This window comes from Vreelandella sp. H-I2 (assembly GCF_052959335.1).
Genome location: NZ_JBRAMC010000005.1, coordinates 1 through 115,343 on the forward strand (window position 1 = coordinate 1; position 115,343 = coordinate 115,343).

At 52.6% G+C, this 115,343-nt stretch carries 98 protein-coding genes (1 of these 98 running past the window's edge); 73 read left to right on the forward strand and 25 right to left on the reverse strand.

Features of this window, described 5'->3' with window-relative positions:
* Positions 1 to 307: 307 nt before the first annotated feature.
* Positions 308 to 898, reverse strand: a complete 591-nt coding sequence (locus ACUVOF_RS13225) for a FlgO family outer membrane protein (RefSeq protein ID WP_447044815.1) — start codon at positions 896 to 898, stop codon at positions 308 to 310.
* 4 nt (positions 899 to 902) lie between these two features.
* Positions 903 to 1,568 (reverse strand): hypothetical protein, encoded by a 666-nt coding sequence (locus tag ACUVOF_RS13230; RefSeq protein WP_447044816.1) that lies wholly within the window; start codon positions 1,566 to 1,568, stop codon positions 903 to 905.
* Positions 1,569 to 1,856: 288 nt separating this feature from the next.
* Between ACUVOF_RS13230 and ACUVOF_RS13235 the strand changes: the two genes are divergently transcribed.
* The 3 genes from ACUVOF_RS13235 (at position 1,857) to ACUVOF_RS13245 (ending at position 5,482) form a co-directional block, all read left to right on the forward strand.
* Positions 1,857 to 2,867, forward strand: a complete 1,011-nt coding sequence (locus tag ACUVOF_RS13235; RefSeq protein ID WP_447044817.1) for an OmpA family protein — start codon at positions 1,857 to 1,859, stop codon at positions 2,865 to 2,867.
* 431 nt (positions 2,868 to 3,298) lie between these two features.
* Positions 3,299 to 4,216: an HAD-IIB family hydrolase gene (locus ACUVOF_RS13240; RefSeq protein WP_447044818.1), complete on the forward strand. Its 918-nt coding sequence runs from the start codon at positions 3,299 to 3,301 to the stop codon at positions 4,214 to 4,216.
* Positions 4,217 to 4,261: 45 nt separating this feature from the next.
* Positions 4,262 to 5,482, forward strand: coding sequence for a glycosyl transferase (locus ACUVOF_RS13245; RefSeq protein ID WP_447044819.1), 1,221 nt, complete (start codon positions 4,262 to 4,264; stop codon positions 5,480 to 5,482).
* A 133-nt stretch (positions 5,483 to 5,615) separates the two neighbouring features.
* Here ACUVOF_RS13245 and ACUVOF_RS13250 read toward each other — a convergent pair whose 3' ends face one another.
* Entirely contained in the window at positions 5,616 to 7,232 is a 1,617-nt protein-coding gene (locus ACUVOF_RS13250) for a methyl-accepting chemotaxis protein (RefSeq protein WP_447044820.1), read from the reverse strand.
* A gap of 177 nt (positions 7,233 to 7,409) precedes the next feature.
* Complete coding sequence (locus ACUVOF_RS13255) at positions 7,410 to 9,176, reverse strand: sugar phosphorylase (RefSeq protein ID WP_447044821.1); 1,767 nt, start codon at positions 9,174 to 9,176, stop codon at positions 7,410 to 7,412.
* Positions 9,177 to 9,346: 170 nt separating this feature from the next.
* On the opposite strand from ACUVOF_RS13255, the gene nrdR reads away from it, so the two are divergent.
* The 13 genes from nrdR (at position 9,347) to ACUVOF_RS13320 (ending at position 26,754) form a co-directional block, all read left to right on the forward strand.
* The gene (gene nrdR / locus ACUVOF_RS13260; RefSeq protein WP_447044822.1) at positions 9,347 to 9,826 is read left to right on the forward strand and encodes a transcriptional regulator NrdR; all 480 of its coding nucleotides are present in this window, start codon (positions 9,347 to 9,349) and stop codon (positions 9,824 to 9,826) included.
* Positions 9,823 to 11,007: a bifunctional diaminohydroxyphosphoribosylaminopyrimidine deaminase/5-amino-6-(5-phosphoribosylamino)uracil reductase RibD gene (gene ribD, locus ACUVOF_RS13265; RefSeq protein ID WP_447044823.1), complete on the forward strand. Its 1,185-nt coding sequence runs from the start codon at positions 9,823 to 9,825 to the stop codon at positions 11,005 to 11,007. The genes nrdR and ribD overlap by 4 nt, the downstream gene beginning before the upstream one ends.
* 96 nt (positions 11,008 to 11,103) lie before the next feature.
* On the forward strand, positions 11,104 to 12,270 hold the full coding sequence (ribBA, locus tag ACUVOF_RS13270) for a bifunctional 3,4-dihydroxy-2-butanone-4-phosphate synthase/GTP cyclohydrolase II (RefSeq protein WP_447044824.1): 1,167 nt from the start codon (positions 11,104 to 11,106) through the stop codon (positions 12,268 to 12,270).
* A gap of 73 nt (positions 12,271 to 12,343) precedes the next feature.
* Positions 12,344 to 12,832 (forward strand): 6,7-dimethyl-8-ribityllumazine synthase, encoded by a 489-nt coding sequence (ribH, locus tag ACUVOF_RS13275; RefSeq protein WP_447044825.1) that lies wholly within the window; start codon positions 12,344 to 12,346, stop codon positions 12,830 to 12,832.
* On the forward strand, positions 12,829 to 13,323 hold the full coding sequence (nusB, locus tag ACUVOF_RS13280; protein ID WP_447044826.1) for a transcription antitermination factor NusB: 495 nt from the start codon (positions 12,829 to 12,831) through the stop codon (positions 13,321 to 13,323). The genes ribH and nusB overlap by 4 nt, the downstream gene beginning before the upstream one ends.
* Before the next feature lie 36 nt (positions 13,324 to 13,359).
* Positions 13,360 to 14,361 (forward strand): thiamine-phosphate kinase, encoded by a 1,002-nt coding sequence (gene thiL, locus ACUVOF_RS13285; RefSeq protein WP_447044827.1) that lies wholly within the window; start codon positions 13,360 to 13,362, stop codon positions 14,359 to 14,361.
* Positions 14,358 to 14,831: a phosphatidylglycerophosphatase A family protein gene (locus tag ACUVOF_RS13290; protein ID WP_447044828.1), complete on the forward strand. Its 474-nt coding sequence runs from the start codon at positions 14,358 to 14,360 to the stop codon at positions 14,829 to 14,831. Before thiL ends, ACUVOF_RS13290 begins: the two co-directional genes overlap by 4 nt.
* 100 nt (positions 14,832 to 14,931) lie before the next feature.
* A complete protein-coding gene (locus ACUVOF_RS13295) occupies positions 14,932 to 16,188 on the forward strand; it encodes a DUF945 family protein (RefSeq protein WP_447044829.1) in 1,257 nt (418 codons plus the stop codon).
* A 148-nt stretch (positions 16,189 to 16,336) separates the two neighbouring features.
* Positions 16,337 to 18,874 (forward strand): endopeptidase La, encoded by a 2,538-nt coding sequence (gene lon, locus ACUVOF_RS13300; protein ID WP_447044830.1) that lies wholly within the window; start codon positions 16,337 to 16,339, stop codon positions 18,872 to 18,874.
* Between the two features lie 166 nt (positions 18,875 to 19,040).
* On the forward strand, positions 19,041 to 21,206 hold the full coding sequence (locus ACUVOF_RS13305) for a methyl-accepting chemotaxis protein (RefSeq protein WP_447044831.1): 2,166 nt from the start codon (positions 19,041 to 19,043) through the stop codon (positions 21,204 to 21,206).
* 201 nt (positions 21,207 to 21,407) lie between these two features.
* Positions 21,408 to 23,618 carry a methyl-accepting chemotaxis protein gene (locus ACUVOF_RS13310; RefSeq protein WP_447044832.1) on the forward strand — a complete coding sequence of 737 codons (2,211 nt, stop codon included), beginning with the start codon at positions 21,408 to 21,410 and terminating at the stop codon, positions 23,616 to 23,618.
* Positions 23,619 to 23,799: 181 nt separating this feature from the next.
* A complete protein-coding gene (gene ilvD / locus ACUVOF_RS13315) occupies positions 23,800 to 25,644 on the forward strand; it encodes a dihydroxy-acid dehydratase (protein ID WP_447044833.1) in 1,845 nt (614 codons plus the stop codon).
* Positions 25,645 to 25,695: 51 nt separating this feature from the next.
* On the forward strand, positions 25,696 to 26,754 hold the full coding sequence (locus ACUVOF_RS13320; RefSeq protein WP_447044834.1) for an oxidoreductase: 1,059 nt from the start codon (positions 25,696 to 25,698) through the stop codon (positions 26,752 to 26,754).
* Between the two features lie 60 nt (positions 26,755 to 26,814).
* Here ACUVOF_RS13320 and nudE read toward each other — a convergent pair whose 3' ends face one another.
* Positions 26,815 to 27,456 (reverse strand): ADP compounds hydrolase NudE, encoded by a 642-nt coding sequence (gene nudE / locus ACUVOF_RS13325; protein WP_447044835.1) that lies wholly within the window; start codon positions 27,454 to 27,456, stop codon positions 26,815 to 26,817.
* Between the two features lie 76 nt (positions 27,457 to 27,532).
* Here nudE and yrfG point away from each other — a divergent pair, with 76 nt between their 5' ends.
* From yrfG to ACUVOF_RS13400, 15 genes are all read left to right on the forward strand, one after another.
* Positions 27,533 to 28,222 carry a GMP/IMP nucleotidase gene (yrfG, locus tag ACUVOF_RS13330; protein ID WP_113268358.1) on the forward strand — a complete coding sequence of 230 codons (690 nt, stop codon included), beginning with the start codon at positions 27,533 to 27,535 and terminating at the stop codon, positions 28,220 to 28,222.
* Positions 28,222 to 28,611 carry a ribosome-associated heat shock protein Hsp15 gene (hslR, locus tag ACUVOF_RS13335; protein ID WP_447044836.1) on the forward strand — a complete coding sequence of 130 codons (390 nt, stop codon included), beginning with the start codon at positions 28,222 to 28,224 and terminating at the stop codon, positions 28,609 to 28,611. Before yrfG ends, hslR begins: the two co-directional genes overlap by 1 nt.
* Positions 28,612 to 28,654: 43 nt before the next feature.
* Positions 28,655 to 29,530 (forward strand): Hsp33 family molecular chaperone HslO, encoded by an 876-nt coding sequence (gene hslO / locus ACUVOF_RS13340; RefSeq protein WP_447044837.1) that lies wholly within the window; start codon positions 28,655 to 28,657, stop codon positions 29,528 to 29,530.
* Between the two features lie 312 nt (positions 29,531 to 29,842).
* Positions 29,843 to 31,396 (forward strand): phosphoenolpyruvate carboxykinase, encoded by a 1,554-nt coding sequence (locus ACUVOF_RS13345; protein WP_447044838.1) that lies wholly within the window; start codon positions 29,843 to 29,845, stop codon positions 31,394 to 31,396.
* Positions 31,397 to 31,602: 206 nt separating this feature from the next.
* Entirely contained in the window at positions 31,603 to 32,799 is a 1,197-nt protein-coding gene (locus ACUVOF_RS13350; protein ID WP_447044839.1) for a CaiB/BaiF CoA transferase family protein, read from the forward strand.
* A 14-nt stretch (positions 32,800 to 32,813) separates the two neighbouring features.
* Positions 32,814 to 33,614 (forward strand): enoyl-CoA hydratase, encoded by an 801-nt coding sequence (locus ACUVOF_RS13355; protein WP_447044840.1) that lies wholly within the window; start codon positions 32,814 to 32,816, stop codon positions 33,612 to 33,614.
* Between the two features lie 93 nt (positions 33,615 to 33,707).
* Positions 33,708 to 34,691, forward strand: coding sequence for a tripartite tricarboxylate transporter substrate binding protein (locus ACUVOF_RS13360; RefSeq protein WP_447044841.1), 984 nt, complete (start codon positions 33,708 to 33,710; stop codon positions 34,689 to 34,691).
* 78 nt (positions 34,692 to 34,769) lie between these two features.
* Positions 34,770 to 35,210, forward strand: a complete 441-nt coding sequence (locus ACUVOF_RS13365) for a tripartite tricarboxylate transporter TctB family protein (protein WP_447044842.1) — start codon at positions 34,770 to 34,772, stop codon at positions 35,208 to 35,210.
* A gap of 25 nt (positions 35,211 to 35,235) precedes the next feature.
* Positions 35,236 to 36,756, forward strand: coding sequence for a tripartite tricarboxylate transporter permease (locus ACUVOF_RS13370; RefSeq protein WP_447044843.1), 1,521 nt, complete (start codon positions 35,236 to 35,238; stop codon positions 36,754 to 36,756).
* Positions 36,753 to 37,184: a PaaI family thioesterase gene (locus ACUVOF_RS13375; RefSeq protein ID WP_447044844.1), complete on the forward strand. Its 432-nt coding sequence runs from the start codon at positions 36,753 to 36,755 to the stop codon at positions 37,182 to 37,184. Before ACUVOF_RS13370 ends, ACUVOF_RS13375 begins: the two co-directional genes overlap by 4 nt.
* On the forward strand, positions 37,177 to 37,953 hold the full coding sequence (locus ACUVOF_RS13380) for a TSUP family transporter (RefSeq protein WP_447044845.1): 777 nt from the start codon (positions 37,177 to 37,179) through the stop codon (positions 37,951 to 37,953). Before ACUVOF_RS13375 ends, ACUVOF_RS13380 begins: the two co-directional genes overlap by 8 nt.
* A gap of 33 nt (positions 37,954 to 37,986) precedes the next feature.
* Positions 37,987 to 38,688 carry a GntR family transcriptional regulator gene (locus tag ACUVOF_RS13385; RefSeq protein WP_447044846.1) on the forward strand — a complete coding sequence of 234 codons (702 nt, stop codon included), beginning with the start codon at positions 37,987 to 37,989 and terminating at the stop codon, positions 38,686 to 38,688.
* Between the two features lie 48 nt (positions 38,689 to 38,736).
* Positions 38,737 to 39,672: a dihydrodipicolinate synthase family protein gene (locus ACUVOF_RS13390; protein WP_447044847.1), complete on the forward strand. Its 936-nt coding sequence runs from the start codon at positions 38,737 to 38,739 to the stop codon at positions 39,670 to 39,672.
* Positions 39,669 to 40,898, forward strand: a complete 1,230-nt coding sequence (locus ACUVOF_RS13395) for an alpha-hydroxy acid oxidase (protein WP_447044848.1) — start codon at positions 39,669 to 39,671, stop codon at positions 40,896 to 40,898. The genes ACUVOF_RS13390 and ACUVOF_RS13395 overlap by 4 nt, the downstream gene beginning before the upstream one ends.
* Positions 40,895 to 42,046, forward strand: coding sequence for a mandelate racemase/muconate lactonizing enzyme family protein (locus ACUVOF_RS13400; RefSeq protein ID WP_447044849.1), 1,152 nt, complete (start codon positions 40,895 to 40,897; stop codon positions 42,044 to 42,046). Before ACUVOF_RS13395 ends, ACUVOF_RS13400 begins: the two co-directional genes overlap by 4 nt.
* A 39-nt stretch (positions 42,047 to 42,085) precedes the next feature.
* On the opposite strand, the gene ACUVOF_RS13405 is transcribed toward ACUVOF_RS13400, so the two are convergent.
* Positions 42,086 to 42,946, reverse strand: a complete 861-nt coding sequence (locus ACUVOF_RS13405; RefSeq protein ID WP_447044850.1) for a LysR substrate-binding domain-containing protein — start codon at positions 42,944 to 42,946, stop codon at positions 42,086 to 42,088.
* 122 nt (positions 42,947 to 43,068) lie between these two features.
* Between ACUVOF_RS13405 and ACUVOF_RS13410 the strand changes: the two genes are divergently transcribed.
* The 5 genes from ACUVOF_RS13410 (at position 43,069) to ACUVOF_RS13430 (ending at position 48,944) form a co-directional block, all read left to right on the forward strand.
* Complete coding sequence (locus ACUVOF_RS13410) at positions 43,069 to 43,299, forward strand: DUF1127 domain-containing protein (protein ID WP_447044851.1); 231 nt, start codon at positions 43,069 to 43,071, stop codon at positions 43,297 to 43,299.
* Between the two features lie 80 nt (positions 43,300 to 43,379).
* Positions 43,380 to 45,722 carry a Tex family protein gene (locus tag ACUVOF_RS13415; protein ID WP_447044852.1) on the forward strand — a complete coding sequence of 781 codons (2,343 nt, stop codon included), beginning with the start codon at positions 43,380 to 43,382 and terminating at the stop codon, positions 45,720 to 45,722.
* A 163-nt stretch (positions 45,723 to 45,885) separates the two neighbouring features.
* Positions 45,886 to 47,529, forward strand: a complete 1,644-nt coding sequence (gene gshA / locus ACUVOF_RS13420; protein WP_447044853.1) for a glutamate--cysteine ligase — start codon at positions 45,886 to 45,888, stop codon at positions 47,527 to 47,529.
* On the forward strand, positions 47,526 to 48,026 hold the full coding sequence (locus ACUVOF_RS13425) for a disulfide bond formation protein B (RefSeq protein ID WP_447044854.1): 501 nt from the start codon (positions 47,526 to 47,528) through the stop codon (positions 48,024 to 48,026). The genes gshA and ACUVOF_RS13425 overlap by 4 nt, the downstream gene beginning before the upstream one ends.
* Positions 48,027 to 48,053: 27 nt before the next feature.
* The gene (locus ACUVOF_RS13430) at positions 48,054 to 48,944 is read left to right on the forward strand and encodes an alpha/beta hydrolase (RefSeq protein WP_447044855.1); all 891 of its coding nucleotides are present in this window, start codon (positions 48,054 to 48,056) and stop codon (positions 48,942 to 48,944) included.
* Positions 48,945 to 48,978: 34 nt separating this feature from the next.
* Here ACUVOF_RS13430 and ACUVOF_RS13435 read toward each other — a convergent pair whose 3' ends face one another.
* The 13 genes from ACUVOF_RS13435 to ACUVOF_RS13495 all read right to left on the reverse strand — a co-directional run bounded on the left by ACUVOF_RS13435 (position 48,979) and on the right by ACUVOF_RS13495 (position 61,793).
* The gene (locus tag ACUVOF_RS13435) at positions 48,979 to 49,392 is read right to left on the reverse strand and encodes a RidA family protein (protein WP_113268347.1); all 414 of its coding nucleotides are present in this window, start codon (positions 49,390 to 49,392) and stop codon (positions 48,979 to 48,981) included.
* Between the two features lie 11 nt (positions 49,393 to 49,403).
* Positions 49,404 to 49,811: an acyl-CoA thioesterase gene (locus tag ACUVOF_RS13440; protein WP_447044856.1), complete on the reverse strand. Its 408-nt coding sequence runs from the start codon at positions 49,809 to 49,811 to the stop codon at positions 49,404 to 49,406.
* Positions 49,812 to 49,860: 49 nt separating this feature from the next.
* Positions 49,861 to 50,541 (reverse strand): ABC transporter ATP-binding protein, encoded by a 681-nt coding sequence (locus ACUVOF_RS13445; protein WP_113268345.1) that lies wholly within the window; start codon positions 50,539 to 50,541, stop codon positions 49,861 to 49,863.
* Positions 50,534 to 51,286, reverse strand: a complete 753-nt coding sequence (locus ACUVOF_RS13450) for an ABC transporter ATP-binding protein (RefSeq protein ID WP_447044857.1) — start codon at positions 51,284 to 51,286, stop codon at positions 50,534 to 50,536. Before ACUVOF_RS13450 ends, ACUVOF_RS13445 begins: the two co-directional genes overlap by 8 nt.
* Positions 51,279 to 52,334: a branched-chain amino acid ABC transporter permease gene (locus ACUVOF_RS13455; RefSeq protein ID WP_447044858.1), complete on the reverse strand. Its 1,056-nt coding sequence runs from the start codon at positions 52,332 to 52,334 to the stop codon at positions 51,279 to 51,281. The genes ACUVOF_RS13450 and ACUVOF_RS13455 overlap by 8 nt, the downstream gene beginning before the upstream one ends.
* On the reverse strand, positions 52,327 to 53,247 hold the full coding sequence (locus ACUVOF_RS13460) for a branched-chain amino acid ABC transporter permease (RefSeq protein WP_447044859.1): 921 nt from the start codon (positions 53,245 to 53,247) through the stop codon (positions 52,327 to 52,329). Before ACUVOF_RS13460 ends, ACUVOF_RS13455 begins: the two co-directional genes overlap by 8 nt.
* A 63-nt stretch (positions 53,248 to 53,310) precedes the next feature.
* Positions 53,311 to 54,453, reverse strand: coding sequence for an ABC transporter substrate-binding protein (locus tag ACUVOF_RS13465; RefSeq protein ID WP_447044860.1), 1,143 nt, complete (start codon positions 54,451 to 54,453; stop codon positions 53,311 to 53,313).
* 42 nt (positions 54,454 to 54,495) lie between these two features.
* Positions 54,496 to 56,184 (reverse strand): benzoate-CoA ligase family protein, encoded by a 1,689-nt coding sequence (locus tag ACUVOF_RS13470; protein WP_447044861.1) that lies wholly within the window; start codon positions 56,182 to 56,184, stop codon positions 54,496 to 54,498.
* Positions 56,185 to 56,306: 122 nt separating this feature from the next.
* Positions 56,307 to 57,440 (reverse strand): acyl-CoA dehydrogenase family protein, encoded by a 1,134-nt coding sequence (locus ACUVOF_RS13475; RefSeq protein WP_447044862.1) that lies wholly within the window; start codon positions 57,438 to 57,440, stop codon positions 56,307 to 56,309.
* On the reverse strand, positions 57,440 to 58,252 hold the full coding sequence (locus ACUVOF_RS13480; protein WP_447044863.1) for an enoyl-CoA hydratase family protein: 813 nt from the start codon (positions 58,250 to 58,252) through the stop codon (positions 57,440 to 57,442). The genes ACUVOF_RS13475 and ACUVOF_RS13480 overlap by 1 nt, the downstream gene beginning before the upstream one ends.
* Positions 58,253 to 58,288: 36 nt before the next feature.
* Positions 58,289 to 58,759, reverse strand: a complete 471-nt coding sequence (locus tag ACUVOF_RS13485; protein ID WP_113268338.1) for a MarR family winged helix-turn-helix transcriptional regulator — start codon at positions 58,757 to 58,759, stop codon at positions 58,289 to 58,291.
* Positions 58,756 to 59,511: an SDR family NAD(P)-dependent oxidoreductase gene (locus tag ACUVOF_RS13490; protein WP_447044864.1), complete on the reverse strand. Its 756-nt coding sequence runs from the start codon at positions 59,509 to 59,511 to the stop codon at positions 58,756 to 58,758. The genes ACUVOF_RS13485 and ACUVOF_RS13490 overlap by 4 nt, the downstream gene beginning before the upstream one ends.
* Positions 59,508 to 61,793 carry a bifunctional salicylyl-CoA 5-hydroxylase/oxidoreductase gene (locus ACUVOF_RS13495; protein ID WP_447044865.1) on the reverse strand — a complete coding sequence of 762 codons (2,286 nt, stop codon included), beginning with the start codon at positions 61,791 to 61,793 and terminating at the stop codon, positions 59,508 to 59,510. The genes ACUVOF_RS13490 and ACUVOF_RS13495 overlap by 4 nt, the downstream gene beginning before the upstream one ends.
* Positions 61,794 to 62,194: 401 nt before the next feature.
* Between ACUVOF_RS13495 and rsd the strand changes: the two genes are divergently transcribed.
* Complete coding sequence (rsd, locus tag ACUVOF_RS13500) at positions 62,195 to 62,683, forward strand: sigma D regulator (RefSeq protein WP_447044866.1); 489 nt, start codon at positions 62,195 to 62,197, stop codon at positions 62,681 to 62,683.
* Positions 62,684 to 62,743: 60 nt separating this feature from the next.
* Here rsd and ACUVOF_RS13505 read toward each other — a convergent pair whose 3' ends face one another.
* Both ACUVOF_RS13505 and ACUVOF_RS13510 read right to left on the reverse strand, forming a co-directional pair.
* Complete coding sequence (locus ACUVOF_RS13505; protein WP_447044867.1) at positions 62,744 to 65,815, reverse strand: efflux RND transporter permease subunit; 3,072 nt, start codon at positions 65,813 to 65,815, stop codon at positions 62,744 to 62,746.
* On the reverse strand, positions 65,799 to 66,920 hold the full coding sequence (locus tag ACUVOF_RS13510; RefSeq protein WP_447044868.1) for an efflux RND transporter periplasmic adaptor subunit: 1,122 nt from the start codon (positions 66,918 to 66,920) through the stop codon (positions 65,799 to 65,801). The genes ACUVOF_RS13505 and ACUVOF_RS13510 overlap by 17 nt, the downstream gene beginning before the upstream one ends.
* A 284-nt stretch (positions 66,921 to 67,204) precedes the next feature.
* On the opposite strand from ACUVOF_RS13510, the gene ACUVOF_RS13515 reads away from it, so the two are divergent.
* Both ACUVOF_RS13515 and ACUVOF_RS13520 read left to right on the forward strand, forming a co-directional pair.
* Positions 67,205 to 68,179 carry a malate dehydrogenase gene (locus ACUVOF_RS13515; RefSeq protein ID WP_008957639.1) on the forward strand — a complete coding sequence of 325 codons (975 nt, stop codon included), beginning with the start codon at positions 67,205 to 67,207 and terminating at the stop codon, positions 68,177 to 68,179.
* A gap of 196 nt (positions 68,180 to 68,375) precedes the next feature.
* On the forward strand, positions 68,376 to 68,609 hold the full coding sequence (locus tag ACUVOF_RS13520) for a hypothetical protein (RefSeq protein ID WP_447044869.1): 234 nt from the start codon (positions 68,376 to 68,378) through the stop codon (positions 68,607 to 68,609).
* A 121-nt stretch (positions 68,610 to 68,730) separates the two neighbouring features.
* Here ACUVOF_RS13520 and ACUVOF_RS13525 read toward each other — a convergent pair whose 3' ends face one another.
* The gene (locus tag ACUVOF_RS13525) at positions 68,731 to 69,387 is read right to left on the reverse strand and encodes a histidinol-phosphatase (RefSeq protein ID WP_447044870.1); all 657 of its coding nucleotides are present in this window, start codon (positions 69,385 to 69,387) and stop codon (positions 68,731 to 68,733) included.
* A 207-nt stretch (positions 69,388 to 69,594) separates the two neighbouring features.
* Here ACUVOF_RS13525 and rppH point away from each other — a divergent pair, with 207 nt between their 5' ends.
* Both rppH and ptsP read left to right on the forward strand, forming a co-directional pair.
* On the forward strand, positions 69,595 to 70,086 hold the full coding sequence (gene rppH / locus ACUVOF_RS13530; protein ID WP_113268330.1) for an RNA pyrophosphohydrolase: 492 nt from the start codon (positions 69,595 to 69,597) through the stop codon (positions 70,084 to 70,086).
* Positions 70,087 to 70,173: 87 nt separating this feature from the next.
* The gene (ptsP, locus tag ACUVOF_RS13535; protein ID WP_447045144.1) at positions 70,174 to 72,435 is read left to right on the forward strand and encodes a phosphoenolpyruvate--protein phosphotransferase; all 2,262 of its coding nucleotides are present in this window, start codon (positions 70,174 to 70,176) and stop codon (positions 72,433 to 72,435) included.
* On the opposite strand, the gene ACUVOF_RS13540 is transcribed toward ptsP, so the two are convergent.
* On the reverse strand, positions 72,432 to 73,262 hold the full coding sequence (locus tag ACUVOF_RS13540) for an NRDE family protein (RefSeq protein ID WP_447044871.1): 831 nt from the start codon (positions 73,260 to 73,262) through the stop codon (positions 72,432 to 72,434). The genes ptsP and ACUVOF_RS13540 overlap by 4 nt on opposite strands.
* A 216-nt stretch (positions 73,263 to 73,478) precedes the next feature.
* Between ACUVOF_RS13540 and ACUVOF_RS13545 the strand changes: the two genes are divergently transcribed.
* From ACUVOF_RS13545 to ACUVOF_RS13605, 13 genes are all read left to right on the forward strand, one after another.
* A complete protein-coding gene (locus ACUVOF_RS13545) occupies positions 73,479 to 74,756 on the forward strand; it encodes a response regulator (protein ID WP_447044872.1) in 1,278 nt (425 codons plus the stop codon).
* A complete protein-coding gene (locus ACUVOF_RS13550; protein ID WP_447044873.1) occupies positions 74,753 to 75,550 on the forward strand; it encodes a sulfite exporter TauE/SafE family protein in 798 nt (265 codons plus the stop codon). The genes ACUVOF_RS13545 and ACUVOF_RS13550 overlap by 4 nt, the downstream gene beginning before the upstream one ends.
* A gap of 96 nt (positions 75,551 to 75,646) precedes the next feature.
* On the forward strand, positions 75,647 to 76,444 hold the full coding sequence (lgt, locus tag ACUVOF_RS13555) for a prolipoprotein diacylglyceryl transferase (protein WP_447044874.1): 798 nt from the start codon (positions 75,647 to 75,649) through the stop codon (positions 76,442 to 76,444).
* A 155-nt stretch (positions 76,445 to 76,599) separates the two neighbouring features.
* Positions 76,600 to 77,373 carry a thymidylate synthase gene (locus tag ACUVOF_RS13560; RefSeq protein ID WP_447045145.1) on the forward strand — a complete coding sequence of 258 codons (774 nt, stop codon included), beginning with the start codon at positions 76,600 to 76,602 and terminating at the stop codon, positions 77,371 to 77,373.
* Positions 77,370 to 77,927: a dihydrofolate reductase gene (locus ACUVOF_RS13565; RefSeq protein WP_447044875.1), complete on the forward strand. Its 558-nt coding sequence runs from the start codon at positions 77,370 to 77,372 to the stop codon at positions 77,925 to 77,927. The genes ACUVOF_RS13560 and ACUVOF_RS13565 overlap by 4 nt, the downstream gene beginning before the upstream one ends.
* A gap of 20 nt (positions 77,928 to 77,947) precedes the next feature.
* Entirely contained in the window at positions 77,948 to 78,778 is an 831-nt protein-coding gene (locus ACUVOF_RS13570) for a ProQ/FINO family protein (RefSeq protein WP_447044876.1), read from the forward strand.
* Positions 78,779 to 79,040: 262 nt separating this feature from the next.
* The gene (locus ACUVOF_RS13575) at positions 79,041 to 80,117 is read left to right on the forward strand and encodes a porin (RefSeq protein WP_447044877.1); all 1,077 of its coding nucleotides are present in this window, start codon (positions 79,041 to 79,043) and stop codon (positions 80,115 to 80,117) included.
* A 421-nt stretch (positions 80,118 to 80,538) separates the two neighbouring features.
* Complete coding sequence (locus ACUVOF_RS13580) at positions 80,539 to 80,949, forward strand: DVU3141 family protein (protein WP_447044878.1); 411 nt, start codon at positions 80,539 to 80,541, stop codon at positions 80,947 to 80,949.
* Positions 80,946 to 82,679, forward strand: coding sequence for a polysaccharide biosynthesis/export family protein (locus tag ACUVOF_RS13585; protein WP_447044879.1), 1,734 nt, complete (start codon positions 80,946 to 80,948; stop codon positions 82,677 to 82,679). Before ACUVOF_RS13580 ends, ACUVOF_RS13585 begins: the two co-directional genes overlap by 4 nt.
* A 68-nt stretch (positions 82,680 to 82,747) precedes the next feature.
* A complete protein-coding gene (locus ACUVOF_RS13590) occupies positions 82,748 to 83,557 on the forward strand; it encodes an ABC transporter permease (protein ID WP_447044880.1) in 810 nt (269 codons plus the stop codon).
* A gap of 3 nt (positions 83,558 to 83,560) precedes the next feature.
* On the forward strand, positions 83,561 to 84,658 hold the full coding sequence (locus ACUVOF_RS13595; RefSeq protein WP_447044881.1) for a chain-length determining protein: 1,098 nt from the start codon (positions 83,561 to 83,563) through the stop codon (positions 84,656 to 84,658).
* A gap of 408 nt (positions 84,659 to 85,066) precedes the next feature.
* On the forward strand, positions 85,067 to 85,258 hold the full coding sequence (locus ACUVOF_RS13600) for a DUF2283 domain-containing protein (protein WP_308319698.1): 192 nt from the start codon (positions 85,067 to 85,069) through the stop codon (positions 85,256 to 85,258).
* A gap of 232 nt (positions 85,259 to 85,490) precedes the next feature.
* Positions 85,491 to 86,948 carry an MBL fold metallo-hydrolase RNA specificity domain-containing protein gene (locus ACUVOF_RS13605; protein WP_447045146.1) on the forward strand — a complete coding sequence of 486 codons (1,458 nt, stop codon included), beginning with the start codon at positions 85,491 to 85,493 and terminating at the stop codon, positions 86,946 to 86,948.
* Positions 86,949 to 86,996: 48 nt separating this feature from the next.
* Here the strand turns inward: ACUVOF_RS13605 and ACUVOF_RS13610 are convergent, their stop codons facing one another.
* A complete protein-coding gene (locus tag ACUVOF_RS13610; RefSeq protein WP_447045154.1) occupies positions 86,997 to 87,215 on the reverse strand; it encodes a hypothetical protein in 219 nt (72 codons plus the stop codon).
* Between ACUVOF_RS13610 and ACUVOF_RS13615 the strand changes: the two genes are divergently transcribed.
* The 17 genes from ACUVOF_RS13615 to ACUVOF_RS13695 all read left to right on the forward strand — a co-directional run bounded on the left by ACUVOF_RS13615 (position 87,120) and on the right by ACUVOF_RS13695 (position 111,833).
* Positions 87,120 to 88,145: an ABC transporter ATP-binding protein gene (locus ACUVOF_RS13615; protein ID WP_447045147.1), complete on the forward strand. Its 1,026-nt coding sequence runs from the start codon at positions 87,120 to 87,122 to the stop codon at positions 88,143 to 88,145. The genes ACUVOF_RS13610 and ACUVOF_RS13615 overlap by 96 nt on opposite strands.
* A 50-nt stretch (positions 88,146 to 88,195) precedes the next feature.
* Positions 88,196 to 89,566 carry a hypothetical protein gene (locus ACUVOF_RS13620; RefSeq protein ID WP_447044882.1) on the forward strand — a complete coding sequence of 457 codons (1,371 nt, stop codon included), beginning with the start codon at positions 88,196 to 88,198 and terminating at the stop codon, positions 89,564 to 89,566.
* 56 nt (positions 89,567 to 89,622) lie between these two features.
* Positions 89,623 to 90,645 (forward strand): hypothetical protein, encoded by a 1,023-nt coding sequence (locus ACUVOF_RS13625; RefSeq protein ID WP_447044883.1) that lies wholly within the window; start codon positions 89,623 to 89,625, stop codon positions 90,643 to 90,645.
* Positions 90,642 to 90,944, forward strand: a complete 303-nt coding sequence (locus ACUVOF_RS13630; RefSeq protein WP_447044884.1) for a hypothetical protein — start codon at positions 90,642 to 90,644, stop codon at positions 90,942 to 90,944. Before ACUVOF_RS13625 ends, ACUVOF_RS13630 begins: the two co-directional genes overlap by 4 nt.
* Before the next feature lie 18 nt (positions 90,945 to 90,962).
* Positions 90,963 to 92,081, forward strand: a complete 1,119-nt coding sequence (gene wecB / locus ACUVOF_RS13635) for a non-hydrolyzing UDP-N-acetylglucosamine 2-epimerase (protein WP_447044885.1) — start codon at positions 90,963 to 90,965, stop codon at positions 92,079 to 92,081.
* Positions 92,082 to 92,163: 82 nt separating this feature from the next.
* Positions 92,164 to 93,444, forward strand: coding sequence for a UDP-N-acetyl-D-mannosamine dehydrogenase (gene wecC, locus ACUVOF_RS13640; RefSeq protein ID WP_447044886.1), 1,281 nt, complete (start codon positions 92,164 to 92,166; stop codon positions 93,442 to 93,444).
* A gap of 168 nt (positions 93,445 to 93,612) precedes the next feature.
* Entirely contained in the window at positions 93,613 to 98,847 is a 5,235-nt protein-coding gene (locus ACUVOF_RS13645) for a glycosyltransferase (RefSeq protein ID WP_447044887.1), read from the forward strand.
* Complete coding sequence (locus ACUVOF_RS13650) at positions 98,840 to 101,095, forward strand: DUF6270 domain-containing protein (protein WP_447044888.1); 2,256 nt, start codon at positions 98,840 to 98,842, stop codon at positions 101,093 to 101,095. The genes ACUVOF_RS13645 and ACUVOF_RS13650 overlap by 8 nt, the downstream gene beginning before the upstream one ends.
* Entirely contained in the window at positions 101,085 to 101,972 is an 888-nt protein-coding gene (locus ACUVOF_RS13655) for a sulfotransferase domain-containing protein (RefSeq protein WP_447044889.1), read from the forward strand. The genes ACUVOF_RS13650 and ACUVOF_RS13655 overlap by 11 nt, the downstream gene beginning before the upstream one ends.
* 15 nt (positions 101,973 to 101,987) lie before the next feature.
* Complete coding sequence (locus tag ACUVOF_RS13660; RefSeq protein WP_447044890.1) at positions 101,988 to 102,728, forward strand: sulfotransferase family protein; 741 nt, start codon at positions 101,988 to 101,990, stop codon at positions 102,726 to 102,728.
* A gap of 24 nt (positions 102,729 to 102,752) precedes the next feature.
* Positions 102,753 to 105,005, forward strand: coding sequence for a heparinase II/III family protein (locus ACUVOF_RS13665; protein WP_447044891.1), 2,253 nt, complete (start codon positions 102,753 to 102,755; stop codon positions 105,003 to 105,005).
* 92 nt (positions 105,006 to 105,097) lie between these two features.
* Positions 105,098 to 106,951, forward strand: coding sequence for a glutamine--fructose-6-phosphate transaminase (isomerizing) (gene glmS, locus ACUVOF_RS13670; protein WP_447044892.1), 1,854 nt, complete (start codon positions 105,098 to 105,100; stop codon positions 106,949 to 106,951).
* 207 nt (positions 106,952 to 107,158) lie between these two features.
* Positions 107,159 to 107,407 carry a hypothetical protein gene (locus ACUVOF_RS13675; RefSeq protein ID WP_447044893.1) on the forward strand — a complete coding sequence of 83 codons (249 nt, stop codon included), beginning with the start codon at positions 107,159 to 107,161 and terminating at the stop codon, positions 107,405 to 107,407.
* Between the two features lie 37 nt (positions 107,408 to 107,444).
* Entirely contained in the window at positions 107,445 to 108,896 is a 1,452-nt protein-coding gene (locus ACUVOF_RS13680; RefSeq protein WP_447044894.1) for a glycosyltransferase family 2 protein, read from the forward strand.
* 46 nt (positions 108,897 to 108,942) lie between these two features.
* A complete protein-coding gene (gene glmM, locus ACUVOF_RS13685) occupies positions 108,943 to 110,280 on the forward strand; it encodes a phosphoglucosamine mutase (protein WP_447044895.1) in 1,338 nt (445 codons plus the stop codon).
* Between the two features lie 69 nt (positions 110,281 to 110,349).
* On the forward strand, positions 110,350 to 111,318 hold the full coding sequence (locus ACUVOF_RS13690; protein ID WP_447044896.1) for a hypothetical protein: 969 nt from the start codon (positions 110,350 to 110,352) through the stop codon (positions 111,316 to 111,318).
* Positions 111,318 to 111,833 carry an NUDIX hydrolase gene (locus ACUVOF_RS13695; protein ID WP_447044897.1) on the forward strand — a complete coding sequence of 172 codons (516 nt, stop codon included), beginning with the start codon at positions 111,318 to 111,320 and terminating at the stop codon, positions 111,831 to 111,833. The genes ACUVOF_RS13690 and ACUVOF_RS13695 overlap by 1 nt, the downstream gene beginning before the upstream one ends.
* Before the next feature lie 62 nt (positions 111,834 to 111,895).
* Here ACUVOF_RS13695 and ACUVOF_RS13700 read toward each other — a convergent pair whose 3' ends face one another.
* Positions 111,896 to 113,623, reverse strand: a complete 1,728-nt coding sequence (locus ACUVOF_RS13700; protein WP_447044898.1) for an SLC13 family permease — start codon at positions 113,621 to 113,623, stop codon at positions 111,896 to 111,898.
* 139 nt (positions 113,624 to 113,762) lie between these two features.
* Here ACUVOF_RS13700 and ACUVOF_RS13705 point away from each other — a divergent pair, with 139 nt between their 5' ends.
* On the forward strand, positions 113,763 to 114,533 hold the full coding sequence (locus ACUVOF_RS13705; protein ID WP_447044899.1) for a helix-turn-helix domain-containing protein: 771 nt from the start codon (positions 113,763 to 113,765) through the stop codon (positions 114,531 to 114,533).
* Between the two features lie 39 nt (positions 114,534 to 114,572).
* Positions 114,573 to 115,343: the 5' portion of a sulfate adenylyltransferase subunit CysD gene (gene cysD / locus ACUVOF_RS13710; RefSeq protein ID WP_027958948.1), read on the forward strand. The gene runs 132 nt beyond the window's last position; the window shows 771 of its 903 coding nt (coding positions 1-771); it begins with the start codon at positions 114,573 to 114,575; the stop codon falls past the right edge of the window.

Genomic DNA, 115,343 nt, shown 5'->3' on the forward strand with positions numbered 1-115,343 from the left:
TCCATGCCTGTTGGAGCAACACCTCAATGCGCGATGACTAAAAAACCGCGCTCACTAGTGATCGCTTCAGAAAGGAGCCTCTTAAACGACAAAACCCCACAAAAAGTGGGGTTCGTCAGCAGTCTGAGCCCTGCTATTTGCAGGGCTTTTTATTGTAGAGTAGTTAATTATTATAGAGTAGTTAAACCATCCATTCTGCTTTACAGCAGGCAGCTGTAGATCGAAAGTTATTCTCTTTGAATTACTTTCTTTGAATTACTTTCTTTAACTAATCTGGCAAGCAGAGGGGCCTAGATTTGGGAACTCCTCACCAACCCCCTTGGCCCTCTAGCAAGCTGCGCGTGTTGTTATTTAACGGCAGGCGGAAATCGGCGCTACCGAGTACCATGGCATCGCCCGCCCGCACTACCCGGGCACTTACATAGACATAGTCTTGCCCTTGCGCATAGGTGCCCATAAGAATGGAGCGGGCATTATGCTGGGCGCTTAAGCGCTGGACTTGCCGCGAAAGAATCAGCTCGCCCACGCTCTCTTCGATAAACATGCTGTCGCGCATTTTAACTTCGCGTACCTGCATGCCTTGGCGCGATAGCGCCGATGCCATTATTTCAGAGCTGATACGGCCAAGCGTCGACGATTGACTAAGGTTGTCGATGCTAACGAAAGTAGCGGCAATCATAGGGCTATAGCGCGTTAGCTCTGGGTTGCTGGTGATCATCTGTTCGGCAGCGGCATGAACCAATTCAGAAAGGTCGGGTTCTGGTTTGGCGGGTGTGTGGTTAGCATTACCCAAGGTATTGCAGCCCGCTAGCATCAGTAGCGTAATGCTAACGACCGTTGCACGGGTTGAGTGTTTTACGAAGCGAGAGCGCCATACAGTCAAAAAAGTCTTCAGCATGTCATTACCACGTGTCAGTAATGGAAACGGAGGGCGTGGCAGGGGCCTGGGGCACGCGATGAGGCGCGTATTGGCGACGATCGCCCGCATTAATGTAATAAATATTGGAGGAAGAGTAGAGAATTCGTTCGCCATCGATAATCTGGGTCGTCACAATGATCTCTTCGTTGCCGGTATGGGTCCAGCTACCGCTGGTGGTGTCGGCGAGTGCGGCGGCAGGGATTAACCCCAATGCGGGTTCGGCCCACTGGTTATAAGGAATAGTCGCCACAGCGATGCCGGCGGTGAGCGCGGTAAATGCCCCGATAGGCGGGCGTATAAAGCCACGATCCCGATGCTCGACGACTTCTACATCAATCGTGATATTGGCGCTGTTAGCGGTGGGAACCGTGGTGAGGTTGGCGCCACGTGATACTAACTCACTGGTGAGTAGCGTGCGGAATCCACGCCCAAATTCGCCACCGCTGTAGGCATGTAGTTCACCACTGTCTGCTTCGCTGATATGTAAATCGCGATTGCGTACGCGCTCGCGTTGCAAAATGCGGGTAGCTTCGTAGCGGGCCAGTACGTCCCAATGGTGAGCTGCCTGCATGCGCTGTTGTTCAGTATAAGGATAGGTGGTGGCGACCGGCGCTTGTGATGTATTGGCATAAAAGCATCCGCTGAGCATCAAGCTTGCCAGCCCCAAGCTAACAGGACGTATAAAATAGGATAATTGAAATAATGTGGGACGGATGCGCACCTGCTAGTTCCTTTTTCGCTACAAAACGGCTTTTGATAGACTGTTCGTCGTGCTTGTCTGCCACGGTTAGTTTGCCATGCCTAATTCGAAGTGCCTAACCTGACATACCTAACTCGAAGTTCTTGTATTCGAAGTTCTTGTATTCGAAGTGCTTGTATTCGATATAAATAGCTAAATCGGCCATAAGGTTCAAAACTTGAATGAGCAATAACACCCATGCTTGAAGATTACCGTAGAGGACCGCGTCATGACTCGCTAATGTCGGCTTACCATGAAGGCGATAGCAATAGCGGTTGGATGATTAGTTATCTCGATATCATGACGTTGCTGGTGGCCCTCTTCGTGGTCATTATCGCCGCTACCGGGGCGACAAGCCCTGAATGGGTGGAGGATGATTCCGCGAGTGATTATACCCACTCACCGTCGCCCACACTGGAAATTCCGATGCCCGAGGTGTTAGCTCAGGCAATGCCTGAGCGAGCCGGTATTGCCGACTGGAGTGGTGCAGGGCTAAGTCCCATGGCAATTAGTACGGCCTTGGGTGTGGCTGGATTGCCCACACTGTCTCAAGTACGTCGGCGAGTCAGCGTTGGGGTTCCGCCACTTTTAGCCGCGCCATCTCCGCAGCCTCCCACAGAGCCGGTTATCGCCCTGCCAACCCTGCTAATGCCTACAGGTATCGAGAATTTAACGTCACCCTTGGCTGACTATATGGTGGTGTTAACGGATCGCCCCCCGGTCAACGTACAGGCGGTGAGCGATGAAGCAATACTAGGTGCGGTTGCACTGGACCAGGCGCTCTCTCAGCGCGTTGAAGAGTCTCCTTATCTGCCTGACCTGGAGGGTGTTGAAGTATCGCGAGTAGCGGAAGGGATTAGTCTCCGCGTACAGGATCAGCTGCTGTTTCCTTCTGCGACAGCTGAGCTAACCAACGATGGCTCGTCGCTGGTGAGTAGTTTGCTGGCGACTATTCAACGTTACGATGGCGAAGTCTGGGTTGAAGGCCATTCCGATAGTCAGACCATTAGCACTGACGAATTCTCTTCTAACTGGGCACTCTCAAGTGCACGTGCCATTGCCATTGTTGAAGCGTTAGAAGCTGCCGGTGTTTCTGCTGAACGGCTACGCGCCGTCGGCTTGGCGGCCACAAGACCGCTCGAAAGCAACGCTACCGCTGAAGGGCGTGCGCGTAACCGGCGGGTTGAGGTAGTCATTCATGTGGAGTAGTTGTCGTGGGCTTAAAACAAAAGCTTAAAAAATACTAAAAAAAGCCCGCCGGGGGAGGCGGGCATTAAAGGGCTTGGCTTACTGCGGCCCACTGGCATCAGGTGAGGGGTATACAGGGCTGCCAGTGGGTACAGTTTGAGTATAGCTATTTACGCGAATTTTCCAAGTGTTGTGACATTTTTTTACTAGTCTGTTTAGTCAATTTGATAAGTTCTTTGCGTCTTAATTTGCAAACAAGCGGTGAGTAAGGTGCACCGTTCCGCTTCATGCGCTTTTTTGGTGCGCTAACACTGCATAAACCCACCTATCATGACCATGTAACCTTTTGCTGAATCAATACTTCTTTGTCTTGGCGCATAACTTGCTACATTGGTTAGGTAACCTAGAGATGCCATCTTAACGATGCGTTAAGACTGATAAGAGGTAGTGTCATGCCTGAATCCACTCGTCTTTCGGTGCCAGTTCCTCCGGCAGAGCCCGCTTTGCAGCCACGGCTGGTATTGACTGATTTAGATGGCTCGCTGCTGGATCATCACAGCTATGACTTCGCTCCCGCGGCACCATGGCTTGCCCGCTTAAAGCAGATGGGGGTGCCGGTAATCCCGGTGACCAGTAAGACTCGTGCCGAGCTGCTTCCGCTGCGTGAAGCACTGGGCCTCACGGCGACGCCGTTTATTGCTGAAAATGGTGCGGTCATTGGCTTACCCGCGGGGTGGTGCCATGCGCGCTTAGACCGGCCTGGTAGCGGTCGTGACGGGGTCGTTATTAAACACCCAGGTGTCGATGTGGGCTTTATTCGCGCTCGTTTGAAGGTATGGCGTGAGCGCCTGAATATTCGTTTTACCCGCATGGGTGAACTGAGCGTGCACGAAGTGATGGAACTGACCGGGCTTGATGAGGCGCGCGCTCGGGAGGCGCGTCAGCGGGAGGGGAGTGAGCCACTACTGTGGGAAGATAGTGCCGCGGCGTTGGAAACGTTTCGTGCCGCGCTAGAGGGGGATAGTTTGCAACTCACTCAAGGGGGGCGTTTCTGGCATGTCATGGGGCGCTCAGCCGATAAGGGCACCGCCGTGGAATGGTTGATTAAACGCTTTACGTCGTTAAGAGGCCAGCCCCCGCTTTCATTGGGGTTGGGAGACGGGCCGAACGATATCACTATGCTTGAAGCGGTCGATCAAGCGGTGGTGATTCGTGGTTGTCATGACTTGGTCGTCGAGCCCCGTAATACGTCGCTATATCGCACGGAAGCAACAGGACCGACCGGCTGGGCCGAGGGAGTAACCCACTGGTGGGGGCGAGATGACCGCCGTTTAACGACGGCGGAGAAGCATGTTGCCGTTTCTTTATGATTTTAGGTTCATGACTTAGGTCCATGAAAACAGGGAGGTAAGCACATGAGTGACTTTCATCAGAACGGTATTATTACTGACTTTCACAATCTTACCCAGCGCTCGGTTGATGCGCTTGAGCAAGAGTTATGTCAATTTTCCCATCGACGCCCGATGGGATTGATTCTTCCCTCGCTTTTTTCGGAACTGGAAGGACCGGCGTTGTCGGGGATAGTTGATGAGCTGGTTAAAGTCCCTTATCTCAATGAAATTGTGATTGGTTTGGATCGAGCTGACCGTGAGCAGTTCTTATATGCCCGGGAGTTTTTCTCTCGGCTACCGCAGCATACGCGTATTTTATGGAATGATGGCCCTCGGCTGAGTGCCTTGGATGCCGAGTTAGAGGAGCATGGGTTAGGCGCCTTGGAGCCGGGTAAAGGACGCAATGTGTGGTATTGCGCAGGCTATATGCTGTCGTCAGGGCGTTCGACGGTCGTAGGGCTTCATGATTGCGATATATTGACCTACGAACGCGGGCTGCTGGCGCGCCTGATGTACCCTGTGGCCCACCCTAATTTTAACTATAGTTTTAGCAAAGGGTATTACCCACGCATTGCGAAGGGCAAGCTCAATGGCCGTGTCTCACGGCTGCTCGTGACGCCCCTGCTGCGGGCGCTTAAAACCGTGTGCGGACCATTGCCCTACCTCGACTATCTGGATGGTTTCCGTTATCCGCTATCAGGCGAGTTTGCGATGCGCCGTGAAGTGCTGGAAGAGATTCGCATGCCTGCTGATTGGGGGCTGGAAATTGGCGTATTGTCAGAGTTACAGCGCAATTACTCACTGCGGCAGCTTTGCCAAGTGGATATCGCTGATGCCTACGACCATAAACACCAGCCGATTAGCGAAGAAGATCCCAATGGCGGTTTAAACCGCATGAGCCTTGATATCTCCAAAGCGCTCTATCGCAAATTAGCGACCCAGGGCGTTACCTTTAGCAGCGAAGACTTCCGCACGCTCAAAGCGACTTATTACCGCTTTGCACTGGATTTGATTGAGGCTTATGACCATGATGCGACAATGAACGGCCTAAGCCTTGATCGTCATAGTGAAGAGCAGGCCGTGGAGCTATTTGCCAGTAATTTGCTCGAAGCAGGCAACCTGTTTTTGGATAACCCCAGAGAGCGGCCCTTTATTCCCAGTTGGAACCGCGTGCAGGCTGCCGTGCCGGATCTACTTGCGCGTATGCACGAAGCGGTAGAACTCGATAACCAAGGTAAGGTGTAAAGGCTCAGCTTCTCCGTTATCGTTTTACCATTAAAAAGGCCAGCTACCCTGAGGTGGCTGGCCTTATGTTTAAGCGTTGTGGTTAATTTTTAGTTTTTAACCCTCTGTTTTAAACACTAGCTTCTAGCTAGCGTTAAAAATCGCTGTGCTGAGGTGAAACACGCTTGGCAGGGGCGGAGGCTGGCAAGCTAGCCTGTGCATTCCCAGTACTCTGATTAATACGGAAGTGAGCAACCAGTTGACGTAGCTGGGCACTAAGTTGTGCCAGCGACTGGGTGGCATGGTTGCTCTCTTGCACCAGGCTGGCGTTTTGCTGGGTCATTTGATCCATTTGTGTCACGGCTTGGTTAACCTGCTCAATACCACTGCTTTGCTCGATAGTGGCGGCAGAAATTTCCTGCACCAATGTGCTGAGCTGCTTGATATCATCGACCATGCCATTGATCACATCGCCAGTGGCGCGCACTTGGCGGCTACCTTCCACCACTTTACTATCCGACGCTTCGATCAGGCTTTTTATTTCCTGGGCGGCAGCGGCCGAACGGCTGGCGAGTTGGCGAACCTCATTGGCGACGACGGCGAAACCGCGGCCTTGCTCTCCTGCGCGTGCAGCTTCCACCGACGCGTTAAGTGCCAAAATATTGGTTTGGAAGGCAATGCCGTCAATGGTGTTGACGATACTGCTCATTTGGGTGGCGCTCTCGTTAATGGTCCCCATGGTGGTAATCACGTTGGTCATGGAGTCACTGCCGCGCTGGGCACTGTCAGCGGCTCTTGTGGCAAGCGTGCGCGCATGGTCTGCATGTTCGGCATTTTGCTTAACCGTGGCAGTGAGCTGTTCCATGCTGGAAGCCGTTTCAGCTAATGAGGCAGCCTGTTCCTCGGTACGTGTGGAAAGCTCTTCATTAACGCCGACAATTTGCTCGACACCGCTGTTGACCTGATCTGCCCCGTGGTGAATATCGCCAATCGTCTCGGCAAGCGTTTCACGCATGCGGTTAATGTTAAATAGTAAACTTTGCTGGTCTTTAGCTGAAAGCTGCGTTACCTGGGTCAGGTCACCGTCAGCGATATGGCGCACCACGCTGGCAGCGTAGCGTGGATCACCGCCTAAACGCCGGGAAACATCGCGGATAACCAAGCCCATTAACAGCGTTACCGGTAAGCCGATGATCAGCAAGATGCCAATCGATTGAATCAAATCGGTAATAAACGCTTCATTGATGTCATCGACATACACGCCCGTGGCTAACGACCAGCCCCACTCGGGAAGATGGGCGACATAACTGGTTTTCGGTAGCTGTTCATCACCACCGGCGCGGGTCGAGTAGTAATTAACGTGTCCACCGCCTGCTTGGGCAACGCGCAGCAACTCCGGATAGAGCGCCATGCCGCTAGCGTCTAAATAGTCGGTCATGTCCGTGCCGGACTCACGGCTGGGGTGGGAAATAACTAATAAGTCATCATTGAAGGAGAAAATATATTCGCCAGCGCCGAAGCTGACGCTAGACATGTTGTTGATCGCGCGTTGCTGCGCCTCTTCGAGGCTGAGCTCACCGACGGCAACCCTTTCCTGAAGTGCTTCAATTTGGTTTTGGACGCTTTCGACCACGTACTGAATGCTGTCGCGGCGTTCGCTTACAATCGTTTGGCGGTTCTCCAGAGCCAGCCAGCCCACCAGGAGCAGCATCGCGATCCAGATGATGCCCAGTGTTCCCCAAAGTTTTTGTGTTGTTGTTAGGCGCGTCATGTTTTTCCTGTTTTTTTGTAATTGAGTCCTTATTCTTTATCGGCCTAACGCGTCGATACCTTAACGGTATTTTTTGGTTTATCCCTATTGTTGAGGTCAACAGTGACTAAGAGGCGATGAAACCAACCATCGCCCCTGTATCTAGCTAAGAGCAATATCTAGCTAAGAGCAACTACACTAGCTAAGGGCGACCAGCCAGCGCACGGCATAAGGGGGCAGGGCGCCTTCGGCGACCCAAGGTTTATTTGAGTCAAGCGCTTGCCAGGCGTGCTTACTGAGCGATTGGGTAACCGCTTCGCCCACGTTTTCTAAGGGAAGCGGCAGGTCGGAGACGTTATACAGTGCTAATAAGCGGCGCCCATCCTGCAGTGGGCCGCGTTCCACCGCCAGCAGTTCGGGTGCTGAGTCCAATACTCGCTGCGCGGCATTGGGATGAAAGCAGGGTTCCTGGCGGCGCTGATCGAGCAGCTGGTTTAAAGCGTGGAAAACATCGTGGGTGGGGGTCGAGGGGCTATCTAATAGTAGGTCGAGCTCGCTGCGCTGCCAGCGCCGGCGATTGATCGAACGCAGACGTCCACTGCGCTCAACGCCTTCTACGTCATTGAGCGTGCCCGTTAACGTATGGATATAAAGCGCGGGAATCCCCTGTAAGCTCAGCATAATCGCTTGGCTACATAGGAAGCGGGCAATTTGCCAAGGGTCCTGGCCTCGGCGGGTGCCGCGCATGGCTTCAAACCACGTGATATTGATCTCGTAAGGCGTATCGCTACCATCCGGATTGCTGCGCATGCTGACAAAACCGCCGAAACGGTGCATCAGTTCTAACAGCGCGTCCCGCTCGTGATCAGGCAGTAGGCCTTCCAGTGGACGCACGCCAATGCCGTCGTGGCTGGCGGTAAAGTTCAGATAAGTGCAGTGGTCAGGCAACACGGGCAGGCTGGCAAGCCAGGTTTGCAGGGTGCGGGCTTCTCCCCGCGTCAGGGTGTGGAGCAACAAGGGAGGTAAGGTGAACTGATAAATCATATGAGCTTCATCGGGCGGGCCTTTGGGGAGCCGTTCCAGCCCGAAATAGCTAATATTTTCCTGATGAGGAACGTTGGTTTCAGTCACCAGTAAGGTGCCGGGGGCAACATAATCCACAATGGCCCGCAGCAGGCGTATGACAGTATGCGTCTCCGGCAGGTGAATGCAGGGGGTGCCTAGTCGCTTCCATAGAAAGGCCACTGCATCCAAGCGGATAATTCGCATGCCCTGCTCAAGGTAGAACAGCAAAATGCCTACGAACTCCAGTAATACATCCGGATGTTCAAAATTTAAATCTAACTGGTCTTCGGAGAACGTTGCCCACAGGTAGCGGGTGCCGCGCCGGGTAGAAACAGGCACCAGTAGCGGATTGCTGCGTGGGCGAACCACTTGAGAGACATCGGTATCGGGATCGACTTCGATAAAGTAATCGCGGCCGGGCAGGCTACCGCTCAGATAATCTACGAACCACAGAGATTCCCGCGAAACGTGGTTGAGTACCAGGTCCGCCATTAAGTCGTAATGGCTGGCGAGCTCGCGAATATGCGACCAGTCACCCAGCTCACTATTAACCTCGCGATAGTGGATGACTGAAAAACCGTCGTCGCTACTCCAGGGGAAGAACGGAAGCACATGGACGCCGCTGATGCGTTCGCCCAATCGCACTTGAAGAAAATCGCTCAGCACCGCCAGCGGCGGTACACCCTCTTCTATAATAGAATCACCATAGCTAATCACCCATTGATCCTTTTCGCTCCAAGAGGGTGCGTTTTTAGACGGTGCATCGTCGGGGGCGGGTGAAAAGGGGGCAAGCGAAAGAAAGTGCTCAATATGCTGGTTTAAACGGCGCTGAACTTCGCCAGCACGGGGCCCATACAGGTGACTGAGGTAACCGTGAACGGTCTGTTCAAAGGAAGACATTGAAAGCTCCTGATAAACAATCTGCCACAAACACTGCAGCTTGTGTGCCAAATTGTTACAATACGAGGTTGATGTCACGTTTAAACGTTATTAATAGCACACACATTAACAGGTTATAACACGCTAACTCGTGCCGTAAGCCGACACGAGCTGACAATAGGTTGACCGCCATGCATTGCCCTTTTTGTGGTGCAAACGATACTCGAGTGACTGATTCTCGGTTGGTAGCCGATGGTGACCAAGTACGCCGTCGCCGCCAATGTGCGAGCTGCCAGGAGCGCTTTACCACCTACGAAACCGCTGAACTCGTCATGCCCCGCGTGGTGAAGTCCGACGGTTCACGGGAAACCTTTAATGAAGCCAAGTTGCGGGCAGGCATGCTGCGTGCGCTGGAAAAGCGACCGGTTAGTGCAGAAGCCATTGAGGCGGCGGTGGAGCGCATTCGTCAAACCTTGCGCGCGCGGGGCGATCGCGAGATCAACGCGCGTGATATCGGCGAGTCGGTGATGCAAGCCCTTAAAACCCTTGATCATGTCGCCTATATTCGGTTTGCCTCGGTGTATCGTAAGTTTCAGGACTTGGATGAGTTCCGCGCTGAAATTGACAGGCTTTCCCAAGAGCCCTCAAACAAGAGCGCGCCGTCAAAATGAGTGCTGTGTTTAACGAAGCCGATCACCGCTATATGGCGCGGGCGCTAAAGCTGGCACAAAAAGGGCTTTATACCACCGACCCCAACCCACGGGTGGGCTGCGTGATTGTTCGCGATGATCACGTGGTCGGTGAAGGCTTTCATCTGCGTGCCGGTGGGCCCCATGCGGAAATCCACGCGTTAAATGCCGCTGGTGAACACGCCAAAGGCGCGACTGCCTACGTCACCCTTGAGCCTTGCTCGCATACTGGACGTACAGGCCCCTGCGCTGTTGCTCTTCTAGAGGCCAGGGTGGCTCGGGTAGTGATCGCTATGCAGGATCCCAACCCCCAGGTTAGTGGACGTGGCATCCGCTTGCTTGAAGAAGCCGGCATTGAGGTGGCGGTAGGGTTGCTCGAAAGCGAAGCGCGTGCCCTAAATCCTGGTTTTATTGCCCGTATGACCCGGCAGCGTCCCTTTGTGCGTTTGAAAATGGCGATGAGTTTAGATGGCCGCACCGCTATGGGATCTGGGGAGTCTCAGTGGATTACCGGCCCTGAGGCGCGCGCTCAAGTTCAGCGGCTGAGGGCGCGTTCCAGCGCGATATTAAGCGGCGTAGAATCCATTATCATGGACGATTCGCGGCTTACCTTGCGCGCAGATCAGCTACAGCTTGCCAACGCTGCTGAGGCAGTACAGCGCCAACCCCTGCGGGTGATTTTAGATACCCGGTTGCGTCTGCCCCTGGCGGCAGCTTGTTTGAGCGAACCGGGGCGAACACTGGTGATTACTACACCTGCCCACGCGGCTGAAAAGCGTGCTCGCCTTACACAGGCCGGCGCTGAAATCCATGTGTTGCCAGCCGGCAGTGATGGCCGTATCGACCTTGCTTTGATGCTGCAGTGGTTAGCCGAACATGAGCAAGTTAATGAACTGCTGGTGGAAACCGGTGCGACGCTGGCGGGCGCACTACTCGATGCGGCATTGATTGATGAGCTACAGCTATTTGTAGCGCCCACGCTGTTAGGCGGTGAAGCTCGGCCGTTATTTGCGTTGCCGGGGCTTTCGCGCATGGCCGATCAGCGGCGATTAACGATTCATGATATACGGGCGGTGGGGCGTGATTGGCGCATTATCGCTTCCCCCCAAACGACTAGCGCAACCGGCACATCTGGTGAATTTAGCGAGAGCAAGGTAACCTGACGCGCAAATCGCAGCTAACGTGACAGTCTTTCGCGACAGTCTTTCACGACTATCTTTCGCGACGAACCGTTCGTGACTACATAAATTGGAGATTCCATGGCGCACTCCTCCTCTAGAGGCTTAGCCCCTATCGCCGAGCTGGTGGACGATATCCGCCAGGGCAAAATGGTGATTCTCATGGACGACGAGGATCGCGAAAACGAAGGTGATATCATCATGGCCGCTGAAAAAGTGCAGGCCGAGCATATCAACTTTATGGCCCGTTTTGCCCGTGGTCTGATCTGTATGCCGATGACACGTGCCCGCTGTGAGCAACTTAACTTGCCGCTAATGGTGCGTGATAACGGTTCCGGCTTTGGCACCAAGTTCACTCTCTCCATTGAGGCAACCGAAGGCGTCACTACCGGGATTTCCGCTGCAGATCGCGCGTGCACGGTACAAGCGGCAGTAGCGCCCCATGCCAAGCCTTCTGATATCGTTCAGCCGGGGCATATTTTCCCGCTGATGGCAGAGCCAGGCGGCGTACTGCGTCGGGCGGGGCATACCGAGGCAGCGTGTGACCTGGCAGCACTGGCAGGGTGCGACCCAAGCGGTGTGATCTGCGAGATTATGAACGATGACGGCAGTATGGCGCGCCGCCCTGAGCTTGAGGCGTTTGCCCACGAGCACGGGATTAAAATCGGCACTATTGCTGACTTGATTCACTACCGCATTGTCAACGAGCAGACCATCGATCATCTGGAGGCGTCATCGGTCATGACCTCCCATGGCGAGCTGACACTGCACGTTTTTCGTGATCGCATCCAAGGCGCTCACCATTTGGCACTAGTTAATGGTCAGCCTACGCCGGAGGAGTCCACCACGGTTCGCGTACATCTTGCCGATACGCTGCGCGATGTGATGGGCTTGATGAAAGGCGAACAGTGCCGCTGGGATGCCCACCGCGCGCTGGAAGAAATCGCTGGCGCCAAGGCTGGGGTGTTTGTGTTGATCGATGACGGACGCCCGCATCAGGATTTAAAAGATCAACTGGATATCTTTTTGGAGCGTACTCGTCAGCCGCGTACCAGCGATTCTGATGGTGCTGGCAACTATTTAACCATCGGTACTGGTTCGCAGATTTTGCGCTATTTAGGCGTGGGTAAAATGCGATTACTGAGTTCACCGTGGAAGTTCTCCGCGCTGTCCGGCTTTGATCTCGAAGTCGTTGAGCGTTTGGGCCCTAATGACACGGCGTATGAGCCAACCTTTCAGCAGGACTAACCCAAAAGGACTAATCCAGAAGGGCTAATCCAGTAGAGTTAATCCAGCAGAATTAATTAGCAGGAATAAATTGATGCACTCCCTCACTCAAGTTGAAGGTACTTTTGTTGATGTTGATGGCCGTTATGTCATCGTCGTCGGCCGTTTTAACCATCACGTAGTGGATAGCCTAGTAGAAGGTGCTGTCGACAGCTTGACGCGTCACGGCGTCGATGCCGAGCATATTCATATCGTTCATGTGCCGGGTGCTTGGGAACTACCGCTAGCGGTTAAACGCGTACTGAAGGTCATGAAGCCTGATGCAGTGATTGCGCTGGGCGCGGTGATTCGTGGCGGAACGCCGCATTTTGAATACGTGGCGGGTGGCTGCAATACGGCGATTAATCATTTGCAGCTTGAGTTTGATACCCCGGTAGCCAATGGCGTGCTCACCGTAGAAAACATCGAACAAGCGATTGAGCGCGCGGGCACTAAAGCGGGGAATAAAGGGACTGAAGCCGCCATGGCCGCCATGGAAATGGTCTCGCTGCTACGTGCGCTACCGCTAGGAGAGACTCAATGAGCGAGCGTAAACCCTCTGCCGCTCAGCAGGGCCGTCATGCGGCACGTGAGCTAACGGTGCAGGGGCTTTATCAGTGGCACATGACGGGCAAATCCATTACGACGATTGAAGCCGAGTTTCGTAGTCAGGTGGCGGATGACGACCTGGAAGATCACGAAAACTGGGTGAAGGTAATGGAAATCGCCGATAAGGCGCTGTTTCATGAGCTACTGCACAACACGGTGCGCTTTAAAACCGAGCTGGATCGTGAAATTTCACCCCTGCTAGACCGCCGCCTGGAAGATCTGGACGCAGTAGAGCTGGCGATTCTGCGGTTAGGCGCTTACGAGCTTTCTCGCCGTATGGAAGTACCCTATCGTGTAGTGATTAACGAAGGCGTTGAGCTGGCTAAGTCATTTGGCGCCACCGACGGCCATAAATACGTGAACGGCATTCTAGACAAGCTGGCGATTCGCCTGCGTAGTGCCGAGGTCAGCGCTCGCCGTCTCTGAACGCGAGCGATTTGACGATGCGTCTAAGGGGCCTTTGTGCTTGCCGAATTTGATTTGATTCGACGCTACTTCATGTCGTCGCAGGAGGCGTCGACTGCGTCAAATGGCGTCACACTAGGATGTGGAGACGATGCCACGCTACTGGCACCTTCTGCGGGTCAGCAGCTGGCCGTGAGTGTTGATACCTCAGTGGTGGATGTGCACTTTCCCCGCGAAGCACCAGCCTTCGCGGTGGGTCACCGTGCGCTGGCCGTTGCGCTTAGCGATTTGGCCGCCATGGGGGCGACTTCTCGCTGGTGCCTGATGGCGTTAACGTTTGATCAACACCAATTTGCCGACGATGAGGCAACCCACGTTTGGCTGGAGGCTTATGCGCGTGGTTTTCATGCGCTTAGCCAGCAACACGCCACGGCCCTGGTGGGCGGAGACGTTACATCCGGTGCGCTGTCGATAGGCGTTACCGTGATGGGTGAAGTGCCGGTAGGTGAAGCGCTCACTCGTAGCGGTGCTCAGGCAGGTGATCTAATTGCGGTCACTGGCGCGTTGGGGGGTGGGGCAGGAGGGCTGGCGCTCTGGCAGCAGGGTGAGCGTGATCTGAAGCACCCATTGTTGCGCCGCTATCTATTACCGGAACCACGCTTGGCAGCAGGCTTGGCGTTGCGTGGTTTAGCCACTGCCGCGCTGGATATTTCTGACGGCGTACTGGCCGACCTGGCGCATCTGCGCGAGGCCTCACGGGTCGGCGCCGACATTACGCTGGATGCGTTGCCGTTAGCGGAAGGCTTAGAAAGCCTGCTAGGCACGGAAGCAGCCCTGAAGGCAGCGCTTTCCGGTGGTGATGATTATGAGCTGCTAGTGACCTTAAACGCTGCCGATATAGCGAAGGCGCAACAGCGCTTGGCGTCATTAGGCTTGACGCTAACGGTGATTGGCCACTGTTGCGAGACGTTAGGCATTAGCGCCTCTGGCCAGCGTGATCTGAGTCGTTATGTCAGTGGCTATGCCGGCTGGCAGCATTTTAGTGGGGAAACGCCATGAATCGCGCACCGAAAAGTGTCTGGCGTCGCCCAACACATTTTTTTGCTTTTGGTTTAGGTAGCGGTACGGTGCCTTGGGCCCCCGGCACCTTTGGCACGCTGGCAGCGATTCCGTTCTACTGGATGATGGCGGATTTGCCACTGGGGTGGTACCTAAGCATTTGCTTTGTTGCTTTTGTTGTGGGCGTTTGGCTGTGTGATAAAACATCACAAGATTTAGGCGTGCACGATCACTCAGGCATCGTGTGGGACGAATTTGTCGGTTATTGGCTGACCATGGCAGCGGTGCCTTTTTCTTGGGAGGCTGCGTTATGGGGATTTGTGGTATTTCGCATCTTCGATGTCTTTAAGCCCTGGCCAATACGCTGGGCAGACCGCCGAGTAGCAGGTGGTTTTGGCATTATGATTGATGATGTGATGGCTGGCGCCTACGCATGGAGTACTATGCACCTGTGGTTCTGGTTGCACTAAAAAGTATGAGTGGTGTGCAACAAGGAGCAAGTGAGTTCAGTAGCGGTATATAGCTTTTTCTGGTGCTTTAGCTTCAAGGCGTTAGCTTCAAGGAGGTAGCATGCGCAAGGAACGTCTGATTGTCCCTACACTGGCAATCATCGCCGTGGTATGGATGGCAGCGCAACTGCTCTCAAGCGTTCTTTTTGAACGCGGCCTGCGCCAAGCGCTGGAAGATTTGGAAGCGCGGGGTGAATGGCGTGTTAACCGAACTGAGAGTCGGCAGGGCTGGCTAAGTTCCCAAGGTAGGCTGATTCTTTCACCGTTACTGGGTCGCCCATGGCGCCTTGAACTGACCTATCGGGCACGCCACGGTATTTTAAGCACAGATGTCGAAGGCACCGTGTTACCCCGTTTGGATACCGTGTTGCAGCAAGCGGTGGGTGAAGTAACTGCCCCTTCCGTACCACGCTGGCAAGGACGCTATCACACCCTTAGCGGTCACAGTGAACTACGTCTTTCCCTTGCCCCCTTCGTTATTCAACAAAATGGCCGTGAATTAGCCGTTCGCGGTGGCCGACTGCGCCTGGAAGGCGTTTTTGGTGATTGGCGTCTGCGTGCGTTGTTAGATCAATTGACACTCACGGATGGTATGGCGCAGCTTGCACTAGGGCCGACAGAGCTCGAAAGTCGCTATACGTATACTGAGGGCGCTTACCATTTTGCCCAACGCGATCACCTGCATATTGAAACGCTGACATTGAGCTATCCTTCCTACGATATTCAGCTTTCGCCACTCGATTTGAATAGCCATATGGAACTGGACGAAAGCGAGCTGCGTATCAACGTTGATTTAGATGTGGGCGATGTGATGGTGCCCTCTGAAGCACCAGACACGCCGCTGCTCAATGGGCGGATAGAGATGGAGCTCTCGCGTATCAACGCTGATGCCGTTCGCCACGTTATTCGTCGGTTACGCCAGGAAGCCGCCTGGGGAGATGAAAGTCTACCCATGGCCGAAGGGTTAATAGCCCGTCTTGAATCAGATTTACGAAAAATGCTCAGTGACTCGCCGCGTTTAGATGTGACGACCGTTGCCATCGATAGTCCGTTGTTGGGCATTCAACTCGATGCGGACGGGGCGTTATTTTTTGACGCTCGCCGGTTGGATGAACTTAGCGTGGTTAATCTTGGCAACGAAAAAGAGCAGGCAAAATGGCTTGATCGGGTTGATGGCGACTTTACTTGGCACGATGCACCTACCGTTGCCGCGTTATGGTTAGGACTGCCGCTCGGCACCCGCGAGCTACAATTTGATGTGGTGCGTGGAGTATGGCGGGTGAATGGGCGCCCCATGCCCCAGCTTTGGCCACAATAATTGTAAAAGGAGTGCTTGCCCGCGGCCGTAGAGAGCGGTTTAAAATGACTGTTCTACTCGTGCAGGGTTGAAGTTTTAGCGTACTGCCCACATTCCATGAACAAATCTAGGCGGTTCTTATCGCCGACATCGGTTCATTGGAGGACGCATGAGCGACCAGGATTACGAACGCGATTACGAACATCTTGATTGGCAAGTGGATGATGAGGAATCATCAGCCACAGACAACGCCCACGGCGCTGAAAATAGCGCTAAAGCCAGTTTCGAAGAAAGTTCTGATGAAGGTTCCGAAGAAAGCTCTGAAGAACAGGATAGCAAAGAGTACCGCTCAGACGGCGAACGGGTAAATTCCCTGGTGCCCGCTAGCGAAATGCTGCCCGAGCGCATTTATCTTCTGCCTATTCATAATCGACCTTTTTTCCCCGCCCAGGTCCAGCCCCTGGTCGTTAATCGTGAGCGCTGGGAAGAGACCATGCGCCGGGTAGGTAACACCCCCCACCATACGTTGGGCGTTGCCTTTGTGGGCGAGCAAGGCGTTACCTCACTTGATCACGAAGGCTTTCCTGAGATCGGTACTGCGGTCAAAGTGCATAAGCTCAAGGGCGAAGACGAGCAGATTCAGTTTATCGCTCAGGGCCTACAGCGTTTCAAGATTACCCGTTGGCTCTCCAAAGAGCCGCCTTATCTGGTCGAAGTGACCTACCCGAAAGAGCCTGTTGACGCGGAGAATGAAGAGACCCGCGCCTACGCCATGGCGATCATCAACGGCATTAAAGAGCTGCTGCCGATCAACCCGCTGTATGGCGAGGAACTTAAGCATTATCTCAATCGCTTTAGCCCCCATCAGCCGGGGCCGTTGACCGATTTTGCCGCAGCGATTACCTCGGCTAAAGGACCTGAGCTTCAGGATGTGCTCGCCACCCTCCCGGTGGGTGAGCGAATGCAAAAAGTTTTGCCCTTGCTGCGTAAAGAAATCGATGTGGCGCTGCTTCAGGGAGAGATCAGCGAGCAGGTGAATGCGCAAATGCAGGAGCGCCAGCGTGAGTTTTTCCTGCGCGAGCAACTCAAGGTCATCCAGCGTGAACTCGGCATCTCTAAAGACGATCGTGAAAACGATGTGGATACCTTTCGAGCACGGCTGGAATCGCTGGTGGTACCCGAGCGCGTGCAAACGCGTATCGACGATGAGTTGAATAAACTCAGCGTGTTGGAAACCGGTTCGCCTGAGTATGGCACCACCCGTAATTACCTCGACTGGTTAACCTCGTTGCCTTGGGGTGTTACCAGCCAGGATCAACTGGATCTACCCCACGCTCGCCAAGTCTTGGATCGTGACCATGATGGCTTGAAAGACGTAAAAGAGCGCATTGTCGAGTTTCTGGCCGAGGGCACCTTCAAAGGTGATGTGGGCGGCTCAATTGTGCTGCTCGTAGGCCCGCCCGGGGTGGGTAAAACGTCCATCGGTCGCTCGATTGCCGAAGCATTGGGGCGTCAGTTTTACCGCTTTTCGGTAGGCGGTATGCGCGATGAAGCGGAAATTAAAGGGCACCGGCGCACCTATGTGGGCGCGATGCCCGGTAAGCTGGTGCAGGCCTTTAAAGAGGTAGAGGTCGAGAACCCGGTGATTATGCTCGACGAGATTGACAAAATGGGGCAATCCTTCCAGGGCGATCCCGCCTCAGCGTTGCTGGAAGTGCTCGACCCTGAGCAGAACGTCGATTTCCTAGATCACTATTTAGATGTTCGCATGGACCTTTCCAAGGTGCTGTTTATATGCACCGCGAACACGCTGGATTCGATTCCAGGTCCGCTGCTCGACCGCATGGAGCAAATTCGCCTCTCCGGTTATATCGCGGAAGAGAAGCTGGCGATTGCCAAAAATCATCTCTGGCCGAAGCTACTTAAGCGCAACAACCTGCCCAAAAAATGCATCAACTTATCCGATGCGGCCTTGAAGCAGGTAATTGAGGGCTATGCCCGCGAAGCCGGGGTGCGCCAGCTAGAGAAACAGCTGCACCGTATTGTGCGTAAATCCGCTGTTAAATTACTGGAAGAGGAGCTGGGAACGGTCAAGGTGTCGGTTAAAAACCTGGAGGAGTTCTTAGGCGCGCCGATCTTCCGTAAAGAAAAAGTGCTCACTGGGGAAGGGGTGGTAACCGGCTTGGCGTGGACCTCGATGGGCGGCGCTACGCTGCCGATTGAAGCGGGCAAAGTACACTCGCTGGATCGTGGTTTTAAGCTGACTGGCAAGCTGGGCGAAGTGATGCAGGAGTCCGCCAATATCGCTTATAGCTATACGCTTGGCCATTTGCAGGAGTATGGCGCCGATGCAGACTTCTTTGACTCAGCGTTTGTGCACTTGCACGTGCCTGAGGGGGCCACACCTAAAGATGGTCCTTCGGCGGGTGTTACCATGACCACCGCGCTGCTATCGCTGGCCAAACACCATGCTATTAAGCGGCCCTTGGCAATGACCGGCGAGTTAACCTTAACGGGCCAAGTCCTTCCGGTAGGGGGGATTCGCGAAAAGGTTATTGCCGCGCGTCGCAGCGACATCTTTGAATTAATTCTGCCCGACGCCAACAAGCGTGATTATGAAGAACTGCCGGATTATCTAAAAGACGGCGTGACGGTGCACTTTGCCAAACGCTACCGCGATGTGGCGGATGTGGTGTTTGGTAATTGATAGAAGATTTATAACCCTTTTACGACAATTGCTTATTACCTACTTGGGCGCCATACGAAAGTATGGCGCTTTTTTTACAGTTGTTCATGGCATTGCCGATATAAAGCGCAGCGATAATAAAGTCTGTTTTAATAAAAATTAATTATTCCTAATTATTGGAGAGCTAATGCGCAATAACCAGCCAGTGACGCAACGCGAGTATGTGCTGAGTGAGGAAGCAGTACTCATTTCCCGTTCGGACCTTAAAGGAAATGTCACCTACGCGAATCCTACCTTCGTTGAGGTCAGTGGTTATAGCCGTGAAGAGCTAATTGGTGCCCCGCATAATCTACTTCGTCACCCCGATATGCCCGAAGCGGCTTACGCGGACTTTTGGAAAACCATTCAAGCAGGCGTGACCTGGCAGGGTGTGGTTAAAAACAGACGTAAAAATGGCGATCACTATTGGGTAAACGCCACAGTTGCCCCGTTGCGGGATGGTGAACGCATTGTTGGTTATACCTCTGTGCGCCGTAAAGCTGACGCAAACACCGTTGCCAGGGCAGAAAAAATTTATGCTGAGATTCGCGAAAAGGGCAAGTCACGTCACTATGGCCTGTCCCAGGGCACGCTAAGGCGCAAAGGTTTAACAGGGATACTGGCGCGATTACAGCTGACCAGCTTGAAAGCCAAGCTGACCAGTATGGTGGTGGCGTCGCTGTTGTTGCTTGGCCTCGCGGGTGGGTTGGGCGTTTATGCGTTGATGGTTTCCGGCGAGCGTCTGGAAACACTCAATCGCTCAGGGCTGGGCGAAGTCGCCTCCCTGCAGCATATCGAACGCTATATTGGACAAACGGTTGAGACGTTAGAGCCGGTGGTACGTAACCCGCGTCAGGCTGATCTGGATGCCATTAACGCGGAAATTAGCCAGTATATTGAAGCGATGCAAGGGCTATGGATGGATTACTATGTTGATGAGGCAGCCGCGGCTGAGGCCACCCAGCGCTTTAATAGTGCGCTGGCTACATGGAGTACCGGCGTAAACACCACGCTGGTGGCTATTCAAGAAGGTAATGGATTCGCGGCGTTTGAAGCCTTTAATGACATTGTGGCGCCCACGACTCAGTCACTGCGCGAGATAAACAGTACGCTGGTTGAGCAAGTGCGTGCTGATGCCGAAGTGTTGGTCGCCCAGGCGCAACGCGGACGTCAACAGATGTTGCTCGCACAATTGGCGTTACTGGCCGTTGGTTTCTTAGTCATGATTGGCCTAAGTATCATGATTATGAGGTCTGTGTTCCGCAGCTTATCAGGCGCGCGCTATATCACTTTCCAAATTGCGGCAGGTAACCTGGCCGCTCGAGAGCGTCGCCAAACCAACGATGAGTTGGGTGAGTTACTCTACTCGTTGGACACCATGCGCTTTAGCCTATCCAGCATTGTGGGGGATGTTGAAAGTCGCGTCTCGGTGGTTACGCCGGCGATCCAGCAGATAGCTGCTGAAAATGAAGAGCTCTCTTCGCGCACAGAACAACAGGCATCATCGCTTCAGCAAACCGCATCGAGCATGGAGGAGATGACCTCGACGGTTCAACAGAATACCGAGAATGCCCGTCAGGCCACCGATCTGGCAGTGCAAAATGCTGCGAGCACCCGTGACACCGGGCGGCAAATGCAGCAATTGGTGGAGCGCATGCAGCGTATTGCCCAGAGTGCCGAAAAGATGACCGAGATGATCAGTGTGATCGATGGCATTGCTTTTCAAACCAACATCCTGGCACTCAACGCATCGGTTGAAGCCGCCCGCGCTGGCGAACATGGCCGCGGCTTTGCGGTCGTCGCCAGCGAAGTGCGCAATTTGGCCGGGCGCAGTGCGGATGCCGCCCAAGAAATTCGTAAGATGATTGATAGTACTACCCAAGAAGTCAGCGGTGGCCGTAGTGCAGTTGAGCAGGCGGAACGGGCGATAGAAGAGGTCACCCAGCAAGTTAGCCGAGTCAGTGAACTGATGGAATCCATTAGCACTGCTTCCACTGAGCAGAGCAGTGGAATTGGTCAAATCAACTCGGCAATTGCCGAAATGGATCTTGTGACTCAGCAGAACGCCTCAAAAGTGCAATCAATCGCAGCGTCAGCCGATAACCTCTCACTTGAAGCTTTTGAACTCGTCAATGTGGTGGATGCGTTTCGTTTGGAAGGTGCTCAAGATGAGAATATCCAAGCGGCACGGGCGAAGTTACAACGCGCCACGCAAGCGCTTAGTAAAGCAACACGCGGTTTGCCAGCGCCTTCTGAACAGCGTGCTAAGCCGCCTGCAACGCAATCCCGCACGGATCAGTGGGAAGCGTTTTAGCGCTTATAGTAATAGAACAGCAACTGTAATGTAGGCTGCTGATTTCTCTCAATTCGTTTAACCACATGCCACCCTTCGCGGTGGCATGTTTTATGCATTACTCCTAATTGAAAAGGCTCAGCCAGTGATCGATTTAGCCAAGGGGACTCAGCTAAATCAAATGATGGTAAAAAGCCTTCAATAAAAAGTAGGGGGTTCTAAATGCGCACTGTTAAGCAAACACGATCTACCCAAGTACCGTTTACGCAAGCGACCGCCGATGTGTACGAGCTAGCCGATGATGATGTCTTGATCTCGCGCTCGGATCTTCAGGGCAGAATCACCTACGCCAACCAAACCTTTGCCGACGTTAGCGGCTATCCGTTGGAAGAGTTAATGGGCGAACCCCACAACCTGCTCCGCCACCCCAGCATGCCCAACGCCATTTTTCAGAATTTATGGGAAACCATTGAAACGGGTAAAACCTGGCAGGGGCTGATTAAAAATCGTCGCCAAAGTGGAGAAGCCTATTGGATGCATACCACCATCGCACCGCTACTCGATGGTGAACGCGTGGTGGGTTATACCTCAATCCGGCGCAAAGCCACGGCTGGGGCGATTGAGCGGGCAGAGCGTGTTTACGCTGCCATGCAAGAGGGCAAAACACGAGGCTTTAAGCTCCATTATGGTGCAATACGCCACACGGGGGTGCGAGGCTGGGTAAAGCGTTTTAGCTTCAGTAGCATGCAGGCCAAGCTTATAGGGATGGTGCTGGCTTCGATTATCTTGCTGGTGTTAGCAGGAGCGGCTGGCGTTTATGGCTTAACCAGTTCTGCTGAACGTCTGCGTACGCTCAACCAAACCGGCCTTGAAGGCATTTCCGATCTTCAACAGATTGATCAACGCGTTAGCCAAGCGATCCAAGTGCTTGAGCCTGCCGTGCGCAACCCGCGCCGTGCGGATCTCGAACTCCTCGAAACACAATTAACGACTATGAGCATTAACATTGAACAGTCATGGCAAGATTTCACCGCGCAGCGTGAAACAGAGAGTTTGCAGGAAGGGCTGACAGCGCAACTGGCCACCTTTGTAGAAAGTGCCGATATCACCCTAAACGCGATCGTTGATGGCAATGGATTTGCCGCCTTTGAAGCGTTTAATGACACCGTGCAGCCTACTTCTGACAATATCAGCGCCACGGTTAACGCCTTGGTGGAACAGGAGAGAGCTGCGGCCCAAACGCTAATGGAAAACGCAGAACAACAGCAACAAGTGCTGCTGTATGGTCAGTTGGGTGTTCTGCTGCTCGGTATTGTCTTGATGATCGGCATTAGTATGGCGGTACTCAATTCGCTGATTAAATCGCTTAACGAAGCGCGCCGGGTTACCTTTCAAATAGCGGCAGGCAACTTGGCCAATCGCGTTACCTTAAAGCGCAATGATGAATTGGGTGAGTTGCTGAATTCGCTGGAAACGATGCGCGCAAGCCTGTCGGGACTAATTACCGAGGTGGGCAATAAAGTCGATGTGGTGACGCCCGCCTCTGAACATATCAAGCAGCAGAATGAAGAGCTGGCGTCACGCACCGAGCAGCAGGCATCTTCGCTACAGCAAACGGCTTCCAGCATGGATCAAATGACGGCGACCGTGCAGCAAAATACCGAGAACGCCCGCCAAGCCAATCAGTTGGCTATGCAAAATGCCACCACTAGTCGAGAAACCGGCGAGCACATGCAGGCCCTTGTCGAACGTATGGAACGCATTGCCGCCAGCGCCGGTAAGATGACCGATATTATTAGTGTCATTGATGGCATCGCCTTCCAAACCAATATTTTGGCGCTGAATGCTTCGGTGGAGGCTGCCCGGGCTGGCGAGCAGGGGAGAGGTTTTGCCGTGGTGGCGAATGAAGTGCGTAATCTGGCGGGGCGTAGCGCCGATGCCGCTGGCGAAATTCGACGGTTAATTGACTCTGCCGCCCAGGAAATCAGTGGTGGTGCTCAAGCGGTGAAGGAGGCTGAGGCAGCTATCGATCAGGTCGTGACGCAAGTAATGAAAGTCAGCGACATTATGGAGGAGATCAGTACTGCGTCTGATGAGCAGAGCAGCGGAATTGCACAAATCAACACCGCCGTCTCCGAGATGGATCATGTCACTCAGCAGAACGCTTCCAAGGTGCAGACAATTTCCAGCGCTGCTCACGATCTCACCCGCGAAGCCTTAAGCCTCGCCAATGTCATCGCTGCCTTCCGCTTAGAGGGCGCAGCCGACGAGAGTAGTGAAACAGCGCTTAGACGTGTGCTTAAGCAGGCAGGGCTAGGATCAACAACTGCATCAGAAGCGGCAGCACCGTCGCCGTTAATTTCACGCCAGGACCGTTCGCTTCAACGCAATGCCCCTTCTCAGCCAGCCGAAGAGGTGTGGGAAGCCTTTTAATTAATTTGGCGCCATGGAGGGCGCTATCCTCTTCTTGTGTCTAGTCTCTGCGCGGCGCTCATGCCACAATCTAAAGCCGCTGATTCTTTCGGAAAAAGCCTAGCCTGCAGCCTTTCATGCTGTGGGTTAATAAAAAATAGAGCATTTCTTTAAGATAGATATCTAGAGAGTAGAGGACGCCATGCCAGAGTATCGCTCACGTACCACCACCGCTGGCCGCAATATGGCCGGTGCCCGCGCCCTGTGGCGCGCTACCGGCATGCAGGATGGGGACTTTCAAAAACCAATTATTGCAGTCGCCAACTCCTTCACGCAGTTTGTACCGGGCCATGTTCATTTGAAGGACATGGGCCAGCTTGTCGCACGGGAAATTGAGAAAGCCGGTGGCGTCGCGAAAGAGTTTAATACCATTGCGGTGGATGATGGCATCGCCATGGGGCACGACGGCATGCTCTACTCGCTGCCCAGCCGCGACCTGATCGCCGACAGCGTCGAGTATATGTGTAACGCCCATTGTGCCGATGCGCTGGTGTGTATTTCTAACTGCGACAAAATCACCCCAGGAATGTTGATGGCTGCTTTGCGCCTTAATATTCCGGTTATTTTCGTTTCCGGTGGCCCCATGGAAGCGGGTAAAACTAAATTGCTCAACCATGGCCTGGATTTGGTGGATGCCATGGTGATGGCCGCCGATGACAGCGTTGACGATGAGACCCTCGCCGAAGTCGAGCGTAGTGCCTGTCCCACCTGTGGTAGCTGCTCGGGTATGTTTACTGCCAATTCGATGAACTGCCTGACCGAAGCGCTGGGCTTGGCGCTACCGGGCAACGGGACCGTGCTGGCGACTCACTCGGATCGTCGCCGCCTGTTTGAAACGGCGGGGCAGCGTATTGTCGAGCTTGCCAAACGCTACTACGAAGGTGACGAGGCACACCTGCTACCGCGTGCTATTGCTTCCAAGGCGGCGTTTAAAAACGCCATGACCCTGGACATCGCCATGGGCGGTTCCACCAACACCATTCTGCACTTCCTGGCAGCGGCTCAAGAAGCAGAAGTGGACTTTACGATGTCGGATATCGACTGTCTGTCCCGTGAAGTGCCTCAACTGTGTAAAGTAGCGCCCAATACTCAGAAATATCATATCGAAGACGTCCACCGTGCGGGCGGCATTATGGCGATTCTGGGTGAGCTGGACCGCGCACATGTTCTGGATACCTCGGTGCCCACCGTGTATGGCGATAGCCTTAAAGAAGCGCTGGATGAGTGGGATATCATGCGCTCACCCAGCGCTGAGGTGGTCGAGTTCTTTAAAGCCGGGCCGGGTGGCGTACCCACTCAGACCGCGTTTTCCCAAAGCGCCCGCTGGCCGAGCCTGGATGGTGACCGGGCTACCGGTTGTATTCGCGATCTCGAACACGCTTTTTCTCAGCAGGGCGGCTTAGCCGTGCTGTACGGCAATATCGCGCTGGATGGCTGCGTAGTGAAAACCGCCGGGGTCGACGACTCGATTTTAGTGTTTGAAGGGCCTGCCCATGTGGTCGAGTCCCAGGACCAGGCGGTCGCCGATGTACTGGCGGATAAGGTCAAAGAAGGCGATGTCGTTGTGATCCGCTACGAAGGCCCCAAAGGCGGCCCCGGCATGCAGGAAATGCTTTATCCCACTTCGTACCTCAAGTCCAAAGGGTTAGGAAAAGCCTGCGCGCTACTTACCGATGGACGTTTTTCGGGCGGTACCTCTGGGCTTTCAATTGGCCATGTGTCGCCTGAAGCGGCAGCAGGGGGCGCCATTGGGTTAATCGAGCAGGGCGATATCATCCGCATTGATATTCCAAACCGGGCGATCAACGTCAATCTTAGCGACGTCGAGCTGGCGGCTCGCCGTGAAGCGATGGAGGCCAAAGGCGCAATGGCCTGGAAGCCCGTTGAACAACGCCCACGCAAGATTACACCAGCGCTTAAAGCGTATGCGTTATTGGCGACGTCGGCGGACAAAGGCGCCGTTCGTGACCTCAGCAAGCTGGATTGATACAGCAACTAAGCTTAGCAATCAGCCGCAGCAACAAACTGAAGGAAGGCAATGAAGGCAATTATTAACGTTGGATTGGTCGGCTATGGGTTCGCTAGCCAGACGTTCCACGCCCCACTGATTCAGGCTACGGAAGGCTTGGATTTGGTGGCGGTTTCATCAAGTGATGCCGCTAAAGTTCAGGCATCTCTGCCTCATGTAGATGTGGAGGCTCAGGCACTAGCGCTTTGCAAACGCAACGATATTGATCTGATCGTTATCCCGACACCGAATGACACGCATTTTCCTCTCGCCAAGGCAGCACTTTCTGCGGGCAAGCACGTGGTGGTGGATAAACCGTTCACGGTCACTCTTTCCGAAGGAAGATTGCTCAAAAAGCTGGCGGACGAAAAAGAGAGTTTATTGTCGGTATTTCACAACCGCCGTTGGGACAGTGACTTTCTGACCATCAAGGCATTGCTAGACGCGGGTACGCTAGGGCGTGTCGTTAACGTTGAGTCTCACTTTGACCGCTTTCGCCCCGAAGTCCGCGACCGTTGGCGCGAGAAGGCGACCCCTGGTGGTGGGATTTGGTACGACTTGGGGCCGCACCTGCTAGACCAAGCCTGCGAGTTGTTTGGCATGCCCCAGGCAATCTTGCTGGAACTGGATGCATTACGCGATGGTGCCAAGGCCGATGATGACTTCCTGGCACTGCTGGATTATGAAGGCTTCCGCGTTACCCTGTCGGCAGGCACGCTGGTAGCCGATCCAACCCCACGCTTTCGAATTCATGGAACCCAGGGCAGCTTCGTTAAATACGGTTTGGATCCTCAGGAAGACCGCCTGAAAGCAGGCGAAGTACCCACGCCCCAATGGGGCGAAGATAACCAGCACGGCATCTTAACGCTGCGCGAAGGGGAGGGTGAAAACGCGCCGCTAGCGCGCCGTGAATTGCCAACGCTGCCGGGCGACTACCTTGCTTATTACCAAGGCATCGCTGCTGCTATCCGCGATAAAGCGCCGCTGCCAGTTACTGTAGACGATGCCCTGCGCTCAATGGTCTTGCTCGAAGCAGGGTTGGATAGTCACCGACAACGGCGCTGGATATCGTTGAAAAATCATCTCTAGTGGCCGCAAAGGGGATGGGGCTATGGCCCCCGTCCCCTCTCTAGCCCCGTCCCCTATGTATCAAAGCAGATCCGTCGCGCTGTTGCGCTTCTCTTCGCGCAGTCTGTCACGCGCGATAAAAAGCGCGGCGATGGCCCGCGCCTCATGAAAATCCTCGCGCAACAAAAGGGCGGGAAGCTCTTCGATTGCGTGGGTTTCGACAATCAACGGCTCAGGCTCATCACCTGGTAGACGCTTGGGATAAAGGTCGGTGGCGAGAAGCACCTGCATACGGTGGCGCATATAGTTGGGTGCCAGTGAAAGCTCGACCAGCGGTTCAATACGACGCGCGCCAACCCCACACTCCTCCATCAACTCACGATTAGCGGCGGTGATGATATCTTCGCCGGGGTCAACCAGCCCCTTGGGCAGGGTGAGTACATAATCCTCAAACCCAGCAGCATACTCGCGAATCAATAGCACATGGTCGGGGTCTGGCATGGCCACCATCATCACCGCGCCACGGTCAGCGCCGGTTAAGCGTTCAAACTGACGCTCTTCGCCGTTGGAAAAGCGTAAATCAAGTGACTCAATCTGGAATAAACGGCTTTGGGCCACGCTTTTACGCGCCAAAATTTGTGGCTTGCGCTGGTAGCCCGAGCGCTTAACGCTAGTATCCTCGGGGGGATTAGTAGTGGGGTGCGTCGGGGGAAACGTCGACATAAAGAGAGCCTCCATGGCTGGAAAAAGGCGGTTAAGCTACAATAGCACGCTTACTCCTTATGCGACTGGAGCGGCAATGATTGATTGGCGCGAGATAGACACCGTCCTACTCGATATGGATGGCACGCTGCTGGATTTACACTTTGACAGCCATTTCTGGCTGGAGCACTTACCGCGACGCTACCGCGAACTGCACCAGTTGGATGAAGCCTCCCAGGAAGCACTGCGCGCACGCATTATCGGCGAGCAGGGCACGTTAAACTGGTACAGCCTGGCGTACTGGAGTCGTGAACTGGGCGTCGATATTGTCGCTCTTAAGCGCGAAGTTCAGCACTTGATTGGGCTGCGTAGTGACGCGCTGGATTTCCTCAAATGGCTTAAACTAGCGCACCCAAGGGTGGTGCTGGCCACCAACGCTGATCGCGCAAGTCTCGCATTGAAATTGCCTCTAACGGGTCTGGAAAGCTACTTAGACGCCATCATCTCTTCCGAGGATGTGGGGGCCGCCAAAGAGGAGCAGGCATTCTGGTTTGCCCTTCAGGAGATCGAGGCTTTTGATCCTGCACGCACGCTGTTTATTGATGACAACGTCCGCGTATTGGAGAGCGCTCGTGAGTTTGGCATCAAGCATTTGCTGGGCATTAAACAACCTGACAGCCAGCGGCCTGAAAAAGAGCTACAGGAATTTATAGCCCTTGACCGGTTCGCTCATCTGTTTCCCGAACAACTGCCGGAACAGCTGTCAGAAACGCAAGGAGAGCATTAATGAGCGAGAGCGTACGCTTGGATAAATGGCTCTGGGCCGCGCGTTTCTTTAAGACCCGCGCGCTGGCTAAAAAAGCCATCGAAGGCGGCAAAGTGCACTACGACGGGGCGCGGGTTAAAACCAGCAAAAACGTCGAGCTGGGCGCGCTTATCCGTGTGCCTCAGGGCTGGGATATTTATGAAGTGGAAGTGATCGCGCTTTCCGATCAACGGCGCGGCGCGCCAGAAGCGCGCACACTTTATGCAGAAACCGAAGAGAGTGCACAGCGCCGGGCCAAAGAAGCCGAAGCAAGGCGGCTCACGAACGAAGCGATGCAGCACCCGCTTAAACGCCCCGACAAAAAGCAGCGCCGCGATATACAGCGTTTTCAGCGCAACCAAGGGGAGTAGCCCCTTACGTCAAATAGCCCAGTTAAATATTAGGTAGCCAATTATGTCTGATCAAATTCAACGATTTATGTTCGATCACACCAATGTCCGTGGCGAGATCGTTACCTTGGCGGCCGCCTACCATGAAGTGTTGGACCGCCACGCCTACCCACCGGCTGTTAATGAACTATTGGGCGAACTGTTAGCTGCCGTCGCATTGCTTACCGATACCGTTAAGCTGGATGGCACACTGAGCATTGAAGTCCGCGGCACCGGTGTACTGTCGCTGCTTATGGCCGAATCCAATCCCGGTGGCGAACTGCGAGCGATTGCACGCATCGCGGAAGACGCCGCGCTGCCTAGCGAGCACGCCACTTTCCGCGAGCTGGTTGGCGAAGGCCAGATTGTCATTACCCTCGACCCGCGTGAAGGGCACCGCTATCAAGGAATTGTCGCGCTGGATCAAGCGACGCTCGGTGGCTGTTTGGAAGCCTACTTTAGCCAATCCGAGCAGTTGCCGACCCGCTTATGGTTAGCGGCCGATGAGAAGCGCGCAGGAGGATTGCTACTGCAGCGCCTGCCAGAAGAGTCACAAAACCAGGATGTCGATGCTTGGGACCGCAGCGTGCAATTAGCCGACACGATTAAAACAGAAGAGCTACTTGGGCTTGAGCAGCGTGAAGTGCTTTACCGCCTCTACCATGAGGAAACGGTGCGCGTTTTTGACCCTAAAGCACTGCGCTTTGGCTGCACCTGCTCCCGCGAGCGAATGAGCTATGCACTTCACTCGCTAGGTAAGGAAGAGTTGCGCGATATTCTGCATGAACAAGGCGCAATCGACACCCAGTGCCACTTTTGCCACACGAAATATCACTACACAGCGGCGGATATTGAAATTTTGTTGGACGACCCTGAGGCGCCTTCGCCCACGATTCACTAAGTATGTAGTCGAGGGTGGGTCGTAGAGCATTTTTAAGTGTCGCTAGGCGGGCCAGTGGATTCAATGAATTCGACGTTTGTTGCAAACGGCTGTTTGAATTTTTACTGCATCGCAACACAAAATATAGTGCTTTTGTAGTAGTTTAACTACAAGATATTTGATCTTCGCCCCCGTTTCCTGGGGGCTTTCTTTTTGCCATAATGCGCCGGACTTTAGCGCGCCCAGCCGGATTTGCCGTGGTTGGGAAGAACTCTAAGGCGTCGGTGACGCCCGGTAACACGAGTGAAATGGCCTTAAGGCCCAGGAATCGACATGACCACGACTCAAGCTCCCCAAGCCCACGTCAATCTCAGCAGCGCCGAACTCATCGAGCGCGCCGTGGCACGTGGCGAAGGCCGCCTCTCGGCTAACGGCGCCCTGGTAGTAAATACCGGCCTGCGTACCGGCCGTTCACCGAAAGACCGCTTTATCGTTGATGAACCCTCTACGCGTAGCCAAATTGATTGGGGAAGCGTCAACCGCCCCTTCGATGTGGACAAGTTCAGCGCCTTATGGGGCCGTGTCGATGACTATCTGAACAGCCAGGAAAATTTTGTTGCCGAATTGCACGTAGGCAGTGATTCAACCCACTACTTACCGGTTCGCGTCACCACTGAAACGGCATGGCAAAACCTGTTTGGCCGCACCATGTTTGTTCGCCCCCAAGCCTACAATCCAGCGGCTAAAGACGAGTGGACCATCCTTAATGCCGCAGGCTTTGAGTGTGATCCTTCCCGCGACGGCACCAACTCTGATGGCTGTGTGATCATCAACTTCGCCGAGAAAAAAGTGCTGATCGCCGGCATGCGCTATGCCGGTGAAATGAAAAAAGCCATGTTCTCGGTGCAAAATTTCCTGCTGCCGGCTGCGGACGTGCTGCCGATGCACTGTTCGGCTAACGTAGGTGAAGATGGCGAAACCTGCCTGTTTTTCGGCCTTTCCGGCACCGGTAAAACCACACTCTCGGCTGACCAGGCGCGTTTCCTGATCGGTGATGATGAGCACGCTTGGGGCGACGGCATTGTCTTCAATATGGAAGGTGGCTGCTACGCCAAGTGCATCGATCTTTCCGAGAAGAACGAGCCGGTAATCTGGAACGCCATCAAATTTGGCACCGTGCTAGAAAACGTGGTGCTGGATGACCGTCGTGAGCCTGACTACGCCGACGACAGCCTGACCCAGAACTCCCGCGCCGCATACCCGCTGGAGCACGTTGAGAAGCGGGTACCGGAAAACCTCGCAGGCGAGCCAAATGCCATCGTGTTCCTGACCTGCGATATGTCCGGCGTGCTTCCCCCGGTATCCGTGCTCTCTAAAGAAGCCGCGGCGTATCATTTCCTATCAGGCTACACCGCCAAAGTGGGCTCAACCGAAATGGGCTCCTCTGAAGGTCTGGCTGCCACATTCTCCACCTGCTTTGGCGCACCGTTCTTCCCGCGTCCTGCGCGCGAGTACGCTGACCTGCTGATCAAGCGGGTCGAGAAGAAAGACGCTCAGGTGTATCTGGTCAACACCGGCTGGACAGGCGGTGCTTACGGTGAAGGCGGCTCACGCTTCTCAATCCCGACCACGCGCGCCATTATCAGCGCCATTCAGTCGGGTGTACTGCGGGATATCGACACTAAGCACATTGATGGGCTCAATCTGCAAGTGCCCGTCTCCGTGCCAGGTGTTGATTCTAGCCTGCTTGATCCCCGTGATACGTGGCAAGACCGTGAGGCTTACGATCGTCACCTCAAAGAGCTGGCGACCAAATTCGTCGATAACTTCAAGAAGTTCGAAGGTGTCAACGAAGCGATCATTCAGGCGGGACCGCAGTTAACCTAGATGTAACTATTTAATTTCATTGATTAAAAGCTCTGGCGGATACGCCAGAGCTTTTTTTATGCGTGTGGGCTTCCAGTGAAGTGCATAAAGCGCTTTTTAATACCAAAGGATAAGGTTGTATTAGCATTTATGGGTTGACGCTTCTCTTTGTTGTTTATAGTTTATAGTAAACTGTTAACAATAAACACAAAGAAGGTATCAACCTTATGAGCAAAATCCAAGCTTCAACTGCACTCAAGCGCTTTCGCGTACTTGACCTATCGCGGGTGAGGGCGGGGCCTACCTGCGTCCGTATGCTGGCCGATTTTGGGGCTGATGTAATCCGTATCGAGCCCCCCGTGGGGGTGGATCCAAATGCAAATATGTTTGCAGATGTACGTTTAGGTGGTGATTTTCAGAACCTCAATCGCAACAAACGATCTCTCACGTTAAACCTCAAGAAGCCTGAAGCAAAGGAGGTGCTTTATCAGTTGGTTAAAGAGGCTGATGTAATAGTTGAAAACTGGCGTCCCGATGTGAAGTCCCGACTAGGGGTCGACTATGAGTCTTTAAAAAAGATCAATCCACGCATTATTTTAGCTAGCATTTCGGGGTTCGGTCAGGATGGGCCTTATGCTAAGCGCCCTGGTTTCGACCAGATAGTGCAGGGTATGGGCGGCATGATGTCGATCACTGGGTTGCCTGGGCAAGGGCCTGTACGAGCTGGAATAGCGGTGGCGGATTCAAGCGCAGGTCTCTATACCGCCATAGGGATTCTTACCGCGCTACTTGAGCGGGAAGAGTCGGGCGAAGGTCAATGGGTGCATACCTCGCTACTACATGCACAAATTGCCATGCTCGACTTCCAGGCTGCACGTTACCTCAATGAAGGGGATGAGCCTGTCCAAGCGGGCAATGATCACCCCACCAGTTGCCCCATGGGGCTCTTTTATGGCAACGATGGTCCTTTCAATATCGGTGTTTCTGGTGATGGGCAGTGGATAAAGTTTTGCGAAGCAATAAACAAAATGGAGTGGCTGAAAGATCCTCGGTTCGAGACGATTATGGTGAGACGCAAATACCGCCAGGAATTGAACGAACTGATTCAAGAAATTTTCTCTCAGCAGAATGTTGAGCATTGGGTCAACCTGCTAAATTCAGCGGGGATTCCCTCCGGGCCTGTCTATACAGTGCCTCAAATGTTTGAAGATCCTCAAATTCAATACCTTAACGTTGCCAAGGCCGTAGAGGACAGTGAAGTGGGTACCAAACACTTTATTACTCAGCCCGTTAACCTATCTCGTACAGCAGCTAACGTTGTCAAAATCGCCCCAAAATGGGGAGAGCATACTGATGAAATTCTAGCCGAGCTTAATTACAGCGAAACCGATATCGTGCGTCTTAAAGAAATTGGCGCCGTTTGAATGAGGATGATTTTATGCAGCAGGAAGAACAAGCGGGTTATATCAAAAGCGAATTGGATGGCAATATTTTACGAATCATGATTTGTAATCCACGTCGTTACAATGCTATGTCCATGGAAATGTGGCAAGAGTTAGGGCGAAGCGTCAAAGAGGCCCAAAGCAATGATGACGTGCGAATGATTGTTTTAAGTGGTCAGGGCGCCAAGGCCTTTATGTCAGGTGCCGATATTAGCGAGTTCAAGGAAAAGCGTAACAACCGTGAACAAGCCAAGGCCTACGCTGATAGTGTCCATTCAGCGCAATCGGCTCTACGCAGTAGCCAGAAACCAACCATTGCTGTGATTCAGGGTATCTGTATGGGAGGAGGGATGGGTTTGTCGCTCTCTTGCGATCTGCGTTACTGCAGCGAATCCGCCAAATTCAGAATGCCGGCAGGCAAGCTTGGTGTCGGTTATGCCCTGGATGGCATCAAACGATTTGTCGATGTGGTTGGTGCGTCACGAACTTATGAGCTTTTTCTCACAGCTCGCACGCTGAACGGTAGCGAGGCAGCCAGGATCGGCCTAGTCAACCAGTCCATCCCCGATGATCAGTTCGAGCACGCCGTCGAAACACGTATAAACGACATTTCTCAGCATGCTCCCCTTACTATGAAAGCAGTAAAGAACGGTGTGCGCTGCGTATTAAACGAAGATGATGCGCCCACGCCAGAAGAAGTGAATGAAATGGTGGTCGCTTGTTTTGAAAGTGCTGATTACAAGGAAGGGCAGCAGGCTTTTAAAGAAAAAAGAAAGCCAGTTTTTCAAGGTAAGTGAAGGATTTAATTTTTTCTTAGTGTTTTATTGACAATAAAAAAACTATAAACACATCGGTTATTAACAACTCCAACAACAAGCAGGAGAAATAAAATGATGACTAGAAAAATAACAAATAATTGTATGGTTGCCGCTACCTTGCTAACTGCAGGGGGCTTTCTTTTTACCTCTGGTACAGCTGTGGCTGAGGAGTATGATTCAACTCAGCAGCTTAACGTAACCATTGCCTTTGGCCCTGGAGGTGGAAATGATGTTTTATCACGAACCTTGGTTGATATTTTAGAAAAATACGATCTCTATGAAGGCGACATAGTAACTACCAATCGGCCGGGAGGAAGTGGTGCTGTTGGCTGGGGCTATCTTTATGGTCAGGAGGGAAATCCTCATCACATTTCCACAACCAGCGGCAGTTTTATTGCTACGCCACTGCAAGCAGATACGCCTTGGGATACTTTGGATTTTACCCATGTAGCGTTAATGGCAGCTGATGATCAGGTCTTGGTCGTTAATTCCGAAAGCGATATCACATCCTTTGAAGAGTTTGTTGAATCTGCGCAGAGTTCACCTCTTGCCGTCGGTGGTATCGGTTCAGTGAATAATGACTTCATTGTGGCACAGCTGCTATCAGAAGAAGCTGACTATGAGTACGATTATATACCATTCAACCAGCAGGGAGAGCTTACTACCGCACTACTTTCAAACTCCATTGATGCGATGGTGGCAACTCCTGGTTCTATAATCGGATTAATTGAAGCTGGAGATTTCCGCGCTTTAGCCTTTAGCGCAGACCAAGTGCCGGAATCCTTGGAAGGTGTGCCTAGCTTCGAAGAGCTAGGGGTAGCAGATGCTGCTGTGCCTATGCCACGAGGGTTAATCTTACCTCCCGGTGTCTCTGATGAAGCGCGTCAATGGTGGATGGATACTATTCAAGAAGTTGTAGAGACACCCGAGTGGCGAGAGTATGTAAAGGCAAACTTTCTTACTGAGAACTTACTGCTAGGGGATGATTTTACCGATTTTCTTGAGACATCTATCAAAAACTTCAGAACCATTCTAACTGAGACCGGTGCTATCTAGTTTAGTTACCGCCACAAGTGAAGAAACTGGCCGGTTGTTGCATCAACCGGCCCAATGCTCACTTATAGGAGAAGGGTCATGAGGTTATTTTTTTACATTTTTCTGCTTCTAGTGGCCATCGGCTATACCTACATGGCTTTTTTTGATCTGACATTCTTTACCAACCGCGGCCGTATGGGGCCAGGGTTCTTTCCACGGTTCATTGGTTGCTTGCTAGTTTTGTCACTGATCGTCGTGATCATCAAGGAAGCCAAGCTTGGCAAGTTGCTTGATACTGAACAAGGTGTGCAAATTCAGGATGCCGCTGTACTAATCTGTTTAGCAGTTGCTTTTGGTGTGCTGCTTATGTTTTTGGGTTATTTAGTCGCTACGCCTCTGTTTGTTGGTGCGGTGTTGCTCTACTTCAACTCCAAACACCTAGTGACGAATGGTGCTATTACCTTGGCTGTGCCTTTGGTCATTCATGTTTTGTTTGGCCAAGTACTGAATGCATCACTGCCTCACGGCATTTGGTGGTAGTTTCAACAACAATAAGAGTGCGGACATGGAAATCTTCGATAACTTGTTGATGGGACTTTCTGTTGCCATCACGCCAATGAATCTGCTTTACCTGTTAATCGGGGCTTCAATCGGCATGATGATTGGTGCTATCCCTGGTTTTGGACCCTCAGCAGGTATCGCTATTTTGCTACCACTGACGTTTAGTATGGATCCTATTTCTGCCGTCATGATGCTGGCTGCTATCTATTATGGTGCTATGTATGGTGGAACTATAACGGCGATTCTGCTTAATACGCCGGGGGACTCTACGACGGTTGCTTCCACTTTTGATGGCTTTCCTTTAGCTCAGCAAGGCAGGGCCGGACCAGCACTAGTTATGCAGGCCTGTGCTTCGTTTGTCGGCGGTACCATCGGCGTCATTCTCATTACATTGCTGGCGCCTATGTTTAGTCTTGTGACACGCAGCTTTGGTCCTCCTGAGTTCTTTTTGTTGTGTGTCATGGGCTTGTTGACTTTGGTCGCTCTGATGTCCGGCAATTGGATGCTTGGTTTGATTTCAGCCTTGATCGGCTTTGCGTTGGGTACTGTCGGTGTTGATTTGGAAACAGGGCATCAACGATTCACTTTTGGTTCGGTCGAATTAATCGGCGGGGTTCACTTTATTCCTGTCGCTATTGGGCTTTTTGGAATAGGCGAACTTTTTTACGCTTTTTACAATGGCACTCATAAAAGCGGTAGTGGTGGGATCATTCAATACAAAAGCGAAGCTCGCTTCTGGCCAACAAGAAAAGACTTTACTGACTGCAAATACACTATGCCGCGTAACTCGATTCTCGGCTTCGTAATCGGCGTTATTCCAGGCGCTGGCGCTACCATTGCCTCACTAATGGCCTACTCGTTTGAGCGCTCTATTTCAAAAAATCCGGAGAAGTTTGGAAATGGGGAAATGCGTGGTCTCGTTGCCCCTGAGTCTGCTAATAATGCAGCCTCCTCTGGCGCCATGGTGCCTCTTTTGACCCTGGGTATTCCTGGCTCTGCTTCAACAGCCGTTCTGCTTGCGGCTTTCTTAATGTGGGGGCTTCGTCCAGGTCCACTATTAATGGCGCAGAACCCTGAGTTTGCTTGGGGGCTGATCAGTAGCATGTACCTGGGTAACATGGCTCTATTGATGTTAAGTATTTTCGCCATTCCTCTCTTCGTCTATATCATCAAAGCTCCTTATCGCATTCTGGCTCCGCTGGTACTGGTGGTTTGTACGATGGGTACCTTCAGCGTTAATGCCAGCATGATTGAAACCTTTATCATGCTTGGTGCTGGGGTTGTCGGCTTTTTTATGAAGCGTTTCGGCTTTTCACCGGCTGCCGTTGTTCTGGCATTGGTACTTGGTCCAATGGCTGAAGAGTCTCTGCGTCAGACGCTTATCATTAGCCGAGGCTCTTTCGATATCTTCTTCATGCGTCAAGCATCGCTTTACATATTGATCTTTTTTATTGCCGTTACTTTAGGAGGCGTCTTCCTTAAGTCTCAACGTCGTCGCGAAAAACTCAAGGAGAAGTCCGCATGATTGATGAAATCGCAACTCGTGAGATTTTTGAACATGCGCTCGCCACTCAGCAGCCAGAGTTTGGTCAGTTCTTCCTGGCGAAGCTGTTACAACTTGATATTCGTTATGAAGACGACGTTTGTCATGTTGGTTTGCCGGTAGCTTCCCACCTTTATAATCCTCAAGGCAGCCTTCATGGTGGCGTGATTGCAGTAGCGATGGATATCTCTATGGGACATCTCATTCACCATGTCGCAGGGAAAGGGGGAAGTACTATCGAAATGAAAGTTCAATATCTTAGGCCTATACATCAGGGGGTTCTACGTTTCGAAGGGCGTTTCGTTAAGCGCGGACGCCAGCTTGCCTTTATGCAATCCCAGGCTTTCAACGTAGAAGGCAAAGCTGTCGCCATTGCATCGGCAACTTGGATGATGCCCTCTAATGGCTAGCTTGATGGCATGGATGGAGATGCTATCTCCATTGTCGGGAGTGGCTAATCTTGTGCTGATCCTTCTCAGCTTAGTGACTGCATGGATCAATAGCGCAATGGGAATTGGCGGGAGTGCACTGCTGATCATGTCGATGGCGCAGATCATGCCCCCAGCTGCCGTCATTCCAGTACACGGCATGGTACAGCTAGGTGCCAATAGCAGCCGCTTTATGTTTATCTGGCACGATGTGGACTATAAGCGCTTAATCGCTACAGTTCCAGGTATTCTAATAGGCGCTTTAATGGCAGCATGGTTACTTGTGCAACTACCACAAGGTATGCTGGAACTGCTGATTGCTAGTTTTATGGTTTACATGTGTTGGGGCCCATCGTTGCCTGCTCGTTCGGTAGGGATGGTAGGTAGCATGGTGATGGGGGCACTTACTACTTTTCTTTCTAGTTTTGTGGGGGCTGCGGGGTCGATTGTGGCTGCCTATCTAAAGCACATATCTCCAGAGCGTATGGTAAGAGTAGCGACGCACTCCGCTATTATGTCGTTGCAACATCTCACCAAAGCGTTCATTTTTGGTTTTGCTGGTTTTGTCTTCGTCGACTGGCTGGCACTGATGTTTGCTATGATCGCTGTAGGGTTTGTGGGTACCTGGGTAGGGTTGAAATTTTTAAAGAAGCTTACAAATAGTAGGTTTGATTTAATTATGAAACTGCTATTGACCTTATTGTCGCTTCGTTTGCTCTGGGTAGCCTTTGAAAAATTAGTATTGCTCTAATTTAAAATTATTCACGTAATCAGAGATATTGCTATGGATCCTGTAAGCCGTTCAGCCAGTCTTATATCTGAAAGGAAGTTAACATCTCTGACGACTATTGTGGCGCAAGAGTTGGAACGACTCATTATTACTGGTTATTTGAAACCAGGCGATCGTGTTAATGAATTACGTCTTGCTGAAGACCTGAAAGTAAGCCGTGGAATAGTTCGCGAAGCGAGACGAGGGTTAGAAAGGGCAGGTTTATTAACCAGCATTCCTAATCGAGGTGTGTTCGTTAAGCAGGTTTCCAAAGAGGAGTATATCGAAAACAGCGATGTTCGAGCCTATATTACTGGTTTTGTGTGCCAACTTGCAGCTGAGCGGGGAAGCGATAAGCAAAAAGTTAAGCTGCGTAAACTAGTGTCCGATATGGAACTGGCAATCAGAGAAGAGCGTGCTCAAGACTATTACCAGATGAACTTAGAGTTTCATGAATATATTTTGCATGTCGCTAGCCACAAGCGAGCCGCTGATGTTTACGATGATCTAGTAAAGGATTCACACCTGGTAAGAAAATTTACACTTAAAAGCCAGTCAGCTATGGCTCAGTCGAATAGGGAACACGATGAGATTGTTTCCGCTATAGAGAATGGTAATGCGGAAGCCGCCTATAAGGCTGGATTTGATCATGTGAAAAAAGGTCTGGTCCGATGGCTAAGTAAAGAGTCATTAGAAGAGGATAAGGAAATTAAATAATAATTTAACACTTTTGATTTTCAGTAACTGAATAGGCAGCTTGATAATATGAATAACAACGTAGACAAAAAAAATGTTTGGTCACCCGTGATGACCCCTTTCCTGTCAGATCTTTCCACTGACGATCAGCGCTTTGTGCAGCACTGTCAGTGGTTGCTAGATAACAATGTTGGGTTAGCCATCTTTGGCACCAATTCAGAAGCTAACTCTTTGCCATTAGCTGAGAAGCAGCGCTTGATCGGGCTATTGATTGACTCTGGTATTCAAGGGCTCGATCTTATGCCCGGCACGGGTAGCTGTAATCTGGAGGATACTGTGTCACTCACGCAAACCGCTGTGGAAGCAGGGTGTGCTGGGGTGCTCATGTTACCGCCCTTCTACTACAAAGGCGTCTCGGACGAAGGTCTCTACAATTATTTTTCTCAAATTGTAGAGCGCGTCAACGATAGTCGCCTGCGTATCTATCTTTATCATATCCCCCCTGTTGCCCAAGTGCCCCTCTCAATCGAGTTAATTGAGCGTCTACGCCACCACTATCCAAATGTGTTCGTTGGCATTAAAGATAGTGGGGGAGATTGGGCATTCACTCAGGCCTTGATCGAACGCTTTTCATCAGAAGGGTTCGAGGTGTACGCGGGTAGCGAGCGTTTCCTATTAGATACTTTACGCGTCGGTGGTGCAGGCTGTATCAGCGCCACCGCCAATGTGAACCCCCAGGCGATTGCCGAACTAGGTTTCACTTGGCAGAACAGCGATGCTGATGATCAACAGCAAGCCCTTAATCGCATACGTAGTGCGTTTGAAGGCTTTTCTATGATACCTGCTATGAAATCGGCAAAGGCACAAGCGACGAGATATGATGGCTGGCGCATTGTCCGTCCACCGCTTGTCTCCCTAAACGATGCCGCAGAAGACGCTCTTCAAAAAGCGTTGGCCGCTGAGGACTTCGCTATGGGAACATCAGGAAGGGGAGCCGCGGAGTGAGCTTTCTGACCCGAAGAACTCTTTCAAAAATCCATAACCTGCATGATGTCGAGCGACTGGCTCGACGCAAGTTGCCAAGGCCAATTTTCGGTTATATCGATCATGTTGCGGAAGATGGACGAACACAGCGGGCCAACTTGACGGCGTTTGATGAATACTGCTTTTTACCAAAAGCGTTCGTTAACGTTTCGCAGATTGATCTTCAAACGGAATTGTATGGTAAACGCTATGCAGCCCCTTTTGGTATCGCCCCTATGGGTATCAGTGCGTTATCTGCTTATCAGGGCGACTTGGTGCTCGCCCGCGCAGCAGCCATGCGCAATCTACCGATGATTATGAGTGGGTCATCGCTGGTGCCTATGGAGGAAGTCGCAAAGGTAGAAGGTGCTGACTGGTTCCAGGCTTACCTACCGGGGACACCGGAGGGTATTGAAGCCTTAATTGAGCGAATCAAGCGGGCGGGTTTCAAGAAGCTTGTAGTAACGCTTGATTATCCGGTGCCGCCCAACCCCGATAATTTTCGCCGTTCTGGTTTTTCATCCCCTCTTGAGCCATCCCTTCGCTTGGCATTTGATGGTTTGATACGACCAGGCTGGCTGTGTAATACCTTTCTGCGCACGCTCTGGAAACATGGCATGCCGCACTTCGAGAATAACCATGCCGAGCGGGGCGCGCCAGTCATCTCCCGTCAAGCTGCGCGGGACTTCTCGGGTCGTCGACATTTTGACTGGAGTTATCTCGATCTCGTGCGTCGGCTGTGGCCCGATATTTTGATTGTGAAAGGCATCCTTAATCCTAACGATGCAGTACGTGCCCATCACGCAGGCGTTGACGGTATCATTCTCTCAAATCATGGCGGCCGTCAGTTGGATTCGACTATTTCTCCTTTGCAGGTATTGCCAGAGATCAAGCGTCGCATCCACGATATTCCAATTATGATAGACAGTGGTTTTCGTCGCGGTACTGATGTCATCAAGGCGTTGGCGCTGGGAGCCGATTTTGTTTTCGTGGGTCGTCCCTTCAACTACGCGGCTGCATGCGCAGGTCAAGCCGGTGTAGAGCATGTCGCGGAACTTTTACAATGTGAAATCGAACGGGATATGGCCCTACTAGGGCTTACTAGCCTTTCTCAGCTAGACGAGTCCTGCCTTTATCAGCCAATAATCAATGGCTTGAAACAGCCTATGGTCAACACTGTGTCTATTGGCGAAGGGGTTAGCTCATGATTATTACCGGTATCAATGCAACCGTGCACTATCATGATGTGCAGGTGCCGGGAGTGGTTGAGTCAGTAGAGCGGCGTATTTTCGTTTATGTGGAAGTCTCTACCGTTGAAGGTCAAACTGGATTTGGCTTAACAGGCGCCATGCTGCCCTGGGCAGTGAAAAGCTGTATCGAACATCACTTGGCTCCTGCACTCGTCGGTAAAAATGCGCTGCACCGTGAAGCAATCCATAGCCATATCTGGCATCACCTAAATACACGTGGTTATACCGGAGTGATATCCAATGCGTTGTCAGCTATTGATATTGCCTTATGGGACCTAGCGGGCAAGCGCACTGACCAATCAATTCATGAATTGTTAGGCGGTTACCGAGATTGGGCGCCGACTTATGCCACTTTTGGTTATCCATCGCTAGATGATGATCAGTTGGTGGCCCAAGCTAATCGTTTTGTTGAAGATGGGCACCGTATCCTTAAGATGGTGGTGGGAGGTAATCCTCATCGTACTTGGCAGGATGATGCTCGCAGAGTTCAGTGCGTTCGTGAAGCGATTGGTAAGGATATCGGACTGATTATTGATGCCAATTGCCGCTTTGATCCCGTGGAAGCTCGCTACCTGGCAATGGCGGTTGAATGCTGTAATTTGCTTTGGTTCGAAGAGCCTTTATATATCAATGATGTGGAGGCTCTCCAAGATCTACGTGCTAACGTAAGAGTGCCAATTGCAGTAGGGCAGATGGAAGGCAATCGTTTTCGCTATCGGGACCTGATTGCCAGTCGTGCAGTTGATATCATCCAGCCCAATGTGATCTACAATGGTGGTTTCACCGAATCGCTTAAAGTGGCGCATTTGGCGCAGGCATTCAACATGCCAATGTCCAATGGTGGAGGCTGGCCAATCTTCAACATGCATTTATTATGTGGGGTGATGAATGGTGGGGCAGTGGAGTTTCACTATGGCATTTGGCAAGTAGGTAAGCACTTCTTTACTGATACACCAGATCCAGTAGAGGGAATTATGCGGCTTTCTGGAAAACCTGGTTTGGGCTTCACGCCCAACCATAATGCCTTGGCGGCAGCCCGAGTGGATGAGCCACGCCAACTGTTGTCAGCAAGTCATGACGCCCATGGGTACCGAACAGGTGCTTGATCTCCTTATGAATAAGAGCTCCATCAAGGGGAGGAAAAGTCACAATCTAAACCCTTCAACAATATGTTCGGCCAGGCTATCGATAATGGGCGACTGGGTGGATGAGGTGCGCACTAGAACAATAGATGCCTCCGGTAGGGCAGGAAACCCCTCTTTTTCACCCAATATTTGCATATCGGTAGTGACCAGGCTGCGCATCCACGCAGACACAGCCAAACCTGCGCCAACAACGGCTTGCAAGGTAGCTAAACTGGGGCTGCTGTAAGCAACTCGATAGGTTCGGCCTGCTCGGTCTAATGCATTGCAAGCATGGCGGCGACAAAAGCAGGGTGCCTCGAACATGGCAAGCGGCACCGGTGTTTGTAAATGGGTGCAGTGGCTCTCGGCGGAGACCCATACCATCGTCTCACGCCTTAAAATAATACCGATTTCATCGCCTATTTCTCGGGTCATTATGATCAGATCCAAGCTCTCTTGCGGCTGTTGGGAGAGCACTGAGGAGGGCGCGCAGTGCACATCGACATCCACCAACGGCCAAGCTTGGGAAAAGGTCTTCAGAATGCCGGGTAGAAAGCGCATGACATAATCATCCGGTACACCCAATCGAACACGTCCCACCATATCGGGCTGGCGTAGAAGCGTTAGCGCCTCTCCCTGGAGCGATAAAATCTTGCGCGCGTAACCAAGTAGCGTATGGCCCTCGCTGGTTAACAGTAGTTGGCGGTTCTGGCGCACGAAAAGAGGGCGCTCGATCACGTCCTCTTCCAGGCGTTTCATCTGCATGCTGACGGCCGATTGAGTGCGGTTAACCGTCTGTGCTGCACGGGTGAAACCACCTTGGTCCACAATCGCTACAAAGGTGCGCAAAAGCTCGTGATCTATCGTAGGTAGCATCGCCATGGGTATCAATCTTGTTGATGTTATACATAAGAAGTATTCGTTGGATTGATTTTAGACGCTGCTCGATACTTCCTTCAACGCTTATTTGCTATGCCGTTGTAAGCGGCTATAAGGAGCTTGAAATGGAGTGTTCAGTCGCAAGTCATCAAAACGCCCAGCGCCAGCAGGCGGAGCAGTGTGTAAGCAAAGTAACTTGGCAGGAAAGGTTCTATCGCTGGCGGCAACTGCGTCGCGAGCGCTATGCGTTGCGCACTTTAAGCGACGACATGCTGAAAGATATTGGCATTAGCCGCGATGACGTTCAGCGTGAAGCTCAACGCCCATTTTGGGATGACCGCGGCTGGCGCCGATAATGTCGCAAGTCATGCCAGCCGTGGTGGGTTTGTGATACCTTGTGGACACTAAAAAATGCTGCATGAGTTAGTTGCAATTTATGGATGTCAATCAGCGTATTATTTCCCGCCTGGCCACCGAGCTAAGCGTAAGGCCCGAACAAGTCGCCGCCACGGTGGAGCTGCTGGATGGCGGTGCCACCGTGCCGTTTATTGCCCGTTACCGTAAAGAAGTCACCGGCGCGCTGGACGATATCCAACTGCGCCAACTGGATGAGCGCCTGCGCTACCTGCGCGAGTTGGAAGAGCGCCGCGCCGCCGTTCTCGCTGCCATCGATGAACAAGGCAAGCTCGATGCCCCGCTGAAAGCGAGTATTGAGGCCGCTGAGACCAAGCAGCGGCTGGAAGATTTATACCTGCCCTTCAAGAAGAAGCGTCGTACCAAGGCGCAGATTGCACGTGAGGCGGGGTTAGAGCCGCTGGCCGATGCGTTGCTCGCCGATCCAACGCTTAATCCAGAAAGCGAAGCGGAAAAGTATCTGCGCCCAGCAGAGGGCGATATTCCCGCCATCGAAGATGCGAAAGCGGCTTTGGATGGCGCCAAGCAGATATTGATGGAGCGCTTTGCCGAAGACCCCGAGCTGATTGGCCAACTGCGTGAACGCCTCTGGCAGGAGGGCGAATTAAGCGCCCGCGTGTTGGAAGGCAAGCAGCAGGAGGGCGCCAAGTTCTCCGACTACTTCGAGCACGATGAAAAACTCGCCAAGGCGCCTTCTCACCGCGCTCTGGCGATGTTCCGGGCGCGAAACGAAGGTGTGTTGAGCCTATCAATCCGCCTGCCCGGTGAAGAGGAAGCTCCGGTGCACCCCGCTCAGGTGACGATTGCCAAGCAGTTTGGCATCAGCGACCAGGGCCGCGCGGCGGATAAGTGGCTCTCTGAAGTGGTCCGCTGGACCTGGCGCGTGAAGCTCTACACGGCACTTGAAACCGAGTTGCTCGGTCGCTTGCGCGAGCAAGCAGAACTCACAGCGATCGAAGTCTTCGCCGCCAATCTTAAAGACTTGCTGCTGGCCGCGCCGGCGGGGCAAAAAGTGACACTGGCCATCGATCCCGGCCAGCGCACCGGCTGTAAAGTCGCGGTGATTGATGCCACCGGCCAGTTTGTCGATCACACCACCATCTATCCCCACGCACCACAAAACCAGTGGAGTGAAGCCTTAAGCGTGCTGGCTAAGCTGGTCAAGCAGCACGGCGTTGAGCTGATTGCCGTAGGCAACGGTACCGCCAGCCGTGAAACCGATAAGCTGGCGGGCGAGTTGCTGAAAGCTTTGGCCCCGGCGCAGCGCCTCAGCAAAGTGATGGTCTCTGAGGCGGGTGCTTCGGTCTATTCGGCTTCTGAGTATGCTTCCCGAGAAATGCCCGATCTGGATGTCACCGTGCGTGGCGCCGTCTCGATTGGTCGTCGCCTCCAAGATCCTCTCGCCGAGTTGGTGAAAATCGAGCCCAAGTCGATCGGGGTGGGACAGTACCAGCACGATGTTTCCCAGGTACAGCTCTCGCGCAGTTTGGAAGTGGTGATTGAGGACTGTGTTAACGCTGTGGGCGTCGACCTCAATACTGCCTCCAGTGCACTGCTTTCGCGAGTGGCGGGTTTGAGCACTGCGCTGGCCGAGAATATTGTTGCCCAGCGGAACGTTAAAGGCGCTTTCAAGAGCCGGAAAGAGCTGCTTGAAGTCAGTCGCTTGGGCGCGAAAACTTTTGAACAGTGCGCCGGTTTCCTGCGTATTCATAATGCCGACAACCCTCTGGATGCTAGTGCCGTTCACCCTGAAGCCTATTCGTTGGTCGAGCGGATCGCTAAGCAGAGTGGCCGTGAAGTGCGCGGCTTGATTGGCGACAGCGCTGCACTGAAAGCGTTAAAGCCTGCCGACTTCGCCGATGAGCGCTTTGGTGTGCCCACGGTGAGCGATATCTTGAAAGAGCTGGATAAACCAGGCCGCGACCCGCGCCCGGAATTTAAAGCCGCTGAGTTTCGTGAAGGGGTCGAAACGCTTAACGATCTTAAACTCTCGATGTTGCTTGAAGGCACGGTGACTAATGTGACGCACTTCGGCGCCTTTGTGGATATTGGGGTTCATCAGGACGGCTTGGTGCATATCTCAGCACTGTCGGATCGTTTTATCGACGACCCACGTAGCGTGGTGAAAGCCGGGGACATTGTTACCGTCAAGGTCATGAGTGTGGATATACCGCGTAAGCGGGTAGGGCTTTCAATGCGGTTGGATGATCAGCCGGAGTCTGAAACGGGTGGCGCTGAAATGGGTCAGCGGAACACATCGCGTAAGCCCATTCGCAGTCAGCGCAGCAGTGCAAAGCCTGCTGAAGCGGCGGCGCCAATGGGCGCGCTAGGCGCCGCGCTGTTAAAAGCACGTGGTGGCAAATAAATGCGCGCTTTGAAAGCTAATGTTTTGAAAAGTGTCGTGTCTTGAAAAAACGATCGTTGCCGCCATATCCTAAGGTCTACTTTCGAGACAGCGATGATGGCGATGCCACCTGACTACATCAAGGCCCGCTTACAGCGGGCTTTACTGACAAGGAGTGTTCACCTTGCCTGAACCACTCACTGTGCCATCTGCGCTGACCGCGCAAGTCGAGCGCCTGATTCCTAGTGCGAGCCTTGGTCGGTTAGGCCGCCTGCGTCGCGGGCTTGAAAAAGAGGGGTTGCGGGTTGATGCCAATGGGCACATTGCCCAAACGCCGCACCCGCACGCGCTTGGCTCTAAACTAACTCACCCGCACATTACCACTGACTATTCAGAATCTTTGTTGGAGTACATCACGCCGGTTTACTCACAGCCGGGTGAGGCACTGTGCTTTTTATCTGATCTGCACACGTTTACCTATCATCACCTGAACAATGAGTGGATCTGGCCCGGCAGCATGCCGTCGCGCCTTTCGGGGAATGGCAGCGTACCGATAGCCGATTACGGCAACTCCAATGTCGGCACCATGAAACATGTTTACCGTAAAGGGTTGGACATGCGCTATGGCCGTATCATGCAGGCGATTGCGGGCGTTCATTACAACGTGTCGCTGCCGGATGATATGTGGCACGCCCTGCGTGAGATGGAAAAAGCCACCAATATTCCCTTTAATGATTACCGCTCCACCCGCTATTTCGGCATGATTCGCCACTTCCGTCGTCATAGCTGGTTACTGCTTTATCTGTTTGGTGCCTCACCGGCCATCGATAAGAGCTTCTTACCCGACGACAAGAAAGTGCCTGAAAAGCTTCAGGCACTCAGTGACGACACCTATTTCGCCCCGTATGCGACGACCCTGCGTATGTCGGACTTGGGTTATCAGAACAAGGTGCAGTCGCAGCTCAAAATCTGCTTCAACTCGCTCTCCAATTACGTCAACACCCTGCGTCATGCCATCTCGTCTCCTTGGCCGGACTACGAGAAAATGGGCGTTAATGTCGATGGCGAGTGGCGCCAGTTGAACGCCAATATTCTGCAGATCGAAAACGAGTACTACAGCGATATTCGTCCTAAACGAGTCGCCAAACACAACGAGACCCCCAGCCAGGCTCTCGAAGCCCGCGGCGTCGAATACATCGAAGTTCGCTGTTTGGATCTAAATCCTTTCGATCCTCTCGGCGTGACCGAAACTCAGATGCGCTTTGTAGACACCTTCTTGATGTGGTGCCTGCTCAGTGACAGCCCCTGGATTTCTGACGAAGAGTGTGACCGCTTAGACGACAACCGTCGCTGGGTCGTCGAGCGCGGCCGTGATCCTGAGCTTAAACTCTATAACCATGGTGAAACCACCTCGGTGCGGGAGTGGGGCGAGCAAATTTTTGCCGAGATGGGTGAAGTTGCCCGCCTGTTAGATGCCGTCGAAGAGGGCGCCCCTCACGCCGATGCGCTGGAAAGTCTCGCGCCACGCCTCGCAGACCCTTCACTAACACCTTCTGCGCAAGTGCTTGAACGGTTAAAAGAGAATGGCGGATCGCTCAGTGATTTAATGCTTAGCTTAGCCCAGGAACAGGCGGAGCAGTTAAAAGCGGAACCCATGCAGCGCAGCCGTGAAGCGCTACTGGCTCAACTGATTGAGACCTCTCACCAGCAGCAACACGATATTGAAGCCGCTGACAAAGAGACCTTTGAAGAGTTTTTACAGGTCTACTTCACCAAAGCTCGCGAGTCCCGCGCTCTATCGGCGCTGCCATCTGAGGTCCGCCAATGATTCTGCACTCCTTTCGCTCGGTGGCTCTGGCCGGGTTAGCCTTCTGCGTGCTAATGATGGCGGTAGCGCTTGGCCTGGAGCACATCGGTGGCTTTGAGCCATGCCCGCTGTGTATTTTTCAACGTGTGGCAGTGATCGTTGCGGGTATTTTGTTTGCGATTGCTGCTATCCACAGCCCGACCGGGCGAGTGGGTAAGGTGATTTACGGGCTGCTAGCGCTTATTGCCGTCGGCACCGGCGCCTTTATTGCCGGGCGTCACGTTTGGCTACAAGGCTTGCCAGCCGACGAGGTGCCTTCCTGCGGCCCTGGGCTTGATTACATGATGGAAATCCTGCCCATGCAGGACGTGGTATCCATGGTGCTGACCGGTTCAGGGGAGTGCGCCAATATCGATTTCTCCCTGCTGGGCCTCTCGTTACCCGCCTGGACGCTGGTCGGTTTTGCCATTCTGGCCATCGCCCCGTTACGAATGCTGTTTTTTAAAAGCCGGGGTTAACCGTCAGGTAGCTACGAGGAGATCGGCATGCTTTATCGGCACTTCACAACGCAAGAAGAGATCGACCGTGCCTACGACCCGATGCGCGGTCGAGACCCAGCGGTGTTGGTAAAAGATTGGCGTGAGCGTAGCGAAGCATCTCGTAACCGCCTCTTCGCCAGTCACAAAGTAAGTCTCGATCTGCCTTATGGCCCAACGCTTGCTGAGCGCATGGATATCTTTCATGCCGATGCACCTGATGCCGATGCATCTCATGACGAGCATCCAAAAGCCCCGGTGCATGTGTTCTTCCACGGCGGCTACTGGCGCTCACTGAGTCATCGTGAATTCAGCTTTATCGTCGATGATCTGGTCAACGCCGGTATCACTGTCGCGGTGGTTAATTACGCGCTCTGCCCAGAGGTGCGTTTCAGTGAGGTTGTGCGCCAAAGTCAGGCAGCAATTGCCTACGTTTACAAGCATGCGGCTGAATTAGGCGTCGATCCTGAGCAGTTGAGTATTTCGGGTCATTCGGCGGGTGGGCATCTATGCGCCATGCTGATGGCGACGGATTGGGAGGGCACGTTTGGCTTGCCCAACCAGCTGATTCGCAGCGCGCTCTGTATCAGTGGCTTATACGACCTGCGACCCTTCCCGTGGTCGTGGCTGCAGCCCAAGCTTCAGCTTAGCGGGCGCGATGTGCAGGAGTTCAGCCCGTTATGGCTACCGTGCCGTGTGTCTGCGCCTATAAAGCTGGTGGCAGGTGGCCAGGAGTCAGAAGAGTTTGAAAGGCAGATGAGTAGCTACGCTGAGCATTTGAGCCAGCAAGGCCAAACAGTGACTCAGCAGCTACTTCCCGACGTAGATCACTTTTCGGTTCTTGAGCACTATCTAAACGATGGTTGCTTTGTTGAATGGATTAAAGCGTTTCACGGTTAGTAACAGCGCCTCGCTAGAGGCGCTGTTATAACGGTTATTTAGCTGGGATCACCGCGGTCGCTTCGATTTCCACCTTGGCCTCATCTTCCACAAGCCCAGCCACCTGCACCATCGTCATGGCCGGAAAATGCTTGCCCAGCACCTCGCGATAGGCGGCGCCCACCTCCTTGAGCCGGGCCAGATACTCCTTCTTATCTGTCACATACCAGGTTAACCGCACGATATGCTCCGGGCCTGCATCCGCCTCTTTCAAGATCGCCACGATATTCTGCAGCGCCTGGTTTACCTGCACGACAAAGTCATCGCTTTCGAACACCTGCTCGGCATTCCAGCCAATCTGACCGCCCACGAAAACCGTCTGGCCGGAAGCCAGCACACCATTGGCATAGCCGATGGCAGGCTTCCAATGAGAAGGGTGCAGAAGCTGATGAAAGGTGGCGTCACTCATGATGGCTATCCTTATTGGTTATCGACGGTAATGCGCTGGCGTATTGCCTCGGTCCATGGCATCGACTTACCGCTATTTAAATCCATAAAAACCAGGGTGGAACAACTCGTTAAGCGTTTCTGTTCACCGCAATAAGCGGTGATCTGCAGGGTCAGGCTGCTATGCCCCAACGCCTGCACCAACAACTCGAACGTTAGCCGCTCCCCTAACCGGCTAGGGGCGTGAAACTGAGTGTCGATCGCGGCCGTGGGTACGCCGGTGCCGCTCTCTACATGCAGCTGATTAAAGTCGTGCTGCAAGACCTCCTCAAACCAGTCCTCGACCACTGAATTGATCAGCTCAAAATAGCGGGGATAAAAAACGATCCCCGCCGGATCACAGTGTTGAAAGCGAATTTTTCGCTGGGTGGTAAACGCCATTGCTATCTTCCTGTTCTATTCTCGGCTTTCTTCTCAACTTTATTTCACATTACACGCCCAGATAACGATCACGTACCGTGCTGTCCAGCGCAGCGGGTTTGCCGTCCCACACCGTGCAGCCTTTTTCCAGGATGGTGCAGCGGTCAGCGATGGGCAGGATTTCACTCAGCGACTTATCGACTAGCAGGGTAGCCTGCCCTTGCTCCTTGAGCAGCCGAATCGCCCGCCAGATCTCCTGACGAATCACCGGCGCCAACCCTTCGGTGGCCTCGTCCAGCACCAGCAGGCGTGGGTTGGTCATCAACGCCCGGCCAATAGCCAGCATCTGCTGTTCGCCGCCAGAAAGCGTTTTGGCCATTTGCGCGCGGCGCTCCTCCAGGCGTGGAAACAGCGCCTCCACTTTCGCCAGTGTCCACTCGCCCGGACGGGCCGTGACCAGCAGGTTTTCGCGTACCGACAAGTTGGGAAAGCAGCGGCGCCCCTCCGGCACTAGGCCCAGGCCCGCCTTGGCGATGCGGTAAGCGGGCAAGCGGCGTATGTTCTGCGACTCGAACTCAATCGTGCCGCGGCTGGCCGGGGTCAGCCCAAAGATCGAGCGGATGGTGGTGGTCTTACCCATGCCGTTACGGCCCATCAAAGCGACCATTTCACCGGCCGCGACCTCGAGCGTCACGCCAAACAGCGCCTGAGAAGGCCCATAGAACGTCTCAATATCAGCAACCTTAAGCATCAGAATCTCCCAGGTAAGCTTCCCGGACGCGCGGGTCCTCCTTGATCGCGTGGCTATCGCCATGGGCGATCACGCTGCCGGAGACCAGCACCGAGATACGGTCAGCAAGGCGAAAGACCGCTTCCATGTCGTGCTCGATCAACAGAATGGGCACTTCCAGCTTCAGTGCCTCGAGCAGCTCGGTCAGCTTTGCCGATCCTTCCGGCCCCAAGCCTGCCATGGGTTCATCCAGCAGCAGGGCGCGAGGCTTGAGAGCCAGCGCGCAGGCGACCTCCACTTGGCGACGCTCACCGTGGGAAAGCTCGAACACCGGCGTCCAGGCGCGGTGGCTAAGCTGCATGCGTTCCAGCGCTGCATAGGCGGGGTCGAGCAGGTGACGGTCGCGGGCGACGGGCTTCCAGAAGCGAAAACTATGACTCTGCAGCGCTTGAACGCCCATCATCACATTGCGCATCACCGATAGCGGTTCAGCCAGCGAAGACACCTGAAAGCTCCTTCCCAGCCCAAGGCGTGCGCGCTCGGCAATGCTCATAGTGGTAATGTCGATATTAGCCAGATAAACGCGACCCTCGTCGGGGCGCAGGCTGCCAGCAATCTGCCCGATTAGCGTGGACTTACCCGCGCCGTTGGGGCCAATTAGGGCATGGATTTCCCCCTGCCTAAGATCCAGCGACACATCGTTGGTCGCCTGCAGTGCTCCAAAGCGCTTATGCAGCTTTTGCAGTGAAAGGACAGCCTCACTCATTGCGCTCACTCCCAGCCAGCCAACCCATCACACCGTGCTTGGCAAACAGCACCACGCCCAGCAGCACCAGCCCCAAAAAGAGCTGCCAGTACTCGGTAATGCCACCCAGGAAGGTTTCCATCATCACAAACAGTACCGCCCCGGCCAGCGGGCCATAAAGGCGTCCCACACCCCCCAGGATGACGATGACCATCAGCTCGCCGGAGAAGTGCCAACTGAGCATCGAGGGGCTGACGAAACCGTTCAGATCCGCGTAGAGCGCCCCGGCAAGCCCGGTGATCGCCGCAGAGATAACGAACGCCACCAGACGAATGGGATAAGAGCTGATCCCGGCAGTGGCCAGTCGCACGTCATTCAGCCGTGCCATGGTCAGCGCAGCACCAAAGCGGGATTTCATCAGCCGCGAGGTGATCGCCATGGCCAGTACCAGCCCGGTGAAGCAGATGAGGAAATAGGTCAATGCATCACTGCTGTCGAACAAGTTGTTACCGACCTGGGGCAGGGTGTTGCGGATATAAATAGGCAGCCCATCCTGACCGCCGTAGGTGGGCCAGGAGTTGGCAAAGTAATAGATCATCTGCGCAAAGGCGAGGGTGATCATAATGAAGTAGACCCCGGTGGTGCGCAGCGAAATGGCGCCGATCGCCAGTGCCAGCAGGGCGCACAGCACGACGGCCACCAGCCACACCATCAGCAGGCTATCGCTGCCCGGCACGCTGAAAGGCCAGCTCATGAAGGGCGTCATGTCGAAGGCATGATAGGCGCTGATGCCCGCTACATAGCCACCTAGGCCAAAGTAGGCCGCATGACCGAAGCTCACCATGCCGCCATAGCCAATCGCCAGGTTGAGCCCGACGGCCGCCATGGCAATGATGGTGACCCGCGAGGCCAGATTGACGTAATAGGTGTGACCCAAAAAATAGGCCGCCACAGGCAGTAATAGCAGCAGGCCGAGCAGGATCATTTGCACCAACCCCTTGCGGTCGAAGTGGCTCTCCGCGTGGGTGGCTGGCGCAGCGTTCTTGGAAAGGGAAGTGGTATTAGTCATTGGCAGCAAACAGTCCCTTGGGCTTGAACGCGAGGATGACGGCCATGAGGATATAAATCAGCATCGCAGCCAGTGAAGAACCGATCCCGGTGGCCTCGGAAGGCGGCATGAATGTTTGAAAAAAAAGCGGCAGGTAGACGCGCCCCAACGTATCGACAACCCCCACCAGCAGCGCACCGAATAGCGCGCCCTTGATCGAACCGATACCGCCGATCACGATGACCACGAAGGCCAGGATCAGCACCGGCTCACCCATGCCGACCTGCACGGATTGCAATGCCCCCACCAGCGCACCGGCCAGGCCCGCTAGCGCAGCCCCCAGCGCAAACACCACGGTATACAGCTTGGCAATGTTGACTCCCAGCGCGCCAATCATTTCGCGGTCGCTTTCGCCCGCCCGAATGCGCATGCCCAGCCGCGTGCGGGAAATCAGCAGGTAAAGGCCAATCGCAATAGCGACCCCCACGCCAATCAGCATGAGCCGATAGATGGGGTAGCGGGTCTCCCCGGGCAGAGTGACAAACCCAGTAAGCCACGAGGGTGGGCTCAGCCATAGCGGCGACGAACCGAAGAGCCAGCGTGTGCCTTCTGAAAAGATCAGTATCAGTGCAAAGGTCGCCAATACCTGGTCGAGGTGCGGGCGGTGATAAAGGCGCCGTATGACCAGCAGCTCGACCAGGGCGCCGACCAGTGCCGCGGCGGTCATACCCGCCGCCAGGCCGATCAGGAAAGAGCCCGTCGAGGCGCTGACCGCTGCCGTGGCATAGGCGCCCACCATATAAAAAGAGCCGTGGGCAAGATTGATCAACCCCATCACCCCAAACACCAGGGTAAGGCCGCTGGCCATCAAAAACAGCATCGTGCCTAGCTGAACGCCGTTAAGCAATTGCTCGATTAGCAGGGTAACGGACACGTTAGTTAACCTTAACGAAGGTGAAGAGAAGTGGCTGGGTGCACGCACCCAGCCGAGGCGAGCTTACATTTCGCACTGCTCAAAATAGACGTCCTGAATATCTTCGATCGCCACGCCGATCAGACGGTTGGTGGGCTCGCCATCGTCACCTTCCACGACTTCACGCACGTAAATATCCTGGATGGGGTGTTGGTTCGGGCCAAAGCGGAACTCTCCGCGCACGCTGTCAAAGTCGGCGGCCCGCAGTGCTTCGCGGAAGGCGTCTTTATCATCGGGGTGGGCAGTTTCAAGCGCGCTGAGAATCAGATTGGCAGTGTCGTAACCTTGTGCCGCGTAAAGCGTCGGCATGCGGTCATAGGCGGCTTGGAAGCCCTCGACGAAGCGGTCGTTGGCTTCGTTTTCCAGATCGTAGGCCCATAGTGATGTATTGCGGGCACCAATCGCAGCACTGCCAACGGCCTTGATAAGAATTTCGTCAAAAGAGAACGCCGCGCCAAAGATCGGCATGTCAACACCGGAACTTTCCCACTGCTTCATGAACGAGATGCCCATGCCGCCGGGCAGGAAGAAGAATAAGCTGTCGGCATCGCTATCGCGAATCTGGGCGATTTCGGCCGCGTAGTCGGTCTGACCCATCTGGGTGTAAAGCTCGCCGACGACCTCACCCTCATAAAGGTGCTTGAAGCCCGCCAGTGCATCGGTACCCGCCGGGTAGTTGGGCGCCATGATGATCGGGCGCTCATAACCCTGTTCGCGCATGTAGGCACCCATGGCGCCATGCAGGTTGTCGTTCTGATACGCCACGTTGAAGTAGTTTTCGTGACACATGCGGCCAGCCAAGTCGGAAGGGCCAGCATTGGGCGAGAGATAGAAGGTGCCCTGACGTACCACTGAGGGAACGACGGCCATTGCCAGGTTGGACCAGATGATACCGGTCAGGATATCGACCTCATCACGCTGCATAAACTCATTGGACAAGCTGCGCGCCAAATCAGGGCGTCTAGCGTCATCCTGGATCAGCACTTCCACATCGTCGCGGCCTGACTGCTCAAGCGCCAGCATAAAGCCGTCGCGAACGTCCACGCCCAGGTGCGAACCGCCGCCTGAAAGCGTGGTGATCATGCCGATCTTGACGTCTTCAGCGTGCGCGCTCAGCACGCTTGAAGAGAGCAGTAAGCCAAGGCCAAAGCGGGATATCATTTTCATTGTTCCTTCCTCATTTTATTTAATCGTTTTTTGCTTAGAGGGTCATACGTTAGTGTCGGTGCTATTGATATCGGTGCTATTCATATTGATGCCAGGAGAGCCAGCGCTCGGGTAGTGTTCTTGGCTCAGCCGAAAACGCTGAACCTTACCCGTGGATGTTTTAGGTAGTGCCTCGATAAAGCGTAGCGAGCGAGGGTACTTATACGGCGCGATGGTCTGCTTCACGAAGTCCTGCAACATGTGCTGACACTCTTCATCTTGCTGAAAACCATCGTTTAGAACAACAAAAGCCTCGACAATTTGGCCACGCTCCTGGCTAGGGGCGCCGATCACCGCACACTCTTTAACGGCGGGGTGGGCCAGCAGCGCTGCTTCCACCTCGGGGCCTGCGATGTTGTAGCCCGCCGAGACAATCATATCGTCGTTGCGAGCGGCGAAGTGGAAGTAGCCCTCCTCATCCTGGTAAAACGCATCGCCAGTGATGTTCCAGCCTTCTTTTACATAGTTTCGCTGGCGCTTGTCGGCCAAATAGCGGCAACCGGTGGGGCCGCGTACAGCCAGCTTGCCGACTGTGCCGGGTGGGACATCCTGCATGTCGGCATCAACGATGCGCGCCTGGTAACCCGTTACCGGCTTGCCGGTACAGTGAGGGCGGTGGTCGTCCAGGCGATTGGTGATAAAGATATGCAGCATTTCCGTGGCGCCGATGCCATCGAGAATCGGCGTGCCAGTTTGCTTGATCCAGTCGTGATAAATCGGTGCTGGCAGGGTTTCGCCAGCGGAAACGGCAACGCGCAGGCTGCTCAAATCCTCGTGGCGTGTGGGCGCAGAGAGCATTGCCCGGTAGGCGGTTGGCGCGGTGAATACCACCGTGGCCTGATACTCGCGGATGATGTCCATCATGTTGGGGGGGGAGGCGTGTTCGAGCAGCACGGCGGTGGCGCCGAAGCGCAGCGGGAAGATGGCCAGCCCGCCCAGGCCAAAGGTGAAGGCCAGCGGGGGCGAGCCAACGAAGACGTCCTCCGGCGTTACCCGCAGGACTTCCTTGGCATAGCCATCGGCAATCACTAGCAGATCGCGGTGAAAGTGCATGGTGGCCTTGGGCGAGCCGGTAGTGCCCGATGTAAAGCCCAGCAGCGCCACATCGTCGGCGGCGGTATCCACGGCATCAAAGGTGGCGGACTTGCCGAGCGCCAGCCGGTCAAGCTCTGCGTCATGGTTAGCCGTGCCATCAAAGCCAACCACACGTTTGAGTACCGGGCTGTGCTGTTGGCACTCAACCAGTTCATCGAGTAGGCGGGTATCGCACAGGGCGAGGGTGATTTCCGCTTTATCGATTACCTGGCACAGCTCGTTGGTGCGCAGCATTGGCATGGTGTTGACTACCACGGCGCCCGCCTTGGTGGCGGCCAGCCAGCAGGCCACCATGGCCGGGTTATTGGCGGAGCGGATCAGCACCCGTTGACCGGGAATCACGCCCAAGTCGTCGACCAACACATGGGCAAGGCGGTTGGTCCACTCGGTGAGCTCACGGTAAGTACGACGACGGCCATTGCCTGCTAGGGCAATCCGTTCACCGTGACCCTGGTCGAGCAGCCGATCGCAAAGCTCAACGCCTGCGTTCAGCCGTTGAGGATAATCGTAGCCTGCGAGCAGAAACTCAGGCTGACAATCGATGGGTGGCAGGTTATCCCGCGCAAAAGTATCAGCATGAGCCGACTGGATCTTCATGACCAACCTCCGTATTTGGTGTCGTTGTTTATTCCTGCCTACGCCTCAAATGAAGCGCGGGCAGGGATACGGTGTCTGGCGTTGTGTTTTGTTGTTTTTAGGTCTTTACGGCTTAGTGCTGCTTACTCTTCCGCGAGCATGCTGCGGGCAATGACGACTTTCTGGACGTCCGAAGCACCTTCATAAATACGCAGCGCGCGGATTTCCCGGTAGAGACTTTCGATAATATGGCCCTTGCGAACGCCATCGCCGCCGTGAAGCTGTACCGCCTGGTCAATGACCTGCTGGGCCTGATCAGTGGCAAACAGCTTGGCCATTGCCGCTTCACGGGTCACCCGCTCAGCGCCTTGATCTTTTGTCCAGGCAGCGCGATAAACCAGCAGGGCGGCGGCATCCACATTGAGCGCCATATCCGCGAGGTGGCCCTGCACCATTTGTAGGTCGGATAGCGTGGCGCCAAACAGTTCGCGAGATCGGCTGCGGGAGAGCGACTCCTCCAGCGCCCGGCGGGCGAAGCCCAGGGCTGCCGCGCCGACGGTGGAGCGGAAAACGTCCAGCACCGACATGGCAATCCTGAAGCCTTGCCCTGGCTTGCCGATCAGCGCGCTGGCAGGCAGCACCATGTCGTTGAAGCCCAGCCGCGCCAGTGGGTGAGGTGCCACCGACTCCAGACGTTCACGAATTTCCAGTCCCGGCGTGTCGGCGGGCACTAAAAAGACCGACAGCCCCTTGGCACCGGGGCCTTCGCCGGTACGGGCGAAGACCGTATAGGTATCGGCGATGCCGCCGTTGGAGATCCAGGTCTTTTCACCATTCAAACGGTAGCTATCACCATCGCGCTCGGCGGTGGTATCCAGTTGCGCCACATCGGAGCCGGAGCGTGGCTCGCTCAGGGCAAAGGCCGAAAGTGCTTCGCCACGACGGGTTTTGTCCAGCCACTGCTTCTGCTCGTCGCTGCCATAGAGGCTGATGGCGCCGGTGCCCAGCCCCTGCATGGCAAACGCAAAGTCGGCCAGGCCATCATGGCGGGCCAGGGTTTCGCGAATCAGACACAGGCTGCGCACATCGATATGCTCGCCCGCCGTGCCTTCCAGAAACCCGGCCTTGCCTAAATCGCGTACCAGTTGAATGCAGGTCGCATCCACATCGCTGTGGTCGCGGGGCAGCTCAGCGCGACACCACGCTTCCAACTGCTCGGAAAGTTCGCGGTGCTGGGCCTCAAAGAAGGGCCACTCCAGAAAACGTTTGTCGCTCATCAGTCCCCCTTAAACTCAGGTTTTTGTTTGGCTACGAAGGCGTGGTAGGCGCGCTCGAAATCGTTGGTCTGCATGCAGATCGCCTGGGCCTGGGCTTCCGATTCGATCGCCTGCTCCAGGCTCATCGACCATTCCTGGTTTAACTGGGTCTTGGTAATGCTGTGGCCAAAGGTCGGGCCCTGGGCCAAGCGGGTGGCGTAGGCAATGGCGTCTTCTTCCAGTGAGTCTGGTTCGACCACGCGGTTGTAGAAGCCCCATTGGAAGCCCTCTTCGGCACTCATGCTACGCCCGCTGTAGAGCAGATCAGCGGCGCGGCCCTGGCCGATAATGCGCGGCAGTATCGCGCAGGCGCCCATATCACAGCCCGCCAGGCCCACACGGGTAAACAGGAAGGCCGTGCTGGCACGGGGCGTGGCGAAGCGAATATCCGACGACATGGCAATGATCGCTCCGGCGCCAACGCAAATGCCGTCGACGGCGGCAATGATCGGTTTGCCGCAATTCAGCATCGCCTTGACCAGATCCCCGGTCATGCGGGTGAACTCGAGCAGCCCCTTCATATCTTTGCCCACCAGGGGGCCGATGATTTCATGCACGTCGCCGCCGGAGCAGAAGTTATCGCCGTTGGAAGTGAACACTACGGCGTGCACATCTGAGGCATACGCCAGGTCACGAAAGGTATCGCGCAGTTCGGCATAGCTCTCGAATGTCAGCGGATTCTTGCGCTCTGGGCGATTCAACCGGATAACGGCGACGTCACCGCGCATCTCACAGATAAAGTGCTCAGGGGCCAAGTCAGCCATGCTCTTCATTTTTGTTCTCGCAGCCAGTGATAAGAAAGACGGTCGTTAGGTGGCGTCGTGAGTAATAGCAGCCGGCAAGCGGTGGAGCAGCTCGCCGATATGATGGGCATCCTCTTCGGTTACCCCTTCGAACAGCGCGTTGATCCAGCGCTCATGCTCAACGGCCATGGCACGGAAGCTTTCGCGACCGGCGCTGGTTAAGCAGACCCGCGTGGCGCGCCGGTCGCCTTCAATGGCAATGCGCTCCACGGCGCCATCTTCCACCAAACGATCGATAATGCCGGTGACGTTGCCGTTGGAAACCCGCAGCCGCTTGGAGAGCTCGTTCATCTTCAGCCCCTCCTCACTGGCGTACAGGGCGGCCATGACATCAAAGCGGGGGAGCGTGGAGTCATGCTCGGTGCGCAGGCGTTCGCGCAGCTCGGACTCCACCTGGCGGGTCACCCGCAGCATGCGCAGCCATAAGCGCAGGCGCTCCTTGCTCAAGCTGTTTTTCTCTACATTTCCAGCTTTCATACTTCACCCCCTGAAATGGAAATCGCCTGGCCGTTGATGGCGCCGCTGTTCGGGCCGCACAGCCATAGGGCCGTCGCGGTGACCTCCGCGGGAGTGACTAAGCGTCCGGTGGGGTTGGTGGCTTGGAAATGGGCGGTGGCCTGCTCGGCGGACTGACCCGTCTTGGCCACGATATTGTCGACGCTGGCGGACAGCAGCGGCGTATCGGTAAAGCCGGGGCAGAGCGCATTGACGGTCAGGTTGCGGGTGGCGGTTTCAGCCGCCAGAGAACGCACCAGCCCCACCACGCCGTGTTTAGCCGCGCAGTAAGCACCCACGTAGGCGTAGCCCTTCAGGCCAGCCGTGGAAGCCACGGCAATCAATCGGCCGCCGTCGTTCAACTGTTTCAGCCCTTCACGCAGGGTCAGAAACACCCCGCCGAGGTTGATGTTCAGCATGTGCTGCCACTGCTCAAAAGAGGTCTTGGCAAAAGGGGCGCTCTCAGCCGCCCCGGCGTTGGCGATCACGATATCCACACTGCCGACCTTCTCGAAAAGCGCCACCATGGCGGCTTCGTCGGTGACATCCACCGCGGCGATATGGATGCCGTGGTGCTGCTCGGCGACCGCTTGCAGGGCAGCCTCCCGGCGGCCGGTAATGATGACCTCGGCGCCCGCCTGGGCAAAGGCCAGGGCCATATCGGCGCCGATACCGCTGCCGCCGCCAGTGATCACGGCGCGCTTGCCGGTCAAGTTGTTAGCAGGCAGCGTCATACCCAACCCTCGCCACGCTCAGCCAAGCGTTGCAACTGATCGGCCCCGGCCCGGTAGGGCGCGGGCCATGCCACCTCGCGATCCCCCAGCCCGGCGGCCACGTGCAGCAGCCAGTAAGGGTCGGCAAGGTGCGGGCGGGCGATACACACCAGGTCGGCGCGCCCCGCCATTAAAATCGAGTTCACATGGTCGGCCTGATAGATATTGCCCACCGCCATGGTGGCAATCGATGCTTCGTTACGAATCCGGTCAGAGAAGGGGGTCTGGAACATCCGCCCATAGACCGGTTTAGCTTGTGTCGAGGTTTGCCCGGCAGAGACATCGACGATATCCACCTCCGCATCGCGTAGCCGTTTGGCGATTTCGACCGCATCGTCAGGGGTGATGCCTTCATCATCGCGCCAGTCGTTAGCGGAAATACGCACCGAAAGCGGTTTATGGGCAGGCCAAACGCGGCGCACGGCGTTGATCACCTCCAACGGATAGCGCAGCCGGTTGTCCAGCGAGCCGCCATACTCATCGTCACGGTGGTTGGTCAGTGGGGTAATGAACGAAGAGAGCAGATAGCCGTGGGCGGCGTGAATCTCGATCATGTCGAAACCGGCGCGGTCGGCCATTTGCGCGGCACTCACGAACTCGTCGCGCACCCGGTCCATATCGTCGCGATCCATCGTTTTGGGTGCCTGGTTGCGCGCTGACCAGGCCACATTAGACGCTGCCATTATCGGCCAGTTGCCCTCGGCCAGCGGGGCATCCATCTCCTGCCAGCCAAGCTGGGTAGAGCCTTTCGGGCCGGAGTGGCCAATTTGGGCACACAGCTTGGCCGGGGTTTCTGCGTGTACGAAATCACATAAACGCTTCCAAGCGGCTTCATGTTCCGGCGTGTACAGGCCAGGGCAGCCGGGGGTAATTCGCCCACTGGGGCTGACGCAGGTCATCTCGGTATACACCAGGCTTGCGCCGCCTTTGGCGCGTTCGGCGTAGTGGCTGAAGTGCCAATCGGTCGGGCAGCCATCGACGGCTTTGTACTGCGCCATGGGGGAGACCACCACACGATTAACCAGCGTCATATCACGCAGCTGGTAAGGCGCAAACATCGGCGCGCGGGCGCTGCCAGGATTGCCCGCTTGGGTCTGGAACCAGCGTTCGGCACTCTCCAGCCACTGTGGGTCGCGCACCCGCAGGTTTTCGTGACTGATGCGCTGGGAACGGGTGAGTAAGGAATAGTTGAACTGCACCGGGTCCAGATCCAGATAGCGCTCCACCTGCTCGAACCACTCGGTGGAGTTGCGCGCCGCAGACTGCAGGCGTAATACCTCGAAGCGGCGTTCTTCTTCGTAGCGGGCGAAGGCCTCCGCCTTGGTGGGTTCACTGTGCATGTAGTTAGCCAGGGCAATAGCGCTTTCCAGGGCCAGCTTGGTGCCCGAGCCAATCGAGAAGTGTGCCGTCGCGGCGGCGTCGCCCATCAGCACCACGTTATCGAAGCTCCAGCGCTCGCAGAGTACCCGGGGGAAGTTGATCCACGCCGAACCGCGTATGTGGTTGGCATTAGTCATCAGCGCATGGCCGCCCAGGTGTTTGGCAAAGATGCGCTCGCAGATCGCAATGGAGTCCTGCTGGTTCAGCTCGCCGAAACCGAATGCCTGCCAGGTCGCCTCGCTACACTCGACGATAAAGGTCGCAGTGTCCTTATCGAACTGATAGGCGTGGGCCCACACCCAGCCATGCTCGGTCTTCTCGAAAATAAAGGTGAAGGCGTCGTTAAAGGTCTGGTGCGTACCCAGCCAGACGAACTTGCAGGCGCGTACATCAATATCGGGTTTGAAGTGCTCGGCATAGGTTTGGCGAGCGCGGGAGTTCAAGCCATCGGCGGCGAGCACCATATCGAACTCGCGCCGGTACTCATCGATGCTGGCCTCCTGGACATCGCTTTCAAAGCGCATTTCCACACCCAGTTCCCGGGCGCGCTCCTGGAGCAGAATCAACAGTTGGCGGCGGCCAATGCCGCAGAAGCCGTGGCCGGTCGACACGGTTTTGACGCCGTTATGTACCACGGCAATGTCGTCCCAGTAGGCGAAATGCTCACGAATGCGCTCTGCACTGACCGGGTCATTGGCCGCTAGGTTGTCCAGGGTCTCGTCGGACAGGACCACGCCCCAGCCGAAGGTATCGTCTGCCCGGTTGCGTTCAAATACTACGATCTCATGGGAAGGGTCCTGCAGTTTCATGCTAATGGCGAAATAAAGGCCGGCAGGCCCTCCGCCCAGGCAGGCGATTCTCATTTTTGTTCTCCGTGGGAAACCTTACGCTTTACTGAAGATAGGAGAGGGGATAATAAAATTCAAGCTTAAATTGTTTAAGTTTAAAATATATTTTGAATGTGCTGGTTATGCGGCTTTGCTCGCAATGGTAGGCGGAAGATGAGAACACCTATGGCGCTAAGCGAATGGCGCGTCTGTGTCTTGAGAACCCTGCTTATCCGTCCTAGAAGAAAGAGTTATAAGTAATGAGCATTTAGTACCATGGAAACCGTACTTGTCAGGATTGACAGGGGTAGTGGGAAACGCGACTCTAAGCCTATTCACAGTTCTGCGTGTCATAGTTCTGCGTGACTGATAATAGTTAACGCTGTCAGCAATTAATGCAGACAGTTGTCAAAAGGGTGAATTAAGGAGAGAGCCCCATGCTCGAAGATTGCAAAAATGCCCTGGAGCGCTGGGGAGGCGTGCACACTCTAATCGACCGCTGGCTGGATCAGCGTCGACAGCTACTGGTAAGCTTCATCGAACTGAAAGAAGCGTGCGACGCTGAACTGGAAGCCGTGAGCAAGGCGCCTATCGATACTTTCAGCGAGCTGTTGATGGACTACATCAGTGCAGGCCATTTTGAAATTTATCCTCAGCTGTCGGAAGAAGCGCAGGCCTTTGGCGATGAGGGAGCGCTCGTTATCGCAGAAAAGTTACTTGAGCGTTTAGAAATGTCTACCGAAATGGTGTTGGAGTTTGATACTGACTTCGGCACTACGCTCAGCTGCGAAGAAAATATCGCTCGCCTGCCTGCCTGGATCGACCGCTTGGCACGCGGCCTTACCGAACGCTTCGCGCTGGAAGACCAGCTCATCGCGCGCTTACACGCCGCGCACAGCCCGCAGAACGCCAAAGCACCCGCTTAGTTTTCGAAGGTTTAAAAACGTCTAAAAGCGCCGTTTCCGGCGCTTTTTTTGCGGCATCCTTCACCCTCTGCGCCGTAATTTCCCGCCAATGACCAACATACAGGGCGTGAGCAGCAGGGTGAGCGCGGTGGCGAAGGTCAGTCCACCGGCGATGGCGCTCGACATCTGCGTCCACCACTGGGCAGAGGGCGCGTTGAAGCCGAGTGCAGGGGAGAAGAGATCGACATTGATGCCCAGCACCATCGGCATTAGCCCCAGTACCGTGGTAATCGCCGTCAATAACACCGGGCGCAGGCGCAAGCAGCCGGCTTCCAGCGCCGCCTCGCCGGGCGTCATGCCTTCTCCGCGCAGCTCGTTGTAGGTATCGATCAAGACAATGTTGTTGTTGACCACGATCCCCGCCAAAGCAATCACGCCCATTCCCACCATGACAATACCGAAGGCCTGACCGGTAATTAGCAGCCCCATTAATACCCCCGCCGTGGAGAACACAATCGCCGACAGTACCAGCCCTGCCTGGTAGAAACTGTTGAACTGGGTAACTAGAATCAGCGCCATCAAACCGATCGCAATCATGAAGGCGCTGGCCAGGAACTGCATTGATTCCTGCTGATCCTCCTGCTCGCCTGCCACGTTGACCATCAAGCCGTCAGGCAGGCTGTCGCTGCCTGCTGCCAGTAGCGCACGCAGGCGCTCGTCGGCTAGATAGCCAGGGGCGAGATCTGCATCAATGGTAATCGCCCGGCGGCCATCGATACGGTTAAGGGTGCCCACTTTCGGTGCCGGTTCAAGGGTTACAAAATGTGAAATCGGCACCTGGCCCCGCTGGGTATTGATGGTCAAGCGTTCAAGCTGATTGAGCGAGCGCCAGTTTTGCGGCAGGCGCACGCGGATATCCACCTCATCACTGACTTCGGGTGGCCGATAGCTCGCCACTTGAAGCCCGGTAGTGAGCAACTGAACCGCACTACCAATGGTCGTCACGTCGGTCCCCATGCGTGCAGCGGCTTCGCGATCGACATTAACCTGCCACTCGACGCCGGGCAGGCTGCGATTATCCTGAATGTCGGTAAAACCGCCCAGTTCGCGCATCAATTGGGTCAGTTGGTTAACCCCTGCATCGGCCACGTCGGGGTTGGTGGCACTGACTTCAAGCACGATCGGCTTGCCGCCGCCGGGCCCCATCTCCTGCTCCTGAAATTCCAGCGTAATGCCGGGAATATCTTCCGCACGCTCCGCCATATCAGCCAGGATTGCCTGGGCAGGGCGGCGCTCATACCAATCGATAAACTGGAACTGCAGCATGCCGATCACATCGTTGCCCATCTGCTCGTTGGGGACTGCAAAGGAGCGCGCATACAGCGCTCTCACTTCGCTCATGCCGGATAATTTAGCTTCTACCCGCTGTACAATGGCATCGGTCTCTTCCGCTGAAAAATCGCCCCGGGCGCGCACCAGCACCTGGGCGCTGTCAGGCTCCACATTGGGGAAAAAATCGATGCCGTGGTTAAAGCGGGCGTAGCCGGTATACAGCAGCGCCATTAACAGTATCGTCACCAGCAGTACCCAAGCGGGGTGCTTGAGCAATCTAGCCAGCACATGGCGGTAGCCACGCCCGAACGAGGTAGTCGATTCGTCATGCTTAGCGTCGGTCTGTTGTACGGCTGGGCGGGTAAACAAACGCCCCAGGGTGGGGAGAAATACCAGCGCCATGGCTAGCGACGCCAGCAGGCACAAAATCACTGTCGCGGGCAGGTACTTCATAAACTGGCCTACCACGCCGGGCCAGAACAGCAGCGGAAGAAAAACCGCCAGTGTGGTGGCGGTAGAGGCAATGACCGGCCAGCTCATGCGCGAAGCGGCATTAAGCCACGCTTTGTGAGATGTTTGGCCATCGCGCAGATGGCGGTCGGCAAGCTCACTGACCACAATGGCACCGTCCACCAGCATGCCCGCCACTAAGATCAGCCCAAACAGCACCACGATATTGAGCGTAAACCCAAACGCCCAGATGAGCAGAACGCCGGTTAAGAAAGCGCCGGGAATAGTCAGGCCGACCAGCAGCGCCATCCGCCAGCCCATGACCGCCACCACGACAATCAGCACCAGCACCACAGCGGTCAGTACGTTGTTTAATAGCTCGGAGAGCATGTTTTCAACGGTGGTCGATTCATCCAGAATGGTGGTGAAACGCAGTTGTTCGGGGAGCAGGTCATCGGCTTCCGCTAATTGCTCGCGCACCGCGTCAATGGTGGCGATGATATTGGCCCCGGCACGCTTGGAAATTTCCAGCACCACGGCGGGTTGGCCGTCAATGCGGGCGAAGCCTTCCGGCTCTTTATAGGTGGGGTGAATCCACGCCACATCGCCAAAGGTGACGACGCGATCTTCATCCACCTTGACCGGCATGTTCATGACATCCTCAAGGGACTCAATAATGCCGGGGACTTTTAAAGCCAACCGCCCCGCGCCGGTATCCAAACTGCCGGCGGCAACCAAGCGATTATTGCGCGACACCTGATTAAACAGCGCATCGAAATCAACCCCGTAGCTCTCGAGCACCAGCGGGTCCACAACGATTTCCAGCAGGTCTTCCCGCTCTCCGGCAATATCGACTTCCAGCACATCGGCGATGCCTTCAATTTCTTCCTGCAAACGCCGAGCAATCGTCATGCGTTCACGGGTATCCAGCTGTCCTGACAGACCAATGGTCAACACCGGAAACTCCGACACGTTGACCTCCATCACCCGCGGCTCATCAGCCTCGTCAGGCAACTCGCTTCGGGCAATGTCCACCCGATCGCGTACGTCGGTCAGCGCGGTATCGGGGTCGAAGCCAGGATCGAATTCCAGCGTAATCGAGCCATGCCCTTCGCTTGATTGGGCGGTAAACTTACGCAGCCCTTCAATCCCGCGCAATTCCTGCTCCATGGGGCGAATCAGCAACCGCTCGCCATCTTCGGGGCTTACGCCCTCAAGCGACAGCGAGACATAAATCATTGGTATGGTGACGTCGGGGTTGGCTTCTTTAGGAATCATCTGCCAAGCAGTGATGCCTGCCAGTAGCAGGCTCACTAACAGCAGCAGCGTGGTCCGGGTGTGGGCGAGCGCCGCATTAATCAACTGGCGCATGAACGCTATCCTGTCCGCTCGGTGGTTGTGAAATAGAGGGCTCTTCTGTAGGCACCGGCGTCACCGTTTCGCCGACGTCTACCATCCCCGCGCCCAGCGTAATCAGGCGCAGCGGGTCGGGGAGTCCGGTGACATAGGCGCGCTGAATATCGGCGCTCACCAGCTCCACGGCGGTCTGTTGAACTTGATCATTCTCATCCAGGTGCTTGACGGCCAGTTGGCCTTCGCTGTTTAGGCTGAGCAGCGCTGGCGAAAGTGAGTGCACTTGGCGGGGCGGTAGGGTAATCGTCAGCTCCGCACTGCCACCCGCTAAGCGTTTGCCGGCCGGGTTATCAAGCGTGGCCTCGATATAAAAGCTACGCGTGGCTTCTTCTGCACGATGGCTGATAAAGGTCAGTTCACCTTCGAGTTGGTCGCCATTCAATAGCCGAGCGGTGACCGGCAGCCCTACGCTTAAATCGCCCACCTGCTGCTGAGAAACCCAAGCCACACCTTTTAAACGGCGGTCGTCGACTAGCTGGCCCCATTCCTCGCCGGGCTGCAGCAGGTCGCCTAGCTCTACTTCAACGCGGTTCAGCACGCCATCAAAAGGGGCAGTGGGGCGGCTGTCTTCCAACTGTTTCTGCAACTGGGCCACGGAAGCGGCACTGGCGCTTAGCGCACTCTGCAGACGTAATAATTCCGGCTGCGAAATTAATTCACGCTGGCGAAGGTTGCGCGCACCAGAATACTCCGCTTCGGCCACGGCAAGTTCATCACGCGCTTGTTGTAGTTGCTCGGGCAGGGCGTTGTTATCCAATACTAACAGCGTATCGCCCGCTTCAACGCGGCTGCCTTGGGCCACCGGCTTTTCTTCCACAAAGCCCGCGACGTTGGCGCGTAAGGTCGTTTCGCGCTGAGCGGTGAGCTGGCCCTGCACAATTTGTTCAGGAATAAAGGCGGTACTCAATTGCTCTACCACTTCAACCCGTGAGCCCACTTCGTTTCGGGCGGTGGCGTCTGGGGGCGTGGTTTGAAAGCGCTGAAAATTGCCAAAAGCGAGCCATATCACCAGGGCCAGCACCAGGAGGCTAGCCAAGGCATAAGAGAAAGGGATTTTCCGCATGGAGTGTCCATGTCCTTAGCAAAACGATTAGCAAAATAAGAAAGGAGGGCTTAGAACCGTTGACACCATAGCGCAACTCGGCCTTTTCAGCGAGGGTCAGGCCGCAGCGAGAAGGGTAAGTGTGGTAAATGGCCAGAATATTGATAGAGAGTAGGTTAGTAGATAGTAGTCTCTTGTCTGATTGAGTTTTTGCCCGACTGGGCATACCATCTTTGCGTCTTGAGTTCTGTTGAGCCACTCCTCAGGCGAGAACCATCCCTAGGCGAACCTATCAAGGAGCAATGATGAAAGATCCAGTACGTATTGCGATTACCGGCGGTGCCGGTCAGATCAGCTACTCTCTTATTTTCCGCATCGCCGCTGGCGACATGTTGGGGCCGGATCAGCCTGTCATTCTCCAGCTTCTGGAAATTCCCCAGGCAATGGACGCCCTGAACGGCGTGGTAATGGAAGTCAATGACTGTGCCTTCCCGCTGGTACAAGACATCGTCGCGACCGACGACCCGAACGTCGCGTTTAAAGATGCCGACTTCGCCCTGCTGGTCGGTGCACGTCCGCGTGGTCCGGGTATGGAGCGTAAAGACCTGCTGGAAGCCAACGCAGCGATCTTCTCCGTGCAAGGTAAAGCGCTGAACGATCACGCTAGCCGTGACGTAAAAGTGCTGGTGGTAGGTAATCCGGCCAACACCAATGCGCTGATTGCCTCTTGCAACGCGCCTGATCTGGACGCTGGCCAGTTCACCGCCATGACGCGTTTGGACCACAACCGCGCACTGACGCAATTAGCTCAGAAAACCGGCAAGCACGTCACTGACGTCGAAAACATGATCATCTGGGGCAACCACAGTGCCACCCAGTACCCGGATCTGGCCCAGTGCAAAGTCGACGGCAAAGCAGCGTTCGATCTGGTTGAGCGTGACTGGTACGAAAACGACTTTATCCCCACCGTGCAGCAGCGCGGTGCGGCAATCATTAAAGCACGTGGCGCTTCTTCTGCCGCGTCGGCTGCCTCTTCTGCCATCGACCACATGCACGACTGGGCGCTGGGTTCCAAAGGCATCGTCAGCATGGCGATTCCGTCTGACGGCAGCTACGGTATCGAAGAAGGCATCATCTACTCCTACCCCGTGCGTTGCCAGGGTGGCAAGTATGAAATCGTTCAAGGCTTCGAAATTGACGAATTCAGCCAAGAGAAGATGAAAGCCACCGAGAAAGAACTACGCGAAGAGCGTGCAGCCGTCGAGCACCTGCTCGGCTAAATGCGCCCACTAACGCTTTAACATGAGCGCTAGTCAACGCCAAACCCCGCAAGCTTAGCTTGTGGGGTTTTTTTATTGTGTGCTTTAGTAGCGCGCAGCGGTGCCGGGGTTAAAAGTTAGTTCGTTAGTTACTCGAATTTTCGACAGAAAGAGTGTCAAATGGCGAGGTAAGCTATTTAGTTGTAAGGAGGATAAAATGCATGCGATTGAATTTGAGGCTGATATTCAGAATGGGGTAGTTAAAATCCCCGATGAATATGCGCATTTAAAGAACAGACATGCCCGAATCGTGGTGCTATATGAAAATACAACAGAGGAGTTCAGTTCCGCTGTTAAGGAAGTTGGCATTGATTTCACCTCTATAAAAGCACCCTCCCTTACCGCTCATGACGGAGTCAAATACCAGAGGAGCTTGAGGGATGAGTGGTAATTACTTTTTACTCATCTTTATTCGTTCCTTTCACCTAACTTGTTACTACACTCCAACCACTCACCACTCACCACTCACCACTCACCACTCACCACTCACCACTCACCACTCACCACTCACCTCAATTCCGCAAACTCATAATCCGCCATTGGCGCTCTTCGGCTACTTTGCGCAGGGTATCATCGGGGTCGACGGCCACGGGGTGTTCGACGATTTCTAAAAGCGGCAAATCATTGTGGGAGTCGCTATAGAACCAAGCACCCTCCATTGTTAGGTCTTGATCGTGCAGCCACTGTTCAAGGCGGGTGACTTTGCCTTCACGGTAGCTGGGTGTGCCGGAAACGCGTCCTGTGTAACGGCCGTCAATGCGTTCGGGCTCAACGGCAATTAGATGATCGACACCCAGACGCTCGGCAATCGGCGCGGTAATAAAGAGGTTAGTGGCGGTAACGATAAGCAGCGTGTCGCCTTTGGTACGGTGGCGGGCCAGTAGCTCTTCTGCCTTAGGCAAAATGTTAGGCTCGATTTTGCTGACCATAAACTGCTGATGCCAAGCAGCAAGCTGTTCAGGTGTATTGTCAGCCAACGGTTTAAGCGCCATTTCCAAAAAGGCAGCCATATCCAGGGTGCCTGCATTGTAATCGGCCATGAAGCGCTCATTGGCTTCTCGGTAAGCGATCGGGTCGACTGCCCCTTGTTCAAGCAGAAACTCTCCCCAGGCATGATCGCTGTCGATGGATAGCAGCGTATTATCCAAATCGAAAATGGCCAGACTCACGGCGCTCCCCTTATCGTTGATGTTGGTTAATTTATCATTCACGTCATTTAATTAGGCGGCGGATTATCGCAGAGTCGCCATGTCATTCCCACCAAAGCTAAGACTAAGGCAAAGTAAGCATTCACCACTTAGCGTTATATTGTATTGATACGTTTGTCACCCTTGTGGAAAAATGGGGACAACTGAAAATTTATGAAGGTGATGTCCGTGATCGACGCTGACGGCTTTCGCCCCAATGTTGGCATTATCATTGCCAATAGCCAGGGGCAACTGCTTTGGGCGCGTCGGGTAGGACAAAATGCGTGGCAATTTCCCCAGGGGGGCATCAATGCAAGCGAGACGCCACAACAAGCACTTTTTCGTGAGCTTTACGAAGAGATCGGCTTAACTGCCGGCGATGTTGATATTGTTGCCTGCACCCGGGGCTGGCTACGCTACCGTCTGCCACGACGCATGATTCGCACGCATTCGCGTCCGGTCTGTATAGGCCAGAAGCAGAAGTGGTTTTTACTTAAAATCCGTTGCCAGGAAAGCCAAATCTGCATGACGGCAACCCCGACACCCGAGTTTGATGGGTGGCGGTGGGTGAGCTACTGGTACCCGCTAGGGCAAGTAGTGCCTTTTAAGCGAGAGGTATATCGGCGCGCACTGCGAGAGTTATCTCCCCGCGTTCAGCGCCTGGCACAGGATGAAGATTAGAGCAGGCTGGCCCATGCATAAGGTAGGGTGGGCAGTCTGCCGTGAAATTCCTCAGCGAGGCAAATAAAAGTGAAAAGTAAAACGTCCATGCTTGAGGTGCTGCGCCGGGTAATACAGGAAGTGAATGGCGCGCGCAACCTTGATGCCGCGCTGTCTACGATGGTTCGCCGAATTCGTAAAGCGATGCAGACCGACGTCTGTTCCTTCTACCTTTACGATAAAGAGCTTGAATCGCTGGTATTAGTGGAAACCATTGGCCTGCGTACTCAAGCCGTTGGGCGCGTTGTAATGCCGTTAGGCGAAGGCCTGGTGGGCTTGGTCGCCAAACGCAGTGAGCCTTTAAATCTCGAAGATGCCCAGGCACATCCGCAGTTTCGCTATTTCGAAGCTACAGGCGAAGAGCGCTACTCCAGCTTCCTGGGCGTACCCATCATCCACCAGCGCCATATGCTAGGCGTGCTGGTTGTCCAGCAGGCTGAAAAACGCCAGTACGACGACGAAGACGAAGCCTTTCTGGTCACCATGGCCGCCCAGTTGGCGGGTGTGTTGGCCCACGCATTAGCGACCGGTAACTTGCTGCGCCCGACGCTTGCCGGTGGGCAGGCGATGTTTAAGGGCATTGCCGCTTCGCCCGGCATGGCAATGGGGGAAGCGGTGGTCATTACCCCGCCTGCCGACCTAAACAGCGTGCCCGACCTGGTGCCCAGCGATCAGGATTATGAGGTGGCACGCTTAAAGGAAGCCATTGGTAAAACGCGCAGCGAGATTCGAGCGGCAGCCGAACGTTTGGCGAGCCGCATTTCCGCCCAGGAGCTGGCGCTGTTTGATGTCTATCAGCAGATGCTTGGCGAAGCAGCGCTGGCCGATGAAGTCGAAAAGCGTATTCGTGAAGGGCAGTGGGCGCCGGGCGCCCTTGCTGATGTGGTCCGACGCCACGTGCAGTATTTGGAACGGGTCGACGATAACTACCTGCGTGAGCGGGCAGCCGATATTCGTGACCTGGGTCGCCGAGTGTTGGCGCACCTGCAAGAAGATACCCCCTCGACGCCGGAAACCTACCCCGATAGCGCGATTCTGGTCGGCGATGAAATCAGTGTGGCCATGCTGGGTGAGGTTCCCCGCGATAAGCTCAAAGGGCTCGTCTCGGTACGTGGCTCCAGCACATCCCACGTGGCGATTGTCGCGCGTGCCATGGGGATTCCTACGGTGCTGGGGATGGTGGATTTGCCACTGCCGCGCCTGGGTGGCGCACCGGTAGTACTGGATGGCCACCGGGGGCGTTTATTTGTTCGCCCCGCGGCTGAACTCAAAGCCCGGTACGCCAGTCTGATCGCCGAAGAAGAAGCGCTCAGCGAATTGCTTGAGCACGAACAGGATCTACCCAGCGCTACGCCCGACGGCCACACCATGCCGCTTATGGTTAACACTGGACTAGCGGTAGATGCCACCGCGCTGCTTAAAAATCGTATCGGTGGCGTGGGGCTCTACCGAACCGAAGTGCCGTTTATGATTACCGAACGCTTCCCTGGCGAAAAAGAGCAAACACGACTCTACCGCGACCAGCTAGAAGGCTTCGCGCCGCTGCCGGTGGTCATGCGTACCTTGGATATCGGCGGCGACAAAGATCTACCCTATTTCCCCATCGAGGAAGCCAACCCGTTCCTTGGTTGGCGTGGCATGCGCGTGACGCTGGATCACCCCGAAGTGCTGATGGTGCAACTACGGGCCATGCTTAAAGCGTCAATGGGTCTGGATAATCTCTACGTGCTGTTCCCGATGATTACCAACGTAGAAGAAGTAGACGAAGCTTTACGCCTGCTGGACCGCGCCATTTTAGAACTGGGCGAGGAGGGAGGGGCTGTCGTTCGGCCCAAGGTAGGGGTGATGATCGAAGTGCCGGCCACCATCTACCAAATGGACGCACTCGCGAAGCGCGTCGACTTCTTCTCAGTAGGCAGCAATGATCTCACGCAGTACTTACTGGCGGTGGATCGCAACAACCCCCGTGTGTCGAGTCTTTACGATGCGATGCACCCGGCGCTACTCGGTGCTCTGCAGGAACTTGCCGCTGATGCCTCGCGCCTCAATAAGCCCATTTCGTTATGCGGTGAATTAGCCGGCGACCCAGCTGGTGCGCTGCTGCTTATGGCGATGGGCTTTACCAGCCTCTCCATGAACGCGCCGAGCTTACCCAAGGTGCGTGCGGCTATCCGCCGGGTGCCATTTAGCGATGCCGAGCAATTGCTTAAGGAAGTGATGGCGTTAGATACGCCCGCCCAGGTGCATGCGCATTTAGATCAACGCTTGGATGAGTGGCAGTTGTCGCACCTGATGCCTCCTCGGGATTAAGACGCCGGTTCCAACGAGTCGCTGGGCAGCGTTAGGGTCGTTTCACCGACAAAGCGACCCAGCGGCCCAAAGCGCTGTTCAGTAATGTCGATCTTGCCTTGAGCGTCTAACGTCAGCCACGACGTGGCGCGGGTACCGTAACGCTCGCCGATGATAAACGCCGCTGAAAGCTGGCGTTCCAATTCAAGCCCCACGCCAGTATCTGGCAATGCCTTAATAGCGGCCTCTTGTGGGTTTTGCATCGCCCGCTGAACGGCATTAGGCCATGCCGGGAAGGCGTCGGGTGGCGCAAGGCCTGCTTGTGATAAATCTTTATTGAAAAAACCTTGTTCAAGCGCATTACGCACATTTACGAGCTTTGGCCAGGGGGAGTTAAGGTCGGCATTGGATAACCCGTGAACGCCGGGAGACACCTCGCTGAGGGCTAGACGCTCGCGGCCACGGTGCAAATGCCAAAGCCGCTGTGGCGTAGCGACGAGTAAATTAAAACCTGCGTAGCGTAATGCTTCGCCTTGGCTAAGTGTTGTTAGCCATGCTTCAATATCGTTACACTGCAGTGCATCAGCAACCAGTTCACCTCGGCTAGGTGCGCCGGGCGGTACGGTTAATTGAGGGTCACGTACGTTGGTTAACGCTGCAACGACGCCACCCCGCTTGGCCGCTAGCCACGAGCCACCGGCCTCTAAATCACGGCCTCCGACAATGTCTGGGTTGTCTTGCCACTCTGCAAGCGGCGCAGTGGGGCGCGCATGGAACTCATCACGGTTACCCATCAGCCGCAAAGGCGTAGGCGTGCCGGGTAGCCAAGCAAACGATATCAAGCACATAACAAACTCATTGGGCGAAAGAAGAAATAGTCAACGGAAGAGCAGCATGACAGTAATGAAGCGTAGACGTACACTGATGTCGGTATCATGTTTGTAGCACAAAATATCAGAAAACGGTGTAAGCAACAGGCAGTCGTTAGGCTGTCGGCAACTGCGCAGCGTTTAAACAATGGTCATATTTTCAGCGGCTATGCCGGTCAATAGGAAGGCGAAAACATGCAACGCTATCAAAGGGAGCATTTTTGGAACGCCATTGTGTGGCCGCTATTGTGGCCTCTGTTACTTGTGCAAGCAGCATTGGTTGTACTGTGCTTGATGGTTGGCGCTATGGTGTGGTGGATGACGCCGAGTCACGCCTCATGGAGCACCACACTCTGGCTAATGTCGGCATTGCTGGTTGGTAGTAGCTTAAATGCTGGCGCCTTTCTTATGCTGGTTAAAGCACGCGCCCGGCGTAAAGATAACCGTTTGTCGCATGAGCTGAGCGAACTAGAGCGTCATAGCCAAGTACTTTTTCAAGCGCTATACCATGAGCAGTTTCAAGAACAGTTTCAAGAACTGTATCAAGAACGGTATCAAGAACAGTTTCAAGCGCTGTGCCAGGAACCGTTCCAGAAGCCTTTTCCCAATGCCCACGATGACACTCTTCTGCCCAGTCAACGTTTGGCTAGCATTAATGAAGTGTTAGCCCACATGGAGCACTGCCTGCAAGACGCACAAGGGCGCAGCGCTGCCAGCAAAAATACAAAGCATGAGCATGAACAAACACTGCTGGATGATCTTCATCATCAGCACCAGCATCAACAGCAGCAACTCAAACACTTAAGGGCTGGCCGAGAAAGGGCGCGGGAGGAGTCACGTTTAAAGACGGGTTATTTAACGCTGCTGCAGCGTGAAACAGACGGTTTGCTCGACCATTTAGATGTGATGGTTGGCAAAGAGGCTACCGATAATAGTCGCCAAAATGTCACAGAAGTGCACGAGCGCCTACTGGATATCCGTTCGTTATTGGCCAATCTCGTTCAGCAGAGTGCAGAAAGCACTGAAAAACGTGCTGAGGAAAATATAAGCCAAGGCGGCACTGACGCGCAGCGTAATTTGCGCATACTAGTTGTCGATGATGGCCCTGTGAATTTGATGCTGGCGCGCCAGATGCTCGAAACCCAAGGCCTACAGGTGGAAGGTGTCAGCAGTGGCGAACAGGCGCTTGAGCGCCAACAGGGCGCGCTATTCGATCTGGTATTTATGGATATCTTCATGCCGACCCTGGATGGGCTCGAAACAACCCGGCGCTGGCGTGAATACGAGCGCCACCAAGGCGGTAGCCAAAGCGTGCTGGTCGCGTTAACGGCCAACGCGGATGATGCCAGGCTCGATGCCTGTTTAGAGGCTGGCATGGATGACCTGCTCGCGAAGCCGTACCAGCCCGAAACCCTTCTCAATATAATTACTCGCTGGTTTCCAGGGACAGCTAAAGCACTTCCGCCTGCATGACTATCGTCACGGCGTTACTCATTTATTTAACCCTGGGTGCCGTCGCCGGCACAATGGCAGGTGTGTTTGGAGTGGGGGGTGGGCTGATCATCGTTCCCGTGCTGGTGTTTGCGTTTGAGCTACAAAACATCGCCTCGGAAATTACCATGCACTTAGCCATCGGTACTTCTCTCGCGACCATTCTAGTGACTGGCTCCTCTTCGACGCTGGGTCATTTTCGCCGAGGAAGCATTCACCGTGGGTGGCTTATCGCACTGCTGCCAGGCTTAGTCTTAGGTTCCATCGCCGGGGCGTTTGTGGCTGATAACCTGTCGGGCACATTGTTGGAAACCATGTTTGGCCTCTTTATTTTATTGATTGCCACAAAAATGGTGTTTGGTTTAACGCCCAAGCCCGGCAGTGTTGCGCTAGGCAAAGGGGTAATGGCTTTGGCAGGTGGCGTGATTGGCATGATTTCGGCGCTCTTTGGGATTGGGGGTGGCGCCATGACGGTTCCGTTACTGTCACGCTGCGGGGCCAGCATGACCCAGGCCGTAGGGACGGCAGCGGCGGTCGGCTTGCCGATTGCGTTGGTCGGAGCACTAACGTTTATCATGGTGGGGTGGGGAAATCCGCTGCTGCCTGCCTGGGCAACGGGCTTCGTCATGTGGCCTGCTTTTTTCAGCATCGTTGTCACCAGCGTTCCCTTTGCGCGTTTAGGCGTTAAACTTGCCCATATTTTACCCGCCCATACGCTACGGCTCTCCTTTGCGCTATTGCTAACAGTGGTAGGGGTACGCTTTTTACTGTCGTAACGTTTGAAAAGCCAAAAGTTAGGCTGGCTTAGCCTTTGGCTGCCCTGCTAAAAATATGCGTTTTCATACTTCCTTTGGTCAGATAAGAGAGTGTAGATGATTAATTACCCGACGATTGACCCAGTGGCTATCTCCCTCGGGCCGCTGCAAGTCCATTGGTATGGTCTTATGTATGTCGTAGGTTTTGTGGCTGCTTGGTGGCTCGGCTGCTGGCGTGCTTCGCGCATCGGCCTCAATAATGATGATATCGGCGATTTACTGTTCTACTGCGCTATCGGGGTGGTGGCCGGTGGGCGTTTGGGGTACGCGCTGTTCTATGGGCTTGAGCAATGGATGGCCGACCCGCTCTGGATCTTCCGCGTATGGGATGGCGGCATGAGCTTTCACGGCGGCCTTCTAGGTGTCTTACTGGCTGCCTGGATATTCGCCCGTCGCAAACAGCTAGCGTTCTTAACACTGACAGACTTTATCGCTCCGGTGGTGCCCGTTGGGTTGGGCGCCGGTCGCATCGGTAACTTTATCAATCACGAGTTACCGGGGCGCGTAACGTCACTGCCCTGGGGCATGCCGTTTCCCGGCATGGGGCCTGAGCCACGTCACCCCTCAGCGCTCTACGAGGCCTTGTTAGAAGGTGTCGTACTGTTCGCCATTCTTTGGTGGGTTTCTTCCAAGCCAACATCGCGGGGGTTTGTGTCCGGACTATTTTTAGTTTGCTATGGCGTTTTCCGCTTTATGGTCGAATTTGTTCGCATGCCTGACGCCCACATCGGTTTTATTGCCTTCGGCTGGGTCACCATGGGCATGCTGCTCACGCTCCCCATGATCGCGTTGGGCCTAATCATCATCGCCTGGTCTCGCTCCCAACCTGTGGATGTGAAAATTCAAAACGCCTAATAGATAGATAATTAGTTACCTGGTCGAAAAGAAGGGCAATCCTCGCATTGCCCCTCCTCACCTCACCCCCTAGAATAAACCGCTACACCGCCTGCTAACTTGGAAACTCTGTGACTGCACCAACGCCCGCACTTGAGCAACCCTATTTAGATTTGATGCAAACCGTTTTAGAGCATGGCGTTGACCGCCACGACCGTACAGGTGTCGGTACGCGCTCTGTGTTTGGCCATCAAATGCGCTTTGATTTATCCCGTGGTTTTCCGCTACTAACCACCAAGAAGCTCCACCTACGCTCCATCATTCATGAGCTTTTATGGTTCTTGAAAGGCGACACCAACATTGCCTATCTAAAAGAGAACGGGGTGCGGATTTGGGATGAGTGGGCGGATGAAAACGGCGATCTAGGCCCCGTTTACGGCTACCAGTGGCGAAGCTGGCCCGATCCTAAAGGCGGCAGCGTTGACCAAATTGCCAAAGTGCTCAATCAAATTCGCACGTCGCCCCAGTCGCGCCGCCTGATTGTCTCTGCCTGGAACCCGGCCCAGGTAGATGAAATGCAGCTGCCGCCATGCCACTGCCTGTTTCAGTTTTACGTTGCCAATGGGAAGCTGTCGTGCCAGCTTTATCAGCGCAGTGCGGATATTTTCCTCGGTGTGCCGTTTAATATCGCCAGCTATGCGCTGCTGCTAACCATGGTCGCGCAGGTGACGGGTCTGCAACCCGGTGAATTTATTCACACCCTGGGCGATGCCCACCTGTACAGTAACCATTTGGAGCAGGCCAAAGAACAGCTGGCGCGTACACCAAAAGCAGCGCCAACGTTAGTGCTTAATCCAGCGGTGGATGACCTGTTTGCTTTCCGGTTTGAAGACATACACATTAATGCTTACGAGGCGCATCCGCACATCAAAGCCGAGGTGGCGGTATGAGCCAGCACAGCGATATCAGCAAGCAAAGCGATGACTTCGACTCTTTAGTGCCGGTGGCCATGATTGTCGCCATGGCTAAAAACCGCGTGATTGGCGTAGACGGTAAGCTGCCCTGGTACCTGCCCGAAGATTTAAAGTTCTTCAAGCGCATCACCCAGGCAAAACCACTGGTGATGGGGCGTAAAACCTTCGCCTCCATTGGTAAGCCGCTGCCCAACAGGCTTAACGTGGTTGTTACCCGCGACGTCGAGTTCTCCCATGAAGGCATACGTGTATGCCACGATTTGCCCTCAGCGCTTGAGCTAGCTGACCAGCATGCCACGATAGAAGCAGCAGAAGAGATCATGGTAATGGGCGGCGGTGAAATTTACCGCCAAGCGCTACCTTTCGCTCAGCGGCTCTACATCACGGAAGTGGATTGTGAGGTAGAAGGTGATGCAGTATTTCCTGACATCGACCCCCACGAGTGGCAGGAAGTCCAACGCGTAGCGGGGCAGCCCGCAGAAGGGCAGCCAAACTACGATTTCGTGGTCTACGAGCGCATCGCCGACTGAGAAAGTCAAAGGAGAAGGCTATGGCCGCCAGCTTAACGAACCTGTTAGATGACTTGGAAATGCGTCTTGAACGCACAAAAGCTGAGCTAGAAGCCCTGCGCGATGAAAATCAGCAGCTAAAGCAGCAATTGGCGAGAAAAGATGCCCCGGTGCAAAGCGTGCCAAGCCCGGAAGCTATGCCAAGCCCGGAAGCTATGCCTGCCGCTGAAAAACCTAGCGAAGAAACATTCAGCCCAGTAGCGCTTGAAGACGAAGCCCCGGAACAGGAAGCCCCGGAACAGGAAGCAAGCGAAACAATTGACTTGCCGCCTACGCCTGCGGATGAACCAGCCAAAACCCCGTCGCCGCATGCGCTGCTTAATCAGTGGTACGAACGCTACCCTAAGGCGTTCTTTAAAGGCCACACCAAGCCGCTTAAAGTCGGTATTCACCAAGACTTGGCAGAACGCGAAAATTGGCCGAATAAACTCATTCGCCGCGCGTTAGCTAACTACGTCAACCTTCCACGTTATATAAAAGCGGTACGCGAGGGTGCCGAGCGAGTAGATTTAAATGGCCAGCCCGCTGGCAAGGTGGATAAAGAAGCCGCGCTGCATGCATCCGAAAAGCGCGGTGAAAAGAAAGAGCACACAGATAAGGAAGAGCGCGGAGATAAAGAAAAGCGCGGAGAAAGGGAACAGAGAGCGCAGCCCAAAAAAGCGCAACCTAAATCTTTTTTAGCCACTAAAAAGCCCCGTAAAGAGTCTTTAACAGAACCAAAAGTTGAAAAAACTGAAAAAAGTGAGCCACGTAAGCCGCTTAGCATGGAAGACAAATTGCTAGGTTTGCAGGAGAAATTCAAAGGCCGCTGAGACCAAGCTTGTAAGCAGGGGTTCCATAAAAAAGTGCAAATAGTAAAAAAACACTGTTTTTTTCTATTGCGTTCCCTGGAATCCCGGTATAGAGTTTGTCTTGCGAGCATTGGACTATAACAAGGCTTAGTTGAGGACATGCCGCATACCACCGGGAAAAACCGGGGATGGAAAAGAGCATGGCCCGCAAAAGCCACCTGCCGGCTTATAAAGAGCCGAGCAGTAACGATCGAAACAGTATACGAGTTAAGGAACTTACATCATGAAAAAAACACTTTTAGCGACTGCTATCATCGGCGCCCTGGGTGCCTCTGCAGCAGCACAAGCGGCAACTGTTTATGACCAAGACGGCACCAAGCTGGACGTCTATGGCCGTATCGCAATGGGTGTCGCTGGTGGTGGCGCTGAGTATGACAGTGACGGCAACTTCCAAGACAACAGCGAAGAGTTCGTAGACGTTTACTCACGTCTTGGTCTGCGCATGAGCCACGACGTTTCTCGTGACCTGACTGCTTTCGGTCGTCTTGAGTGGCGTTTTGATGGTGACGAGCGTACCGGTCCTAGCGGTAACGGCAATACTGGCTTTAAAGAAGTTCGTCAGAGCTACATCGGCCTGCAAAGCGACCAATTCGGTACTTTCCAAGCTGGTAACTTCGATGCCATGTACAACCAGTTCGTTTCTCTGCCGTTCGATGTTTACATCGACCGTGGTCTAGAGTTCGCTGGCCACCCGACTCAGTCACGTGGTGACTCAATCGGTTACTACACACCTGATCTTCAAGGTTTCACCGCCTTCTTGCAGCTTAAGCACTACAGCGAGCGTGGCGAAGAAAATCCACGTGCCGAAGGTGAAGTAATTGCACCGCAGGGCGGCGCACGCTACCAGGCTGGCCCGTTAACTGTTGGTCTGGGTTTTGTTGAAGACGTAGTGCGTGGCGGCGGTAACGGCGAAGTGCTGGGTGGCATCGTTGGTTCTTACGACATCACTGATCAGTTCTCTGCTCGTTTGGGCTATGAAGGCCGCAAGCATAGCGACGAAGGTTACGGCAACGGCTATGATAAAGTTGGCCTAGGTGGTACGTTCACCACGGGTCCTTGGGCATTCAATGCTGACCTTTATGATGTCAATTCAGACGGCGACGGTGACGACCGCACTGCATGGGCGCTGGGTTCTTACTACAAAGTTTCCAGCAACTTCGATGTGTTCCTGGAGCTAGCCCAAGCTGATCAGCAATCTATCAGTGTAGATGTGTTTGACAATAGTAATAACCTTGTTGACGTTGAGCGTGCTGACGGCGACGACGTTTACTGGCTGACAGGCGCTCGTTACCACTTCTAAGCCTGGTTTAACTACCACGCTTAAAGGGTAACTGCCTAGCAGAACCAATAGAACCGGCCTCTTAAGAGGCCGGTTTTTTATTATGTCCAAGATGTACTCAACAAGGGCATTTAGCCTTTAAAAATATACACGATTGACAAGTTGCTTCCTTTATCATTTGCTATTTTATAACATTTCATTTTTAGCAGCGATTATTTTTTAAAGTAAAATGAGTCGGTCTGCAGGCGTTGCCGATGTAGAGGCAGCATCGGTATTCCCTTACAATAGCGGGCTGGTGCGAATTATCTAATCAGGCTGTTACCACTCTAGCCAATGACATGCTTAGTGCACCACCTACATTCACCCGCACAGAAACGTAGGGCAAGGGAACACGCCCGTTACAATCCCTGGGCGGTAGCGTGCCTTTAATTTGGAATCGATTATGCCATTACCCCAATATTCCATGGTGTCGCCAGCTCGCATGCTGCTGGCGGCGCTGAGTTTAGTCATGGTCAGCGGTTGCGCCTCATACCCCTCCGGTGCTGGCCATCAAGAAGCCCAATACGTACTTAGTAATGACCCCGCCACGTTACTGCAAGACGAAACCCTAAATACCTTTTTAACCAAAGCCCCAGCAGGCGCGGTGCTTAACTTACCCCAAAGCCCATGGGGCGATAACGTTGAGATAGTCACCGATGCCGCCTACCTGGCCGCCAGTGGGCGTGAATGCCGCAATTTACAGGTAATTGGCGTTGCCGGTAACACCGCTCGTCCCGCCTTGGTGTGTAAAACACCGAACGGCTGGGTTAATCAACGCGTCGTGGCGCAAACAGCACAGGGACGCAACGAATGAATGTTACTAAACTGCTTAGCCGCGCCTCGCTCAAACGCTCCATGGTCGTGGCCTCAATGGCGCTGATCAGCACATTGACCGCAAGCACCACGTGGGCGCAGGCGTTAAGCCTTTCCGACAACATTCTGCCCGAGCAGAGTGGGCGGCAAGGAACGGCTTCCCAGGAACAAGTGAATGATACCCCCCGTGCAGACTGGCGCAGTGGCACCTACGGCCCGGTACAACAACCCCTACAAAATCCAGATGCATTACCACCGTTTGGCGCCAACCTGTTTACCGGCGGCTTTCGGGGCGCGATGGGAGATGGCCTGAATCCTGATTACCGCATCAAGCCCGGCGACCAGGTCACCGTGCGCGCTTGGGGCGCGGTTGAATTTGATCGCGTGCTACCCGTAGATGCCCAAGGCAACATTTTTATTCCTGGCTCCGGCCCGCTGAATGTGGAAGGGCAGAACAGCCAGCAAGTCGATAATAGTGTGCGTAATGCGATTACCTCGGTCTACCCGGATAACGTAGAGGTCTACACCAACCTACAAGGCGTTCAGCCGGTTGCCGTTTATGTCACCGGTTATGTTGGAAATCCGGGCCGCTACGCGGGTACGCCTAATGACTCGCTGCTCTACTTCCTCGATCAGGCGGGCGGTATCGACCAAGACCTGGGCAGCTATCGTCAGGTGCGTGTGCTGCGTAACGACAGCACCGTGGCAACGGTCGATCTTTACGAGTTCTTGATTAATGGCAACATTGCTCGCCCTCAGTTTCAGGATGGCGACACCATCGTAGTGGAAGAGCGTGGCCCCGCGATTGCTGTAGGCGGCGATGTACACAGTGCACACCGTTACGAACTAATGGGTAACCAGTTAAGCGGTGCCGAGTTGGTTGAATTGGCGAAGCTTAAAAGCGGCGTTTCCCACGTTCTGCTACGCGGCGACCGTGAAGATGGCCCCATCGCGCAATACTTCCCCATGGATATGTTCTACGGCCAAACGATTCGCAGCGGCGATGAAGTGTTGTTCAGCTCCGACCAACGTAGCGAAACCATTGTGGTTGAGGTTGAAGGCAGCTACTACGGCCCCTCACGTTATGCGTTACCCAGAGATGCCCGCCTGAGTGAGCTTCTGGATGCGATCGCCGTGCCTGAAAACATGACCGCCGTAGAAAGCATTTCGCTACAGCGTGAAAGCGTACGCCAACAACAGGCGCAATCGATGGAAGAGAGTCTGCGCCGACTGGAAACCACCTATCTAGGGGCGCCTTCAAGCACTAATGAAGAAGCCCAGATTCGTGTTCAGGAAGCGCAATTGATTCAAGACTTCATCGCCCGTGCGAGTGAGCTAGAGCCCAGTGGCCGCTTAGTGGTGGCCTACGATGGCCGCATTTCAGATATTCGCCTGCAGGATGGCGATACCATCACCATTCCCGAAATCAGCGATTCTATCCTGATCAGCGGTGAAATCCTTGTGCCTCAGGCCGCCGTCTATCGCCCCGGCATGAGCGTGATCGATTACATCGAAGGCGCCGGTGGCTTTACCGATCGTGCGGATGACGACCACATTCTGGTAGTACGCCAGAACGGCGCGGTTGAGAATGCCCGCAACGTGAACCTGCGCCCCGGTGATGAAATTCTCGTGATGCCCGCCGCGCCCACCCACAACCTGCAGCTAGCCTCTACGATCACGCAAATCCTCTATCAAGTAGCCGTCGCCACTCGCGTAGCGGTTGATCTGTAAGAATCGTGAATGGTGAGTGGTAAGTGGTGAGTAGACTCACCGACTGTATCTTTTTAAAAAGAAATACTATGGCTAATAGTAAGAGCGCCCCAAAAGGGGCGCGCTCCTCTTGGCAAGTCACCCGCAGCGTGTGGTACGCCATGTTTATGCGCGAAGCTATTTCACGCACCATGTCAGACCGCATGGGCTGGTTTTGGATGATTTTCGAGCCAGCAGCGTTTATTGCCATCATGGTGGGTATTCGCAGCTTTGTTCGTGGTGATCGCCTTATCGTCAACGCGGAATTCATTCCCTGGCTGATTGCCGGGATGATGGGGTTCTTTCTGGTTCGCGAAGGCATGCTACGCGGTATGGGGGCAATTGATGCGAATAGCTCCCTTTTTGCCTATCGCCAAGTACATCCCATTGACCCCGTATTAGTAAGAAACTTTCTGGAAGGCATGATTCGTACCTTCGTGTTTCTTATTTTCATAGTCGGTGGCTTGATGTTAGGGCTGAATATGTACCCTGATAACGCTATTCGGGTAATTGGCGCATGGTTATCGCTCTGGTGTTTAGGTATTGGTTTAGGATTGGTAACGTCGGTGGCTGCCACGTTAATACCTGAAATTGGCCGTGTGATTCGCATGCTGTCATTACCACTTTTGATTATTTCAGGAGTGATGTTCCCCCTTAACCAATTACCCCATTGGTTGCTGGAATACTTAATGTATAACCCTATCCCCCATGCGTTAGAAGTGCTTCGCTTAGGTTTCTTTGAAAATTATCAAATTATTCACGGTACCAGCATGCTTTATTTCTGGCTGGTAACGCTTTCTCTTAACGCCCTGGGGCTATTGATGCACCTGCGCTTTATTGACCGTTTGAAGGCCAAATAATCCATGCATGTTTCATTACGTCGTTTTGTTAAAAAGTCGCCTCAATGGGCCTTGGCCTTAATTGCAATTTTACTGGTGTCGTTTTACTGGTTTGCGATCGCAGAAGAACGCTATGTATCACGTGCCACAGTGGTTTTAGAAAGCCCCCAAGTCGCCACCCCAGAAATTAGCCTATCGGCCATAATGGGGGGAGGGGGAGGCAATACGAATGACCTCCTGCTATTGCGTGAGCACTTACTCTCGGTAGATATGCTGCGCCGCCTGGATGAAGAGCTAAGTATTCGCGAGCATTACACCGAGCACGGCGATATTTTTGCCAAGTTGGGCGATAAAAATGCGCCGATTGAAGACTTGCATCAATACTACCTGCGACGGGTGGAGGTAGAGCTAGATGAATACGCGGGCGTACTGAATATTCGGGTGCAGGCCTACACCCCCGAGTTTGCCCACCAGATGACCACGCTGCTGCTGGAAGCGGGCGAAAATCATATGAATGAAATGGGGCATCGGCTAGCGGAAGAGCAAGTACATTTTTTAGAGCGGCAAATGGTGCGACTGGATGAACGCTTTACTGAAACTCGCGCTGCTTTGCTTGAGTTTCAAAATGAGCATGGCTTAGTGTCGCCAACCAGCACGGTAGAAAGTATTAACCAAGTGGTGGCAACATTGGAGGCGGATTTAGCCCGCTTCCAGGCGCAGCGCAATGCGTTAGCTAGTTACCAAAGTACTCAGTCTGCTGAGCTACGCGAAGTGGAGCGTAATATAACCGCGCTACGCGACCAAATTATTGAGCAACGCGACCGTTTGGCACAGGCCGCAGGTGGTTCATTGAACAGCGTTTCGGCGGAATACGAAACGTTAGAGCTGCAAGCGCAGTTTGCCCAGGAAACCTACTCAAGTGCCCTAGCTGCATTAGAAAACACCCGCCTGGAAGCTGCCCGCCAGCTCAAACAGGTAAGCGTATTGCAAAGCCCGCTAATGCCGGAATACCCCACAAAACCTGATCGGCTCTATAACAGCAGTGTATTCGCGATCATCACCATCTTCCTCGCTTTTATCCTCAGCATGCTCATGATGATCATCAAAGACCACCGGGATTAATGGTGTGAGAAATAGGCTAGAAGGGGTTCGGAGCGCAGTGTAAGCGTTAGCGCACCCGCGTATGGCGTCGGAACGATGCCTCAAGGCACGTAACACAACCCCGGCACCGAAGTGCGCTATCTCCAAGGTGCGCATGGGTTTAAGCCTTGTAATTGATAAAACCTGAGTACCCGTAGCGCGTGGTAACAAGTCTGTGAGGAACGAGCAACGAGGCGCCCGCGGGACGACGCCCAAACCAAATATGTAGACTCAGAATATGCATAGTCACCGTTTCAAGTTAGAAATTCACTTAACACGCCATGCCAGAGAACGGATGGCTAGTAGAAGTATCACATTTAGAAGATAAGGTAGTGGTTAAAACCCGAACGTAAAAGAATAGCTGCATCACTTTGAGTGGGAGGATAAGTAATGCGAACTACCTACGATGAAGCAGATGACATCCTGGTTCTGCACCTATCGGAAAAGCCTACCGTAAAAGAGGTTTCTCAAGATTGGAACACACATATCAGCTACGCAGAGGATGGCACGATTAACGAGATTGTTATTCTTGAAGCCTCTAAGCAAGGTGCATGGCCACTCTTAAAAAGCCAGGCAGCGTAACACAACCCTAGCACCGCTTTGCGCTACTCCCGCGGGTGCGCTAACGCTTGCGCCGCGCTACGAAAACCAGCTCGTTAATTAGTAAAGGCAAGCACCTCTAACGCGTGGTAAGGAGACTGCGAGCTATGAGGCACCTGCAGCGGCAGCTTGGCACGGAGGCGTCGGTACGACGCCCCAGGCACATAACCACCCCTTGGCACTACCTCGCACAACTCACAACTCACGGCTTTCCATGCTCAATATCGTTCACCACGGCGGGGCTACCGGCGTAACTGGCAGCTGCCACCAATTGATTCTTAATCAAAAGGAATCCCTGCTGGTGGATTGTGGTCTCTTCCAGGGTGAAGAGGCAGCGGAAGACAGCTTCGAACAGCTACAAATTGAATTCGATATCAGCACCGTCAAGGCACTGATCATTACCCACGTACATATTGACCACGTGGGCAGGTTGCCTTACCTGCTGGCCGCAGGCTTCACCGGGCCGATCATCTGTTCGATTCCCACAGCCAAGCTGCTGCCACTGGTGATTTCAGACGCACTGAAAATCGGCTTCACTCGCAACGCCCAACTAATCGAGCGGTTTCAAGCGCAGTTAGAAAAGCAGATTGTCAGCGTGCCTTACGGCAAATGGTACAGCATAGGTTTAGCAAGTGAAGTAAGCGACCACACCGGCGCTAACCCAAGTGAAAGTACAGGCACCACCCGGATAAAACTCAAACGGGCAGGGCATATTCTCGGTTCCAGCTACGTTGAAGTAAGTTACCAAGATACCGCTACCGGTGAGAAAGAGCGCGTGGTGTTCTCTGGCGATCTAGGCGCCCCCTACGCCCCACTATTACCTGCGCCGCAATCACCTTATGGCTGTGATCAACTGGTACTCGAAAGCACCTATGGCGATCGGCAACATCCCGACCGCCGCAAGCGTCGGGCCACCCTGAAAGCAGCCGTGGAGCAAGCACTTGCTAACGGCGGCACAGTGATAGTGCCTGCGTTCAGCATTGGCCGCACACAAGAGTTGCTCTACGAGCTGGAAGGCATTATTTATGAAGCCGAGCGTAACGTTAAGCGTGGGCTGCCCAAAAGTCAGTGGCAAAATCTCGAAATTATTGTGGACTCACCGCTGGCCGCACGTTTTACCAAGGTATACCGAGAGTTAAAACCTTACTGGGATAAAGAGGCTCAAAGCCGTTTACGCACTGGCCGCCATCCGCTCAGTTTCGCCAACCTCTACACGGTGGATAGCCACGCAGAGCACGAACAAACCGTGGAGTATTTGGCCAAAACCGGCCGCCCAGCGATAGTGATTGCCGCCAGTGGCATGTGTGCAGGCGGGCGTATCATGAACTACCTAAAAGCTATGCTGAGTGATAAACGCCACCAGGTGCTGTTTGTAGGCTACCAGGGGGCAGGCACCCCAGGGCGGGATATTCAGCAATACGGGCCACAGGGTGGCTGGGTAAACATCGACGGCGAGCGTATCGACATTAAGGCAGGCGTTACCTCCATCAGCGGTTACTCTGCCCACGCCGATCAAAAAGACCTGCTCAACTTCGTAAAACGCATGCGCCGCTGGCCCCACACCATTCGCCTAGTACATGGCGAACAAACCGCCCGCGATGCACTTAAAAGCGAGTTGGAAAAACTCTATAAGCGAAAGGGCAAAAGTGTGACGGTACAGAGTGAAGCGTAATGGTGAGGTGGAATGACTGCATAGCAGTTACAACTCACCATTTACAACTCACCATTCACGGCTTACAAGCAAATGATTGAAATCAAAAACCTCTACAAACGCTACCATAACCACCACGGCAGCGATTGGGTACTCAAAGACATCAACCTCACGATCCCCAAAGGGGTGAGCGTGGGACTGATTGGTGCCAACGGAGCGGGTAAATCCACTCTGCTGCGCCTCATTGCTGGCATGGACACCCCCGAGCGCGGTGAGGTCATTCGTCATAGCCGGGTTTCCTGGCCGGTAGGCTTGGTTGGAGGCATGCAAAACAACATGACGGGTCGGCAAAACGTTAAGTTCGTCGCCCGCGCTCAAGGCTCTGATTCATCTGAAGTTAAGCGCGTCATTGAGTTTGTTCAAGACTTTGCCGAAATAGGTGACGCTTTTGACGAACCCGTGCGCACTTATTCTTCGGGTATGCGTTCACGACTTTCTTTTGGTTTATCACTCTCGTTTGATTTCGACGTGTATATCTCGGATGAAGCCACTGCCGTAGGTGATCGTTCGTTCAAGGCGAAAGCACAAAAACTTTTTAAAGATAAAGTTGGCCAAGCGTCACTAATCATGGTCTCCCACGGTGAAGGAATACTGCGCGATTTGTGCCAAGTGGGTGTTTATATCAAAAAGGGTGAAGCTTTCTGGTACGACGATATCAATGAGGCAATTCTCGCTTATCACAGCGATGTAGACGAAAAAAAGCAAACAGCCGAAGCCTCAACATCGGTAGAAGTGCCACTAGAAAATACCGACCCTACCACCTTTAATAAAGCTCAGTTTAAAAAGGTACAGAAAGAGCTAAAAGCCGCTCGCCAGTATATGGGGGGTATTGCGCAACGTCTGCAGCAAGCAAAACGAGAGAAATGGCCAAAACAAGAGGTGCAACTGCTAAACCGGCTGCGCCTAGAGGCCGCCGACCGAGTTAATGCGCTAACAGATATCATTAACCAAACACCAATCGGCGAACGCCAAAATACCAAAGCGCAAATTAACCAGGCACAGAACAGCATTAAGTCGTTTACACAGTTACTTGAAAAAACAGAAGTAGAACAGTGGGCAGAAGAACGTAAAACAGTTATAGAAAAAGCACTAAAAGCAGCACATCAGCAAAAAGAAAATGCTGAAACCAAACTAGAGGCCATTGATGGCCTGGATTAATGCTTTACGCTTACGCTTCTGCTTCATTCATCGTTAGGAGAAATGAGTTAGTGAATAGAATTGCCATTGTCGGCCATCCATCCTCGGGTTACAGGGACGTAGAAGCGTTATTGCAACAATATGGATTGGTAGAGGCTGCACCTTCCCGAAGGGAGGGGATGAGCGTTCACGAAATTCAGGCCTCGCTTTGTAAGGCGCATAACGCTATCGCCATAGAGCAAGCCCAGCAAGAAGAAGAGCTTGTACAGCTAATGCCTAGCGATGTATGGCAAGGGCTGGCATTGGACTTTCTCTTGGGCAATATGGAGCAGCAAGCTGTATGGGGATGGGCTTCTCCCAATACACTGCCGTTACTCAATATGTGGCATGAGGTGGATGAACAAACGCAGTTTGTATTAGTTTACCAGCACCCTGTCGTGGCACTAGAGCAAGCGCTAGCAATTGAAAGCAGCACTACCCCGGAGGAGCTGCTAAATAATTGGGCGGCCTATCACGGTGCATTGTTATCGTTTTACTTACGCCATCCAAACCGTTGTTTGTTGGTGCATGCACAGCAAATGCTCAACGAGCCTGAAATTACCCTTAAGCATCTGTCTGGGTTAACTCACGCTGATCAGCAGAACCAAGTTGTTCCTATTAGAGGTAGTTCACCACTTGTCAAAGCACTCCAAAAATTAGCGATTGGGTCAACAGAGCAGTATGAAAAGCTGGAAGCAGCGCCTTTATCCGCTTATTTGCATCAACAGGTTGTAGAACAGCACAGCGCGCTAGCGTTATACGATGAGTTGCAGGCCAGTGCTACGCAGCCAGCAAGCCCTGGAGAGCCAGTCGATTTACATGGAGCTTGGCAGTGCCTATTGGCTCAGAAAACCACATTATTAAACTATGTTGGCCAGCTCCAAAGTTTAAAAAGCGAGTTAGAAAGTGCTGCAAACAAACAGAAAACTTCAGCGCCCTCAGTAGAAGAACTTCAGCAAGAAAATTCCATGTTGCTAGAGCAACTGCAGTTGGTACAGGAAGAGCTGGAAAAGTTCTACCAGAGTGGTGAGGGGGTTAGATTCTCAGAGCAAACCACAGGCCCATACTACGGGGCAGACGAGCGGGTTAAACGACAGCTAACCTACCGCCTAGGTGCAGTAGTGGTAAAAAGCAACAGTGTTAAAGATTTCTTTTTACTACCAATAGCACTGAAACGCGAACACACAGCCTATAAAAAGGATCTTAAAACTCGAAAAAGCGAAAAGCTACCTCCTGTCGCGCAATATGCGGATGCTCATAAAGCAGAACAGGTAAAACGTCACCTATCATACCGCCTCGGTGAAGTAATTTTGAAAAATGCTAGCTCGCCGCTTGGCTGGGTAAAAATACCTTTTGCGTTAAACAGCGAAACTAGAGCATTTCGCCAAGAGCGTAAGCACTAAGATATTAGCTTCAATTTACATTAAGCAAATAAAACTAACACTATAGCGAGCCTATTATGCCGGTTGCTTCATATGACGCTGCGTATTCAGATTTTATGCCGTTAACGCATTGGCTAACTGTACTCAATCAGATCACCCCAGCGCAGCAGCTTACAATATTGGGTGCAGGTAACGGCAATAGTGCATTATTACAGTGGGCAAGCGAGCTAGCACTGGCAAACGTCAATCTAGCAGAAGCGGGTAATAAAACTTATACCCAGTTAAAAGCCCGATGGCAGCCTCAAGCCCCTCGCTGGCAGTTTCACAATGTAGTAATTGAAACGGGCCATAATGATAAAACTTACTATACTGTCAGCAACCCATCAGAAAGCGGCCTAATACCTCCCATTACGCTAGCACCACTCTGGCCCAATTTAACTAGCCTGGATGAACAGCCTAGTGACCCTAGAACGCTTAAAGCTTGGGCTACAGAGCATTGGCAAGAGACAGGCCAGTGGCTCGTTATTGACTATTTCTGTGATGCGACGTTGCTGTCCAACAATAGCGCTGTGTTCGATGCGGTTGAGATTCTAGTGGTAAGAGTAAGTACTGAAAAAAACATGCCAGAAGGACTTAATGAAACAGCCTGGCAAAAGGCGTTACAAAACTTAGGTTTTCGTGTTGTTGCACGTGAAGCCGAGCGTCACCCGCGTGTTGAGCAGTGGCTGTGTATTAGGCAACCTCATCATGAAATAGCGACACTTCAAAGCGAGCTTGCAGAAGTAAAGCAAAAGCTTGAAGACACGCACACTTGGTTTATGAACCGTAAACAGCAGGCACTGAGTTATGAACAGCAAATCGTTACGCTAGAACAGACGCTTAAAGCCACTCAAGAAGAGCTGGCGCAGGCTCGCCATCAGGCTGCGCAGCTAAAGCTATTGAAAGAGACGTTAGACCAGTTGGATTCTCATTTAGCAAAAGGTTTTAGTGTGCAAAGCGAGCAGCGCCAGCAAGCCACTAACGCATTAGGTAAGCACCTCACACAGTTGCTTCAATCTTCGCAAGCGCAGCAGCCACAAGAGGAAAAGGATAACCTATGAGCGCACAACCTCTCGTGGTAAAGCAGGCCACGCAAGCATTTCGTCAAGGAAACTACGCGGCGGCCAAAGTACTTTATCAAAAAGCCGCGAGTCAATATGGCGAGCATTTGTTCAGGACCAACCTCTACCTTTGTGATAAGTACGCGAATAATGTTTCAAATGCCATGGCTTCCTTACCGCAAGGAGCGGCACAGGAAGCATCACAAGCGCAGCGCCAACTGCAGGAAACGCAGCAACTTCTTGAACGCTACTACCAGCGCTGCCAGGAACTTGAATACCAACTGCTAGATCGAAGATAAGACATTTAAGGTAACCGAATGAAAGTTTTAACCGTATTTGGAACGCGGCCAGAGGCTATTAAAATGGCCCCGTTGGCACTACAGCTAGCGGCAGATAAACGCTTTGATGCAAAGGTATGTGTTACTGCACAACATCGTGAAATGCTAGATCAAGTGCTATCGCTATTCGAGCTAACGCCTGACTTTGATTTAAATATTATGAAGCCAGGGCAAGATTTAAATGATGTGACTTGCGGAATATTGCAAGGGCTAAAAAGCGTATTTGAAGAGTTCAAGCCAGATATTGTGCTAGTTCATGGCGATACCGCCACTACTTTCGCTACTACGCTTGCGGCTTATTACCAGCAAATCCCCGTAGGGCATGTGGAAGCAGGCTTACGTACCGGCAATCTTTACTCACCTTGGCCGGAAGAGGGCAACCGCAAGCTGACCGGCGCGTTGGCAAAGCTGCATTTTGCCCCCACGGGAACATCCAAGCAAAATCTTTTAAATGAAGGTATCGACCCTGCCCATATTCATGTAACGGGCAATACGGTGATTGATGCTCTGCTGGATGTAGCACACAAACTAGATACCAATAAAGCGTTAGCACAAGAACAGGCAGAGCGCTTTCCTATGCTGGAAGCGAGCAAGCGTTTGGTTCTGGTGACCGGCCACCGCCGTGAAAGCTTTGGTGGTGGTTTTGAGCGCATTTGCCAAGCGTTGGTTGATACTGCAAAAGCTCATCCCGATACCCAAATTCTTTACCCGGTACACCTCAATCCAAACGTGCGTGAGCCAGTAAACCGTTTGCTGGCTGATATTGATAACGTTCATCTTATTGAGCCGCAGGATTACCTTCCGTTTGTATACCTAATGAACCGCGCACATATCATCCTGACAGATTCAGGGGGGATTCAAGAGGAAGCGCCTTCCCTTGGTAAGCCCGTGCTAGTGATGCGTGATACCACCGAACGCCCCGAAGCGGTTTCCGCTGGCACCGTAAAGCTGGTAGGCACCGATGTCACCACCATCACCCAAGAGCTTACACGCCTGCTAACAGACGAAGAAGCCTACAATGCAATGAGCTATGCCCATAACCCCTATGGGGATGGCACCGCCTGCCAGCAAATCCGTGACGCGCTAGCTCAGCAGTAATTTGCTAAGCGAAAAAAGTGAATAGGCTAAGCTTTTTTCATTTTACCTTTCACCACTCACTTTTAACTTTTAAGAGTACATCATGAAATTTGAAACCATCTCCATGATTGGCCTGGGCTACATTGGCCTGCCGACAGCAGCGGTATTTGCTTCAAGGAAGAAGAAAGTGATTGGTGTCGATGTTAATCAGCATGCGGTAGATACCATTAATAACGGTGATATTCATATTGTCGAACCAGAGTTGGATATTATAGTTAATGCCGCAGTGAAACAGGGCTACCTGCGGGCCACCACTACTCCTGAGCCTGCTGATGCATTTCTAGTAGCCGTGCCTACTCCGTTTCATACGGATGAAAATGGCCAGAATCACAAAGCTGATCTCAGTTATATTGAGGCGGCTGCAAAGTCGATTGCATCGGTTCTGCAGCCTGGAAACTTGGTAGTGTTGGAATCCACAAGTCCAGTTGGAGCCACTGAGCAAATGGCCCAATGGCTAGCAGAAGCGCGGCCAGACCTTACTTTCCCGCAAACGCATGGCGAAGCTTCCGATATTCGCATAGCGCACTGCCCAGAGCGGGTGTTACCGGGGCATGTCATTCGTGAGTTAGTCGAAAATGACCGTGTGATTGGCGGTATGACACCTAAGTGTGCAGAAGCGGCCTGCTCACTTTACCAAATTGTAGTTGAAGGCGAGTGTGTCGCCACCACCGCGCGCACGGCAGAAATGGCCAAGCTGACTGAAAACAGCTTTCGTGATGTAAATATCGCGTTTGCCAATGAGCTCTCTACCATCTGCCATGAGTTAGATATCAACGTTTGGGAACTTATTGCTCTAGCGAACCGACATCCACGCGTGAATATTCTTACTCCCGGTGCTGGGGTAGGGGGGCACTGCATTGCAGTTGACCCCTGGTTTATTGTTGATGCATCCCCTGAGCAAGCCAAAATTATTCGCGTTGCCCGTGAAGTCAATGATGCGAAGCCCCAATGGGTACTTGGCCGCGTTAAAGAAGCGCTGGATTACTACCATCAACAACATCCCGATGCTAAACGCAGTGACTTGACCGTTGCTTGCTTGGGTGTTGCTTTCAAACCAGACATTGATGACTTGAGGGAAAGCCCTGCGCTGGGTATTGCAAAAGCGATCGCCAAATTAGGCTGTAAGCTACAAGTAGTAGAACCCAATATCAAAGAGCTGCCAAAGGGTCTTGAAGGAAACAACGTTACCCTAGCCACTTTTGACGAAGCAATGGCCCAAGCTGATGTGGTGTGTGCACTGGTGAAACACAGGCCATTCATTACGCACCAAGAAATCGTACGTGGTAAGGAAACTGTGATCGATGCGGTTGGTCTGCTGGGGTAAGCGTTGACCATGAGGTAAAAGAGTGGCGACGTAGTCCATAGCGTCGCTGCTCAATAATGTCACCATTCACCATTCACCATTCACCATTCACCATTCACCATTCACCATTCACCATTCACCATTCACCATTCACCATTCACCATTCACCATTTATCTATTTGGAACCCCATGGACGAGCTTCTTCAACACGCCACGCATTTAGCGGATCAAACCAGCCACGCACTTATTACGCCTATTAAAGAGCGAGTAGCATACGTGGTGAGTCATGGCCAAAGCTATGCCAGTAATGGCTATGCGATTCGCACGCAAGGTGTTGCTAAAGCCCTTAATCATCAGGGGTTTGAAACACTTTGTTTTGTTAGGCCTGGAAGACCATGGGAACTACAGAAAGGAAAAACCGATACGCTGCCAGAAGTCATTATTAATGGCATAAGATACATTCATAGCCGCTGGCCAGACGACAAAGCGCCTACCAATGAACGTACTCACTTGGAAGCTAGCGTTCAGCAGTTTATCACGCTGTTTAGCGTGTACCGCCCTGCAGCGGTATTGGCGGCCTCTAATTGGATTGTAGGGTTGCCCGCGTGGGTGGCTGCTAAGCGCTTGGGCCTGCCGTTTTATAATGAGGTTCGGGGCTTCTGGGAGCTTTCGCGCGCAGCACAAGACCCCGCCTTTGAAGGCAGCAAAACCTGCCAAATAGAGGCGGAGCGCGACACATTTGTTGCAAAGCAGGCGTTAACCACCTTTACGCTAAACGCCCCTATGCAAGAAGAGCTAGTGAAGCGTGGTATCAAGCGCGAGAATATCCAGCTAGTACCCAATGGTGTCAGCGAGCTACCCAACATTACACCTGCCGACCCAGCGTTGAAGAAGCAGTTAGGCATTCAGGAAGGTGACAAGGTAGTGGGCTACATTGGTAGCCACAGTATTTATGAAGGCTTGGATACCCTATTAGAGGCCTGTGAAGCGTTGATACAGCAGGGGCAGAAAATCAAACTACTCTTAGTGGGTGACCATCAGCCGCTTACTCAGGCTCACAAAACCAAAAAATCAAATAGCAAACAACCCTGGTTAATTCAAACGGGGCGTGTACCTCATGAAGAGGTGGCTAATTATTATGCCCTGATCGATTTAGTGGTGATCCCTCGTAAGCCACTGCGAGTTTGCGAGCTAGTGCCACCTATGAAAGCAGTTGAAGCGCTTTCTCATGGCAAGCAGTTGTTAATGAGCGACTTGCCCGCGTTAAGAACGGTCGTACCTTCTCATGACAATGTTTCGTATGTAGAGCTTGAGGGTGCTGATGGCTTATCGAAAAGCATTAAAGCAAGCCTTGAAAAAACCACTAAAACCGATCTTGGTAATTTAGAGCGCATTACACTTGCAAATAGTGTGAAAAGCATGGTGCCTTTTCTGAAGGGGAGCGCAGTCAATCAGCAGAAAGCCACCAAAAGTGCTCTTAACGCACCACAGAAAAAGCCACTAGTGGCTGCTAGTAGCTTTGCTGCAGCTAGTCAGCGTTTTTATAAACAAGGCGAGATCAGCAGTGTCATTCAAACAATTCGCCAACTGTGTGACGCTGGAAATTCGCTTGATAAATCACAGCGCGATTTCTTAGGTTTTATCGAAGGGCTAGAGCGATTAAAAGGTGGCTGGCCCCTACCACCAAAGCAGCCAAACGCTGGGTTAATGACGCGTCGCCGACATGCGCTTTACTGTTTACATCAGTCGGTGCCTCACGCCACTAACGGCTATTCAACACGCTCGCATGGCATCGCTGTTGGGCTTCAACAAGCAGGGTGGAAATTGCGCGCCACCACACGCCCAGGTTTCCCCTGGGATGCCGGGGCAAAAGGGTTAACAAAAGGCTATCACGAAGCACAAGTAGATGGTGTCACTTATGCCGCAGTAGCTGGATGGAATTTAAATAAAACTCCTCTGGATTACTATTTAGCAGAGGCTGCAGACCACTACGTTCGCGAAGCACAAACCAGCGGTGCTGAAGTCATTATTGCCGCATCCAACCATATAACGGCTTTGCCAGCGTTAATGGCAGCGCGCCGGTTGGGCTTACCATTTGTTTATGAAGTTCGTGGTCTATGGGAAGTCACGCAGGCTTCTACACAGCCGGAGTGGGCGAATTCAGAGCGATTTCATCTCATGCGTGAGCTAGAGCAACAAGCGGCTCGCGAAGCTGATTTAGTGATAACGCTCACAGATGAGCTCTCAAGTGAGCTAGCCAGTTGGGGTGTGTCCAAGGAAAACATTGTTGTCATTCCCAACGCGGTCAACGCTGAGACTTTTACCCCCTCAAAACGCGATAGCGCCATTTCTGAAACATTAAAGTTAACACCTAATGTTCCAGTGATTGGCTATGCGGGCAGCGCAGTAGCTTATGAGGGGCTGGAATTGCTGCTTGAAGCAATGGCTAAGCTGAAACATCAGCAACAAGCATTTATCTTTGTGCTAGTGGGTGACGGTAAAGTGATCGACACCGTCAAGGCAAAAGCCAAGTCTTTAGGTATTGAAGAACAGTGCCGATTCACTGGGCGTATTCCGTTTGATGAAGTGCCGCGCTACCTTTCTTGTATGGATATCATGCCTGTTCCAAGACTTTCATCTGCCGTAACGGAAATGGTATCGGCTTTGAAACCACTCGAAGCCATGGCGATGGGCAAAGCAGTGGTACTTTCGAATGTATCTCCACATCTCACTATGGCAGGCAATAATGAACGCGCTTTGCTATTCAAAAAAGACAATGTAGAGAGCCTGACAGAAACACTCAGTAAGCTTATTCAAAAGCCTGCGTTGCGGGAGGCGGTTGGAAGTGCGGCGCGGCGCTGGATCGAGCAAGAGCGTACTTGGCATTATGTAACGCAAAGCTATAACCGTGCCTTACAACGTTTGTGGAAAAAGCCAGCGATTAGCAACCAACAACAAGCGAAAACGTTAGATCAAATTACGCTAGGCTTGATTGCAGACCAGTTCACCACGGATACGCTGGCCAGCGGCGTGAAGGTGATCAAGCTATCGCCAGATAACTGGCAGCAGGAGTTAGCCAATCAACCTATCGATGCGATGTTCGTAGAGTCAGCGTGGAAGGGCAATGACTGGGCTTGGCACCGTAAGGTAGGCTATTACAGTGATGAAGAGTTTGCTCCGCTCAGTGCATTGTTAGCGCACTGTCGTGAAAAGGGTATTCCTTCTCTCTTCTGGAATAAAGAAGACCCTGTTCATTTTGATCGCTTCCGTAAGACGGCAGCCTTGTGTGACCATGTGTTCACCACGGACTCCAGAAGAATCATTCCTTATTTGGCCACGCCGGGTGCGCTGACGCAAAGTGTTAGCAGTTGTCCTTTCTACGCTTCGCCTAAAATTCATAACTTATTACCTTCTAAACGCCCTTGGCAGCACACCGCAGCCTATGGCGGCACTTATTACGGCAATCGCTATCCTGAGCGCACCGAATACATGGATAAGATCATGAGTGCGGCGGCGCCCTTGGGGCTGACCATTTATGATCGCCAGCATGATGATCCTGAGTCTCCATACAAGTATCCAGGTGGTCTGGGCAGCTATGTGGCTGGCAGCTTAACCTACGAGGAGATGATTGAGGCGTACAAGGCTCACCCTGTACAAATTAACGTCAACTCAGTGCTTGATTCTCCTACTATGTTCTCACGCCGTGTAACAGAAGCGGCGGCTTGTGGTGCACCTATTATTTCAGGCCCTGCGCTAGGCATGAACCGATACCTAGAAGCTGCTGGGCATGTCGTTCGGCTGGAGTCAGAAGCAGCTCAATCGCTTGAAAACCTACTGCACCATGATGCCTATCGCTGGCGGGTCGCCTTGAAAGGTGCAAGAGCCGTCATGCGTGCGCATACTACTCAAGCACGTTTGATCCAAATGCTGCGTACGGCGGGTATGCGAGTAGTGGCACCCTCACTGCCGAAGATCAATCTCTACAGTGAATCGATAACAGAGGCCGCAGCGCAAGGCTTAGGCAATCAAACGGTGCTGCCATCGAAGGTAATCGCCGAGACCTGGGGTGACAAAGCAAGAGCTTACCTACACACGTTAGGCATTGAATGCCTCAATGCTAACGAAGCAGAAGCGCAAGCCAATGAGTATTGGCTATACACAGTTGCGGCTACCCTGGAAAATGCCGAGCCGGAAGATATCGAAGACCTAGCTTGGACAACAACATACTCCCCTTTTGCGCGCGCTGTGCTGGATAGGAGAGATAGCCTCGCAGAAGGGGAGTGGGCCGGTGTAGCGTTTGTTAGTGATACGGTCGAAAGCGATTTTCAGCTTGTTCGTACCGAACAGTCGCAGAGTATTGAGCAACTAACTACATCTAACCGCCAAATACCAACGCTAGCGTTGCGAAAACCACCGAAACAATTTGCACATGCACCGAACGTCGCATCGTCTAAAACAGTCGTCATTGCCGGGCATGATCTAAAATTTATCAAACCTTTCTACCCCTTTTTCACAAAGGCGGGTATGCGTCTATTGCTGGACTTCTGGCATGGGCATAACCAGCACAATGAAACAGCTAGCAAGCGCTTAGTACGGCAGGCAGATACCGTTTTCTGTGAATGGATGATGGGAAATGCTATTTGGTACGGTAAGCATAAACGCGAAGACCAAAAACTCGTGGGGCGTTTGCATGCCCAGGAATTGAGAAGCCCACTCTTCGACAAAGTACCTTTTGAGGTATTCGATACGGTCATCTTCGTTGGTCCGCACATGCTTAGGCAGGCGATTGCTCGAAATCCTGTGTTAGAAAAGAACGGCGTCGTTATCTACAACGGTGTAGATGTAGAGGCACTGCAAGCCGTACCGCGTAAGCCGATCAATGGCAAAGTATTGGGCATTGTCGGTATTGTGCCACAAAGTAAGCGGTTTGATCGCGCGCTCGACATACTGAAAGAGCTACGCAAGGAAGACAAAGAGTACACACTGCGTGTGAAAGGTAAGCGCCCAGAAGATTATCCGTGGATGAAGAATCGTCCAGACGAAATGGCGTGGTATGAAGCGCAATACAAACGTTTGGAGAATGACCCAAGCTTAAAGGGTGCTGTATATTTTGATCCTCAGGGAAACGATATGCCGGAGTGGTACTCGGGAATTGATTATATATTGTCGGTTAGCGACCATGAAAGTTTTCATTTGGCCATTGCGGAGGGTACTGCAGCAGGTTGTATGCCAGTAGTCTTTCCATGGGAAGGAGCAGATGAAATTTATCCAAAAGAATGGGGGGTTGTAAACTCTAAAAATGCATCTGAAAATATTTTAAGCGGAACTTTTATAATGGAATACAAAAAAAATAACGCTTCTGCGTCTTTTGATATTAAAGATAAAGTTAGAGAAATTATAAAGTTAGTGGGAATTTATGAGTAAGATTAAAATAATTATCATCGGTAGCTGTGTATCTAGAGACCCCATTACTTTTGATAATGGCGAGCACTTCCAATTGGAGTGTTACTTTGCAAGAACTAGCTTTGCTGTTTTAAATGGTGCACCTTTTCAGGATCAAAAGGTTTTAAATAATATCCACTCAAGTTGGCAGCGTCGTATGGTCAAGCATGACATGCAGAAAAGCTGGCTTGAAGAAGTTAGGGTAAAAGGGAAAGATGTTGATTTAATTCTGGTTGATTTGATAGACGAAAGGTTTAATTTGTATAAGAGCCATGGTTCTATTGGTACTTTATCAAGTGAATATAAACGAGCAAGTGGTCAGGCGATAGATAGAATAAATTCCAATAGCCCAATGAAGTATGCGTTGTGGGAACAAGGATTAAAGAAGTTTTTCATGATGCTCGAAAAAGAAGGTCTTATTCATAAGCTGGTAGTTAATAAAGTTTACTATGCCAAAAGAACTAATCTAGAAATAGGTTGTGGTGTTGGGCGATATGCGGCAAGCGATATAAAGAAAGAGAATGAGAGGCTTGAAGCATACTACCAGACAATAAAAGGCTTATACCCTAAGATAAGTTTTTTAGAATATCCAGAAGAAGTTTTAATAGCAGATGAAAGCCATAGGTGGGGGTGCTCACCATTTCATTACATAAGGAAGGCTCAAGAGCACCAGAACAATAGGTTGAAATTAATTGCTGCTTTTAAGAAAAAATATCCAGTAAGGCATAGTTTCTTTGAAACGATTAATTTAAGCTTGCCCATAAATTGGAAAAACAATTATGTTGGCAATAACCAGTGGATGCATCATTTGCTAAGCTTGAGGTGGGTTAAAAGAGGCTTTGATACTACTGAAGTTAAAATGATACTGAATGACTATTACAGGTTTCATTACAAGCTGAATAAAAAAAATAATTGGCAGTCTACTATTAGAGGTGATCATACAGCAGCATTAAGACTTGAAAATGTGAGCATTTTCAAGAAGCAATTTGAGGCTGTAAGTGACGCTAAAGGAGTTGGATTGTGTAACAGAATATTAAAAGAAGATATTCTGTTGCTACAGTCTGAACATATGTATAGGTATGGACATAATCATGGTTTGATGACAGATATTGCACTGCTTAAAATTGCAGTTGATGATGCCAAGTTATCTTCATTAGTTGATTTGAATTTGGTTATTAGTAGAGCAGAAAAAACAATTAAAAAATTGTGGACGAAAAATGGAGTTACCAAAGAGCATTCTGTATCTTATCAAGAGCATAATCTTTTATATACTGTTGAGTTTTATAACTTGCTAAGTAGGTTAGGTCTTGGTAAAGAGTTTCAACCTTTTATTAAAAAGCTGAAAATTGAGACGAAAAGATTTCTTGGATTTGCCTTAAGAAGTAATGGCGATTACTTTGCTTTAGGAGATACGTTGAGAAAGCCGAATTTAAATATTATAAAATCAGTTTATTTTGATAGTATACCTTCAGAGAATGAGTGTAATTTATTAAGTGATAGAAGCAAGGAGCTAGGGGCTTATTGTAAAGATGGGTTCTTTTTTTACCGAGGGATGATTGATGGAGTGCCACTTCACTTTGCTACGACTTGTAATTGGCATTCTAATAGTCACAAACAAAATGATGAATTTTCTTTTAGTTTGGATTTTAATGGTCTGAGTATAGTAGATGATCCCGGCTATTCAGGTGTTGGAGGAAGAGAAATACTAAATAATCTAAAGTCTGAAATGCATCATTCTACGCTACTGATTAATGGAGTGGCTTGGAAAGATAAAAAACTATCAGATGGGAGTTCAAGGATTTTAGGCTTTTCAACAAGTGAGTCAGGCTTTAGTGTGGAGATGGAGCATGCACGCATCGACAAAACCATAATGCGTAGAACTTTCTTGTTTAAAGATAAGACTTTGAAAGTGGAGGATTCTATTTATAGTGAACTGCAAGAGTTAGAACAATACACGGTTTCACAGAAAGTACTATTTAGTCCTGATTTGAATGTTTCAATTTTGAATGATTACGAAGCCGATCTGATATTAGGCAATGACAGCATTTGTAGAGTGCGTTCATCATATGATTGTGAATGTTTTGTTGATCAAATTATGGTTGTTGGTAGGAGTAAAAGTGAGTTTTTGAAATCTTCTCTTTTCGAATTTCGATCAAATATTTTATCATTTGAGTCGAATCGCTTAGTTAGAAGTTTTGAACTAGATTTTAGAGGTAATAATGTTAAATAAGTATTTGGGAAAACCAGAAATTTTTTGGGCAGAAAGTCACCGTAGGAATGCTTATAAAATTCATCGAGCAGTGAAGTTAGGACTTGAGCAAGGGGGGTGTTCTTCTAGAAATGGTTATATTGAGCAATTAAAATCTTTAGCAAAGTTGCGCAGCAAATTTAATTGTATGCACTTTTATTTGGTTAATACTGGTAGTGCCGGTTCTCATTGGATTGAAGCAATGCTTGGATTGCTGCCTGGGTTCTATAACGGTGGAGAAGTTTATTTTCCTCAGAAAATTAAAAATCACCTAGAGACTTTGGCGCCCAAAGAAGCTCACGAATTTTTGGATACGGTTTATTTGCTTCATTCAGGTGGCGTTTTTGAGGACTCTTTAATAGCTACAGTTAGTAACTCTTCACACCTAGCAAACCATCAGCAAATTTCTAATCATAGCCTTAATAAAAGAGTAGCTTTGTTAGTAAGAAACCCAGTCGATGTGGCGATATCTCGAACTTTCAGAAAAGATGAGTATAAGAATGATGTAGCTCCTTCATTAGATGATAAAGAGTATCTTTATCGTAATTGTGCTTACATTGAAAATTTTTTTACGAATCTAGATGAGTCCAGCTTTGATACAATAATTAAGTATGAAAATTTTGTTGCTTCTCCATTGCGTAACTTAAAGAAACTTGTAGAATTAATTGGTCTGGAAGCCACTGAAGATCAGTTGCGTAATTCTATAGAAAAAACTTCTATTAAATCAGAATTAAAAGCCGTTAAGAAGGGCGGGAATGCAATAACAAACATCTATATGGGTAAGCGACGAGAGTATGACTGGGCTAAGGCGTACACCGAAGAAAGATTGAGTAATGTAATAAAGCGCTTTGGTTACTAAGATGAAGGTTTTTTTATGATTAAATATGACGATGTCAGTCGCAATAAAACCTTTCGAGAGATGGATCTAGGTACCCATATCTCTCTGAAAAATAAGTATATATATTTTCAGGTCAGTAAGTCTGCTAGTAGTACAGTCAAGTTTTACCTTCAAAGCTTAGAGATATATGGTACGCAGCGAAAAGTTATCGATGTCAATAATAGAAACCTGTCGCCTCATGTTTGGCCGAGTCAACTGCCAGAAAGTCAGTTTTTTAATTTGCTCAATGATCCTGCCATCAAAAAAGTGAGCTTCGTAAGAAACCCATTTTCTAGATTGCTATCCTGCTATCTTCATCGAATCAAAGAATTGCCCAGCTCGCCTAGTGTCAGAAATATCAAACGGTTTACCAAAAATAGATTTGATCATAATCTATCTTTTGATGATTTCATCAATATAGTGTGCGATCAAAAAAGTATGGAGCAGGATTCACACTGGCGGCTACAAACCGATGAGATTTTTTATAACCTGATCGATTCTTGGGATTTTATCGGGAAAGTTGAAAATATTGACAATGATCTTCATGAAATGCTTCGTATTGTGTCGCCTACTCGAGAACATAGTAACGAGGCACTAAAAGATTTTTCTCCCAGCGTGACGAACGCAAGCTCAAAACTCGAAAAATATTATAATCAACAGCTAGTAAGTAGGGTTGTTGAACGCTATAAATTAGATTTTTTAAATTTTGGATACTCTAAGTCAATTGTCGGTCATTGATTTTTTAATTTTTGGATAAATGATATGAAGTTGAAGTTGGACGCTGAAAGCGAGCTTTGTAAATGTATTTTTCTTAAAATCGATAAGGTGAGTTTATCAGAAGAGTATGCTGCACTTGGCAATAACCTATATTTAGATAGGCAACTTCAACTAGCTCCGTTTGATCCCGTAAAACTTGATGGTTGGCATATTTGGGAAAGTGATCCACTTTCCAATCGTAGCTGGCAATGGCGTTTGAACTGGCTTTCCTTTTTATCTTATCTGATAGCGTATCATCGCTCCACAGGTAATGATGATGTTTTGCAGTTTGCAAAAGATGGAATAGTGTCATGGTTAGATACCTATATAGGTACTGATGATAGCTACTCTTTTGAATTTATCTGGCACGACCACGCGACTGCATTGCGCGCAGAGCAGCTAGCTTTATTTGCCTATTATTGTCGTGAATATGCACCTCAATGGGCAAAACAGAATAGAGAGTTCTTAGATTATATCGAAAAGGCATTAACGGTGCATGGTGAGTGGTTATCTGAAGATAGCTTTTATTCCGAAAATACTAACCATGGGTTAGAACAAGCGCGTGTTTTATTGTTACTAGGTACCATATTCAAAGGGAAAACAGCAAAGTCGTGGCAAGAGCTTGCGGCTCAACGCATCAAAAGTGAGCTTGATTTTTCTTTTACGACTGAAGGCGTTCACGTCGAAAATAGCCCCGCTTACCATATTTTTGTATTTAAGGTTTTCTTAGGGATTATTAAGGACTACCCCATTAACGTGTTAGGTGATTTGGCTGAACAGTTTGAAAAGTTTTCTGCTCAAGCGCTAGGTTTTATTACACAAATTCTGCGCCCTGATGGCACTTTGCCACCAATTGGTGATACTGAGCAGTTGCCTACTTCTGATGCGTATCGTGAGATGTTTGGTCATACGCTAGAGTATCAGCATTTTCTATATGCAGTTAGTCAGGGTAAGCAAGGCTTAAAGCCATCAAAAAATAATCAGGTGTATGTCAAGTCGGGTTATGCGGTTTTTAGAGATTGTTGGCCAGATGTTAAGCATTTCTCAAAAGCCTTTCATATCATAGCTAAAGTAGGCTGCTCTAGTCGGTACCATCACCAGCAAGATGAAGGGCATGTGAGTATATATGCTGGCGGTGAAGATTGGTTGATTGATTCAGGTTTATACAACTATATTAATAATGATCCTGTTAGAAAGTATATGCGTGGCCGCCCTGGGCATAATGTGCCCATTGTTTCAAATGCACGTTATGCTGATGAATTCGAACACAGATTAAACGCTTGGAATGTTGAAAGCTATTCAGAGCTAAATAGTTTTCCTTACGTGTGTATGCAGCTGGATGTAATGCCCCCGGTGACTCATCAGAGGCGTTTGCAATTTGACTCTCAGACTAAAATTATCAAAATAGCTGATAAAGTAAGTGATGTTGAAGGTCAAGCGAAAAATATTACTCTTCAATGGCATTTTCCGAAGGACAAAGCTATTTCTATTGAAGGCTACGAGGTGACTGTCACTAGCAAATCAGGCAATAAGCTTTTGATATCTTTTGGTGGGGCCTCACCAGATGGCATTTCTGTTGTAAAAGGCAAGAAAGGCGATAAGGTTTTAAGCTGTATCTCTTACAAAGCCAACAAGGTTGAACCCAGCCAATCGTTGAGGGTGCTTTTTAAGAATCATCAGCATCTGGATGTGGTGACTAAATTCACGTTTGTAATGGCTAATGAGCATGTTGCGCCTTTAGCGGAGCCTGCTTTACCTAACGTAAAATCATTTTCTTCTTTGTTATCAGGCTTGCACGATTCGGAAAACCCAATCCGCAACTCTGTAATGCTAGGGGATCATTCGTCTGGCAGTGAATTGGCTCAATTACATCGAGATAAGAAATTAGGGGGAGTTAATGTACTGATCAATACTCCCCAGCAGGGCTCCGAAGCTCAAGATAGTTTAAAGATCCATCAGCTTTCTCCTTGGGTAATCTATTCTCCATTAAATCTATCAAGGTTAACTCCTGTTACTATTGATGATAGCGCTTTGAATGGAATTGCATGTGTCGATTTATTAGTGGTTACAGGAAAAGGCTTTGATGAAGATGAGTTTGAAAAAATATTGCTCTTGACGTTGCCTCAGCTCTTAAAGCGGATGAATAAGGGGCGGGGGGTTTGGGTGGCAAATAGTTTGGCACCTAAGTGCAAAAGCCTATGTGAAGCGATTGCGCAGAAGCATGAAAAGCCCTTAACTTTTGTTGTCGGTTTGGAATGAGGTGTGTGAGTTGCCTTTTGGTTGAATAAGAAATGTAGTTATCATTTTCTTATTTTCATTGAACATATCTAGACGTTAATAACGGAATTAATATGTGCGGCATTGTCGGCGCGGTTAGCGCAAAGGATAGCACTCCCTTTCTACTCGAAGGGTTAGCAACATTGGAGTATCGCGGCTACGATTCGGCGGGGTTGGCGCTGTTAGCAAGCGATGGGGTGAGCGGCTTGCAGCGCGCACGTTCCAAGGGGCGTGTTGCTGAACTGGCTGCGAAGGTCGCGCAAGAAGGCATTAACGGCCGGGTCGGTATTGCTCATACCCGCTGGGCGACCCACGGCGTGCCCGCCGAGCGCAATGCTCATCCCCATATCTCCGCTGGTTTGGCGGTCGTGCATAACGGCATTATTGAAAACTACGAAGCGCTGCGCGAACAGCTACAAGGGTTGGGGTATGCATTTACCTCCGACACCGACACCGAAACCATTGCCCACCTGATTCAAGCCTGCTTTAAAGGCCAAATTGGCGAACCGGCGGAAAACCTGTTTTCCGCCGTGCAGTGTGCCGTGGGGCATTTAAAAGGCGCTTTTGCGCTGGCGGTGATCAGTGAAGAAGAACCCGAGTGCGTCGTGGTGGCCCGCGAGGGCTCGCCGCTGATGCTGGGTGTTGCCGAAGATGGCCACTACGCCGCCTCGGATGCCTCGGCGCTACTCTCGGTAACCAAGCGCATGATGTACCTCGAAAACGGTGATATCGCCCGTTTGTCGCGGGAGTCGATTACCTTGGTCGATCGGTTAGGCCAGCCTGCGCAGCGCCAAGTGATTACGTCTAGCCTGAGCCCTAATGCGGTAGAGCTGGGTGATTACAGCCACTACATGCAGAAAGAAATCTTCGAGCAGCCCCAGGCGCTAAGCAATACGCTGGAAATGATTAGCGGGGCAGGGGTACTGCAGCCCGGTATCTTTGGCGCCGAGGCGGCCGATATCTTCCCCCAGGTCGATTCCGTGCTGATTATTGCCTGCGGCACCTCCAGTTATGCAGGCATGACCGCTAAGTACTGGATCGAGCAAGTGGCAGGCATTGCCTGCAACGTCGAAATTGCCAGCGAGTACCGCTACCGCCAAAGCGTGCCGAATCCTAAGCAGTTAGTGGTGGTTATTTCCCAATCCGGCGAAACCGCCGACACCCTGGCCGCGCTGCACCACGCCAAGGCGCAAGGGCATACCTATACCTTAGCAATCTGCAACGTACCGGAATCCGCCATTGTGCGTGAAACCGCGCTGCGCTTTATTACCCGTGCCGGCCCCGAAATTGGGGTGGCGTCGACCAAAGCGTTTACCACCCAGCTCAGTGCGCTGTTCTTGTTGACACTGCTGCTGGCGAAAGCCAACCAACGCTTAAGCGAAGATGATGAAAAGGCCTACCTGGATGAGCTGCGCCACTTGCCCATCGCGGTGGATAAAGTGTTGTCGTTAGAGCCGAGCATTCAAGCGTGGTCGAATCACTTCGCCAATAAACACCATGCGCTGTTTTTAGGCCGTGGGCGGCATTACCCGATTGCGTTGGAAGGCGCGCTTAAGCTTAAAGAAATTTCTTACATTCATGCCGAAGCCTACCCGGCAGGTGAGTTAAAGCATGGCCCCTTGGCATTGGTGGATGCACAGATGCCGGTCGTGGTGGTGGCCCCCAACGACGAAATGCTGGAAAAGCTCAAAGCCAACATGCAAGAAGTCAGCGCCCGTGGCGGCCAGCTGTATGTGTTTGCCGATGGCGGCAGTGCGGTGAAACCCTCCGACGGAGTACATGTTTTACAAATGCCCGAACATTACGGGCTGCTGTCGCCGGTATTGCATGTGGTAGCCCTCCAGTTGCTTTCCTACCACGTGGCCTTGGTAAAAGGCACTGACGTGGATAAGCCTCGCAACTTGGCTAAGAGTGTGACGGTAGAGTAGTGTCAGGGCAGGGCGTAAATTACGAACTACGATTCGTAACACCGCTACTCACCATCTGGTAAGATTATTTTAAGGGGCCTTTTGGCCCCTTTTTACGAGAGCATGACAGGAGTAGTAAATAGCCATTGTCGAAATGGCTGGTGGTAACGCAGGAGGCGTAAAGCACAAAAATAAGGCCCCTATGGGCCAGACCAGAAGGGAGAAACCATGCCAATAGCAGAGCAGGAATCCATAGCCGCGCTTGAAGCCCGGCTACAAGCCTTAGTGGAACATTACGCAGTTGAACGCGGTGAGATGGCCGAGCAGCTAAGCCAGTTGTTAGAAGAAAATGACCGTTTAAAAAGACAGATAACGCAATTGGAAAACACTTCCGGCATAACGCTTAGCCAAGCCGAAAAGGGTAGCGGGCATGCCCTGGCCTTAGATTTTTCATTACCCTCACAGCAGCCAAAATAGCTGCTTTCAGTGAGGCAAGTAGCGACTAGGAGTAGGGATGTATTGGTTACCAATGGGAGAAGCACGGCTGCGTCAATGGGCTGGTCAGCATGCATTGGCCTTGGCAAAAGGTGGTCAGCGGTTTACTGAATCAGCGGCGGGTGTCTGGTCGTATTATCGGTTGGGCATGTACGCACAGGTTGTAAGTCTTCCATCGTATCCAACCAATATCAATGCGCAATTTGCACGGATTGCTTCACTAGCGGCGTTAGGAGAAAGCCAGCAAGCAGAAAAGCAGGCGCTTGCGTTGTTGGAAAGCGGTCAGCTAGGGAAGCGGATTCCAGCATTTATTCAAGCAGTGGCTGCCTTCTCGCCACCATTGGCTGAATCGCTTTGTGGCCATGCTACATTGCCGGCTTCTTCGTTTTTGCCTACGGCGCTAGCCATGCGTTTAGGCAACGTTTCATTAGCACAGGAGCGATTGACGGCCTATAACAGCGTAGTTAACAAGCCCACGCCTGAAGCTATTCTTATTGAAAGTAATCTAAATGCCCACACGCCGCGTCAACAGTGCGAGGCAATGAATCGCTTTTTGGCAAGCCATGGGCTATCAGCGGTAGTGCCGGTTAATGAAGGCGCGCCGCTGGGGGTGATGAATTTATCGTCAGCTAATGAAGCCGTTGACGCGGTAACGAATTCAGGGCCTTTAGTCAGTGTGTTAATGACCACTTACTGTTCAGGAGCGCGGGCGGTACGTGCGATTCATTCGTTGCTGGCCCAGCAGCACTGCAACCTTGAAATCATCGTTGTGGATGATGCCAGCCCCGACAGCACCTTCGATAGGCTCTTGGAGTGCGCAGAGCGAGATGCGCGGGTTAGATGCTATCAGTTGCCCAAAAACGCGGGTACTTACGTTGCCAAAACCTATGGTTACCAGCGGGCTCATGGCGAGTTCATTACCTGCCATGACTCGGATGACTGGTCGCATCCGGAAAAAATTAGCCGCCAGTTGGCGCCTATGCTTAAAACCCCTTCGATTATGGCCACCACATCGCAATGGGTGCGCTTGAGCGATAGCGGCGCTTACTTTGTCCGCCAAGCGGCCCCTTTTACCCGTTTGAACCCTTCATCACCGTTGTTTCGACGGGCAGTCATTGAGCGCATGGGAAGCTGGGATTTGGTGCGCACCGGTGCCGATAGCGAGTTTTTAGCTCGCATCAAGCTGTTTTTTGGCAAAAGGGCAGTTAAACGCCTGGTTGAGCCACTAGCATTCGGTGCCCATCGGGATGATTCACTGATGACGGCAAAAGACACCGGACACGCGGTGAATGCGGTTTCTCCGATACGACTAGCGTATTGGGAGGCTTGGAGCGATTGGCATATTCACCAGTTGCGTGAAGGGAAGCCGCTTTGTTTGTCTCCCCTGACAGCACCGCGCGCGTTTCCAGCTCCTGACGCTATCAATGTTCCCGCTGCGGATATTCGGGCACTACTGGGTAACGGTGTTTAAACACCCGGTAGGCAAGTTAATGTATTAGAGTTGGTGGGTTTGATTAATGCGCAAATATTTTGGTACCGATGGTGTTCGTGGGTTGGTGGGTGAGTTTCCCATGACACCTGACTTTGCTATGAAACTCGGCTGGGCAGCTGGCCAAGTATTAGGCGCTGAAGGCGTCAAAGAGGTCATCATCGGTAAAGATACCCGTGCCAGTGGCTATATGCTTGAATCCGCACTTGAGGCTGGGTTTTCAGCCGCAGGCGTTAATATTGCGCTGGTAGGGCCGCTGCCCACGCCTGCTGTTGCCTATTTGACTTCTACTTTCCGCGCCGATGCGGGGGTCGTTATCAGTGCCTCCCATAATCCGTTTTACGATAACGGCATCAAAATTTTCTGCCAGGGCGGTTATAAGCTCACCGATGCGCAGGAGCAAGAGATAGAGCGGCTACTGCATGCCGCGATAGAAGGCGGGATGACCTGCGTTAGCTCAGAGCAGTTAGGTAAAGCGCGCCGGGTTGATGATGCAGCAGGCCGCTACATTGAATATTGCAAAGCCAACTTGCCCAGCAGTTTAAGCCTGAGTGGCCTGAAAATAGTCGTCGATAGCGCTAACGGGGCTGCCTATAAAGTGGCTCCCGCCGTCTATCGTGAGTTAGGCGCTAGTGTAGTGAGCATTCACGATCAGCCCAACGGCGTAAATATTAACGCGGAGTGTGGCGCGACCTCGATGGAAAGCTTGCGTGCTGCTGTAATCGAGCATCACGCAGATATGGGTATTGGCTTAGACGGTGATGCTGATCGCTTAATGATGGTCGATCATACTGGTGCTGTGGTTGATGGTGATGAATTACTCTATCTACTGGCGAAAGATGCCAAAGCATCCGGCTATACCGGCGGAGTAGTCGGTACCCAGATGAGCAACTTGGGGTTAGAGCAGGCCCTGGCTTCCCTGAGTATTCCATTCAAGCGCGCCAAGGTAGGCGACCGGTATGTGATGGAGCAGCTTAAGGCAACAGGCTGGCGCCTGGGTGGGGAGGGTTCTGGGCACCTGTTAAGCTTGGACCACGCCTCTACAGGCGATGCGATTATTGCCTCCCTTCGTGTGCTTACTTGTCTTTTACAGAAGCGGGCTACGCTGTTCGATGCCAAGCAAGGTATGCAGAAGCTGCCGCAAACGTTAATCAATGTGCGTTACACTGCGGTACCCGGTAAAGATCCACTGGAAAGCGAGCAGGTGAAGGCAGCGGTTACAGAAGTGGAAATGGCATTGGGTATAAATGGCCGTGTGCTGCTGCGTAAATCCGGTACTGAGCCCCTCATTCGTGTGATGGTAGAGGCGGTGGATGCAGATCAGGCAAGGCGATCAGCTGATAAGATCGCCGCTTCTCTTGCATAAAAGATGATGGACTATTGTTAACAAAAAGCTAGCCGGTCGGCTGGCTTTTTTGTTGGTAGGAATAAAACTTTGATTTTAAAAGAGAAGCTTTTCCTGGCGAACTGCGATTCAGTACGCCAACTGAATAAACAGGAAGTAAGTGCACGTTTTATGGCAGGGGTCCTATTTGCCGATGGCGTGGTGCTCTCGCCTAATTTACTGATTGATAACCCGATGATTGTCTCCATGCTTGCCTCCGGTAATGTTCAGCGTTGGTTTAAGCGCGATGAGCATAATGAGAGCAAGCTGATGATTCGGGGGTTCAACCTTGAGCAAGGGCTTTCCCTGGTCAACTATTTTGAGGATTTGGACGATAACTATGTGGTATCTCAGCTTGGGGGGATAAGCAAAGGCAGGCTAACCTCCGACCAGGCCTCTCAGATTAAAACGCAGTTAGAGCAAGCGGGTGAGATATTAGAAAGCTATCAGCCCTCAATCGTTTCGCTTGAGAAGAAGCCGGGGGCATTGAGTGAACAAATACGCCTACGGTTAGAAAGTGCTTCTCACTTGGAAGCGGCTGAAGACCAGCGTAGCGTTCATCAGCAAACTCTGGCGCTGGTGGAGCAAAGCGGCAAGCCGTTGGGGTCGCGTTCTGATTGGTACTTGACGCTCAGCACATTGGAGATACCTGCTATTCAGCGGGACCAGTTTCGTTTAGAGGTCATAGACGCCAGTTACAACGGTTTGTTTGTTGGTGAGGGAGAGGCCTTTGTGATGGATCGCATCGCTTTGCTGTCTCATTTACCCCAATGGTTGTTGAATACTGGCATTTCTATTGGCAGCCGACGGGAAGAGTTGGCAACGCTGAAAGCAGGCTATGATCTCTTTAGCTTTATCTCTACCTTGGGTAGCGAAGAACTGGCCAGCATTATTGCCGATAAAGCCTTGGAGTACGCTGAAGAGAAAGCCAAGGCACGCGGTATTTCCTGGTGTGAGCGGCGCAATTGGTTTGGTCTTTATCCTAAGCTAACGCGCTTCATGGGCGTGGAGTTGAAATAGTGCCTACAAACCCTGTAGATGTTCATATTGAGTATCAGAACCCTTGGTTTCGTGTGTTGCGTAACGGTTCCTTCCACTATGTGGATGAGCCAGGGGCACATGCCGGGGCGGCTGTACTACCACTGGTAGGAGATACGGTGTGGCTGTTGGAGATGCGCAGACCCGCCCAGCAAGGGGCGATTACCTGGGAGATTCCTCGCGGATATGGCGAAGCCTCAGAAACATCGCTGGATTGCGCGCTGCGCGAGCTTCAAGAGGAAACGGGATTAGTCGCGCAGCAGACGCAACTAACGAGGTTAGGTAAAATGCGCCCCAATACCGCGATCCTTTCATCTTGTGTTGATATTTATATGGCGGAGCTACCCGCAGGTACAATGCCAGTGCAACGGGATCAGGAGGCGGAGCGTATTGTTAAGATACCGTTGGAGTTATTGCCCCTCCAGCTTGCCCAGGGAAAGCTTGAAGATAGCTTCACTCTTGCGGCGTTAAGCTTTTACTGGGCTGCTCTTCACTGAAGCAAAAGCGCCTTGATAGTTTGCCGTAACGTTTATTAAATGAATCTTTATTCACATCAATATTAAAACGGAAACACCCACGGCGTAATCAGCAGTACCGCCGCTGAATAAGTCATGCTGACCGGCAGGCCAATTTTTAAAAAGTCAGTGATGCGGTAGCGGCCGGGCGAATACACCATTAGGTGGGTTTGGTAGCCGAACGGAATCAAAAAGCAGGCGCTGGCACCGTAAGCCACGGCCATCACAAACGGTAACGGGTCTGCGCCAAAGGCGTTGGCGGTGCTCCACGCAATCGGAAAGGCCAATGCGGCGGCGGCGTTGTTGGTCACGGTTTCCGTGAGCAGCAGCGTCAGTAAATAACAGCCCACAAACGCGGCATAAATACCGTAGCCGCTAAACAGGCCCTGCATGCCGCTTGCAAGCAAGCCCGCCGCCCCTGAATTTTCTAGCGCTTGGGCAATGGCTAGCGCCGAACCAATAATCAGCCATAATTCAAAGGGAAAACGGCGACGCAGTTCCGCCAGGCTGATGACCTTCATCAGCAGTAGCCCGCCCAGCAGCATCAGCAGCCCATGGAACAGTGGCAGCACATTGGCGGTGGCCAACACAATAACCGCTGCAAACCCGCCAACAGTGAATAGGCTCTCTTTGTGACTCAACTGCGGCCTGGTAAAACTGCCACTCAGTAAGTGAAAGTTGCGGTCTAGATTGCGGTGCTGCCGAAAATCAGCACTGACCGCTAACAGCAGGCAATCCCCCACGCGAAGCGGGATTTTCCCCAACTGCCCCTCCAAACGTTTCTCCCCCCGCCTTATGCCCACCACCCCTGCACTGAACATACTACGAAAATCCACATCCTGCAGGGTTTTACCTGAAAGCTCGGATTCGTGGGAAATCACCACCTCTACCAAGTTGGTCGCCAGCAGGTTATTGGCCTGATGACCGAATAGTTGCAGCCCCGGAAATCGCTGCAGCGCTTGCACTTTGCCCACTTCTCCTGTGAATACCAGTGTGTCATTAGCCAAAAGTTGCTCGTCCGGCGCAACTGGGCTGATTAACCTCCCTTGACGTTCTATTTCCAGTAAATAGAGGCCATCCAGGCTACGCAGGCCGTTCTCTTCGATCGTTTTGCCGATCATGGGCGAGTCGGATTCCAGGTCGGCCGCCAGAAAGTAAGAGAGCTTTTCATCGGTATTTTCCAGCTGGTGATGAGGCAGGGCGTTAGCACGCCACATTAGTACGCACAGCGTTGTCAGCGCGACTGGGACGCCCACCAAACTGAACTGGAACATGCCCAGCTCGCTGCCGCTGGCACTTAAATTAAACGAATTCACCACCAAGTTGGTGGAAGTACCCACCAGCGTGGTAATGCCGCCCAGGATAGAGGCGTAAGAGAGCGGAATTAGCAGCCGTGAGGGCGCGATACGTTGTTGGCGCGAAATGGCACCTAAAAAGGCGGCGACCACGGCGGTGTTATTTAAGAACGCGGAAAGTACTGCGGTGCTACCCATTAAGCGTGCCGTCGCAAGCCTTGGGTGGCCCTCTAACAAGTGGCGCGAGAGCCAATCCAGCAGCGGTGAACGTTCAAGTGCCAGTGAGACCAATAGCAAGAGCAGCAGCGTTGCGAGCGCCGGATTGGTGTATTGGGCGAGCAGGGTTGATGTGTCGACAAAACCTAACAGCAAGAACATTCCGGCCAAGGTGACAAAAGCGATGGCGGGCTTTGCACGCCCACTGATTAATAGCGCCAGCAATATCGTAATGGAAAACAGAACGGCCCAGGGGGTCATGAAGGGTCCTTGCTTATGTTAATGACACGGTTTACTTGCTGGATTTTACGCAGGCTTTTATGATGGTGTCTAATGTTTGCATATTGGCTGTGTTTTTATTTATTAAAATTGCTTTAAATACATATGGTTGTGTATTAATTTGAGTACTAAACATTTATCGCCTGAAAAGCTCAATGAGCGCCGTGTACAAGCCGTAAAGCTACGCTTGGATGGTGTAACGGTCGCTTTGGCTAGCCAGCAAACCGGGCTTTCCGCCCCGACCGTTTCGGCTGCCTGGAAGGCGTTTCGTGAAGGGGGGTGGGCGGCTGTACCGGTGCGCCCCCGCGGCCGCCTGAAGGGCCAGGCCAATGTGCTTGATACGGCTATTCAGCAGCGATTGTGGCAGGCACTTTATGCCCCGCCCCCCGCTGAACAGCCAGGCTGGAGCAGCGCCGACCTTGCTGCGTTGTTACACGATGAGTACGGCGTTGAGCTCACCCAACGCGGCATTGAACACTGGTGGGAAAGCGAAGGCTTGAAGCATGAACCGTGGCCATTAAGTGCGTTGGCTAAGCAGCGTTCGCAGCGAGGGCGGTGGTATCGGCAAGCCGTTGCGCCGTTATTTGCCAAGCTGGAAGAGGCTGACCAGCGTTGGCAGGGTGGTGTGCGCCGTTTGGCACATTTTCGCCGGCCGGTTTATCAACTCTACTTGCATGGCCCGCGTGGCCGGCTGTGGATGCGCTGTTTTAACCGGCCGCCCGTAGCGGATGATTACCTAGCCGCGATGCAGGCGCTCGTTAGTAAGAGGCAAGTCGCCTTGGTGTTTCATGGCGCTTGGTTATCAGCCAGCCCGGAAGTAACGACTTGGCTGGCGCAGCATACGATGTTCTGGTTGGTGCCGGTACCTGCCGATATAGGGTTGGCTTCCTAGCACTTGAGCACACACTTACACATAACGTTGGGATCGATGATGACATCACTCACCCATTTACAGCGCCTGGAAGCGGAAAGCATTCAGATCATGCGCGAAGTGGTCGCCGAGACTGAAAACCCGGTCATGCTTTATTCCGTCGGTAAAGATTCTGCGGTCATGCTGCACTTGGCGCGTAAGGCCTTTGCGCCTTCGCCACCGCCGTTTCCGTTGTTGCACGTTGATACGCGCTGGAAGTTCCGGGCCATGTATGAATTTCGCGACAATATGGCGGAAGAGATCGGTATGGATCTGCTGGTGCATATCAACCCGGAAGGCGTCGAGAAGGACATCAATCCGTTTACCCATGGCTCGGCGATTCATACCGATATAATGAAGACCGAAGGCTTGAAGCAGGCGCTGGATAAGTACGGCTTTGATGCGGCTTTTGGCGGCGCCCGGCGTGATGAGGAGAAATCACGTGCTAAGGAGCGTATTTTTTCGTTCCGTACCGCACAGCACCGCTGGGACCCGAAAAACCAGCGCCCTGAACTATGGAAGCTGTATAACACCCGCAAGAACGGAAAAGAGTCGATTCGTGTGTTTCCGATATCCAACTGGACCGAGTTGGATATATGGCAGTACATCTACTTGCAGAATATTCCGATTGTGCCGCTTTACTACGCCGCTGAGCGGCCGGTAGTGGAGCGCGATGGTGCGCTAATCATGGTGGACGACGAGCGCATGCCGTTAGAGCCGGGTGAAGTACCCATGATGCGTAAAGTACGTTTTCGCACATTGGGGTGTTACCCGCTTACCGGTGCGGTTGAA

Excerpts from the sequence above, each read along its gene's own strand:
- ACUVOF_RS13370 (WP_447044843.1), top strand. The coding sequence starts at position 35,236 with ATGGAAATCTTCGATAACTTGTTGATGGGACTTTCTGTTGCCATCACG.
- ACUVOF_RS13480 (WP_447044863.1), bottom strand. The coding sequence starts at position 58,252 with ATGAAGAGCATGGCTGACTTGGCCCCTGAGCACTTTATCTGTGAGATG.
- ACUVOF_RS13390 (WP_447044847.1), top strand. The coding sequence starts at position 38,737 with ATGAATAACAACGTAGACAAAAAAAATGTTTGGTCACCCGTGATGACC.
- nudE (WP_447044835.1), bottom strand. The coding sequence starts at position 27,456 with ATGTCGACGTTTCCCCCGACGCACCCCACTACTAATCCCCCCGAGGAT.
- ACUVOF_RS13675 (WP_447044893.1), top strand. The coding sequence starts at position 107,159 with ATGCCAATAGCAGAGCAGGAATCCATAGCCGCGCTTGAAGCCCGGCTA.
- ACUVOF_RS13380 (WP_447044845.1), top strand. The coding sequence starts at position 37,177 with ATGGCTAGCTTGATGGCATGGATGGAGATGCTATCTCCATTGTCGGGA.
- ACUVOF_RS13405 (WP_447044850.1), bottom strand. The coding sequence starts at position 42,946 with ATGGCGATGCTACCTACGATAGATCACGAGCTTTTGCGCACCTTTGTA.
- ACUVOF_RS13435 (WP_113268347.1), bottom strand. The coding sequence starts at position 49,392 with ATGAGTGACGCCACCTTTCATCAGCTTCTGCACCCTTCTCATTGGAAG.
- nusB (WP_447044826.1), top strand. The coding sequence starts at position 12,829 with ATGAGCGAGCGTAAACCCTCTGCCGCTCAGCAGGGCCGTCATGCGGCA.
- ACUVOF_RS13320 (WP_447044834.1), top strand. The coding sequence starts at position 25,696 with ATGAAGGCAATTATTAACGTTGGATTGGTCGGCTATGGGTTCGCTAGC.
- ACUVOF_RS13680 (WP_447044894.1), top strand. The coding sequence starts at position 107,445 with ATGTATTGGTTACCAATGGGAGAAGCACGGCTGCGTCAATGGGCTGGT.
- ACUVOF_RS13310 (WP_447044832.1), top strand. The coding sequence starts at position 21,408 with ATGCGCACTGTTAAGCAAACACGATCTACCCAAGTACCGTTTACGCAA.
- ACUVOF_RS13625 (WP_447044883.1), top strand. The coding sequence starts at position 89,623 with ATGCCGGTTGCTTCATATGACGCTGCGTATTCAGATTTTATGCCGTTA.
- glmS (WP_447044892.1), top strand. The coding sequence starts at position 105,098 with ATGTGCGGCATTGTCGGCGCGGTTAGCGCAAAGGATAGCACTCCCTTT.
- ACUVOF_RS13495 (WP_447044865.1), bottom strand. The coding sequence starts at position 61,793 with ATGAGAATCGCCTGCCTGGGCGGAGGGCCTGCCGGCCTTTATTTCGCC.
- ACUVOF_RS13470 (WP_447044861.1), bottom strand. The coding sequence starts at position 56,184 with ATGAAGATCCAGTCGGCTCATGCTGATACTTTTGCGCGGGATAACCTG.
- ACUVOF_RS13485 (WP_113268338.1), bottom strand. The coding sequence starts at position 58,759 with ATGAAAGCTGGAAATGTAGAGAAAAACAGCTTGAGCAAGGAGCGCCTG.
- ACUVOF_RS13385 (WP_447044846.1), top strand. The coding sequence starts at position 37,987 with ATGGATCCTGTAAGCCGTTCAGCCAGTCTTATATCTGAAAGGAAGTTA.
- ACUVOF_RS13305 (WP_447044831.1), top strand. The coding sequence starts at position 19,041 with ATGCGCAATAACCAGCCAGTGACGCAACGCGAGTATGTGCTGAGTGAG.
- lgt (WP_447044874.1), top strand. The coding sequence starts at position 75,647 with ATGATTAATTACCCGACGATTGACCCAGTGGCTATCTCCCTCGGGCCG.
- ilvD (WP_447044833.1), top strand. The coding sequence starts at position 23,800 with ATGCCAGAGTATCGCTCACGTACCACCACCGCTGGCCGCAATATGGCC.
- ACUVOF_RS13585 (WP_447044879.1), top strand. The coding sequence starts at position 80,946 with ATGAATGTTACTAAACTGCTTAGCCGCGCCTCGCTCAAACGCTCCATG.
- ACUVOF_RS13630 (WP_447044884.1), top strand. The coding sequence starts at position 90,642 with ATGAGCGCACAACCTCTCGTGGTAAAGCAGGCCACGCAAGCATTTCGT.
- ACUVOF_RS13505 (WP_447044867.1), bottom strand. The coding sequence starts at position 65,815 with ATGCGCCAGTTGATTAATGCGGCGCTCGCCCACACCCGGACCACGCTG.
- ACUVOF_RS13655 (WP_447044889.1), top strand. The coding sequence starts at position 101,085 with ATGTTAAATAAGTATTTGGGAAAACCAGAAATTTTTTGGGCAGAAAGT.
- ACUVOF_RS13455 (WP_447044858.1), bottom strand. The coding sequence starts at position 52,334 with ATGACTAATACCACTTCCCTTTCCAAGAACGCTGCGCCAGCCACCCAC.
- wecC (WP_447044886.1), top strand. The coding sequence starts at position 92,164 with ATGAAATTTGAAACCATCTCCATGATTGGCCTGGGCTACATTGGCCTG.
- ACUVOF_RS13610 (WP_447045154.1), bottom strand. The coding sequence starts at position 87,215 with ATGACGAATGACCTCACCGCGCTCGGGGGTGTCCATGCCAGCAATGAG.
- ACUVOF_RS13240 (WP_447044818.1), top strand. The coding sequence starts at position 3,299 with ATGCCTGAATCCACTCGTCTTTCGGTGCCAGTTCCTCCGGCAGAGCCC.
- ACUVOF_RS13445 (WP_113268345.1), bottom strand. The coding sequence starts at position 50,541 with ATGCTTAAGGTTGCTGATATTGAGACGTTCTATGGGCCTTCTCAGGCG.
- rsd (WP_447044866.1), top strand. The coding sequence starts at position 62,195 with ATGCTCGAAGATTGCAAAAATGCCCTGGAGCGCTGGGGAGGCGTGCAC.
- ACUVOF_RS13590 (WP_447044880.1), top strand. The coding sequence starts at position 82,748 with ATGGCTAATAGTAAGAGCGCCCCAAAAGGGGCGCGCTCCTCTTGGCAA.
- ACUVOF_RS13410 (WP_447044851.1), top strand. The coding sequence starts at position 43,069 with ATGGAGTGTTCAGTCGCAAGTCATCAAAACGCCCAGCGCCAGCAGGCG.
- ACUVOF_RS13540 (WP_447044871.1), bottom strand. The coding sequence starts at position 73,262 with ATGTGCTTGATATCGTTTGCTTGGCTACCCGGCACGCCTACGCCTTTG.
- ACUVOF_RS13550 (WP_447044873.1), top strand. The coding sequence starts at position 74,753 with ATGACTATCGTCACGGCGTTACTCATTTATTTAACCCTGGGTGCCGTC.
- ACUVOF_RS13475 (WP_447044862.1), bottom strand. The coding sequence starts at position 57,440 with ATGAGCGACAAACGTTTTCTGGAGTGGCCCTTCTTTGAGGCCCAGCAC.
- ACUVOF_RS13425 (WP_447044854.1), top strand. The coding sequence starts at position 47,526 with ATGATTCTGCACTCCTTTCGCTCGGTGGCTCTGGCCGGGTTAGCCTTC.
- ribD (WP_447044823.1), top strand. The coding sequence starts at position 9,823 with ATGAGTGCTGTGTTTAACGAAGCCGATCACCGCTATATGGCGCGGGCG.
- ACUVOF_RS13375 (WP_447044844.1), top strand. The coding sequence starts at position 36,753 with ATGATTGATGAAATCGCAACTCGTGAGATTTTTGAACATGCGCTCGCC.
- ACUVOF_RS13430 (WP_447044855.1), top strand. The coding sequence starts at position 48,054 with ATGCTTTATCGGCACTTCACAACGCAAGAAGAGATCGACCGTGCCTAC.
- ACUVOF_RS13345 (WP_447044838.1), top strand. The coding sequence starts at position 29,843 with ATGACCACGACTCAAGCTCCCCAAGCCCACGTCAATCTCAGCAGCGCC.
- ACUVOF_RS13290 (WP_447044828.1), top strand. The coding sequence starts at position 14,358 with ATGAATCGCGCACCGAAAAGTGTCTGGCGTCGCCCAACACATTTTTTT.
- ACUVOF_RS13225 (WP_447044815.1), bottom strand. The coding sequence starts at position 898 with ATGCTGAAGACTTTTTTGACTGTATGGCGCTCTCGCTTCGTAAAACAC.
- ACUVOF_RS13230 (WP_447044816.1), bottom strand. The coding sequence starts at position 1,568 with ATGCTCAGCGGATGCTTTTATGCCAATACATCACAAGCGCCGGTCGCC.
- ACUVOF_RS13365 (WP_447044842.1), top strand. The coding sequence starts at position 34,770 with ATGAGGTTATTTTTTTACATTTTTCTGCTTCTAGTGGCCATCGGCTAT.
- ACUVOF_RS13565 (WP_447044875.1), top strand. The coding sequence starts at position 77,370 with ATGAGCCAGCACAGCGATATCAGCAAGCAAAGCGATGACTTCGACTCT.
- ACUVOF_RS13450 (WP_447044857.1), bottom strand. The coding sequence starts at position 51,286 with ATGAGTGAGGCTGTCCTTTCACTGCAAAAGCTGCATAAGCGCTTTGGA.
- ptsP (WP_447045144.1), top strand. The coding sequence starts at position 70,174 with ATGCTTGAGGTGCTGCGCCGGGTAATACAGGAAGTGAATGGCGCGCGC.
- ACUVOF_RS13235 (WP_447044817.1), top strand. The coding sequence starts at position 1,857 with ATGCTTGAAGATTACCGTAGAGGACCGCGTCATGACTCGCTAATGTCG.
- yrfG (WP_113268358.1), top strand. The coding sequence starts at position 27,533 with ATGATTGATTGGCGCGAGATAGACACCGTCCTACTCGATATGGATGGC.
- ACUVOF_RS13520 (WP_447044869.1), top strand. The coding sequence starts at position 68,376 with ATGCATGCGATTGAATTTGAGGCTGATATTCAGAATGGGGTAGTTAAA.
- ACUVOF_RS13355 (WP_447044840.1), top strand. The coding sequence starts at position 32,814 with ATGCAGCAGGAAGAACAAGCGGGTTATATCAAAAGCGAATTGGATGGC.
- ACUVOF_RS13255 (WP_447044821.1), bottom strand. The coding sequence starts at position 9,176 with ATGTCTTCCTTTGAACAGACCGTTCACGGTTACCTCAGTCACCTGTAT.
- ACUVOF_RS13645 (WP_447044887.1), top strand. The coding sequence starts at position 93,613 with ATGGACGAGCTTCTTCAACACGCCACGCATTTAGCGGATCAAACCAGC.
- ACUVOF_RS13245 (WP_447044819.1), top strand. The coding sequence starts at position 4,262 with ATGAGTGACTTTCATCAGAACGGTATTATTACTGACTTTCACAATCTT.
- hslO (WP_447044837.1), top strand. The coding sequence starts at position 28,655 with ATGTCTGATCAAATTCAACGATTTATGTTCGATCACACCAATGTCCGT.
- hslR (WP_447044836.1), top strand. The coding sequence starts at position 28,222 with ATGAGCGAGAGCGTACGCTTGGATAAATGGCTCTGGGCCGCGCGTTTC.
- ACUVOF_RS13660 (WP_447044890.1), top strand. The coding sequence starts at position 101,988 with ATGATTAAATATGACGATGTCAGTCGCAATAAAACCTTTCGAGAGATG.
- ACUVOF_RS13605 (WP_447045146.1), top strand. The coding sequence starts at position 85,491 with ATGCTCAATATCGTTCACCACGGCGGGGCTACCGGCGTAACTGGCAGC.
- ACUVOF_RS13700 (WP_447044898.1), bottom strand. The coding sequence starts at position 113,623 with ATGACCCCCTGGGCCGTTCTGTTTTCCATTACGATATTGCTGGCGCTA.
- ACUVOF_RS13465 (WP_447044860.1), bottom strand. The coding sequence starts at position 54,453 with ATGAAAATGATATCCCGCTTTGGCCTTGGCTTACTGCTCTCTTCAAGC.
- ACUVOF_RS13545 (WP_447044872.1), top strand. The coding sequence starts at position 73,479 with ATGCAACGCTATCAAAGGGAGCATTTTTGGAACGCCATTGTGTGGCCG.
- ACUVOF_RS13665 (WP_447044891.1), top strand. The coding sequence starts at position 102,753 with ATGAAGTTGAAGTTGGACGCTGAAAGCGAGCTTTGTAAATGTATTTTT.
- ACUVOF_RS13490 (WP_447044864.1), bottom strand. The coding sequence starts at position 59,511 with ATGACGCTGCCTGCTAACAACTTGACCGGCAAGCGCGCCGTGATCACT.
- ACUVOF_RS13575 (WP_447044877.1), top strand. The coding sequence starts at position 79,041 with ATGAAAAAAACACTTTTAGCGACTGCTATCATCGGCGCCCTGGGTGCC.
- ACUVOF_RS13295 (WP_447044829.1), top strand. The coding sequence starts at position 14,932 with ATGCGCAAGGAACGTCTGATTGTCCCTACACTGGCAATCATCGCCGTG.
- ACUVOF_RS13580 (WP_447044878.1), top strand. The coding sequence starts at position 80,539 with ATGCCATTACCCCAATATTCCATGGTGTCGCCAGCTCGCATGCTGCTG.
- ACUVOF_RS13360 (WP_447044841.1), top strand. The coding sequence starts at position 33,708 with ATGATGACTAGAAAAATAACAAATAATTGTATGGTTGCCGCTACCTTG.
- ACUVOF_RS13350 (WP_447044839.1), top strand. The coding sequence starts at position 31,603 with ATGAGCAAAATCCAAGCTTCAACTGCACTCAAGCGCTTTCGCGTACTT.
- ACUVOF_RS13510 (WP_447044868.1), bottom strand. The coding sequence starts at position 66,920 with ATGCGGAAAATCCCTTTCTCTTATGCCTTGGCTAGCCTCCTGGTGCTG.
- ACUVOF_RS13595 (WP_447044881.1), top strand. The coding sequence starts at position 83,561 with ATGCATGTTTCATTACGTCGTTTTGTTAAAAAGTCGCCTCAATGGGCC.
- glmM (WP_447044895.1), top strand. The coding sequence starts at position 108,943 with ATGCGCAAATATTTTGGTACCGATGGTGTTCGTGGGTTGGTGGGTGAG.
- ACUVOF_RS13415 (WP_447044852.1), top strand. The coding sequence starts at position 43,380 with ATGGATGTCAATCAGCGTATTATTTCCCGCCTGGCCACCGAGCTAAGC.
- lon (WP_447044830.1), top strand. The coding sequence starts at position 16,337 with ATGAGCGACCAGGATTACGAACGCGATTACGAACATCTTGATTGGCAA.
- ACUVOF_RS13570 (WP_447044876.1), top strand. The coding sequence starts at position 77,948 with ATGGCCGCCAGCTTAACGAACCTGTTAGATGACTTGGAAATGCGTCTT.
- ACUVOF_RS13250 (WP_447044820.1), bottom strand. The coding sequence starts at position 7,232 with ATGACGCGCCTAACAACAACACAAAAACTTTGGGGAACACTGGGCATC.
- ribBA (WP_447044824.1), top strand. The coding sequence starts at position 11,104 with ATGGCGCACTCCTCCTCTAGAGGCTTAGCCCCTATCGCCGAGCTGGTG.
- ACUVOF_RS13650 (WP_447044888.1), top strand. The coding sequence starts at position 98,840 with ATGAGTAAGATTAAAATAATTATCATCGGTAGCTGTGTATCTAGAGAC.
- ACUVOF_RS13440 (WP_447044856.1), bottom strand. The coding sequence starts at position 49,811 with ATGGCGTTTACCACCCAGCGAAAAATTCGCTTTCAACACTGTGATCCG.
- ACUVOF_RS13400 (WP_447044849.1), top strand. The coding sequence starts at position 40,895 with ATGATTATTACCGGTATCAATGCAACCGTGCACTATCATGATGTGCAG.
- ACUVOF_RS13600 (WP_308319698.1), top strand. The coding sequence starts at position 85,067 with ATGCGAACTACCTACGATGAAGCAGATGACATCCTGGTTCTGCACCTA.
- wecB (WP_447044885.1), top strand. The coding sequence starts at position 90,963 with ATGAAAGTTTTAACCGTATTTGGAACGCGGCCAGAGGCTATTAAAATG.
- ribH (WP_447044825.1), top strand. The coding sequence starts at position 12,344 with ATGCACTCCCTCACTCAAGTTGAAGGTACTTTTGTTGATGTTGATGGC.
- ACUVOF_RS13560 (WP_447045145.1), top strand. The coding sequence starts at position 76,600 with ATGCAAACCGTTTTAGAGCATGGCGTTGACCGCCACGACCGTACAGGT.
- ACUVOF_RS13515 (WP_008957639.1), top strand. The coding sequence starts at position 67,205 with ATGAAAGATCCAGTACGTATTGCGATTACCGGCGGTGCCGGTCAGATC.
- nrdR (WP_447044822.1), top strand. The coding sequence starts at position 9,347 with ATGCATTGCCCTTTTTGTGGTGCAAACGATACTCGAGTGACTGATTCT.